The 115343-nt window shown below is 65.8% G+C and carries 81 protein-coding genes, 1 pseudogene and 2 riboswitches (2 of these 84 cut by a window edge); of the genes and pseudogenes, 39 read left to right on the forward strand and 43 right to left on the reverse strand.

Going from position 1 to position 115343, the window contains the following annotated elements; genetic code table 11:
- The 5 genes from GDH07_RS25370 to GDH07_RS25390 all read left to right on the forward strand — a co-directional run.
- Nucleotides 1-2137 carry the 3' portion of an NfrA family protein gene (locus GDH07_RS25370; RefSeq protein WP_152899271.1) on the forward strand. The gene continues 1022 nt to the left of window position 1, outside the view, so 2137 of the gene's 3159 nt are visible here — the last part of the coding sequence; its start codon lies beyond the left edge, outside the window; its stop codon occupies nucleotides 2135-2137.
- Nucleotides 2137-2982: a DUF4434 family protein gene (locus GDH07_RS25375; RefSeq protein ID WP_152899272.1), complete on the forward strand. Its 846-nt coding sequence runs from the start codon at nucleotides 2137-2139 to the stop codon at nucleotides 2980-2982. Before GDH07_RS25370 ends, GDH07_RS25375 begins: the two co-directional genes overlap by 1 nt.
- 18 nt (nucleotides 2983-3000) lie before the next feature.
- Complete coding sequence (locus tag GDH07_RS25380; RefSeq protein WP_152899273.1) at nucleotides 3001-4077, forward strand: GGDEF domain-containing protein; 1077 nt, start codon at nucleotides 3001-3003, stop codon at nucleotides 4075-4077.
- 79 nt (nucleotides 4078-4156) lie between these two features.
- Nucleotides 4157-5131 (forward strand): response regulator transcription factor, encoded by a 975-nt coding sequence (locus GDH07_RS25385; protein ID WP_152899274.1) that lies wholly within the window; start codon nucleotides 4157-4159, stop codon nucleotides 5129-5131.
- Nucleotides 5132-5151: 20 nt separating this feature from the next.
- Nucleotides 5152-6069: a LysR family transcriptional regulator gene (locus tag GDH07_RS25390; RefSeq protein ID WP_022644409.1), complete on the forward strand. Its 918-nt coding sequence runs from the start codon at nucleotides 5152-5154 to the stop codon at nucleotides 6067-6069.
- On the opposite strand, the gene GDH07_RS25395 is transcribed toward GDH07_RS25390, so the two are convergent.
- From GDH07_RS25395 to GDH07_RS25430, 8 genes are all read right to left on the reverse strand, one after another.
- Nucleotides 6066-9656, reverse strand: a complete 3591-nt coding sequence (locus tag GDH07_RS25395) for a PAS domain-containing protein (RefSeq protein WP_152899481.1) — start codon at nucleotides 9654-9656, stop codon at nucleotides 6066-6068. The genes GDH07_RS25390 and GDH07_RS25395 overlap by 4 nt on opposite strands.
- Nucleotides 9657-9747: 91 nt before the next feature.
- A complete protein-coding gene (locus GDH07_RS25400; protein ID WP_152899482.1) occupies nucleotides 9748-11175 on the reverse strand; it encodes a TolC family outer membrane protein in 1428 nt (475 codons plus the stop codon).
- Nucleotides 11176-11286: 111 nt separating this feature from the next.
- Nucleotides 11287-20277 carry a TcdA/TcdB pore-forming domain-containing protein gene (locus tag GDH07_RS25405; protein WP_152899275.1) on the reverse strand — a complete coding sequence of 2997 codons (8991 nt, stop codon included), beginning with the start codon at nucleotides 20275-20277 and terminating at the stop codon, nucleotides 11287-11289.
- A 114-nt stretch (nucleotides 20278-20391) separates the two neighbouring features.
- Nucleotides 20392-22533: a type I secretion system permease/ATPase gene (locus GDH07_RS25410; RefSeq protein ID WP_152899276.1), complete on the reverse strand. Its 2142-nt coding sequence runs from the start codon at nucleotides 22531-22533 to the stop codon at nucleotides 20392-20394.
- 2 nt (nucleotides 22534-22535) lie between these two features.
- Nucleotides 22536-23921 carry an HlyD family type I secretion periplasmic adaptor subunit gene (locus GDH07_RS25415; protein WP_152899277.1) on the reverse strand — a complete coding sequence of 462 codons (1386 nt, stop codon included), beginning with the start codon at nucleotides 23919-23921 and terminating at the stop codon, nucleotides 22536-22538.
- Nucleotides 23918-26029, reverse strand: a complete 2112-nt coding sequence (locus GDH07_RS25420) for a peptidase domain-containing ABC transporter (protein WP_152899483.1) — start codon at nucleotides 26027-26029, stop codon at nucleotides 23918-23920. Before GDH07_RS25420 ends, GDH07_RS25415 begins: the two co-directional genes overlap by 4 nt.
- Before the next feature lie 291 nt (nucleotides 26030-26320).
- The gene (locus GDH07_RS25425) at nucleotides 26321-27889 is read right to left on the reverse strand and encodes a TerC family protein (protein WP_152899278.1); all 1569 of its coding nucleotides are present in this window, start codon (nucleotides 27887-27889) and stop codon (nucleotides 26321-26323) included.
- Nucleotides 27890-28384: 495 nt separating this feature from the next.
- The gene (locus tag GDH07_RS25430) at nucleotides 28385-29260 is read right to left on the reverse strand and encodes a LysR family transcriptional regulator (RefSeq protein ID WP_022644397.1); all 876 of its coding nucleotides are present in this window, start codon (nucleotides 29258-29260) and stop codon (nucleotides 28385-28387) included.
- Nucleotides 29261-29363: 103 nt separating this feature from the next.
- Between GDH07_RS25430 and GDH07_RS25435 the strand changes: the two genes are divergently transcribed.
- The 4 genes from GDH07_RS25435 (at nucleotide 29364) to GDH07_RS25450 (ending at nucleotide 32819) form a co-directional block, all read left to right on the forward strand.
- Nucleotides 29364-29861: a GlcG/HbpS family heme-binding protein gene (locus tag GDH07_RS25435; protein WP_022644396.1), complete on the forward strand. Its 498-nt coding sequence runs from the start codon at nucleotides 29364-29366 to the stop codon at nucleotides 29859-29861.
- Entirely contained in the window at nucleotides 29858-31399 is a 1542-nt protein-coding gene (locus GDH07_RS25440) for an MFS transporter (RefSeq protein WP_152899279.1), read from the forward strand. Before GDH07_RS25435 ends, GDH07_RS25440 begins: the two co-directional genes overlap by 4 nt.
- Before the next feature lie 147 nt (nucleotides 31400-31546).
- A complete protein-coding gene (locus GDH07_RS25445) occupies nucleotides 31547-31750 on the forward strand; it encodes a hypothetical protein (RefSeq protein WP_152899280.1) in 204 nt (67 codons plus the stop codon).
- 19 nt (nucleotides 31751-31769) lie between these two features.
- The gene (locus tag GDH07_RS25450) at nucleotides 31770-32819 is read left to right on the forward strand and encodes an NAD(P)/FAD-dependent oxidoreductase (protein ID WP_152899281.1); all 1050 of its coding nucleotides are present in this window, start codon (nucleotides 31770-31772) and stop codon (nucleotides 32817-32819) included.
- A 30-nt stretch (nucleotides 32820-32849) separates the two neighbouring features.
- On the opposite strand, the gene fauA is transcribed toward GDH07_RS25450, so the two are convergent.
- Complete coding sequence (fauA, locus tag GDH07_RS25455; RefSeq protein WP_152899282.1) at nucleotides 32850-35057, reverse strand: TonB-dependent alcaligin siderophore receptor FauA; 2208 nt, start codon at nucleotides 35055-35057, stop codon at nucleotides 32850-32852.
- 141 nt (nucleotides 35058-35198) lie between these two features.
- Nucleotides 35199-36149, reverse strand: coding sequence for a helix-turn-helix transcriptional regulator (locus GDH07_RS25460; RefSeq protein ID WP_152899283.1), 951 nt, complete (start codon nucleotides 36147-36149; stop codon nucleotides 35199-35201).
- Nucleotides 36150-36287: 138 nt separating this feature from the next.
- Here GDH07_RS25460 and poxB point away from each other — a divergent pair, with 138 nt between their 5' ends.
- From poxB to GDH07_RS25520, 12 genes are all read left to right on the forward strand, one after another.
- Complete coding sequence (gene poxB, locus GDH07_RS25465; protein WP_152899284.1) at nucleotides 36288-38033, forward strand: ubiquinone-dependent pyruvate dehydrogenase; 1746 nt, start codon at nucleotides 36288-36290, stop codon at nucleotides 38031-38033.
- Between the two features lie 688 nt (nucleotides 38034-38721).
- Nucleotides 38722-40338, forward strand: a complete 1617-nt coding sequence (locus tag GDH07_RS25470) for a tryptophan halogenase family protein (RefSeq protein WP_022639370.1) — start codon at nucleotides 38722-38724, stop codon at nucleotides 40336-40338.
- A complete protein-coding gene (locus tag GDH07_RS25475; RefSeq protein WP_085597944.1) occupies nucleotides 40338-41423 on the forward strand; it encodes a monodechloroaminopyrrolnitrin synthase PrnB family protein in 1086 nt (361 codons plus the stop codon). Before GDH07_RS25470 ends, GDH07_RS25475 begins: the two co-directional genes overlap by 1 nt.
- A gap of 42 nt (nucleotides 41424-41465) precedes the next feature.
- Nucleotides 41466-43169, forward strand: a complete 1704-nt coding sequence (locus GDH07_RS25480; protein WP_152899285.1) for an NAD(P)/FAD-dependent oxidoreductase — start codon at nucleotides 41466-41468, stop codon at nucleotides 43167-43169.
- A gap of 23 nt (nucleotides 43170-43192) precedes the next feature.
- Nucleotides 43193-44284: a Rieske 2Fe-2S domain-containing protein gene (locus tag GDH07_RS25485; protein WP_152899286.1), complete on the forward strand. Its 1092-nt coding sequence runs from the start codon at nucleotides 43193-43195 to the stop codon at nucleotides 44282-44284.
- Entirely contained in the window at nucleotides 44284-44418 is a 135-nt protein-coding gene (locus tag GDH07_RS25490; RefSeq protein WP_143494723.1) for a flavin reductase, read from the forward strand. The genes GDH07_RS25485 and GDH07_RS25490 overlap by 1 nt, the downstream gene beginning before the upstream one ends.
- Entirely contained in the window at nucleotides 44415-45650 is a 1236-nt protein-coding gene (locus GDH07_RS25495) for a cation:proton antiporter (RefSeq protein ID WP_022639374.1), read from the forward strand. Before GDH07_RS25490 ends, GDH07_RS25495 begins: the two co-directional genes overlap by 4 nt.
- Before the next feature lie 24 nt (nucleotides 45651-45674).
- Nucleotides 45675-46220 carry a flavin reductase family protein gene (locus tag GDH07_RS25500; protein ID WP_022639375.1) on the forward strand — a complete coding sequence of 182 codons (546 nt, stop codon included), beginning with the start codon at nucleotides 45675-45677 and terminating at the stop codon, nucleotides 46218-46220.
- Nucleotides 46221-46562: 342 nt separating this feature from the next.
- The gene (locus tag GDH07_RS25505; protein ID WP_152899287.1) at nucleotides 46563-47081 is read left to right on the forward strand and encodes a sigma-70 family RNA polymerase sigma factor; all 519 of its coding nucleotides are present in this window, start codon (nucleotides 46563-46565) and stop codon (nucleotides 47079-47081) included.
- Complete coding sequence (locus GDH07_RS25510) at nucleotides 47074-48078, forward strand: FecR family protein (RefSeq protein ID WP_152899288.1); 1005 nt, start codon at nucleotides 47074-47076, stop codon at nucleotides 48076-48078. The genes GDH07_RS25505 and GDH07_RS25510 overlap by 8 nt, the downstream gene beginning before the upstream one ends.
- A 197-nt stretch (nucleotides 48079-48275) precedes the next feature.
- On the forward strand, nucleotides 48276-50993 hold the full coding sequence (locus GDH07_RS25515; RefSeq protein WP_178124115.1) for a TonB-dependent receptor: 2718 nt from the start codon (nucleotides 48276-48278) through the stop codon (nucleotides 50991-50993).
- A 1-nt stretch (nucleotide 50994) separates the two neighbouring features.
- The gene (locus GDH07_RS25520; RefSeq protein ID WP_152899290.1) at nucleotides 50995-52095 is read left to right on the forward strand and encodes a cytochrome-c peroxidase; all 1101 of its coding nucleotides are present in this window, start codon (nucleotides 50995-50997) and stop codon (nucleotides 52093-52095) included.
- A gap of 68 nt (nucleotides 52096-52163) precedes the next feature.
- Here GDH07_RS25520 and GDH07_RS25525 read toward each other — a convergent pair whose 3' ends face one another.
- Both GDH07_RS25525 and GDH07_RS25530 read right to left on the reverse strand, forming a co-directional pair.
- Complete coding sequence (locus tag GDH07_RS25525; RefSeq protein ID WP_152899291.1) at nucleotides 52164-53813, reverse strand: acyl-CoA dehydrogenase family protein; 1650 nt, start codon at nucleotides 53811-53813, stop codon at nucleotides 52164-52166.
- 57 nt (nucleotides 53814-53870) lie between these two features.
- The gene (locus GDH07_RS25530) at nucleotides 53871-54602 is read right to left on the reverse strand and encodes a TetR/AcrR family transcriptional regulator (protein ID WP_152899292.1); all 732 of its coding nucleotides are present in this window, start codon (nucleotides 54600-54602) and stop codon (nucleotides 53871-53873) included.
- 135 nt (nucleotides 54603-54737) lie between these two features.
- Here GDH07_RS25530 and GDH07_RS25535 point away from each other — a divergent pair, with 135 nt between their 5' ends.
- The 3 genes from GDH07_RS25535 (at nucleotide 54738) to GDH07_RS25545 (ending at nucleotide 57108) form a co-directional block, all read left to right on the forward strand.
- On the forward strand, nucleotides 54738-55718 hold the full coding sequence (locus GDH07_RS25535; RefSeq protein WP_178124116.1) for a Rieske 2Fe-2S domain-containing protein: 981 nt from the start codon (nucleotides 54738-54740) through the stop codon (nucleotides 55716-55718).
- Complete coding sequence (locus tag GDH07_RS25540) at nucleotides 55711-56517, forward strand: thioesterase family protein (RefSeq protein WP_152899294.1); 807 nt, start codon at nucleotides 55711-55713, stop codon at nucleotides 56515-56517. The genes GDH07_RS25535 and GDH07_RS25540 overlap by 8 nt, the downstream gene beginning before the upstream one ends.
- Before the next feature lie 141 nt (nucleotides 56518-56658).
- Nucleotides 56659-57108, forward strand: a complete 450-nt coding sequence (locus GDH07_RS25545) for a PTS sugar transporter subunit IIA (protein ID WP_022639380.1) — start codon at nucleotides 56659-56661, stop codon at nucleotides 57106-57108.
- A gap of 42 nt (nucleotides 57109-57150) precedes the next feature.
- Here GDH07_RS25545 and GDH07_RS25550 read toward each other — a convergent pair whose 3' ends face one another.
- The 3 genes and pseudogenes from GDH07_RS25550 to GDH07_RS25560 form a co-directional block, all read right to left on the reverse strand.
- Nucleotides 57151-57579, reverse strand: a complete 429-nt coding sequence (locus GDH07_RS25550; RefSeq protein ID WP_152899295.1) for a TOBE domain-containing protein — start codon at nucleotides 57577-57579, stop codon at nucleotides 57151-57153.
- A 120-nt stretch (nucleotides 57580-57699) separates the two neighbouring features.
- Nucleotides 57700-59010 carry an NtaA/DmoA family FMN-dependent monooxygenase gene (locus GDH07_RS25555; protein WP_022639382.1) on the reverse strand — a complete coding sequence of 437 codons (1311 nt, stop codon included), beginning with the start codon at nucleotides 59008-59010 and terminating at the stop codon, nucleotides 57700-57702.
- Nucleotides 59011-59073: 63 nt separating this feature from the next.
- Nucleotides 59074-61161, reverse strand: a pseudogene (locus GDH07_RS25560) (TonB-dependent receptor).
- Between the two features lie 221 nt (nucleotides 61162-61382).
- On the opposite strand from GDH07_RS25560, the gene GDH07_RS25565 reads away from it, so the two are divergent.
- The gene (locus GDH07_RS25565; RefSeq protein WP_031320051.1) at nucleotides 61383-62201 is read left to right on the forward strand and encodes an IclR family transcriptional regulator; all 819 of its coding nucleotides are present in this window, start codon (nucleotides 61383-61385) and stop codon (nucleotides 62199-62201) included.
- Nucleotides 62202-62208: 7 nt separating this feature from the next.
- On the opposite strand, the gene GDH07_RS25570 is transcribed toward GDH07_RS25565, so the two are convergent.
- On the reverse strand, nucleotides 62209-63015 hold the full coding sequence (locus GDH07_RS25570; RefSeq protein ID WP_152899296.1) for an ABC transporter ATP-binding protein: 807 nt from the start codon (nucleotides 63013-63015) through the stop codon (nucleotides 62209-62211).
- 170 nt (nucleotides 63016-63185) lie between these two features.
- On the opposite strand from GDH07_RS25570, the gene fepB reads away from it, so the two are divergent.
- From fepB to GDH07_RS25585, 3 genes are read left to right on the forward strand one after another with little or no spacing between them, the layout of a single operon-like run.
- Complete coding sequence (fepB, locus tag GDH07_RS25575) at nucleotides 63186-64091, forward strand: Fe2+-enterobactin ABC transporter substrate-binding protein (RefSeq protein ID WP_152899297.1); 906 nt, start codon at nucleotides 63186-63188, stop codon at nucleotides 64089-64091.
- A gap of 3 nt (nucleotides 64092-64094) precedes the next feature.
- Nucleotides 64095-65144, forward strand: a complete 1050-nt coding sequence (locus GDH07_RS25580) for a FecCD family ABC transporter permease (protein WP_152899298.1) — start codon at nucleotides 64095-64097, stop codon at nucleotides 65142-65144.
- The gene (locus GDH07_RS25585) at nucleotides 65144-66172 is read left to right on the forward strand and encodes a FecCD family ABC transporter permease (protein WP_053131133.1); all 1029 of its coding nucleotides are present in this window, start codon (nucleotides 65144-65146) and stop codon (nucleotides 66170-66172) included. Before GDH07_RS25580 ends, GDH07_RS25585 begins: the two co-directional genes overlap by 1 nt.
- 28 nt (nucleotides 66173-66200) lie before the next feature.
- Here the strand turns inward: GDH07_RS25585 and GDH07_RS25590 are convergent, their stop codons facing one another.
- The 8 genes from GDH07_RS25590 to GDH07_RS25625 all read right to left on the reverse strand — a co-directional run bounded on the left by GDH07_RS25590 (nucleotide 66201) and on the right by GDH07_RS25625 (nucleotide 75138).
- Nucleotides 66201-67817, reverse strand: a complete 1617-nt coding sequence (locus GDH07_RS25590) for a serine hydrolase domain-containing protein (RefSeq protein ID WP_152899300.1) — start codon at nucleotides 67815-67817, stop codon at nucleotides 66201-66203.
- A 176-nt stretch (nucleotides 67818-67993) separates the two neighbouring features.
- Entirely contained in the window at nucleotides 67994-68539 is a 546-nt protein-coding gene (locus tag GDH07_RS25595) for a TetR/AcrR family transcriptional regulator (protein ID WP_022639390.1), read from the reverse strand.
- Nucleotides 68532-69089 (reverse strand): dihydrofolate reductase family protein, encoded by a 558-nt coding sequence (locus GDH07_RS25600; RefSeq protein WP_152899301.1) that lies wholly within the window; start codon nucleotides 69087-69089, stop codon nucleotides 68532-68534. The genes GDH07_RS25595 and GDH07_RS25600 overlap by 8 nt, the downstream gene beginning before the upstream one ends.
- 74 nt (nucleotides 69090-69163) lie before the next feature.
- Nucleotides 69164-69655 (reverse strand): hypothetical protein, encoded by a 492-nt coding sequence (locus GDH07_RS25605; RefSeq protein ID WP_152899302.1) that lies wholly within the window; start codon nucleotides 69653-69655, stop codon nucleotides 69164-69166.
- Between the two features lie 166 nt (nucleotides 69656-69821).
- Nucleotides 69822-70880 carry a helix-turn-helix domain-containing protein gene (locus GDH07_RS25610; protein ID WP_152899303.1) on the reverse strand — a complete coding sequence of 353 codons (1059 nt, stop codon included), beginning with the start codon at nucleotides 70878-70880 and terminating at the stop codon, nucleotides 69822-69824.
- A gap of 159 nt (nucleotides 70881-71039) precedes the next feature.
- Nucleotides 71040-72374, reverse strand: coding sequence for an MFS transporter (locus GDH07_RS25615; protein ID WP_152899304.1), 1335 nt, complete (start codon nucleotides 72372-72374; stop codon nucleotides 71040-71042).
- A gap of 44 nt (nucleotides 72375-72418) precedes the next feature.
- Complete coding sequence (locus GDH07_RS25620) at nucleotides 72419-73957, reverse strand: class I adenylate-forming enzyme family protein (protein WP_152899305.1); 1539 nt, start codon at nucleotides 73955-73957, stop codon at nucleotides 72419-72421.
- A gap of 2 nt (nucleotides 73958-73959) precedes the next feature.
- Nucleotides 73960-75138: an acetyl-CoA acetyltransferase gene (locus tag GDH07_RS25625; protein ID WP_031320057.1), complete on the reverse strand. Its 1179-nt coding sequence runs from the start codon at nucleotides 75136-75138 to the stop codon at nucleotides 73960-73962.
- Nucleotides 75139-75282: 144 nt separating this feature from the next.
- Between GDH07_RS25625 and GDH07_RS25630 the strand changes: the two genes are divergently transcribed.
- On the forward strand, nucleotides 75283-75855 hold the full coding sequence (locus GDH07_RS25630) for a response regulator transcription factor (RefSeq protein ID WP_152899306.1): 573 nt from the start codon (nucleotides 75283-75285) through the stop codon (nucleotides 75853-75855).
- Between the two features lie 4 nt (nucleotides 75856-75859).
- Here GDH07_RS25630 and GDH07_RS25635 read toward each other — a convergent pair whose 3' ends face one another.
- From GDH07_RS25635 to cobW, 8 genes are all read right to left on the reverse strand, one after another.
- The gene (locus GDH07_RS25635) at nucleotides 75860-76378 is read right to left on the reverse strand and encodes a hypothetical protein (protein WP_152899307.1); all 519 of its coding nucleotides are present in this window, start codon (nucleotides 76376-76378) and stop codon (nucleotides 75860-75862) included.
- 79 nt (nucleotides 76379-76457) lie between these two features.
- Nucleotides 76458-76985 (reverse strand): hypothetical protein, encoded by a 528-nt coding sequence (locus tag GDH07_RS25640; protein ID WP_246196038.1) that lies wholly within the window; start codon nucleotides 76983-76985, stop codon nucleotides 76458-76460.
- An 84-nt stretch (nucleotides 76986-77069) separates the two neighbouring features.
- A complete protein-coding gene (locus tag GDH07_RS25645; RefSeq protein WP_152899308.1) occupies nucleotides 77070-78041 on the reverse strand; it encodes a cyclase family protein in 972 nt (323 codons plus the stop codon).
- A gap of 136 nt (nucleotides 78042-78177) precedes the next feature.
- Nucleotides 78178-79824 carry a phospholipase D-like domain-containing protein gene (locus GDH07_RS25650; protein WP_152899309.1) on the reverse strand — a complete coding sequence of 549 codons (1647 nt, stop codon included), beginning with the start codon at nucleotides 79822-79824 and terminating at the stop codon, nucleotides 78178-78180.
- A gap of 172 nt (nucleotides 79825-79996) precedes the next feature.
- On the reverse strand, nucleotides 79997-80596 hold the full coding sequence (locus GDH07_RS25655) for a VWA domain-containing protein (protein WP_152899310.1): 600 nt from the start codon (nucleotides 80594-80596) through the stop codon (nucleotides 79997-79999).
- Between the two features lie 53 nt (nucleotides 80597-80649).
- Nucleotides 80650-81660, reverse strand: a complete 1011-nt coding sequence (locus GDH07_RS25660; RefSeq protein ID WP_152899311.1) for a magnesium chelatase ATPase subunit I — start codon at nucleotides 81658-81660, stop codon at nucleotides 80650-80652.
- Between the two features lie 241 nt (nucleotides 81661-81901).
- A complete protein-coding gene (gene cobN / locus GDH07_RS25665) occupies nucleotides 81902-85672 on the reverse strand; it encodes a cobaltochelatase subunit CobN (RefSeq protein ID WP_152899312.1) in 3771 nt (1256 codons plus the stop codon).
- A gap of 3 nt (nucleotides 85673-85675) precedes the next feature.
- Nucleotides 85676-86743 carry a cobalamin biosynthesis protein CobW gene (cobW, locus tag GDH07_RS25670; RefSeq protein WP_022639455.1) on the reverse strand — a complete coding sequence of 356 codons (1068 nt, stop codon included), beginning with the start codon at nucleotides 86741-86743 and terminating at the stop codon, nucleotides 85676-85678.
- A 97-nt stretch (nucleotides 86744-86840) separates the two neighbouring features.
- Nucleotides 86841-87050: riboswitch (cobalamin riboswitch) on the reverse strand.
- An 85-nt stretch (nucleotides 87051-87135) separates the two neighbouring features.
- Nucleotides 87136-87357: riboswitch (cobalamin riboswitch) on the forward strand.
- A gap of 97 nt (nucleotides 87358-87454) precedes the next feature.
- Between cobW and GDH07_RS25675 the strand changes: the two genes are divergently transcribed.
- From GDH07_RS25675 to cobM, 4 genes are all read left to right on the forward strand, one after another.
- Nucleotides 87455-87643, forward strand: coding sequence for a CbtB domain-containing protein (locus GDH07_RS25675; protein ID WP_022639454.1), 189 nt, complete (start codon nucleotides 87455-87457; stop codon nucleotides 87641-87643).
- A gap of 10 nt (nucleotides 87644-87653) precedes the next feature.
- Nucleotides 87654-88358 (forward strand): CbtA family protein, encoded by a 705-nt coding sequence (locus tag GDH07_RS25680; RefSeq protein WP_022639453.1) that lies wholly within the window; start codon nucleotides 87654-87656, stop codon nucleotides 88356-88358.
- The gene (locus GDH07_RS25685; RefSeq protein ID WP_152899313.1) at nucleotides 88355-88759 is read left to right on the forward strand and encodes a cobalamin biosynthesis protein; all 405 of its coding nucleotides are present in this window, start codon (nucleotides 88355-88357) and stop codon (nucleotides 88757-88759) included. Before GDH07_RS25680 ends, GDH07_RS25685 begins: the two co-directional genes overlap by 4 nt.
- Before the next feature lie 81 nt (nucleotides 88760-88840).
- Nucleotides 88841-89587 carry a precorrin-4 C(11)-methyltransferase gene (gene cobM, locus GDH07_RS25690; protein WP_152899314.1) on the forward strand — a complete coding sequence of 249 codons (747 nt, stop codon included), beginning with the start codon at nucleotides 88841-88843 and terminating at the stop codon, nucleotides 89585-89587.
- Nucleotides 89588-89674: 87 nt separating this feature from the next.
- On the opposite strand, the gene nfuA is transcribed toward cobM, so the two are convergent.
- Together nfuA and GDH07_RS25700 are read right to left on the reverse strand one after the other, a co-directional pair.
- A complete protein-coding gene (nfuA, locus tag GDH07_RS25695; protein ID WP_022639450.1) occupies nucleotides 89675-90259 on the reverse strand; it encodes a Fe-S biogenesis protein NfuA in 585 nt (194 codons plus the stop codon).
- Nucleotides 90260-90397: 138 nt separating this feature from the next.
- The gene (locus GDH07_RS25700; protein WP_022639449.1) at nucleotides 90398-92689 is read right to left on the reverse strand and encodes a fatty acid cis/trans isomerase; all 2292 of its coding nucleotides are present in this window, start codon (nucleotides 92687-92689) and stop codon (nucleotides 90398-90400) included.
- Between the two features lie 152 nt (nucleotides 92690-92841).
- On the opposite strand from GDH07_RS25700, the gene metH reads away from it, so the two are divergent.
- Nucleotides 92842-96552, forward strand: coding sequence for a methionine synthase (gene metH / locus GDH07_RS25705; protein WP_152899315.1), 3711 nt, complete (start codon nucleotides 92842-92844; stop codon nucleotides 96550-96552).
- A gap of 92 nt (nucleotides 96553-96644) precedes the next feature.
- A complete protein-coding gene (locus GDH07_RS25710; RefSeq protein WP_022639447.1) occupies nucleotides 96645-96863 on the forward strand; it encodes a DUF2970 domain-containing protein in 219 nt (72 codons plus the stop codon).
- 4 nt (nucleotides 96864-96867) lie between these two features.
- Here GDH07_RS25710 and GDH07_RS25715 read toward each other — a convergent pair whose 3' ends face one another.
- The gene (locus GDH07_RS25715; RefSeq protein ID WP_152899316.1) at nucleotides 96868-97953 is read right to left on the reverse strand and encodes an ABC transporter substrate-binding protein; all 1086 of its coding nucleotides are present in this window, start codon (nucleotides 97951-97953) and stop codon (nucleotides 96868-96870) included.
- A gap of 594 nt (nucleotides 97954-98547) precedes the next feature.
- On the opposite strand from GDH07_RS25715, the gene GDH07_RS25720 reads away from it, so the two are divergent.
- Nucleotides 98548-100206: a nitrite/sulfite reductase gene (locus tag GDH07_RS25720; protein WP_053131174.1), complete on the forward strand. Its 1659-nt coding sequence runs from the start codon at nucleotides 98548-98550 to the stop codon at nucleotides 100204-100206.
- Nucleotides 100190-100684, forward strand: a complete 495-nt coding sequence (locus GDH07_RS25725) for a DUF934 domain-containing protein (protein WP_068581431.1) — start codon at nucleotides 100190-100192, stop codon at nucleotides 100682-100684. The genes GDH07_RS25720 and GDH07_RS25725 overlap by 17 nt, the downstream gene beginning before the upstream one ends.
- A gap of 179 nt (nucleotides 100685-100863) precedes the next feature.
- On the opposite strand, the gene sohB is transcribed toward GDH07_RS25725, so the two are convergent.
- A complete protein-coding gene (sohB, locus tag GDH07_RS25730) occupies nucleotides 100864-101889 on the reverse strand; it encodes a protease SohB (RefSeq protein ID WP_022639407.1) in 1026 nt (341 codons plus the stop codon).
- 202 nt (nucleotides 101890-102091) lie between these two features.
- On the opposite strand from sohB, the gene GDH07_RS25735 reads away from it, so the two are divergent.
- Both GDH07_RS25735 and GDH07_RS25740 read left to right on the forward strand, forming a co-directional pair.
- On the forward strand, nucleotides 102092-102802 hold the full coding sequence (locus GDH07_RS25735; RefSeq protein WP_022639408.1) for a histidine phosphatase family protein: 711 nt from the start codon (nucleotides 102092-102094) through the stop codon (nucleotides 102800-102802).
- Between the two features lie 51 nt (nucleotides 102803-102853).
- Nucleotides 102854-103168: an SCP2 sterol-binding domain-containing protein gene (locus tag GDH07_RS25740; RefSeq protein ID WP_022639409.1), complete on the forward strand. Its 315-nt coding sequence runs from the start codon at nucleotides 102854-102856 to the stop codon at nucleotides 103166-103168.
- 56 nt (nucleotides 103169-103224) lie between these two features.
- On the opposite strand, the gene GDH07_RS25745 is transcribed toward GDH07_RS25740, so the two are convergent.
- The 7 genes from GDH07_RS25745 to GDH07_RS25775 all read right to left on the reverse strand — a co-directional run.
- Complete coding sequence (locus GDH07_RS25745) at nucleotides 103225-104820, reverse strand: ABC transporter ATP-binding protein (protein WP_152899317.1); 1596 nt, start codon at nucleotides 104818-104820, stop codon at nucleotides 103225-103227.
- Nucleotides 104821-104837: 17 nt separating this feature from the next.
- Nucleotides 104838-105860, reverse strand: coding sequence for an ABC transporter permease (locus GDH07_RS25750; protein WP_152899318.1), 1023 nt, complete (start codon nucleotides 105858-105860; stop codon nucleotides 104838-104840).
- Nucleotides 105857-106921: a microcin C ABC transporter permease YejB gene (locus tag GDH07_RS25755; RefSeq protein WP_053131177.1), complete on the reverse strand. Its 1065-nt coding sequence runs from the start codon at nucleotides 106919-106921 to the stop codon at nucleotides 105857-105859. Before GDH07_RS25755 ends, GDH07_RS25750 begins: the two co-directional genes overlap by 4 nt.
- On the reverse strand, nucleotides 106908-108761 hold the full coding sequence (locus tag GDH07_RS25760) for an extracellular solute-binding protein (RefSeq protein WP_152899319.1): 1854 nt from the start codon (nucleotides 108759-108761) through the stop codon (nucleotides 106908-106910). Before GDH07_RS25760 ends, GDH07_RS25755 begins: the two co-directional genes overlap by 14 nt.
- A 197-nt stretch (nucleotides 108762-108958) precedes the next feature.
- Entirely contained in the window at nucleotides 108959-111865 is a 2907-nt protein-coding gene (locus GDH07_RS25765) for a TonB-dependent receptor (RefSeq protein ID WP_246196039.1), read from the reverse strand.
- A gap of 237 nt (nucleotides 111866-112102) precedes the next feature.
- Nucleotides 112103-115039, reverse strand: a complete 2937-nt coding sequence (locus tag GDH07_RS25770) for a TonB-dependent receptor (protein ID WP_152899320.1) — start codon at nucleotides 115037-115039, stop codon at nucleotides 112103-112105.
- Between the two features lie 93 nt (nucleotides 115040-115132).
- Nucleotides 115133-115343, reverse strand: partial view of a FecR domain-containing protein gene (locus tag GDH07_RS25775; protein ID WP_152899321.1) — the 3' portion only. Its footprint extends 755 nt past the window's final position; only the last 211 of its 966 coding nucleotides appear in the window; its start codon lies off the right edge, out of view; it ends in the stop codon at nucleotides 115133-115135.

Raw genomic sequence — 115343 nt, forward strand, 5'->3', positions numbered from 1 at the left:
CCAGAGCCTGCCCGAACCCTGGGATACGGCCCGGCGCGAGCGGCTGATCGAGGTCTGGCAGGAACAGGGCCAGGGCGCCCGGGCGTTGCAATGGCTGGGCCAGCAACCGCAGACGCTGCCGGTGCTGAAAAAGCGCGCCGAACTGCTCCAGGCCCAGGGCCGCAACCGCGAGGCCGCCGAGTTGTGGGAGCGCCAGTACCGCCAGGGCGGCAACCTCACGGCCCTGGACCAGGCCACCTACCTGGCCCTGGCCGCTGGACGCCAGCCCCATGCCCAGGCCCTGCTGGAGCAAGCGTACGACCGCCACGCGGGCGCCCTGCCCGCCCCGCTGCTGCAGCGCCTGGCCGGGCTCTATGCCGCCACGCCGCAGTTGAACCCGCTGCAATTGCAGCGCATGACAGGGCTGATCAAGCGGACCGACCCCGCCACCCGCAGCCAGCTATTGGCCCAACTGGCCGAAAACGGGCGCTGCGATGTGGTATGGCAGAGCATTGGCCAGCAACCCCGGGATGCGGGCGAGTATCGCGCACTGGGGCGCTGCGCCATGCCCGGGCAACCCGGCGCCGCCGTGGCCTGGTACCAGGCCGCCGAACGCCTGGGCGACCGTGACAGCCGCCTGCCCCTGGCCTATGCCCTGGAGGCCGCTGGCGACTCCGCCGCGGCCCTGGCCGCCTGGCGCAGCATCCCGGATGCGCAATTGAGCGATAACGCCCGGCTCACCGCCAGTCGCAGCGCCTTAAACGTCGGCGACAACCCCAGTGCCGAACGCTACTGGCAGCAAAGCAGCAGCCGTGGTGCCAACGAGTGGGCACTGGGCGCGGCGATCGCCGAGCAACGCGGCGACTACCCGACAGCCCTGCAACGCCAGCGCCAGGCACTGGCCCAGTCACCCGACGCCGGGCACTACTACGCGGCCTCGATTACCGCGCAAAAGGCCGGCGACCCGGAACAAAGCACCCAGTGGCTGGCCGAGGCGGTGCGCCGGCAACCGGACAACCCGCGCTTTGCTGCCGACTACGGCATGAGCCTGGCCGCCACCGACACCCCGGAGCAACGGCGCCTGGCCATTCCCCACCTGCAACGGGCCACCGGTGATTTCCCCGAGGATTATCGCCTGGGCGAAACCCTGGCCTGGCGTTACGCCGAAGCCGAAGACAGCGCCGCCGCTCGTAAGGAGCTGCGCCGGGTGATCGACCTGGAGCAGAACCCGGTGGCCGGCGACGACGAGAACGGTAGCCTGGAAGCGCGTCGCTATCGCCAGCGCCGCGCCCACGAGGCCCTGTCCCGGCGCGATAGCGTGACCATCGCCAGCACCTGGTCGCCGGGTGGGGTCTCCACCAACAACAACCTGTTGCCCGATAGCGGGGTCAAGGGCGCTCGGCGCAGCCCGCAGTCGCAGAACGTACAGGTCGCTATGTGGGACCACGCCCTGGGCGAGGAGCCGAGCCGCAACGGCAGCAGCCTGTCGGTCTATGGCCGTACTCTGCTGGGTGGCCTGGGACGCTCCTCCTACGCCGAGTCGGCCGCAGCCGGGGTCGGCTTGCGCTACAAGCCCTGGGGCAACGCCAACATCAACTTCTACGGCGAGATCTACAAGCAGAGCCAGTTCGACGACCGCGACAGCCACGGCCTGAGCCTGGGCCAGATGCTCGATCCCGGGCGGCTGCTGGACCAGCTCAACGACCATCGCAAGCGTGGCCACACCAGTACCGACTACCTGCTGCGGGCCACTGCCTCGGTCCTCGACCAGGGCCGCTACCGTAACGACTGGCGCATCGACGAAAGCCACTGGGACGAACGCTTCCTCTATCTGGACGCAGCCTGGTGGACCAAGGCCGGCGACCACCAGTGGCTGTCGCGCTACCAGCAGGGCCATGCCTGGAAACTGCCGGTAAGCACCGCGCAGACCATCATGCCCTACGGCTTTCTCGAATTCGCCGCCCAGGACCCGAGCAACGACTGGCGCCAGGACCTGCGCACCGGGCTCGGCCTGCGCTGGCAATACTGGTTCGACGACGACAAATACAACGCCTACCGCTCGCGCCTGACCGTGCGCACCGAGTACCAGCAATCCCTCGGCGGCAATCTGTATGAAGGCGGCAATGGCATCCTGGTGGGCGTGGAGCTGAATTTCTGATGAAACGACTGATGTACATCACCCTGCTATGGCTGGGCCTGGGCCTGCACGCCCAGGCCGAGGAACGGCTGTTCTACCAGCCCTTGAACAGCGATGCGGCCCTGGGCCGCGAACAATGGCGCAAGATCTGGCAGGACAGCGCCCGCAACGGCGTAAAGACCCTGATCGTGCAGTGGACCGCCTACGGCGACTCGCACTTCGGCGACGCCCATGGCTGGCTCGCCGACAGCCTGCGCCAGGCCCGCGAGCAGGGCCTGCAACTGGTGCTGGGGCTGTACATGGACCCAGCCTACTACCAGCGCATCCAGCAACTGGACAGCGCCGGCCTGGAAGCCTACTGGCAGGCCCAACTGGGCACTTCCCTGGCGCGCCAGCGCAAGCTGCGCGAGGACTGGCAACTGCCGGTCAGCGGCTGGTACCTGCCCATGGAACTGGATGACCTGCATTTTCTCGATGCCCAGCGGCGGATCACCCTGCAACGCCAGCTCAAGGACTTCGCCCGCCAGCTCGATGCGCCACTGCACCTGAGCGCCTTCAGCGCCGGACACCTGGCACCGCAGGTGAATGGCGCCTGGCTCGGCGAACTGGCCAGCGCCGGCCTGCAGGTCTGGTGGCAAGATGGCGCCGGCACCGCACGCCTGGCCCCCATGGTGCGCGACAGCTATGCCGGCGCCCTGCCCTGTGGGGTCGGCATCGTCCGCGAGGCCTTCCGCCAGACCAGCGGCGAAGGCCAGCCGTTTCGCGCGGAACCTGCGACTCCCGATGCGCGACCGGCCGGCTGCCATGCCAGCGCGGTGTTCTCCCTGCGCTACCGCCCCTGGGGCCAGGCCTTGCGCACTCCTTAGCTCACTCAAGGGCCGGCGATGTTCAGGACCATTGAAGAACAGGTACTCAGCCAGGCCGCCCCGGCGGCCTTGAAGAACGAATTCGCCCAGTACGACTTCGAACGCCTGCACAGCTTCTGCATCCTGACCTACATCGCCAGCCTGAGCATCTGGCTGATCTTCGACCTGATCGTCAGCTTTCCCGGCCAGCAGGGCTTCACCTTCCTTTCGCTGGTATTCCTGACATTGCTGGTGATCAACACCATCATCCTGGGCTTCACCCACAAAGCCCGGCACTTCCAATGGGTCAACCTGCTGTTCGTGCTGGTCATCGCCCTGGCGGTGCGCCTGGTGATCGAGGGCCTGCCCATGGAGCTGCACCCGGTCTGGCTGATCCTCGGCGCCTCGAGCATTCTCTACAGCGCCTCGGTGATGCCGTTGCGGCGCTGGTCGTTCTTCGTCGCGGTGCTGATCACCTGGAGCGTGCTCAACCCTTACTGGATGACCCGCACCTCGATCACCGAACTCAAGGGCCTGATCGTCCTGGCCTACTCGCTGTTCCTCACCGCACTGACCCTGTACAGCTTCATCACCTTGCGCCAGGCCCGGTTGTACAACTACATCATGGCCAAGCGCTTGCTGGAGCAGGCCTATGTCGACGCCCTGACCGAGATTCCCAACCGCCGCTCGTTCATGGCTCGCGCCGACCAGCGCCTCAAGGTCCGGCCCCGGAAACCCGAGCATTACCTGGCGATGATCGACATCGACAATTTCAAGAAGATCAACGACCGCTACGGGCATGACAGCGGCGACGAGGTACTCAAGCGTGTCGCCGCCGATATCCAGTCGGTGATGGTGGATTTCGACTATGCGCGCCTGGGCGGCGAGGAGTTCGCCGTCTACCTGCCGGGGGTACGGCGCGAAGCCGTGGAACTGCTGGCCGCACGCTTGTGCCAGCAGGTGCGCGAGCAGTCGGCCGGGCCGCCAGTGACCATCAGCATCGGCCTGGCCCGGGTCGAGGACGACGACAGCCTGAACCAGGTGCTGGTCAAGGCCGACCAGGCCCTGTACCAGTCCAAGCACAGCGGCAAGGACCGCTATACCTTCCACCCCTGAAACCTGCGGCAATGGAGCGCCGCGACCGACCGGTCAAATAAGATAGACTGCCGCCCTATCTTGTCCAGGCGCCCCCTTGATGCCCGCAGAGCACGCCCCCAAGCCCTACACCCTCCTGGCGATCGACGACGATCCACAGTCCTTGATCGTGCTCTCCAAGACCCTGACGGCCGAATACGAAGTGCTGCTGGCCAAGGACAGCGAGCAAGGCCTGGCCCTGGCCCGCGATGCCGCCCCCGACCTGATCATCCTCGATATCCTGATGCCCGGGATGGACGGCTTCCAGGTGCTCAGCGAGCTCAAGAGCCACCCGCCGACCGCCGCCATCCCGGTGATCTTCCTGACCTCGCGCAGCAGTGTCGAAGACGAGCGCCTGGGCCTGCTGCTGGGCGCCGCCGACTACATCGCCAAGCCGATCTCACCACCGGTGGTACTGGCCCGGGTGGCGGCGCAACTGAGTTACCGCGACAAACCCCTGCACCGCCCGCAACCGGTGGCCGAGCCTTCGGCCGGCAGCGACATGCGCGACGGCTTCATCGCCGCCCTGGCCTTGCAACTGGCGGGCAACCCGAGGATCCGCCTCGACGCGCTGCTCGACGGCCTGTCGATCCTGCTCGACAACAGCGCCTGCAAAGTCGAGCCCGCGATGCTGCGCAGCGCCGCGTGCCTGGCGCTGATGGGGCTCGGCCAAGCGACAGCCATCGGCCCGGCCCTGGCCCACGGCCAAACGCTGATCGAAGAGATCCTCGCCCACGCCAACCCGGAGGACCCGGTCCTCAACCTCGCCTGGAACCTCACCCAGGCCCAGGCGCTGTTCCCGGAAGGCTCGGCCCAGCCCCTGGCGGCCTCCCTGCCGCTCCCGGCCCGGCTGTTCGCCCTGGCCCTGGACTATCACCAGGGGCTTTTGCAACCAGGCACCGACCTTGCCGGCCGGCATGCCCGGGCCATGGCGCGGATGCAGGCACAACCGGGGTTCGAGCAATGCATCGAGCATGACCCGGAATCACTCTCGGCGGCCCTGTTGAGTTCGTCACAGACCTTTTTCGGCCTTTGAACGGACAGTGAACCTCGCCCATGCCTAACCTCGCTGACCTGGAACTGTTCGTGCTGATTGCCGAACTGCAAGGCCTGTCGCCCGCCGCGCGCATCATGTCGATCACCCCGGCCGCCGCCAGCCTGGCGCTCAAGCGTCTGGAGAACCGCCTCGGCGTGCGCCTGTTTACCCGCTCCACGCGCACCCTGAAGCTCACCCCCGAGGGCATGCGCTACCTGGAAAGCGCACAGCACGCACTGAAGATCCTGGCCAATGGCAAACGCTCGTTGACCCACGACGACGGCATGCTGGAGCTCACGGTGTCTTCCGACCTGGGCCGCAACCTGCTGCTGGACCTGCTCGCCCAGCTCAAGCAGGAACGGCCGCGCCTGTACATCAAGCTGGCCTTGAGCGACAAGGAAGAAGACCTGCTCAAGGGCCGCTTCGACGCCGCGCTGCGCTATGGCAAGAGCCTGGCCCTGGACCTGGTGGAACTGCCGGTGCTCAAGCAGCATCACTTCATCGCCTGTGCCGCGCCCGACTACCTGGCCGCACACGGCACGCCCGAGGCGCCGGAACAGCTGAGCCAGCACGAGTGCATCATCTGCCACAGCATCGGCCGGCCGGAGAGCCGTTGGCGCTTCCATGCGCCGGGCCAGGTCGAGGACGTACGGGTACAAGGACACTTCTGTTGCGACGACGGCGATGCCGCGCGGCGCTGGGCGGTGGCCGGCCACGGTGTGGTCTATCTACCGTTGTTGAACGTGGTCGAGGACCTGTTGGCCGGGCGCCTGCTGCCCCTGCTTCCCGGCTGGCAGGCCGACGCCGCGCCCCTGAGCCTGGTGGTGTCCCATCGCTCGCAGATCACCGAGTCGCTGCGGGCCTTGCACCAGTGCCTGGCGCAACACTGCGCGCAGCGCATGGCGCGTTATCAGGAACTGATCCGGGCCGCCAGCTAGCCCTGGACCATGCCCAACTCGACCAGTAGCTCATGGGCCTGCCGGAACTCCAGCCGGTAGATCCGTTCCTGCAGCGCGCGCAAGGCAGTGCAGCGGCTCTGCTCGCAGAGTTCATCGATCAGCCCCAGGGCCTGTGCATTGTGATCGCGCAGCAACTCGGCCAGGCGTCGCAGCTTGAGCCGCTGCTGATGATCCAGCCGCTGGTGCGCCGCTGCCTCGACAGCCACTCCGGGCAAGCTCGCCAGCTCCGCCAGCAGCGGCTCCAGGCACCGTGCCAACTGCTGGATCGACGATGCCAGGTCGCCGCCTGCGGTGCACTGTGCCTCCAGGTGCCTGGCGGCCTGGGCCAGGGCGGTGGCGCCGATGTTGCCGGCGGCGCCCTGCAGGCCATGGGCGATGAAGCCGATGCACTGCAAGTCGCCGGCGGCGTGGGCCGACCACAAGCGCTGGAGGGTTGGCCGCTGGTCATCGCGAAAATCCGCCAGCAGCTTGTGATACAGCGCCAGATCCTGGTTCACCACCGCCATGCCCAGGGCCGAATCGATGCCCGCATGATCCGGCGCGGGAACAGCCCTGGGCAACTGGTGCGCAAGCGCCTGCAGCGGCAGCTTCCGGCGCTTGATCCAGCGCACCAGGGTCCGGTAGAACGCCATGACCTCCAGGGGCTTGCTCACCAGGTCATCCATGCCGGCAGCCATGACCCGGCCCTGGACATCGGCCTGGCTGCTGGCGGTCACCGCAATGATCGGCAGCGAACGCAGGTGGGCATAACCACGGATCTTGCGCGTGGTGCCATATCCGTCCATGACCGGCATCTGGCAGTCCATCAGCACCGCGTCGAAATGCGCATCCTCCAGCAGTAGCCCCAAGGCCTCGGCGCCGTTGGCAGCCAGCACCACCCGGGCTCCGGCACGCTGCAACAGGCCCTGCAACACATCCTGGTTCAGGCGATTGTCCTCGACCACCAGCACCCGCGATCCCGCCAGCAGTTGCCCATGCTCGGGGTCCCTGCACAGCGCCGCTGCGGGGCTCGCCGAGGGCGCTGGCAATCGCGCCTGCGCCGCTCGGGGCAGGATCAACTGCACGTTGAACTTGAATACCGCGCCCTGGCCCGGCGTGCTGCGTACCCAGATATCGCCCTGCATCATCTGCACGAGCTTCTTCGCGATGGTCAGCCCCAGGCCACTGCCGCCGTAGCGTCGGCTGATGGAGCGGTCCGCCTGGACGAAGGCATCGAACAAGCGCAGCTGTTGCTCCTGGCTGATGCCCACGCCGCTGTCGGTGACGCTGAAGCACAACAGCACCTTGTCGTCCCATTGGCGCACCAGGCATACACCGATACAGACATCGCCGGCCTCGGTGAACTTGATCGAGTTGTCCACCAGGTTGGTCAGCACCTGGGCCAGGCGCGCGGGGTCGCCCAGGTAACAACGCGGCAGCGCGGCCGGAATGTCCAGGCGCAGTTGCAGCGCCTTCTCTTGCGCACGCTGGCGTACCAGCAGCAAGACATCGTCCACCAACTCCCGCAGGTCGAAGCAGACCTGCTCCAGGCCAAGCTTGCCGGCTTCGATCTTCGACAGATCGAGCACGCTGTTGATGGTGCCCACCAAGTGCCTGGCGGCGCGGTCGATCTTCTCGATGCAGTCGCGCTGCGCCCGTTCCAGGGGCATGTCCTGCACCAGGTGGGCCATGCCGATGATGGCGTTCAGCGGGGTGCGGATCTCATGGGACATGCTGTCGAGGAATTCCGACTTGGCCTGGGTGGCCAGCTCGGCATCGCGCCGTGCGCGCTGGACCAGGGCTTCGGCCGCCTTGCGTTCGCTGATGTCGAAGATCACCCCGTCCAGGTACTGCGGCACACCGTCCACGACGATGGTCTGGCCCTTGTCATAGACCCAGCGCACCTCCTGGCTGGCGGTGATGATCCGGTACTCCAGCATGTAGCTGGCATGGCCCAGGCAACGGTCGAATGCCTCCAGGTCATCGGGGTGGACCCGCTCGCGATAACTGTGCCCGGCCAGGAAATGCGCCGCCGTGAAACCACAGAGGCCGTCGATGGCATCACTGACGAACACCATGGTTCGCGCGGCATCCGGCAGGCTGCGAAACACCACCCCGGGAATGTTGGCGATCATCGATTGCAGCTTGCCCTGGCTGTCGACGATCGACTGCTGCACTTGCACTGCCTCGGTGATGTCCTGCAACACCCCGGTGACCCGGGTCGGTGCGCCAGCGGCATCGCGCTGCATGACCCTGCCGATATCCAGCACCCACAACCAGCGCCCGCTCTTGCTGCGCATGCGGTACTCGGCGCGGTATTCGGACGCTTCACCGTCCAGGTGCGCCTGGAGCCGGGCCAGCACCGGCCCATGGTCCTGGGGATGGACCAGGCAGGCCCAGCGGTCCAGGCCATGGCCGAAGGCCTGGTCCAGTTCTTCCTTGCTGTAACCGAGGATCCGCAACCAGACATCGTTGTTGATGACGATGCCCTGGCTGACATTCCAATCCCACAGCCCCAGCGCCCCGCTTTGCAGGGCCAGGTCCAGGCGCCGTTCGCTCTGCTCGATCCGCGCCAGGTCGGCCTTGTGCCGCCTGGCATCGCCCAGGCGCCGCACGCCGCCCCACAGCAACAGCAGGAACACTGCGGCGCTCAAGCCCTCGATCAACAGCACTTGCCCCGCCGGCAGCACCCCGTCCAGATCCCCCAGGGTGACCAGGGTCCAGGGACCGCTGGGGTCGTTCCAGTCGAACTCGACCCGGGACAGGCTGTAGCGCCGCCCTTCCAGTTTGACCAGGGGCTGGTGGACATCGAATGGCAGGCGCTGGGGCACGCCGTGGACGAACGGGTAATCGCCGAACTGGCCAGCGGACCGGGCACTGAATTCGGGCAACGACCAGGCGCGGTCGGCCTTGAGCAGGAACTCTGGAACGCTGGCGGCCACTACCACTCCGCTGGGCGACAGCAGCATCTTCAGGTCGTCGCCATACTGCTTGCTCAGGCGGGCATCGAGCTGCTCGCCGTCGAAACGCGCCACCAGCGCCCCGATCACCCGGTCCTGGCGGGTGCGCGACTCATAGACCGGCACCGCCATGTAGAACATCCGCGTACCGGTACTGCGGCTGATCGCGCCATAGACGCTGCTGCCCCCCGCCAGCGCCACCTTGAAGTAGGGCCGGAAGGCCACGTTCAACCCCAGCGGCGCCCGGCCCTGGTGGTCATGGGCGGCCACCACCACGCCGTCCCGGTCGAGGACGAAGGCGTGGTTGGCGCCCAGCACCATGGCCAGCGCCTTGAGCGGGATAGCCGCGCGCTCCAGCAGCTCGGCGCTGGGCTCGCGCTCCAGGATCACCTGCTTCAGCGAGGGGGTGTGACGCCCGAGAATGGACAAGGCGCCAATGGCAAAACCGTCGGACTTCCATTGCTGCAGGTCCGCCGCGTACTCCCGTGCCTGCATCTGGCTGCCGGCCCGGTAGACGTCCTCGACCTGCAGGCGATAACCGTTGCCCAGGACCACCGCGGCAGCGACCGCGAGCGCCACGCCCAGTGCATAACAACAGCCCCGGTGGCTGTCGAAGAAGTTGGTCAACCTGTGCAACACCTCGCCCCTCTACCCCATGAACCCGTATCTGCTGGACCTGTGCCTGGCGAACCTGTACCTGGCGCCCGGCCCCGTGGCCTCAGCGCGCCGCCAGCCGGCGTGGAAACTCCGGCGGCAAAAAATCGCGGTCCGGATCGTAGTCGGCCTTGAGGTAATCACAAAGCGCCTTGAGGTCCTCGGGCGACAAGGTCCCCACCGCTTGCTTGAGCCGCAGGGTGTCGAGAATGTAGTCGTAGCGGCTGTCGTTGTACTGGCGCACGGCGTTGTACAACTGGCGCTGGGCTTCCAGCACATCGACGATATTGCGCGTGCCGACCTGCAAGCCCAGCTGCGAAGCCAGCACCGCGCCCTGGTTGGAAATGATCGATTGGCGCCGGGCCCGGACCTGGTCGGCCCCGCTGTTGAGGCCGCGATGCAGGTTGCGGGTCTGCTCCACCACCTGGCGCCGCAGGTTGTCGTTGAGGTACTCGCGCTGGCTCATCCGCTGGGAGGCCTCGCGCACTTGGGAGGACGTCTGGCCGCCACTGAACAACGGAATGTTCAATTGCAGGCCGACGGAACGCTGCTGGACATTGCCACCGTAGCCACTGCCACGGATATCGCTGTTGCCATAACCCAGGTTGTCGTTGTCGCCCACCTGGTAACGCAGCACCGCGTCCAGGGTCGGTGCGTGCCCGGCCTTGCGCGCCTTGAGGGTCTGCTGCGTCGCCTCCAGGGCATACTGGCTGGCCTGCAAGGTGAGGTTCTGGCGTACCGCGCGATCGACCCAACGCCGCGCGTCGTTGGGCTCGGGCAGCAGCACCGGCATGTCGTGCCGCAGGCCCTGGAGGGCCGGGTACTGCTGGTGCGTCAAGGTGTCCAGGGCCTCGAAGGCATCGTCGGTGCGCTTGCGCGCGACAATCCGGTTGGCCTGCGCGGTGTCGTGACCGGCCTCGGCCTGGAGCACATCGGTGCGGTCCGACAGGCCCAGTTGCAAGCCCCTCTGGGCCAGCGCCAGCTGGCGCTTGAGCGCTGCCTCTTCGGCGGTGGCTGCGGCCAGGGCGTCCTGGGCCTTGAGCAGGCCGAAATAGGCCTGGGCGCTGTCGAGCATCAGCTTCTGCTCGGCCGCCGCCAGCTCCAGCCGGGCCTGCTGGTCCTCGGCCTCGGCGGCCTTGAAGCCGAACCAGCGCTCGGCACGGAACACCGGCTGGTTCAGCACTGCCTGGTAGCTGGTGCCACTGCGCCGGGTGGCTTGCCGCGGCTGTTGCAGCGAGGTACTGGTGTCGTTGTGCTCGGCGCTGGCCGACAGCGTAGGCAACAGCCCGGCGCGGGCCTGGGGCACCGCCTCGGCACGGGCGGCCTGGTCGGCACGGGCCGCAGCCAGTTCGCTGTTGTTGTGCCGGGCATCCTGGTACACCCGCCACAGATCGCTGGGCATGGCCTGGGGCTCTGTTGCCCGGGCCAGGCCGGCGAACGGCGACAACAGGATGAGCAAGCAGCCGGCCAGGGCTCGCGGCGATAAAAGCATGGATTCGGTCATGGTCTGTTCTACGTAGGGAAAATCATTCGGCCGTAGCCGGGAAATGCAGCCACGGGACAGGAGAGGCATTGCGCCCCTCCTGTGGTCATTGCCGTGTCGTCAGGTCAGTGGTGGTGCCAGCAACGCCTGGGTGGCTTGGCGGTTCTGCGGCAGGTGTTCACGAACGCCACCGGTGTCGGCGAAGGCCGCCATGGCCCCGCTGAGCTTGGCCAGGCTCGGGCCTTCGGCATCGGCCAGGGCCACCAGGTCATTGCTCTCTGGCGACGCCGGGCGCTCACGCGACGCCAGCTCGAACAACCCGCCCTTGCTCGATCCGATCTGGGCGAAGCCCTGCAACAGCTGCTCGACGCTGATCACCGCCGAATCGCCCTGCAGCTCGATCTGCAAATGGCCATGCGCCGCGGCCTGGCTGCCCAGCACCTGGCGCAGCACCAGGGCCGAGCCGGTGCCGGCATCGGTCAGCAACACATCGTCACCCTGGCGGCTGACCAGGATGTCCTTGGCATCGGCCACCGGCATGATCAGGCGATCCAGGGCCTGGCCAGGGTCATCGTTGTCGATCACCACGGTACGGTAGTGCGCCCAGGTCTGCGCACTCAGGCGATAGGTATCGTCAGCGCTGCCACCATGCAGCACGACACTGTCGACCCCGGCGATCAACGGCGGCGTCAGTTCATCCTGGCGGCCGTCCACACCGCCGCCTTGCAGAAGCAGCGAAGAGCCCACTCGCTGGACATTGCCGTAGTGGCCAAGCTTCTGCGCGCCCTGCGGCTGGACCTGGTACAGCGCCTGCTCCGCCGGGCTATAGACGTAGGCCGAATTCGGCGATCCGGCCGCCACGCCGATAAAACGCAGGTCGCTGGCCGCGGCGATACCGTTACTGGCGAACATCTGCGCGCTGGCGACATCGAACCAACCCTGGGTGCCATCACCTTGCAAGGTCAACACGCCCTGGGCCCGCCAATGCCCTGCCACCTCGGCCAGCGCCTGGGGCAAATTGCCCAGCCGCTCGCGCTGCCAGCCCTTGTCCAGCGCCACCAACTGCACCTCGCCCGCATTATTGCGCAGCAGCACCTCGCCCTTGGCTGTGGTCAGCCGCAACCCGGCATCCACCTGCACCGCAGAACGCAGCGGCACTTCGGACAGCAGCGCCGTGGCCGCCGGTACCTGCGCCGAAGCCGCGAGCATCTGGTCTGCGGCGAATGCCGTCGCCAGCGCCTCGGCGGACATCGGTGCCTGCAGGTAAAGCTTGCCGCTCTCGGGCTCGAACAGCCGGGCGCTGGCACTGGCGTCGTCGAAACCGAGGAACTGCAGGGATTTGCCGTGCAACGCAGGTGACGCCACCACCACCTGGCCATTGTGATACCAGACCGGCAACGCTCCCTTGCCATCGGTGGTCTTGGCCCCGAACACCGCCAAGGTCGCACTGCTGCCGTTGACGCTGGCCAGGTCTTGCCACCAGGTCGCCCGCCCCTTGAGCCAATGCTCGTTGACCGCCTCATAGGCCAGCTGGCCCGAGGCCTCGATGCGCGCCACGCGCCCATCTCCGGTCACGGCCACCAGGTGCCCGTTGAGCTCCAGCACGTTGGCCAGGGCCGGCAGGGCCAGGCGCAAGGCGTTCGGCTGGCTGCCGTCGAGGACCTTCTGCCCCGCGCCCTCCTGGCGGAACACCACCTTCTGCTGCTGGCTGTAGAAGAAAAACACCTCCGGGCCTGCGGGCTGCAGCATGCTGCCAGCGAACACCAGGTCCGGTGGAATCGGCCAGGCGCTGCGGGGCTGGCCCTGGGCATCCGGTGCGGGTTGCTCACCCTCGGGCGGGGCCAGGTTGGGCTTGATCAGGGTGCCGTCGCTGGTGCGTACCCAGTAGCGGTGCGCCACCTTCGCGTCGTCCAGGCCAAACACCGTCACCAGGGCCGCGGCACTGGGCTCCACCATCGGCGCACCGAGGCTGTAGACCGGCGTGGCACGCTCGGTGGCCTGCTCCTGGTAGCCCTGGAGCAAGGTCTTGAGCGTATCGCCATGCTGCTGGCTACGGGCCGACAGTTGCAGCAAGGCGTCATCGCCCACCACGCCCACCAGTTCCATGCGATCGCCGAGGATGCGGAAGTTCAGCTCGGCCTCGCGCTCCTTGAGCTGGTAGCGCCGGGCCAGGTAGACCGCGTCGCCCTCTTGCCAGAATCGGCTGATGCGTCCGGCGCTCTGGTTGAACGAGGGCGCGAACTGCGCGTCCACCTTGCCGGTGGCGATCTCGACACGCCAGGCCGCGGCGTTCTCGGCATCCACGAAGTAGGCATGGTCGCCGACCACCGCCCCCAATTGGGCGTTGCGAGCCTGCTCCACCTGGGTGTCGGTGAACAGCATGCGCTCCTTGGCGACGTCGTAGAACGCCCGGCCGACATTGCGCCCGCCGTGGCTGTAGTTTTCCACGGTCACATACTGGCCATGCAACTGATGAGCCTTGGCCAACTCGCTCAGGTGCTGTTCGATACGCTGGCCCGGCACCTGCCATTTGCTCGCGTCTTCTTCCACCACCTGGGTGTCCAGGCTCGTGAAATCGACTTCACGCACCTCGCCCTTGGCGTTGACCAGCAGCACCTGGCCGTTGTGCGCCGGATCGAGCTTGACCACCACGCCGCCGACTTTCAGCTGGTCCTTCGCCACGCTGATGGACTGGTCCGCCAGTTGGCTGGTGTCGATGATCCAACGCGACGCAATCGTGCCGGCCTCGCTGGCGAGTTCGACCTGGGCGCCTTCGTTGAGCCCCACCAGATAGCGCCCGCCGGAGCCCTTGACCTGGTAGTTCAGGTAGCCATGCAACTCCTTGGGCAACTCAGGGACGATCAACTGCCGGTCGCTTGAGTCCAGCAGCACCTCGACCGGGGTCCATACGTACTCCTGGCGAATCCGCCGGATGGTCTCCTCGCTGGGGAAAATGTAGAAGTCGTAGTCGAAGCGCCGGTCCTCCTCGAGCCTTCGGATCACGTCGAAACCGGTGTCATGCCGGGTGGTGGCCCCGGGCAGGATCATGTACTCGTAGCTGATGTAGGACTTGGGCGTGCCTGGCAGGATCAGCGCCTTGCTGTCGCCATGCTCCAGGGCCTTGGTGTCCTGGCCGTAGCCGATGCCGCTGCGCACCTCGATCGCCTGGTCGCGGTCGTGGATCATCCGCGGGAAGTCCCCGGCCCAGAAAAAGTAGTTGATCGCCCCGGAACCGGTGGAACCGTGGTGGGTGCGGTAGATGTACTGGCTGTCGAAACCGATCTGGTTGTTGCGCAGGTCCAGGCGCTTGACCACAGCTCCAGCCAGCGGCACCAGCACCTGCTTGTCCGCATCGTAGCGATAGCCATTGCCCTTGTAGGCCTGGTCCAGCGCGTCGAAGTAGCGCCCGACCGCCTTGGCGTCCTCGGCCACCGCGCCGAAGGCCTGGGCCAGCGCCGTGAAGCCCACCGCCAAGCCGCCGAGGATCACCCCCGCGCCGCCCAGGGCCGCGGCCGCCGTCGAGGCGCCCAGCAGCCCGGCGCCGACCCCGGCCGCGCCGGTGACGAAACTGGCCGAATCGAACGCCAGCTGGGTGCCGAATACCGCCTTCTGCACATCGTTTTCAGCATGGGCCAGCTCATAGGCATCGAGGCCGACCATGGCTCCGCCGAACAACAGGCCCGCCCCTTCGTTGACCGTATGGCCCAGGGTCGAGGCGAAGTCTCTGAGCGAGGTCTGGGCGGCCATGGCTTCGCCACGCAGCGCGGTGCGCACCAGCTCGGTGACCTTGGCCACATCCTGCAAGGTGCCATGGCCGATCTGCGCCAGGCCCAGGTAGCTGTGGATCTTCAGCGCAGTGGCCAGGTCCGGCGCGAGCGTTCCCTGGGCAGCCTCCTGGCGGTTCTTGTCGGCGAACCACTGGATCAGCGTCTGCACCGCGAACCCGGCGTTCAGGCCATCCACCGCCGGTGCTTCGCCGACGCCGGCACGGGGGCGGATCTGCCCGTGTTCCAGGGTGAAGTGTTCGTTGAACACGCGCATGTGCTCATCGACGAACCGGCGGAATTCGACGAAGGTGCCGTCCTCGGTGGCCAGCCAGCGGGGCTCCAGTTGCGGTTGGTCGCGGTTGATGAACTGCACCCGATAGCCGCCTTCCTTGGGCTCCTCGAGGGTGCTGATGATCGGTATCCAGTGACCGTCCAGCTGGTGCTCGGCGGCCAGGCGGATGCTGGCGGCCTCGAAGCGCGCGCCCCACTGTTCGGCGTCGAAGGTGGTCAATGCCGCGCCCAGGCGCAGGTCCTCGCTGACCCGCTGCTGGGCGCTCACCGCCTGCTCGACCTGGCGGCGCTGGCCAATGACTCCGGCCAGTTCCTGGGGACGGGACAGGTCGGCGACATCCAGGCCGTTGCCCACCGGCACCTGGGCCATCTTGGCGGTGTCGATCTGTACCAGGTTGAAGGCCGGCTGCGACTGGCTGCCGAACGATCCGTAGTGGGCGGCCAGCTTGCGCGTCACCAGATGCTGCTGCATGGCACTGGCCAGCGCCTGGGTGGAATCGAAGGCAAAGATGCCCACGTTCGGGTCGTAGAAGTAATAGCGCTGGCCTTCGGCCCCCTGCGTGCTGCCCACCATCATCGAGTGGTTCTGGGTATTGAGGGCGAACATCGCCGTGCCCTTGCTGGCGGCCAGCCGCGCCACCACCTCGGACAACTTGAGTTGCCCCACCTCGGTCGAAGCCTGCACCGCGTCGACATTGGAGTGCAGGCGGATCAGGCTGTTCTTGAGCAAGGTCGAGCTGCCCGCCTCAGGATCGGCGGAGGCCAGGAACAGCTTCTGCACCAGGCTGTTGACGCCGGCCTCGCCGCCATTGGCCAGGGCCACGGCCATCGCCCGCACCAGCGGGTAGCAGCGGCCACCGGAGCGGTCGCCGACCAGCGACAGGTAGAAATCCTGGGGCGCCAGCTGACCGAAGACGCTGCCGGCCTTGTGGAAGTCTTCACTGAACACTGCGGTCTGGCGCAGCACCTTGTCGATGTATTCAGCCTGTGCGGTCTCGCTGATGCGTGCGCTCAGGGCACCGCGCTGCTGGGGCGTGAGCGAACCGTCGAGGAACAATCGCTTCATTTCCAGGGACGACATCTTGTCGTCCACCCCGGGAATCTTGACCTGGCGAAAATCCCGCAGGCCGTCGTTGAACGCCGTGCCCCGCGCACCGCGCTGGTAGGCCTCGGCAATGGCATACCGCTCACCGATGCTGCTGGTGCGCTCCTCGCCCCCGCCCTGGATCGCACTATCGTCGGTGCGCACCACCGCGGCGCTGCCCTGGCTGGCCTTGATCTGCTGCCAGAGCCAGGTCTTCTCCACCGAGCCGGCTTCACGCAGGACCGGGTCGTACTGTGCCCGGTAGTAATCCTGGGTGAGGTTGAGCTGCTTGATCTGCTGGTCGATCAGGCCCTTGTCGCTGGCCGTGCGCCGCCGATCCTGCAGCTCGAAGCGCTGGTCGACCACCTGCTGGATATCGGCGTTGACCTTGGCCTGGACCTCTTCGCGCAGCCGGTTCCAGGCGGCGATCGCCGGATGATCGGGAGCGAAGTCCCCGCCACTGTAGACGCCGTCGGCCACTCCATCGCTCGCCACCCCGAACTGAGCCGCGACCTTCTTCAGGTTCTGGTGCACCTGCTCGCGGTAGGCGGCGAACTCGCTGTGGTTGCGCGCCTGCACCTGGGCATCGACGGTCTGGATCGCCAGGGGCTCGGCGCCCGCACGCAACTTCGGCCAGACCGTGTGGCCCTCGCGCTGGTACTCCTGGCGCTGGAACACCAACTGCCACTGGCCATCGAGGTACTGCATGTAGGCCGCGGCCAGGCCTTCGGCGGTGCCGGCGACCTGATAGTCCTTGTAGTCGACCGCCATCACCACGTTGTCGTACAGCAGCGAGCTGTTGACCCGGCCATCGTGATAGACCCTGAAGGTATCGGCATCCAGGCTGGTCACCACCAGCGAGCAGCCGGACAAGGTGCCGGTGAACAAGAAGCTGCCTGCTGCCGCGTGCTTGGGAATGTCCACATAGGCCGGCGCGGCATTGGCCTGGTTCGGCCCGTTGTAGCCGAGGAAGTACGCCGGCACGCTGTCGCCGCCAGCGGCGATCTCGTTACTGCCATGCTCGGTGTATTCGAGCTCGTACAGGTTCGCCGCGACCTTGACCAGTTGCACGTCGCCCTGGGCCGGCAAGCGCCCGGCCTTGACCAGCGCCTCGGCACTGAGGGCGTGGGTCTTGGCGAACTGCACGGGGTCGGCGGCGAACTGCTGGATGTCGGCGCTGCCCTGGCGCGGTTCGAAACCGCTGCCCAGCGATTCCAGCCCGGCCTTGAGCTGCAAGTCCTTGGCAGCCTGCCCCAGCAACGAGGGCATCGGGCCGATGCTGGTGAAGCGCGGCGGGTGGAACTGCTCGCTAGCGGGCAGGCCCTCGTTGACGATGGGCAGCACGCGGGCCATGACCCCGTCGTACAACTCGCCCTGCAATGCTTGCTCGTGGCCCTCGGTGCGATAACGGTCGAACATCTGCAACATGTCCTGGCCGATGCTGTCCGCGCCCTGGGGCTCGTAGCGGGCGGCGACATACAGGGTCTCGAAGAACGAGTGATAGCCGTTGCGGATCATGAAGGCCGCATTGGCCATCTGGAACTGCCAGTACTGCTTGACGCTCAACGCGCTACCGAACAGCTCCGGCAAGGCATTGCTGACGGTCTGGGTGGTCCCGGAAATCCCGCCCACGAACGGTGTGTCCAGGTCGTTCATGTAGCGAGTGGCGACATTTTCCGGGTCAGGACGGAACTGGTTGTAGCTGCGGTACTTGTCATCCTCCACCAGCCAGGTGGCAGCGGCCTGGGCCTGCTCCGGGTGGGTATTGAGGATCAGGTAGGGATCGGGCTGGTTCAGCCGGTTGTTGATCACCACCTTGTCGGCGCCACCGGGCGGTGCCAGCTGGGCATGGGCATTGATCGGCGCTGCAGCCTTGCCCAGGCTGTCGGCCAGCGGGCGCAGGGCATGGAACAACGCCTGCTTGCGCAGGCTGCGGCCCTGCTCGCTGGCCAGCAACTGCTCGACCGCCGGGCGTAGCGACGCATCGATGGGTTCCAGGACCGCCGGGCCGCGCAACAGCAGGTCCAGCACCTTGCCGTCCAGGGCACGCTGCACTGCCACGGCATCGAACAATTGTATTCGCGGATTGCCCGGATGCTGCGCCGCGTTGGCCGCGGCCACCCGCTGGTTCTCGGTATCGACCGCACGCGCCTGCCAGGGCTCGTACAGCGGCGCCAGCAGCAACCTGGCCTGGGCGATGTCGCTCTGCACATAACCACCGTCCAGGGCCTTGGCCAGCGCCGGATCGTCCGCCAGGCGGGCTGCCAGGTCGAACAGCAGTGCGTCGCCGTCGGCGCTGTGCCAGGCCGACGCGGCGAACGCCTGCTCCCAGAGCACCTTGTTCAGGTTGTTGCCCTTGATATCGCGCAGGCTGGTGCGGCTGTATTCCGCCTTCAACACCCCGGCCGGAGTGATGTGGTTGCGTTCGAGCAAGCGGCCCAGTTGCTGGACGAAACTCGCGCGTTCGCTGCTGCCCTCGAACAGGCGGCTGGCCTTGATACCACCGTTGCGCAGTTGCTCCAGCTTGTCGAAGAACGCCGAGTTGTATTGATACAGGGCATCGGTCTGCGCCTGGCTCAGGTGGCTGCTGCTGACCTTGTCGCCCTCGACGGTGATCAGGGCAAACGGCGTTGCCGCGCGGTAGCCACCGTCCTGGGGCATTTCCAGCAGGTACTGACGTTCGGTGAAACCCACCGAGCGCTCCAGCTCATGGATGTTGACGAAAACGCCGTCACGATCGGGGTGGTAGCCGTGCTGGCGATAGTCTTCAAGGCCAATGGTCTGGAAGCTGGCGATATCCGCGTTCTGGTTGATCAGCTCGCTCAAGGCGCTCCCCAGCGGTACTTCGCGGCTGGCGCTGGTGCCGGGCGACTGGCCGGAGACCTGGACACCGACCTGGTTCGGCACCTTGCGATCGACCCCGGTCAGCAACAGTTTGCGGCCGTTACCCAGCACCTGGGCCTTGAAGCCTTCACGCAGGGAGCTCTCCGACACCAGGTGGTTGGCGAAGTACTGCTCGACGAAGGCGGTCTTGACCAGCACCGAGCGAATCGGCGCGTAGGTCGGCGAACGCCGGGATGGCGGCTCGCTCTTCAGGCGGTACTGCTGCTGCCAGGCCAGGGAGCGGGCCGCAGTGCCGAAGGAGAAGTTCAGCACGCCGTCGGTGGGCACCACCAGCTTGCCGTGGTCGAGGAAGAAATCCTTGAAGCGCCCGTCGGTGCTGGGATTGACCAGCGCCACGTTCATGCGGATGTAGCCGGGACGTTCCTCCATCAGCAGCAGCGAGAGGTTCACCGGCAGCTCGTCGGAGCTGCGCGGCGGCTTGGCCAGCGCCGCCAGGCTCGCGGCCTGTTGCGCGGGCGCGGCGTCGAGCAGGCTCGCGTAGCGGGCACTGACGTCCTTGTAGGCCTGCAACTCGGAAAACAGGGTGACGTAGGACTGGCTGAAGGTGGAGTCGGCCACCTGGATGGCCAGCTGCTGTTCCAGGCGCTCGATCCGTCCCTTGAGCTTGTCTTGCTTGGCCTGGGCGCTGGCCACCAGGCTCTTGTGCTCCAGGCGCTTGGCGCCCTCGGGGCTGAGCACACCCAGGGCCTTGAGCCAGGTCCGCTCGTAGTGGCTGGTGGCCGTCTGCTGGCGGCTGTAGAGCAGGATGTCGCGGTCCAGTTGCTGCTTGTAGGCGCTGGTCGCCGGGGTGTCGGCAATGGCGTTCATCTGCTCGCGTCGTTGCTGCAGGGTCTTGAGCTGGTCACCGATCGAGACCGGGTTGTCCTGCATCTGGTAGTGCTGGGCGGCCAGCACGCTGAGGGTGCTCTGCTGCATGTCCAGCAGGCGCTCGCCGACCTCGGCGATGTAGCTGGCGCGCTCGTCGGCGCTCATGTTGAACCATTCGGTCTGCCTGCCGGACGCCTTGATGTGCTGGTCGACCAGGCTGTTGAGCAGGCGCGTGAAGTCCTTGGACATAAAAGCCATTGCGGTGATCCTCTGTCTGTTTTACGGCGGCCCTTGGTGTCGCCAAGGGCCCTCTAGGGAGATGCGGGGTGGGGAGACATGGCTGGTTGGTGAGCCCTCCTGCCGTCGGTGGAATCAATCGTTCATCTGCAAGGCCCATTGCCGGGCGTACAGGCCATCCAGGGCGAGCAGTTGTTCATGGGTGCCCTGTTCGAGTACCCGCCCCTGGTCGATGACCAGGATGCGGTCGGCGTGGCGCAGGGTATTGAGGCGATGGGCCACGCTGATCACCGTGCGGCCGCGGGCGATGTCTCGCAGGTTGGCCATCACCGCGGCTTCCGACTCGTAGTCCAGGGCGCTGGTGGCCTCGTCCAGCAACAAGATCCCGGGGTTGCCCAACAAGGCCCGGGCCAGGGCGATGCGCTGGCGCTGGCCGCCGGACAACTGACCGCCCCGCTCGCCGACCTGGGTCTCGTAGCCCTGGGCCAGGGCCTCGATGAAATCGGCCGCGCCCGCCAGGCTGGCCGCGTGCCGGACCTCGGCATCGCAGGCCTGGGGCCGGCACAGGCGGATGTTCTCGGCCACGCTGCCGGCGAACAGCACGCTTTCCTGGAGCACCACGCTCATGTTGCGACGCAGGGCCACCGGGTCGGCGATGGCCAGGTCGATGCCGTCCACCAGCACCTGGCCGTGCTGGGGCACGTAGAGCCGCTGCAACAGGCGGGTCAGGGTCGACTTGCCGGAACCGGAAGGCCCGGTGACGCCGACGAACTCCCCCGGGCGGACCTCCAGGTCGAGGTTGCGCAGGATCTCCTGGCCGTCTTCCTCATAGCGAAAGCGCACGCCCTGGAACTTCACCGCGCCCTGCAACGCCGGCACCGAGGCCAGGCCGCCGCTGCCGCTCTCGCATTCGGTGTCGAGGATGTCGCCCAGGCGCCGCAGGGAAATCAGCGTGTGCTGGAAGTCCTGCCAGACCTGGGCCAGGCGCAGGATCGGCTCCACCACATGCCCGGCCAGCATGTTGAAGGCCACCAGTTGCCCCGGGCTCAGCCGCCCGTCCAGCACCAGCATCACCCCCCACCACAGCAGCAGCGCGGAACACAGCTTCTGGATCAGGCCAATGCCCTGCCCGGCCCAGATACCGACGATGCGGGTGTGGAACGCCGCGCGCACATAGGCCGCCAGTTGCCGTTGCCACTGTTGCTGGAAGCCGCTCTCGATAGCCCCGGTCTTGATGGTTTCGATGCCGGTCACGGCCTCGGTAAGAAATGCCGTGTTGGCCGCGTTCAGCTCGTACTCCCGCAGGGCCCGGCTGCGCAACAAGGGCCCCACGCACAACCAGAACAGGAAATACAGGGCCAGGGAGCCCACCACCACCCAGGTCAGCAGCGGCGCATAGGCGTACATCACGGCAATGAACAGCCCGCAGAAGGCCAGGTCCAGCACCAGGGTCAGGGCCGAGCCGGTGAGGAACTGGCGGACCTGCTGCATCTCGCCGACCCGGGCGATGATCTCGCCGGTCTGCCGGCCCTGGAAGTATCCCAGTGGCAGCTGGACCAGGTGCTGGTACAGACGCGCGGACAACTCGGCGTTGATCTTGCTCGCCACGTTGCTGAACAGCCAGGAACGCAGCAGGCCGAACAGCGGCTCGAACAGCGCCAGGGCCAGCATGGCGATGCCCAGCACTTGCAGGCTGGACATACCGCGGCTGACCAGGACCCGGTCGATGATGTTCTCGAACAGCAACGGCGTGACCAGCGCCACCAGTTGCAGCATCAGCGAGACCAGCAACACGCTGCGAAACTGCCGTGCGTGCTTGAGGATCGACGGCAGGAACCAGCCGACTCCGAAACCCTGGGTCCGGGGCTCGACATGCCGCTCGGCCAGCAGCAGTACCCGGCCATGCCAGAGCCCGGCAAGCTCCTCGCCGGACAGGCTCTGGCACTGCCCCTGCAACGGCCAGAACAGCCGCAGCCGGTCACCGTCCACCGCGTCCAGCACCGCCCAGCCCCGGGTGGTCTCCAGCAATGCCGGCAACGGCAGGTTGTGCAGGCGCCCCAGGTGGCTGTGCACCGCCCGTGCCCGCAGGCCGATCCAACCGGCGCAGCGTCGCAGGTCGAGGCTGTCGGCCAGGCCCTCGACCCGGCCCAGGCGGTGCTGCAACTGCGCCACGCTGATGCTCAGGTCGAATCGCCTGGCGGCCCAAGCCAATGCATGCAGGCCAGTATCGAGTATCGTCGGCGCCTGTTCGGCGGCGGGATTGAAGGCTGTGCTCATGCTCAACGCTCCCGTAACGCTTCGGACTGGTACTCGCGGATCGGCCCCAGCAGGTAGTTGATCACCCGCCGTTCGCCGGTGCGGATCTCACCCGTGACGCTCATCCCGGCTTGCAGGGGCATGGGCTGTTGTCCCTCGGCCAGCGTCTCGCGCGCCAGGCGGATACGAGTCGGAAACACCAGGCCCTGCTGTTCATCCTTGATGGCGTCGCCGGAAACATGCTCCACCGTGCCGCGCAGGGTGCCGTAGCGGGTGTAGGGGAAGGCGTCGACCTTGAGCTCCACCGGCTGGCCGGCCCTGACGAAACCGACGTCCTTGTTCAGCACCATGACCTCGGCGTCCAGCTCGGCGCCTTCGGGCACTATCACCAAGAGTTGCTGCGCCGGCTGCACCGCACCGCCCAGGGTGTGTACCGCCAGTTGCTGGACCACACCGTCCACCGGTGCCAGCAAGGTCTGCAGGCGCTGCCGGTCACGGCCACGGATCAACTGCTGCTCGAGCACGGCGACATCCTGGTGGCTGCGGTTGAGCAACTCGTGCTGCTCGCGCTGGGTCCGGGCCAGGAAGCTGTCGCGCTGTTCCTGGCGGTTCTGCGCCTGGGCCTTGAGCACCTGCAGCTCGGCATGCTGCTGGGCCAGGGAGCGCTCGACCTCCAGCTGTTCCTTTTCCTGTTCGAGCAACTCGACCCGGGGCATCAACTGTTCGGCGGCCATCGCCCGGCGCGCATCGAGGCGCCGGCGCACGTTGCCGGCCAGCTTGCCCAGGGCGGCGATCTCGCCGTTGCGGGCCCGTTGGCTGGCCTGGTTGATGGCGATCTCGGCATTGAGGCTGTCGAGGTTGGCGCGGATCTCCTTCCAGTTGCTGGCCAACTGTTGTCGCGCCGCCGCGACCTGCTCGGCGTCCAGGCCCGCAGGTGGCTGGTAGCTAGCCAGCGGGTCCTCGCTCAGCAAGGCGCGGGCCCGGGCCAGCTCCAGGCGCTTGAAGGCCAGTTGCGCACGCAACTCGCCGAGCTCGGCATCGATGCCGATGGGGTTGAGCGCCACCAGCACGTCGCCGGCCTTGACCCGTTGCCCATCGCGTACGTGGATCGCGCGGACTTCGCCGGCCTCGTGGGCCTGGATCACCTTGGTGTAGCTGGAGACCATCAGGCGCCCGGCGGCACTGGCGTGGATGTCGAGGAAGCCGAGGATGGCCCAGCCCAGGGCCAGGGCGATGCTCAGGATCAGCAGCAGGGCCGTGCCTCGCGCCCAGGGTGCGGGTGGGCGTTCGACGATCTCCAGGTAACCGGGCTGGAATTCGTATTCGTCACGGCTGCGTTGCACCAGGGCCGGGGCCGCGCGCAACAGTTGCCAGGCGCGCCGCCAGGCAGTCAGCAGGCCTTGCATCATTCGCTCTCCTTGCGCAGCGCCTGTTGCAGCGCCCACAAGCGCGCATAGCAACCACCGTTGGCGAGCAATTGCTGATGGTTGCCCGATTCGCTGATGCGCCCGTGTTCCAGGGCGATGATCCGCTGGCAATGGCGTACCGCCGACAGGCGGTGGGCAATGATGATCACCGTGCGCCCCTTTGCGATGCGCGCCATGTTGTCCTGGATCAGCGCCTGGGATTCGTCGTCCAGGGCGCTGGTGGCCTCGTCGAAGATCAACAGCCGCGGGTCGCCCATCAGTGCCCGGGCGATGGCGATGCGTTGCCGCTGGCCGCCGGACAGCGAGCTGCCGGCTTCGGCCAGTACCGTGTCGTAGCCCAGGGGCAGGCGCAGGATGAACTCGTGGGCACCGGCCAGGCGCGCCGCCTCGATCACGCTCTCCAGGGACGCGGTTGGCTGGCGCAGGGCGATGTTGTGCCGCACGCTGCGGTTGAACAGGTAGTTTTCCTGCAGCACCACGCCGATCTGGCTGCGCAACCAGGCCGGCTGCAACTGCTGCAGCGGTACACCGTCGATCAAGATGCGCCCGGCGTCCGGGGTGTAGAGTTTTTGCAGCAGGCGGGTGAGCGTGCTCTTGCCAGAGCCGGACGGCCCGACGATGCCCAGGGTCTGGCCGGCGGCGATGTGCAAGTCCAGGCCCCGCAGCACCAGCTCCAGTTCCGGGCGATAGCGGAACGCGAGGCGCTCGATCCGTACCTCGCCGCGCAGGGCCTGTGCCGGGCGTCGATCGCCCTCGACCTGCTCCACCGGCAGGTTGAGCATGTCGCCCAGCTTGTCCACCGACACCCGGACGCGGACGAACTGCTGCCAGACCTCGATCAGCTTGGCCACCGGCTGGCTGACGTGGGACAGCATCATGTTGAAGGCGATCAATTGGCCGATGGTCATCTGCAGGTCGATGACCTTGCTCGCTCCCCAGCAGATCACCGCCACCGCCGTGACCTTCTGCAACAGCGTCACCACCTGGCTGATGGCGCTACCCAGGGTCTGGCTGGCAAACCCGGCCTCGACCATCTGCGCCGTCTGTGCCTCCCAGCGCCTTTGCATGCGCGGCTCCACCGCCAGGCTCTTGATGGTTTCGCTGCTGCTCACGCTCTCGTTGAGAAAGGCGCTATTGCGCGCCGCGCTGTAGAACTGCTGCTCGATGCGCTTCTCCAGCGCGCCGGTGCTGGCCCAGGCCAGGAGTGCGTAGAGTGGCAGGGTCAGCAGCACCAGCAGGGTCAGCGGCCAGGAGATCCAGGCCATCACCGCGAAGAACACCAAGGTGAAGGCCACGTCCACGCACAGGGTCAGCAGGGAGCCGGTGAGGAATTCGCGGATGCTGTCCAGCTCCTGCACCCGCGTGATGATCGCGCCTACCTGGCGCTGCTTGAAATACAGCAGCGGCAGCCCCAGCAGATGGCGGAACAGCTTGACCCCGAGGCCAATGTCGATGCGGTTGGCGGTGTGCGCCGAGAGGTATTCGCGCAACCCCTTGAGCAGCACCTCGAACAGGCCGACCGCCACCAGGGTCATCACCAGCACATCGAGGGTCGACAGCGCCCGGTGCACCATGACCTTGTCCATGACCGCCTGGAAGAACAACGGAGTCGCCAGGGCCAGCACTTGCAAGACCAGGGAGCACAGCAACACTTCGCCGAGTATCCGCCGGTGACGCAGCAGTTCGGGCACGAACCAGGACAGGTCGAAACGCAGGCTCCCCTGGCGCAGGCGAATCACCTCGCCGCTCCAGGCCTCGGCCAACTCTGCGCGCTCGAGCACTTGCGGGGTCGGGACAGTCGGGCGTTGCACCAGGGCCTGGGCTTCGCTAAGCCGGGCCAGCAGGACGAAGGCGCCGCTGCGGTCGCGCCAGACCAGGGGCAGCATCTTCGGGGTGAGGCGCTTGAGTGCCAGGCGCTCCAGGCGCAGGTCGACGCCAGCCTCCCGAGCGTAGCCCTTGAGCGCCTGGCGCAGGTTGTGCCCGCCTGCCGCGGCACTGGCTCGTGGCGCGCGCTCCTGGGTCAGTTGCAGCAGCAATTGGCAACAGGCCAGGGCGCACTGGACGGTATCCGTGGCGTCGGCCTGCGCCATCGCGGGACGTTCGCCAAGAAGTGGCGATGCAGGGGTTTGGGGATTGACTGGCATAGACCGCTCGTTTCAAGACCCCGGGCTGCAAGAACACGGGGACAGGGAGATTCGAGGCCAGTCTGCGGCAGCTATCCGGGAATGATAATCAGCCGCATGATTGAAAGCTTTCAAGCAAAACTTAAGCAATCAAAGCCTGCTTTCGAGGGTCGAACAGGCGCGCGCAACGGGGGGCAGGCATATGCCAGGCATGGGCCGGGCAAAAAAAAAGCCGGACTCGCGTCCGGCTCTGTCACCTCATGGCTCTGGCGGGTCCTGCCGGTGCATCCGCACCCGGGTCACCCGCCGTTCCTCGACCGTCATCACCTGGAGGCTCCAGCCCTGCCACTCCAGGCAATCGCCCTTGACCGGCAAGCGGTCCAGCAGGCTCATGACCAGCCCGGCCAGGGTCTGGTAATCCTCGGTCGGCTCAGCGGCGAAGCCGGTGCGCTGGCGGATCTGCGCCAGGTTCAAGGCACCGCTGACCAGGAACCCGCCCTGCTCCTCGACGATGTCCGGACCTTCGATTTCGCTGGCGTCAGGCAACTCGCCAGCGATGGACTCGAGGATGTCGGTCATGCTCAGGACGCCGACGAAATCGCCGAATTCGTTGATCACGAAGGCGATGTGGGTCGAGGCCTTGCGCATCTGCTCCAGGGCATTGAGGATCGTGAAGCTGTCCAGCAGGTTGATCGTGGTCCGCGCCAGGTGCGCAAGGTTCGGCTGGTTGCCGGCCAGGTACTCCTTGAGCAGTTCCTTCTTGTGCACGAAGCCCAACGGCTCCTCCACCGCACCGTCGCGAATCAGCGGCAGGCGTGAGTAGGACGAATGCATCAGTTTCTCGCGGATGCTTTCGGCGTCGTCGGCCAGGTCGATGTAGTCGACGTCGGCACGTACCGTCATCAGGCTGCGGATCGGGCGTTCGGCCAGCTGCAGCACGCCGCTGATCATCACCCGCTCGCGGCGGTCGAACAGCTCGTTGGGCGCCGTCTCGTCGCCTTCCACCAGGTCGGCGATATCCTCGCCCACCTCCTCCGCTGCCAGCTTGCGCCCGCCCAGCAGGCGCATCACCGCGTGGGCCGTACGCTCGCGCATCGGCCGCAGGCCCTGCATGGACTTCTTGCGCCGGGCCCGGGCGATCTGGTTGAACAGTTCGATCAGGATCGAGAAACCGATGGCCGCGTACAGGTAGCCCTTGGGAATGTGGAAGCCCAGGCCTTCGGCGGTCAGGCTGAAGCCGATCATCATCAAGAAGCCCAGGCACAGCATGATCACCGTCGGGTGGCTGTTGACGAAGCGGGTCAGCGGCTTGCTGGCCACGATCATCACGCCGATGGACACCACCACCGCGATCATCATCACCGCCAGCTCATCGACCATGCCCACGGCAGTGATCACCGCGTCCAGGGAGAACACCGCATCGAGCACCACGATCTGCGCCACGATGGGCCAGAACAGCGCATAACCGGCGTTGCTGGCCCGCTGGCTGACATGGCCCTCAAGGCGCTCGTGCAACTCCATGGTGGCCTTGAACAACAGGAACACACCACCGAACAGCAGGATCAAGTCACGGCCCGAGAAGCTCTTGCCCCATACCTCGAACAACGGCTGGGTCAGGGTCACCATCCAGGAGATGCTCGCCAGCAGGCCCAGGCGCATCAGCAACGCCAACGACAGGCCGATGATCCGCGCACGATCGCGCTGATGGGGCGGCAGCTTGTCGGCGAGGATGGCGATGAACACCAGGTTGTCGATGCCCAGCACCAGCTCCAGGACGATCAGGGTCAAGAGGCCGAGCCAGGCCGTGGGGTCTGCGATCCATTCCATAACGTAGGTCTCCGGAAAACTCAGGCGGCCAGGCGCGACAAGACGCCAAGGCGCAGGGCCTTGGGGACGGGCTGGCAAAGATGGGGAACGGCGGATGCCGGATAAGCACGGCCACTGCTGTGGCGGCCTGAACGCCTGCGCCTCAGGAGGGCGGGATGACGTGGGAAGTCAGGGGGGAAAGCGAGATGAGAGCGCCGATTGGGAGGCTCCGAGAGCGTGTTCATGCATGTCCTGAGTGAAAAAACGGATTTGGAGATTACAAGGCATGGGCCTCGCAGCCCCAGCGGCAAATCATTACAAGATTTTATCCGCCTCCCAGCGCGCTTAGTGTAGCCACTGCCCCAGGCTGCGCACGGCTCGGTACGAGCCGCCCGAATGGGGTCCGCAATTGGCTTGATACAACGCTGCGGCCGCTACGCGCCCGTGTAGAGCCTCGCAAGCTCGGCAGCGGCTACACGAGGATTTACCGGGACAGAGCGATTGCCGAAGTGGCGGTCAGCGGCGGTATTCGCGGCGCACTTGCTCGATGTAGCGAGTCACCGCCGGGGCCTGCTCGAAACGCCGATGGACCAGCGACAGCCAGGAAGAAGCCGAGCTACCCAGGATAGGTCGGTACAGGACATGGGGCAGGCTCAGGTGGCCCACCACCGACTCCGGCACCACGGCGACACCCTGCCCCAGGGATACCAGGGCCAGCACTGCCACCAGGCCACCGGGCTGTACACCGAGCTTGGGGGCGTAGCCGCCCTCAGCCGCCACCTGCAAGGTGCCGTTGATCTGTTCCGGCAGGATGAAGGTTTCGTTGAGCAGGTGCTCGCAGGCGATCTGCGGCAGGCGGCACAGCCAGGACTGCGCCGGCAACGCCAGGACGAAACCCTCGGCCTCCAGGCGGATCGCCTCCACCCCTTCCGGCAAGGTCATGGGCGAACGGATGTAGCCGATGTCCAGGCGACCGTCGGCGATCCGCGCTGGCAAGGTGGGCATGGGGCACTCGCGCACATTGAGGCTGACATCCGGGCAGTCGCGGACGAACTCCTGCACCTGCTTTTGCAGCACCCCCGAGTACACCGCCGAGGCCACGTAGCCCAGCTCGATATGGCCGATCTCGCCGCGGCCGGCGCGCTGGGCGTTGCGCTGCGCCAGCTCGAACTGGCGTACCGTGGCCTCGGCCTCCAGCAGCAAGGTGGCGCCGGCCTCGGTCAGGCTGACCTCGCGCTGCTGGCGCAGGAACAGCCGCGTGCCCAGGGCCTGCTCCATGTCCTGGATTTGCCGGCTCAGGGTCGGTGGCGCGATGCCCAGTTGCTCGGCGGCCCGGGTGAAGTTGCGCTGGCGCGCCACCGCCAGGAAATAGCGAAAGTGTCGGATGTCCATGGATGCGTTAGCCAAAAGGTAATGAACTTGCCGCCAGAGGCTAACGAACTGCGCCAATGGCCGGGATAAGCTCCCAGGACCTCCACACTAGAGAGCCCATGCCATGCGCGTCAAACCTCTGCTTCTGGCCATGATCACCTGCTGCAGCCTGCAAGGGGCGGTAGCGGCAGAAACCCAAGCGTCCGTTGCCCACAAGGCAATCCTTACCCTGGACCGAGCCCAGGACCTGCTCAAGGCCGCCCAGGAAACCGCCCGGGCCAAGGGTTGGCCCTGTGCCGTGGTGATAGTCGACGACGGCGGCTGGCCGGTTCTGGGCGCACGCATGGATGGCGCGCCGGTGGTCGCCGGGATCGAACTGGCCCAGGGCAAGGCGCGCACCTCGGCGTTGTTTCGCCGCCCCTCGGGCGATCTGGAAAACGCCATCAACGGCGGGCGCCCGGCGGCCCTCAGTGCCGGCCTGCTGATGATGAAAGGCGCCCAGCCGATCGTGCTCGAGGGCCAGGTGGTGGGCGCCATCGGGGTCAGCGCCGACACCCCGGCCCACGATGATGAAATCGCCCTCGCGGCCCTGGCCAGCCTTGGCCGGCAGAGTGCGCCATGAGCACCTCCGGCAACCCGCGCCTGACCCTGCTGACCGCCTCCGGTGTCTGCTCGCTGATCATCCTGGACACCAACATCGTCGCCGTGGCGCTGCCCAGCATCGCCCGGGACCTGGGCGCCGACTTCGCCGATATCGAATGGGTGGTCAGCGCCTACATGCTGGCCTTCGCCGCCCTGCTGCTCCCGGCCGGCAGCCTGGCCGACCGCTTTGGCCGCAAGCGCACCCTGCTCTGCGGCCTGGGTTTGTTCATCCTCGCCTCCGTGGGCTGCGGCGCCGCGCCCACGGCCCTGCTGCTGGACCTGGCGCGGGCACTCAAGGGAATAGGCGCGGCGCTGCTGCTGACCTCGGCCCTGGCGACCATCGGCCATGTCTTTCACGACGAAACGGAACGCGCCAGGGCCTGGGCCTTCTGGGGCGGCTGCATGGGTTTGGCGATGACCACCGCGCCGACGATCGGCGGCCTGATCACCCAGTACCTGGGCTGGCGCTGGATCTTCTACTTCAACTTGCCGGTGGGCGCCCTGCTGCTCTGGTGCGTCATGCGCCAGGTGCCGGAATCCCGCGATACCCGGGCGGCGCGCCTGGATCCCTGGGGCAGCCTGGTGTTCAGCGCCAGCCTGCTGTGCCTGATCTGGGGCCTGATCGAGGCCAACCGCATCGGCTGGGGCAATCCGGCTACTGTCCTGCGCCTGCTGGCCGGGTTGGCGCTGCTGGGCCTGTTCGTGCTGGTCGAGCGCCTGCAACAAAGGCCCATGGTGGACTTGCAGCTGTTGCGCCATCCACGCTTCATCGGCGCCTTGCTGGGCATGTTCGCCTACGCCGGCTGCGCCCAGGTGATGATGACCCTGCTGCCGTTCTACCTGCAGAACGGCCTGGGCTTCTCGGCCATCGCCTCGGGGCTGGGCATGCTGCCCTTCGCCTTGACCATGCTGGTCTGCCCGCGGATCGGCGCACGCCTGGCCGGGCGCTATCCGCCCGCCACGCTGATGGCCGCCGGGCTGGCCCTGGTGGGCAGCGGCAACCTGCTCAGCGCCTGGGCCGTGCAGGTCGGCGGCTACTCGGCCTTCGCCCTGGCGATCGCGGTGACCGGAGCCGGGGCCGGCCTGCTCAACGGCGATACGCAGAAGAACATCATGGCCTGCGTCCCCCGAGAACGTACCGGCATGGCCTCGGGGCTGAGCACCACCATGCGCTTCAGCGCCATCATGCTGGCCATCGGCGTGTTCGGCGCACTGTTGGGCAACCACACCCGGCAACTGCTGCAAGGCAATTTGCAACAGGTCCCCGGGCCCTGGTTGGCCCAGGCTCCGGAGATCGCCTCGCGGGTGGTGGCCGGCGACATGCAAGGTGCCCTGGCCGGGTTGCCCGAGAGTGCCCGTCCGCTGGTCGAGCCCCTGGCCCTGCAGGCCTTCACCGGTGGCTTCGGCCTGGTCCTGGCGGTGGCTGGCGGCCTGGCCCTGCTGGGCGCGCTGGTGGTGGGACGGCTGATGCGTAACCCCTTGCCGCAGGCCCGGGGCCTGGCCATGGAAAGCCGCTAGGCAGCGCCCTCCAGGCGCCTGACCAGCACCTGGCCGGCACCCGGAAGGCGCTTGCAATTTCATAACATTGAGCCAATTGCCGGGGCTGCGAACCCACGGTTAAGGTGCGCCCTGCAATCGGCTTCACCGTCAGGAGACACCTTGGCCATGCACCGCGAATCACCTGCTGCTCCCTCTCCGGCCCCGATCAAGGTCGAGCTGCTGCCCCATGACCCGCAACGGACCGAACAGGCGCGGCAGATCGCCCAGGCCCCGCACCCGGACGACTCCCATGCCTACAGCGATTGCAAGGACGCCTGGATCCAGCAGGTACAGGCCCAGGCCCTGATCGAACGCCAGCGCCGCCACTGACCACATCTACGAGGTAGCTATGCAGCATCCACGGGTAATAGTGCTGGGCGCCGGGATCGTCGGCGCCGCCATCGCCTACCACCTGGCCCGCCAGGGCGCCCAGGTGACCGTCCTGGAGCAGGACACTCCCGGCTCGGGCGTCACGCGCCACTCCTTCGCCTGGATCAACCCCCACGGGGAATACCCCAGCCCCGTGAGGCCCCTGCGCGAACAGGCGCTGACCGATTACCGGCGCCTGGAGCAGGAGCTGCCGGGCCTGCGGATCAACTGGTCCGGCGCGCTGTGCTATTACCAGGCGAACGCCATGCAACCCACCGCAATGCCCTGCGGGTCGACGCGCCAGTGGCTCGATCGCCAGCGGATCGCCCAACTCGAGCCCAACCTGCAGGCCGTACCGGAACGCGCGCAGTTCGCCCCCGGCGAAGGCAGCCTCGACCCGGTGGCCACCACCCTGTGCCTGCTCGAAGGCGCCCGCGCCCATGGCGCGCAAGTGCTGACCCAAGTCTCGGTGCTGGAGCTGCAAGTAGAAGGCCAGCAAGGGATCGGCGTGACCACCGCCGCCGGGGTCTATCAGGCCGACCACCTGGTACTGGCCACCGGTTGCGGCACCCCGGCCCTGCTGGAGTCGCTGGGCATCGAACTGCCCATGCACGCTTCGCCATCGATCCTGCTACGCCTGGACGCCCCTCGGGGGCTGGTCAAGACCCTGATTTCCAACGACCAGCTGGAGGTGCGCGAAGCCCCTGACGGCAGTCTGCTGGCAGCCGAGGACCACCTCGATGACGCAACGCCCGAGGCCATCGCCCAGCAAGCACTGGCCAGCATCCGCCAGGCCCTGCGTGGTGCCGAGGCGGTGACCTTGCGCAGCGTCGAAGTAGGCCAGCGGCCGATGCCCGATGACCAGGTACCGATCATCGGCCCGCTCGCCCAGTACCCCGGGTTGTACCTGGCGGTGATGCACGCCGGGGTGACCCTGGCACCGATCGTCGGGCGTCTGGTCAGCCAGGAACTTTCGGGTCACCGCTGCGCGGAACTCGAACCCTGCCGCCCGAGCCGTTTCGGCCTCTGAGCCAGGCCACCAACGGCGCCGGAGCGCAGGTCAGAAGCTGGCCTTGGCACTCAGGCGCAGGCTGCGCGGCTCGCCCCACAAGCCCTGGCTGTAGAAGCCCAGTTGCTCGTAGTAACGCTTGTCGAACAGGTTATCCAGGTTGGCACTGACCGACAGGTTGTCATTGACCTGGTAACGCGCCATCAGGCTGGTCAAGGCATAGGCGCCCTGGCCCACATCGGTCAGGCCCCGCGGGCTGGACACCCGGTTGCGCGAGGTCCGGCTGTTCCAGGTGGTGCCACCGCCCAGGGTCAGTTGGTCCAGCACACCCGAGAGCCGATAGGTGGTGAACAGCTTGAACTGGGTCCTGGGGAACTCGGTGTTGATCGCCCGGCCATCGCCATTGCGGGCGATGAAGTGGGTATAGCTGGCGGACAGGTTCCAGGCATCGCTGAGCTGGCCACTCAGGTCCAGGTCGAAACCATCGACCCGCGCCCCGGTGCCGGCCTTGTAGGCCTGCTCGTTGGGCCGCCCTTGCACGTTCACCCCGGGGATGGCTTCGGCCAGCCCTTCCTGCTGGGTGCGGTAGACCGCCAGCGCGGCGTTGAGCCGTCCCTCCAGGTAGGCCGCCTTGAGCCCTACCTCGTAGCTGTCGCCAGTCACCGGATCGAGGATGCTGCCGTTGGCGCCACGGGCGTTCTGCTGGTTGAAGATGCTGGTGTAGCTGGCGTAGGCGCTGTAGGTGGAATCGATGTCGTAGATCAGCCCGGCATAGGGCGTGACTTCATTCTTGTAGCGGTACTGGCGCTGGGCGCCGTAGTAGTTCTGGTCGATCCGCCAGTCGCTGATCCGCGCCCCGAGAATCAAGTGCAACGGATCGGCCAGGGACAGCCGGGTCACCAGGTAGCCACCGGTCTGCCGGGTATGGGTGGCATCGCCCGAGGATCGGGTGCGTGACCACGCCGGCTCGGGGATCCGGCCGTTGCGCCAGTCGGTGAAGCTGCCCAGGGCCGGGGTTCTGCCAGCGGGCTGGTACTGGTCGATGTTCAGGTCGTCGTCAATGCTCATCCAGCCCAGGCCCAGCTCGTGCCCGCGCCCCAGCAACTGGAACGGCCCGCTGGCCGTCACATGCCAGGTATCGCGGCTGCGTTCGCCGTCGTAGTTGAGGAAATTGACCCGCATCCCCAGGCCGCTGGTGCGGTCCGGAAAACCACCGCGAAACAGCGAGTGCATGTCATAGCCACCCTCGTAACGGCTGTAGGCCGTACGCAGTTTCCAGTCGTTGTCCAGGGTGTGCTCCAGGTCGACGAAGGCCGTGGTGGACTCACTGCCGGTCCGGCTCCAGCGGGTGTTGTTGGCGGTCGAACGGCCGAAGTCGGTGCGCGAGCCATCGCTGTAGAACAACGGAAAACCACTGCCCATGCCCCGCACCCGGTTGCGCTGGTATTCCAGGCTGGTGGTCAGCCGGGTGCTGGGGCTCAGCTCGGCGCTGATCACCCCATAGAGCGTGCGTGAGTCGTTTTCCAGATAGTTCACGTAGCTGTCTTTTTCCGAGTAGGCCGCCACCAGCCGCGCCGCCACCCTCCCATCCGCCGCCAGGGGCAGCGACAGATCGAAATCACCGCGCCGCTCCCCCCAGCGTCCGGCGCCGGCCGAGCCGCTGATGGCGAAATCCGCCAGCGGCTTTTTACGCACGAAATTCACCGCTGCCGAAGGGTTGCCGGCGCCGGTCAGCAGCCCCGTGGAACCGCGCACGATTTCCACCCGGTCGTAGATGGCCGAGTCCATGTCGGTGGCACCGAAGTTCCACAGGTTGTTGATGGGCGATGCCAGGCCGTCGAACTGGAAGTTGTCGATGGCGAAACCCCGGGCGGAAAACGCCAGGCGATTGCTGTCGCTGCGGGTATAGGAAATCCCCGGGGCGCTGGCCAGGATCTCGGCGGTGGTGGCCAGGCCCTGGTCCTCGATGCGCTGGCGGGTGACGACGCTGACCGATTGCGGGGTCTCGCGGATCGACAGCGGCAGGCCGATGGCCGTGGACATGGCGCCGGTGGTGTAGCTGCCGGAGTCCTCGGTAGTCTCGCCCAGTTCCTGCTCGCCCTGCACTTTCAGCGTGGGTAGCACCAATGAAGCGTTCGACTTGGAGCGGCGGTCAGGTTCTTCGGCCGAAGCCGAGAGGGACACCAGCAAGCCACCGAACACGGCGGCGGGCAGGCAATGGGCACGACGCGGGAAAGCGCGGGAGTCTGGGCAATACATAGGAATGGTTATCCGATGAATACTATTGTCGGATGCGCATTATTCACATCCATATCCCGTCCAGGTTTTGCCAGATGCCGAGGATGTTATGGGCGCTGCCGGGTTCGACACGGATAAGCGCCGCCAAGCCGTCGCGGGCCTTCAACCACAGCTGCCGGGGGCCACGCCGAAGCGCTGGCGAAACGCCGTGGCGAAATTGCTGGCATGGCGATAACCCACGAAATGCGCCGCCTGCTGCACCGACCAGCCTTGTTGCAACTGTGCATGGGCGACCTCCAGGCGCCGCTCGCGCAGGTAGCCGAAGACCGTCTGCCCATAGGCCTGGCGGAACTTGCTGCGCAGCGAACTGCTGCTCATGCAGGCCAACTGCGCCAGCTCACCGAGCGAGTGCTCCTCGCCCGGAGCCTGGTGCAGGCGCTCGCGAACCCGCTCCAGCAATTGCCGATCCCGCGGGCTCAAGCTGCCGGCTTGCTCAGCATCGGCTTCCAGCCCGGCCAGGGCATGGGCCAGCAGTTGCAAGGCCACGCCTTCGCACAACAGGGCCTGCAGGCTGCCATGCCAACGTCCGCCGAGCAGGTCGGCGATGGCCTGGCGCAGGTGCACCGGCAACGGCCCGCAGTGCATTCGTGAACCGTTCCCGCGCAGGGCGTTGTGCAGCAGCTGCGCCAATTGCGCGTCGGGCAGATCCTCCGGGGCGTTGAGGGCCAGGTTCAGGCCGCGCAACCGCGTCCCGGCGAAGTGCACGGCCGACATGGGCCGGCCGTCGGCGCACAGGGTCGTGACGCAGTGACCGGCGAGCAACGCCTGGTCCCGGGTGAAACTCAGCGCCGCATGCCCTTCGAGCACCAGCGCCAGGCTCAGGCATGGCATGCGCAGCGAGTCGGCCCGGTAGCTGTGGAACGCCAGCACGTCGGAGCTCACCAGGACCAGGCCGCCGGGCAGGCGATGCTCGGTGATGCGCCCCTGCATCAGGCAGGTAGCGTCATCCTCGTTCCCTGCTCCGGGCAGGCTGTAGCGCACGGCATAGCGTTCGCCAAGCTGACGGAAGTCCCGCAGGTAGTAGCGTTGGTCCAGTTGAGGGGTCGGATGCAAGGCCGGCGCTCGCAGAGAGGAAATCGGGCGACGATATTAGCATTAATTCTCATTCGCACATCTTCATGGAATCATCCGCCCTCGCCCGCTGTCCCCTGTTGATCGCGACGATTTCCCATCCCACGGCAGGAGAACTCCATGGCGAACATCAGCATTGCCCGACAACTGGCCCAGACCCTCGAACAAGCCGGGGTCAAGCGTATCTGGGGCCTGACCGGTGACAGCCTCAACGGCCTCACCGACGCCCTGCAGAGCATGCAAAGCATCCAATGGATGCACGTGCGCCACGAGGAAGTGGCGGCCTTCGCCGCTGGCGCCGAAGCGGCGATCACCGGCCAGCTGGCGGTGTGCGCCGGCAGTTGTGGCCCGGGCAACCTGCACCTGATCAACGGCCTGTTCGACTGCCACCGCAGCCGGGTGCCGGTGCTGGCCATCGCCGCACAGATCCCGTCCTCGGAGATCGGCCTGGATTATTTCCAGGAAACCCACCCCCAGGAACTGTTCAAGGAGTGCAGCCACTTCGTCGAGCTGGTGAGCCACCCGGCGCAGATGCCCGAGGTGCTGCACCGGGCCATGCGCAGTGCGATCCTCGAGCGCGGCGTGGCCGTGGTGGTGATCCCCGGGGACGTGGCCTTGCAGCAGGTGCCGACGGCCAGCAAGCCATGGCCACCGTTACACGCCCCACGCACCCTGCCAGCGCCCCATGACCTGGACCGCCTGGTGGAATTGCTCAGCCATCGCCAGGCCGTGACCCTGCTCTGCGGCAGCGGTTGTGCCGGTGCCCACGACCAGGTCGTGGCCCTGGCCGATGCCTTGGGCGCGCCGGTGGTGCACGCTCTGCGCGGCAAGGAGCATGTGGAATGGGACAACCCCTTCGATGTCGGCATGACCGGGCTGATCGGCTTCAGCTCCGGTTATCACGCCATGCTCAACTGCGACACCCTAGTGATACTGGGCAGCGACTTCCCCTATCGCCAGTTCTATCCGACGGACGCCTGCGTGATCCAGATCGACCGCGACCCACAAGCCCTGGGCCGGCGAGTGCCGCTGGACCTGGGCATGGTCGGCGACGTCAGCGAGACCCTCGCCGCCTTGCTGCCACGCCTGCCCTACCAGGGCGACCGGAGCTTCCTGGAAACCTCCCTGGAGCACTACGCCAAGGCCCGCCAGGGCCTGGACGACCTGGCCCGGCCCGCGGCAGCTGGACGGCCGGTGCACCCGCAGTACCTCACCCAACTGGTCAGCGAACTGGCGGACGCCGATGCGATCTTCACCGCCGATGTCGGCACGCCCACGGTATGGGCCGCGCGCTACCTGAAGATGAACGGCCAGCGGCGCCTGCTGGGCTCGTTCAACCACGGTTCCATGGCCAACGCCATGCCCCAGGCCATCGGCGCCCAGGCCGCCTGCCCCGCACGCCAAGTCATTGCCCTGGCCGGCGACGGCGGCTTCAGCATGCTCATGGGGGACTTCATTTCCCTGGTCCAGCTCAAGCTGCCGGTGAAGATCATCGTCTACGACAACGCGGCCCTGGGCTTCGTCGCCATGGAGATGAAGTCCGCCGGCTACCTGGACACCGGCACCGACCTGCACAACCCGGACTTCGCCGCCATGGCCAACGCCATGGGTATCCTCGGCCTGCGAGTGGAAGATTCCGCAGGCCTGGAAGGTGCCCTGCGCACCGCCCTGGAACATGACGGCCCGGTGCTGGTGGACGTGGTCACCGCGACCCAGGAACTGGTCATCCCACCGGCGATCAAGCTGGAACAGGCCAAGGGCATGAGCCTGTACATGCTCAAGGCGGTGATGAGCGGGCGCGGCGACGAGGTGGTGGAGCTGGCCCGGACCAACTGGCCCAAGGGCGGCTGGTTCAGGCTCCCCTAGCCAGGGCCTGGACCCGGGGAATGCCGCCGCCCAGTGTCATCGCAGCCTCTGGTGGACCCACCTTGGAGGTGGGCATCGGTGAAGATTGCGCCAATGGCATCCACCAGGATGATGTTGGAAAAATCACCACGACCCCAGGCATCGGCGCGTTGGCGCCGATGCCGGCCTAGGGGCTCTTCTCATCGAGCAGAATCCGCTCCAGCCATCTCGCTTGCAGCCGCCCTGCATGGATCAAGCCCGGGCGGGATCTACGACCTGCCGGCCTCATGCGTCACCGATCCCCAGCGAAGCATTTCTGCAACACCCATTGGCGATCTTTTCCTGATTCCATCCAACGACTTCAATAACCGGCTGACCGCAACGACCCGCAAAGGCGCGTTGCGCTAACTGCCTGTTCGACCAACTGTCTACGAGCTTGCTCCTGTGCATCACATGGATGATCACGCCACGCACTTCGCGCAGGGGTACTGCGACGGACTGATTGGGCGCATGCAAAGCACGCAAGACCTTTCTTTAGATCAAATGCCTTTGCTTTGGGGAAGGCTAATTCGGAAACGGAAGATGCATCGCTTTTCCTGCGGTCTAGAGTCTAATCCGACAAGCACATTGATGTGCCTCTTGCACGGATGCACGGAGACTGGCGGCCTTACTCTCCCTACAGCCCGTCTGCCTGGAAACAAGGAGCGTTATGAACAAGCCGATCAAGAATATCGTCATCGTGGGCGGCGGCACTGCGGGCTGGATGGCCGCCTCGTACCTCGTCCGGGCGCTCCAGCAGCAGGTAGACATTACGCTCATCGAATCTGCGGCGATCCCCCGGATCGGCGTGGGCGAGGCGACTATCCCGAGTTTGCAGAAGGTGTTCTTCGACTTCCTCGGGATACCGGAGCGGGAGTGGATGCCCCAGGTGAACGGCGCGTTCAAGGCCGCGATCAAGTTCGTGAACTGGAGAAAATCTCCCGACCCATCGCGTGACGATCACTTCTACCATTTGTTCGGCAATGTGCCGAACTGCGACGGTGTGCCACTTACCCACTACTGGCTGCGCAAGCGCGAACAGGGCTTCCAGCAACCGATGGAGTACGCGTGCTACCCGCAGCCCGGGGCGCTCGACGGCAAGCTGGCACCGTGCCTGCCCGACGGTACCCGCCAGATGTCCCACGCGTGGCACTTCGATGCGCACCTGGTGGCCGACTTCTTGAAGCGCTGGGCCGTCGAGCGCGGGGTCAACCGCGTGGTCGACGAGGTCGTGGAGGTTCAGTTGAACGACCGCGGCTACATCTCCACCTTGTTGACCAAGGGGGGGCGGAAGCTGGAGGCGGACCTGTTCATCGACTGCTCCGGCATGCGGGGGCTCCTGATCAATCAGACCCTGAAAGAGCCCTTCATCGACATGTCCGACTACCTGCTGTGCGACAGCGCGGTCGCCAGCGCCGTACCCAACGACGACGCCCGTGACGGGGTCGAGCCGTACACCTCGGCGATCGCCATGAACTCGGGGTGGACCTGGAAGATTCCGATGCTGGGCCGGTTCGGCAGCGGCTACGTCTTCTCGAGCAAGTTCACCTCACGCGACCAGGCTACCGCCGACTTCCTCAAACTCTGGGACCTCTCGGACAATCAGTCGCTCAACCAGATCAAGTTCCGGGTCGGACGCAACAAGCGGGCGTGGGTCAACAATTGTGTGTCGATCGGGCTGTCGTCGTGCTTTCTGGAGCCCCTGGAATCGACGGGCATCTACTTCATCTACGCCTCGCTTTACCAGCTCGTGAAGCACTTCCCCGACACCTCGTTCGACTCGCGGTTGCGCGATGCATTCAACGCCGAGATCGTCTACATGTTTGACGACTGCCGAGACTTCGTCCAGGCGCACTATTTCACCACGTCGCGCGAAGATACGCCGTTCTGGCTCGCGAACCGGCACGAACTGCGGCTCTCGGACGCCATCCAGGAGAAGGTGCAGCGCTACAAGGCGGGGCTGCCGCTGACCACCACGTCGTTCGACGATTCCACGTACTACGAGACCTTCGACTACGAATTCAAGAACTTCTGGTTGAACGGCAACTACTACTGCATCTTTGCCGGCTTGGGCATGCTGCCCGACCGGTCGCTACCGCTCTTGCAGCACCGACCCGAGTCGATCGAGAAGGCCGAGGCGATGTTCGCCAGCATCCGCCGCGAGGCCGAGCGCCTGCGGAGCAGCCTGCCGACGAACTACGACTACCTGCGGTCGCTGCGTGACGGCGACGCGCAGGTGTCTGGCAACCAGCGCGGGCCGACGCTCGCGACGCGGGAAGGCCGGTAGTGGAACGCACCTTGAACCGGGTATCCGCATTCGCCACCACCCACGCTGCCGTGGCCGCCTGTGATCCGCTACAGGCGCGCTCGCTGGTGCTGCAACTGCCGGGCCTGAACCGTAACAAGGACGTGCCCGGCATCATCGGCCTGCTGCGCGAGTTCCTCCCGACGCGCGGCGTGCCCTCCGGCTGGGGCTTCGTCGAAGCTGCCGCCGCGATGCGGGACATCGGCTTCTTCCTGGGGTCGCTCAAGCGGCACGGACACGAGCCTGCGGACGTGGTGCCCGGGCTTGAACAGGTGCTGCTGGACTTGGCTCGCGCGACCGATATGCCGCCGCGCGAGACGCTCCTGCATGTGACGGTCTGGAACCCTGCGGCGGCCGACGCGCAGCGCAGTTACACCGGGCTGCCCGACGAAGCGCATCTGCTCGAGAGCGTGCGCATCTCGATGGCGGCCCTGGAAGCGGCCATCGCGGTGACCGTCGAGCTGTTCGATGTGCCCCTGCGCTCGCCCGCGTTCGTGCAAGGGTGCGCCGAGCTGGAAGCCTATCTGCAGAAAATGGTCGAATCGATCGTCTACGCGTACCGCTTCATCTCACCGCAGGTCTTCTACGATGAACTGCGCCCCTTCTACGATCCGATCCAGGTCGGGGGCCAGAGCTACCTCGGCCCCGGTGCCGTGGAAATGCCCCTGTTCGTACTGGAGCACGTCCTGTGGGGCTCGCAAACCGACGACCAGGCCTATCGAGAATTCAAGGAGACGTACCTGCCCTACGTGCTTCCCGCGTACCGGGCGGTCTACGCTCGGTTCGCCGAGGGGCCGGCGCTCATGGACCGCGCGCTCGACGAAGCGCGAACCGCTGGTGCGCCAGACGAGCCCGCCCGGGCTGGGCTGGTAGCCCTGGAGCGGGTGCTCAAGGTCCTGCTGCGCTTCCGGGCGCCTCACCTCAAGTTGGCAGAACGGGCGTACGAGGCCGGGCGAAGCGGTCCCGCAACCGGCAGCGGGGGGTACGCGCCCAGCATGCTCGTTGATCTACTCACGCTCACGTGTGCCGCGCGCTCGCGCATCCGCGCCGCGCTCGACGAATCCTGACGCGCAAAGCCAGGTCTCATCTCGCAAGGAGAGTTTGCCCCCATGACTCAGAAGAGCCCCGAGAACGGGCGCGACAACAACCATTTCGACGTGATCATCCTCGGCTCGGGCATGTCCGGCACCCAGATGGGAGCCATCCTGGCCAAGAAACAGTTTCGCGTGCTGATCATCGAGGAGTCGTCGCACCCGCGGTTCACGATCGGCGAGTCGTCGATCCCCGAGACGTCTCTCATGAACCGCATCATCGCTGACCGCTACGGCATTCCGGAGCTCGACCACATCACGTCGTTCTACTCGACGCAGCGTTACGTCTCGTCGAGCACGGGCATCAAGCGCAACTTCGGATTCGTGTTCCACAAACCCGGCCAGGAGCACGACCCGAAGGAGTTCACGCAGTGCGTCATTCCCGAACTGCCATGGGGACCGGAGAGCCATTACTACCGGCAGGACGTCGACGCCTACTTGTTGCAGGCCGCCATCAAATACGGCTGCAAGGTCCGCCAGAGGACTAGCGTGACCGACTACCACGCTGATAAAGACGGCGTCGCGGTGACCACCGCCGAGGGCGAACGGTTCACCGGCCGGTACATGATCGACTGCGGAGGCCCTCGCGCACCGCTGGCGACCAAGTTCAAGCTTCGCGAAGAACCGTGTCGCTTCAAGACGCACTCGCGCAGCCTCTACACGCACATGCTCGGGGTCAAGCCGTTCGACGACATCTTCAAGGTCAAGGGGCAGCGCTGGCGCTGGCACGAGGGGACCTTGCACCACATGTTCACGGGCGGCTGGCTCTGGGTGATTCCGTTCAACAACCACGCGCGCTCGACCAATAACCTGGTGAGTGTCGGCCTGCAGCTCGACCCGCGTATCTACCCGAAAACGGACATCAGCGCGCAGCAAGAATTCGCCGAGTTCCTCGCACGGTTCCCGAGCATCGGGGCTCAGTTCCAGGACGCCGTGCCGGTGCGCGACTGGGTCAGGACCGACCGCCTGCAGTTCTCGTCGACCGCCTGCATCGGCGACCGCTACTGCCTGATGCTGCACGCGAACGGGTTCATCGACCCGCTGTTCTCCCGGGGCCTGGAGAACACCGCGGTGGCCATCCACGCGCTCGCGGCGCGCCTTATCAAGGCGCTACGCGACGATGACTTCGCCCCCGAGCGCTTCGAGTACATCGAGCGCCTGCAGCAAAAGCTTCTGGACCACAACGACGACTTCGTCAGCTGCTGCTACACGGCGTTCTCGGACTTCCGTCTGTGGGATGCATTCCACAGGCTGTGGGCGGTCGGCACGATCCTCGGGCAGTTCCGGCTCGTGCAAGCCCACGCGCGGTTTCGCACCTCGCGCGATGAGGGCGACCTGGATCACCTCGACAACGACCCCCCGTACCTTGGGTACCTGTGCGCGGACATGGAGGAGTACTACCAGTTGTTCAACGACGCCAAGGCCGAGGTCGAGGCAGTGAGCGCCGGGAACCAGTCGGCTGCACAGGCCGCGGTGCGGATCCACGCCCTCATCGACGAACGAGACTTCGCCAAGCCGATGTTCGGTTTCGGGTACTGCATCACCGGGGACAAGCCGCAGCTCAACAACTCGAAGTACAGCCTGATACCGGCGATGAAGCTGATGTACTGGACGCAGACCAGAGCGCCGGCAGAGGTGAAAAAGTACTTCGACTACAACCCGATGTTCGCGCTGCTCAAGGCGTACGTCACGACCCGCATCGGCCTGGTTCTGAAGAAGTAGCCGGCCGAGGACGACATAACGCGATGAACAACATTCAACTGGATCAGCCGAGCATCAAGAAGCATCCCCCAGGGGCGCACGACGCGACCACGCGCGTGGCCGCGAGCTGGTACGTCGCGATGCGCTCCAGCGACCTCAGGGACAAGCCCAAGGAATTGACGCTCTTTGGCCGTCCGTGCGTGGCATGGCGCGGAGCGACGGGGCGGGCCGTGGTGATGGATCGCCACTGCCCGCACCTGGGCGCCAACCTGGCTGACGGGCAAGTCAAGGACGGGTGCATCCAATGCCCGTTTCACCACTGGCGATACGACGAGCAAGGCCAGTGCGTTCACATCCCCGGCCACAACCAGGCGGTGCGCCAGCTGGAGCCCGTGCCGCGCGGGGCGCGCCAGCCGACGTTGGTGACCACCGAACGCTACGGCTACGTGTGGGTCTGGTACGGCTCCGCGCAGCCGCTGCACCCGCTGCCCGAAATCGCCGCGGCCGATGTCGACAACGGCGACTTCATGCACCTGCACTTCGCGTTCGAGACGACGACGGCGGTCTTGCGCATCGTCGAGAACTTCTACGACGCGCAGCACGCAACCCCCGTGCACGCGCTCCCGATCTCGGCCTTCGAGCTCAAGCTCTTCGACGACTGGCGCCGGTGGCCGGAGGTCGAGTCGCTGGCCCGGGCGGGCGCGTGGTTCGGTGCCGGGATCGATTTCACCGTGAACCGCTACTTCGGTCCCCTGGGCATGTTGTCGCGCGCGCTCGGCCTGAACATGTCGCAGATGAACCTGCACTTCGATGGCTACCCCGGCGGGTGCGTCATGACCGTTGCCTTGGACGCAGACGTCAAATACAAGCTGCTCCAGTGCGTGACGCCAGTGAGCGACGGCAAGAACGTCATGCACATGCTCATCTCGATCAAGAAGGTGGGCGGTGCCCTGCGCCGCGCCACTGACTTCGTGTTGTTCGGGCTGCAGACCAGGCAGGCAGCCGGGTACGACGTCAAGATCTGGAACGGGATGAAGCCCGACGGCGGCGGCGCGTACAGCAAGTACGACAAGCTCGTGCTCAGGTACCGGGCGTTCTACCGGGGCTGGGTCGACCGCGTCGAGAGCGAGCGGTAATGCGTGAGGCCGAGCCGGTATCGGCCGTTTCGCTGTACCGGGCGCTCGCGAACCTGGCCAGTGGCGTCACGGCCATCACGGGGCTCGCCGCCGCTCGCTTCGTGCCGGTGTCGCTCCTTGCGAGGTATCCATGACCATCTGGCTGCTGCAACTCATGCTGGTGATCGCGCTCTGCAATGTCTGCGGGCGCATTGCCGAACGGCTCGGCCAGTGCGCGGTCGTCGGCGAGATTGCGGCCGGCCTGCTGTTGGGACCTTCGCTGTTCGGCCTGGTCGCACCGAGTTTCTACGGCCTGTTGTTCGCCCCACACACGCTGTCGGCAATGGCGCAAGTTGGCGAAGTCGGTTTGATACTGCTGATGTTCCAGATCGGTCTGCGTATGGACTTGGGCCAGACGCTGCACGGCAAGCGCTGGCGCATACCTGCAGCGATCGCAGCCGGCGGGCTCATCGCACCGGCGGCGGCCGGCATGCTCGTCGCCGTCGCCTCCAAAGACACGCTCGCCAGCGACGCACCGACGCTGCCCTATGTGCTCTTCTGCGGTGTCGCACTGGCGGTATCGGCGGTGCCGGTGATGGCGCGCATCATCGACGACCTGGCGCTGAGCGCCATGGTCGGCGCACGGCACGCAATGTCCGCCGCGATGCTGACAGATGCACTCGGATGGATGCTGCTGGCCACCATTGCCTCGCTATCGAGCGGGCCTGGCTGGGCATTTGTGCGCATGCTCGTCAGCCTGCTCGTGTACCTGCTGCTGAGCGGGCTGCTGGTGCGCTTCGTGGTTCGACCGGCGCTTGCACGGCTCGCATCGACTGCCCATGCAGCGCGCGACCGCTTGGCCGTGTTGCTCTGCTTCGTCATCGCGTCGGCACTGGCGACGTCGCTGATCGGATTCCATAGCGCATTTGGCGCACTGGCGGCGGCGCTGTTCGTGCGGCGCGTGCCCGGCGTCGCGAAGGAGTGGAGCGAGAACGTCGAAGGTTTCGTCAAGCTTGTGCTGATGCCGGTGTTCTTCGCGTGTGCGGGACTGCGTGCATCGATCGGCACGATCGACGACCAGGCATCATGGATGTGGTGCGGTGTATTCCTGCTGGGCGGATTCATCGGCAAGTTCGGCGGCAGCTATCTGGGCGCACGCACCACCGGGCTTGCGCCACACGATGCGATGCTGGTGAGCTCGTTGATGAACACACGCGGCTTGATGGAGCTAATCGTCCTGTCGATCGGCCTGCAGATGCAGATCCTTCCGCCAGAGGTCTACACGATCCTCGTAGTGTTCGCGCTGGTGACGACGGCGCTGAGCGCGCCGCTGGTTCGATTCACGCTGCGCCTGCAATCGCGCGCAATGAACCAGCAGGCCGCCTGAGCCCGCTTGAGGGGAGAGATCAGCATGAACGCTGCCACCGAAACCAAAGCTCTCGATTTGCTCGATGCCCAGGACTGCGATGTCCACGATGCACGCGAACTGCGCAACTTGCTGGGGCAGTTCGCGACCGGTGTCACCGTGATCACCACCCGCACCGCTGACGGCCGCAACGTCGGTGTGACCGCCAACTCGTTCTCCTCACTGTCGCTGTCGCCGGCGCTGGTGCTCTGGAGCCTGGCTCGCAAGGCACCGAGCCTGAAGGTTTTTTGCTCGGCGAGCCATTTCGCCATCAACATACTGGGCGCGCACCAGCATCACCTGTCGGAGCAGTTCGCCCGGGCAGCACCTGACAAGTTCGCCGGTGTAGCTCATTCCTATGGCAAGGCGGGAGCCCCGGTGCTGGACGATGTGGTGGCAGTGCTGGTGTGCCGCAACGTCACCCAGTACGAGGGCGGTGATCACCTGATCTTCATTGGCGAGATCGAACAGTACCGATACAGCGGCGCAGAACCGCTGGTCTTCCATGCAGGCCAGTACCGGGGCTTAGGGAGCAATGGAACAGACCCGTAAGCGCCAGCAACCCGGCTCATGTGATCGTTGAATGGGAGGATCGCTGGGTTTCGTCTGGATGACGGCCGCCGCTCACCGCGGGCGATTTCCTGCGGTACAGCAAAGAAGTAGCGCCACGCATATTGAGTTGCTCGAGGATCAGCGGCGACAACCTGGGCAGCTACTGGAGTTTGCCGGGAGTGCTCGCCATCTGCTCACTATCAGATTAATACAGCCATTTGCAGTTCCCCCCTCCTCCTCTCGGGTCGATCCGACATCCACTCCAGGGCCGCATAAACGCTGTTGATAAGCATTTGCAATTAAAGATAAGATTCCGCCCCCCCTAGCCTGATCCCACCTTGAATGATCGCCGCCGTGTCTTATCCCAGCGATAAACTCGAGCTCTACCTTTCCCACCGTGCCGCGCTGGTCGACTACTCGGCGCCGATTGTCGGCTGTCGGGCCCAAGCCGAAGAGGTGGTCCAGGAAGCCTGGCTGCGCTTCTGCGGCCAAGCCGATAGCGCTGCCCAGCCGAGCAACCCGGTGGGCTACCTGTACCGCATCGTGCGCAACCTGTCCTTTGACCTGCTGCGGCGCTCGACCCTGGAAAACCGCCACCCCGATGGCGACGATCTGCTCAGCGAACTGCCCTCGAGCACGCCTTCGCCGGAGCACCAGGCGCTGCACAGCGACCAGTTGCGCCTCCTGCAGGACGCTCTGACCCGACTGCCGGAACGAACGCGCCGGGCCTTCTACATGCATCGCCTGCAACACCAGACCTTCCAGGAAATTGCCGCTGAGTTGAAGATCTCCACCAGCTTGGCGCACCAACTGGTGCGTGACGCACTGACCCACTGTGCGGAGCATCTGGCCGATGACTGATATCCCCTCCTCCCAACCTGTATCCGGCTCACTGAAGGACGACCTGGTGTGGCAGGCGGCCATGGACTGGCTGCTGCAATGCCGCGCCGCGCCGGATGACCTGGCACTGCAACAGGCCCATGGACGCTGGCTGGCCGCTGATGAGCGTCACGCTGCCGCCTGGCGCAAGGCGGAGAAAGTCTGGTTGCTCAGTGGTTACCTGGAGCCGCCGGAGATACCCGTGCCTCGGCCGCTGCCAGCCTCGGCCCCGCCCCAGGGCCGACGTCGCTGGGCGGGCCGAGCGCTGGCAACGCTGGCACTGGCAGCCTGTGTGCTGTTGCTGGTAGGACCCACGCCGCCGACCGACCATGCCAGCCCACTCGGCGAGCATCTGAAGATCAGCCTGGGCGACGGCAGCCATGTCGAACTGGGCAGCGACAGTGCCATCCGGGTGGCCTTCGAGCCAGGTACGCGGGGCGTGACGCTGCTCAGGGGGCAGGCGTTCTTCGAAGTCAGCCACGATGCTTCACGCCCGTTCACGGTCCAGGCAGCGGACGTGAAGGTCAGGGTCATAGGTACGGCGTTCGATGTGGACCTGGGTCGCAACGCCGTCGTGGTGGCAGTGCAAAGCGGAGCGGTCCAGGTTCGCGATGGCCGGGGCGAACTCGCGGTGCCTGCCCTGGGCCCCGGCGAGAGCCTGCGCCTTGGCCTGGACCACAGCCCGCCGCAGCGCAACCGGCTACCGCCGGACCAGGTTGCGCTATGGCGCCAGTGGCAGTTGGTGGTCAACGACCGGCCCCTGCGCGAGGTGATCGAACAACTGCGGGACTACTACCCCGGCGCCTTGCTGTTGGCCGACCGGACTCTGGGCGAGCGGCACGTCACCGCCTCGCTGAACCTGCGTTCACCGATCAGCGCGCTGCAACTGGCCATCGCTCCGCTTCGTGGGCATCTCACGCATTGGGGGCCCTACCTCACCCTTATCCAAGAAACCCCTGGGGCGCCGGTAGAAAAATAAATTTCAAAAAATTCTGGAAGTTCTCGATCGCCGTTCGTTTATTGCCCCGTCCAGTTAATAGTAAATATTCTCATTAACAGGTGCGGATCATTCGCACCAAGCGGGGAGTTCACCAGAGCATGTCCATTCGCCACCTAGAAGGTCTTCACGGTTGCCGACGCAGCGCGCGCCTATTATTGCTGTCGGTAGGACTGGCGATGTCCTTGCCGGTCCTGGCCGGTGACCAGCGGGCCCGGCATAGCATCGACATCGCCCGCCAGCCGCTAGGCACGGCACTGACGGCGCTGGCACAGCAGACCGGCCTGCAGATCAGCGTCGAAAGCCAACTGCTGCTCAACCTGACCGCGCCAGCGGTGCAGGGCGAGCTGAGCACCGATCAGGCGCTGGCGAAACTGCTCAAGGGTAGTCATCTGGAGTGGATTTACCTCAGTGACGACGCGCTGATGGTGCAGCGTGCGACCCACCGGCGCACAGATCCGGTGCGCCTGGGCAACACCAAGGTCCCCGGCGAGTGGACGCCGCCCCAGGGGGAAACCCGTATAGACCGCGCGACGATCGAAGCGATGCCGGCCGGCAATGGCGACATCACCAGCCTGTTGCGCAGCCATCCCAACGTGCAGTTCGACGACGCCCAGCTCAGCAGCAAGACCCCTGGCGAAATCAGCCCGGCCAACATCAGCATCAACGGCGCGCAGTTCTACCAGAATGCCTTCCTGATCGATGGCATCAACATGAACAACGACATCGATCCGGCAGAAGACCGGGTGCAATTGCTGGACGCGGTGCCGGGGCGCAGCCAGGGCCTGGCCCTGGACACCGACCTGCTGGAGAACATCACGGTCCTGGACAGCAACGTCCCGGCAGCCTATGGCGGCTTCAACGGCGGCGTCATCGATGCACAAACCCGTGCGCCGTCCCAGGCACTGCACGGCAAGTTCTCGGTGCAGACCACCCGCTCCGCCTGGACCAAATATCACATCGACGAAAGCGAAGAACAGCGCATGGAGAACTCCGGCTCCCCCGACGAGCAGCCCAAGTTCGACAAGGTCACCATTCGCGGCACGCTGCAGGGCCACCTGACCGACAATTTCGGCCTGCTCGGCAGCTTCAGCCAGAAGCGCTCGACGATCCCGCTGGGTTTCTACTCCTATAACAACGTCGAGGAAATGGGCTTTCACGAGGAGAAGCAGGAACGGCGTATCGACAACTACTTCCTCAAGTCGGTCTGGCGGGCCAGCGACCAACTCACCGTCGAGACCAGCGTGACCCATGCGCCTGAGGAGAGTCACTACTTCCGCGCCAACGTGGCCAACTCGGGTTACGACAACAAGGCCGGCGGCACCCAACTGAACCTGCGCACCATCTGGGATGGCGACCTGGCGCGGGTCGAACAGAACCTGGCGTGGAGCGGCCAGGAACAGAGCCGCCAGTCGGATTCGGCCGACTACTGGACCTGGCGCAAATCGAGCACCAAGGACTGGGGCATCGGCAACAAGGCCACCGCCAATACCCTTGAAGGCGGTTGGGGAGATATCGAGCAGCAACAACGTACCTGGCAATACAAGCTCAATGCCGATTGGCGCAGCGTCAACTGGCTGGGCATGACTCATCGCCCGCAAACCGGCTTCGAATTCTCCCGCCAGTACGTGCGCTATGAGCGCCTGACCGATAGCAGCACCTATGTTGCTCCCGCAGCCACCAAAACCTGCACCAACAGCGCCGGGGTTACCGACAACGTCGCCTGCAACATGGGCCAGACCCTGAACGGCTGGGCGGGGCAATACATGAAAAGCCGTACCCGCTACGCCACCGGCGAATTCGACTTCACCACCACCTCCTGGGGCAGCTGGTTGCAGGACGAGATCACCATCGGCCAACTGACCTTGCGCCCAGGCGTGCGCATGGACAACGACGACTACATGGACAAGACCACCTGGGCGCCGCGCTTCTCCCTCGAATATGACCTGTTCGGTGACCGCACCACCCTGCTCAATGCCGGCGTCAACCGTTACTACGGGCGCAGCGTCAGCAGTTGGCAACTGCAGGACGGGCGCAACCGCCTGCGCTTCAACGAAACCCGCGAGAGCCTGGACAAGCCCTGGGTGGTCAAGTCCAACGCCGCCAACCAGGTGCGTTTCAATCAGCTGGACATCCCCTACGACGATGAACTGATGCTGGGCGTGGTGCAGCAATGGGCCGGGATCGAATACGCGCTCAAGTATGTCAATCGCAAGGGCCGCGACCAGGTGGTGCAGGTATCCGGCAGGACCTTGGGCGAGCCGTCCACAGACCCGACGCTGGCGAGCAACTACACCACCTACACCAACGACGGCAAGAGCGAGACCGACACCTACACCCTGACGGTCACGCCGTTGCAGCGCTGGACACTGCTGGGCACCCAGACCGGGGGGCAGCTGGCGCTCAACTGGACCGACAGCAAGGCCTCGGCGCCGACCTACGTCGCCGCTGAAAACCTGTACTACCAGAACAACGTCATCCAGTACCAAGGCAGCTTCATCAACTATGACGACCGGCCTGCCAGCAACTTCAACCGGCCCTGGACGGCCCGCCTGACAACCATCACCGAGATTCCCCAAGCCAACCTGCAGTGGAGCAACTTCTGGCGCTACCGCGCCGGCTACAAGCGCATTGGCGACACGGGGCGCAATGTGGACTACATGGGGACCTCGGTGGATGTCTGGGAAGAACAGAAGTTCCAGGCCGCGCTGACCTGGGACACCCGCCTGGGCTGGCGTATTCCCACCGCCAGGGACCAGGCGGTGTTCATCAATGTGGACGTGTTCAACGTGCTCGACAAGAAGTCGGTCAATGCCAACCAGACGATCAACAGCAACTCGGTCTCGACCTATGAGGTGGGCCGCCAGTACTGGCTCGAAGTCGGGTACGCGTTCTGAGATGCGCCGCCACCTGAAGAGTCTTGTGGCCTTGATCGGCATCCTGCTGGTGATTGAATCGGAGCCAGGGCTTGCCTGCGCACTGAGCGAAGTGGCGTGCCTGCGCGAAGCGTACAGCCGCCCCTTCGCGCAGTGGCCGACGCCCCAGGTGGATGCCGGCGTGGCCTGGCAAGAGCTGGGCCCCTTGCCCGAGCGTGCGCCGTCGCCGGAGCACAACCCCTACACGCAGCAGAAAGCCGATCTGGGCCGTCAGCTGTTCTTCGACCCGCGCCTGTCGCGCTCGGGGCAGATTGCCTGCGCCTCTTGCCATGAGCCGGACCTGGCATTCGCCGATGGGCGCCGCGTTTCCTTCGGGCATGACCGTGCAGCGGGCCGGCGCAATGCGCCGAGCCTGGTGGCCAGCGGCCTGGCCGAGCATCTGTTCTGGGATGGGCGCGCCGCCAGCCTGGAGATGCAGGCCCTGATGCCGGTCGTCGACCCGAAGGAGATGGCTTTCAGCGTCACGCAGCTGGTGGCCCGGCTGCGAGACAGCACGGACTATCCGGCGCAATTCGCCAAGGCCTTTCCCGGACAGGCGTTGGGTGCCGAGCAGGTGGCGGCGGCACTGGCGACTTACCAGCGCGACCTGCTGCGGGTTGCCCAACGTACCCCCTTCGAGCGTTTTCTGCGGGGGCAGACGAAGGCGCTCAGCGACCAGCAGTTACAGGGCTTGCACCTGTTTCGCACCAAGGCCCGCTGCATGAATTGCCACTTCGGTCCGGCACTGCAGGACAACCGCTTCCACAATGCCGGCCTGACCTTCTATGGACGTCGCCGCGAGGACCTCGGCCGCTATGAGGTCACCGGGCTGGCGCAAGATGTCGGGCGCTTTCGCACGCCATCCCTGCGACTCGTGAGCCATACCGGCCCCTGGTTTCACAATGGGCTGGCCAGCAGCCTCGATCAGGTGCTGTTGTTCTACAACGCAGGCATGCCTAGACCTGTGCCCAAGGGTGGGCAGTTGCAGGACCCTCTGTTTCCCGTGACGTCGGCGCAATTCGAGGTTCTGGGACTGGACCGGGTCGAACTGAAGGCGCTGAAGGCGTTCCTGGAGGCCCTGTGAAAACCACCCCACCACAGCACCGTCGACTCGTGACACCCAGGTCCATGTTCAACACTGGCAATGGGCTGCTAGCCGCCAGCGACAGCACCGAAGGCCAGGTCGCCCAGCTCGGCGTCGCTCACAGGTAGCGCGGAGGGCACCAGCGGTTGCTGGATGAACAACTGCAGCGCAGTCCAGCCGCTGGCGTCCGACTTGCGGACCTGGCGCCATATCGCCGCCTCCAGCAACAACACCGCCTGGCAGGTTCGCGCCATGCCCCAGGCCAGGCGTCGGCCATCCCTTTCTTCGGCTGCGCCGGCCAATTGCCGCAATGCTTGGCAGGCCTGGCGAATCGGCCCTACGACAGGCGCCGCAGCAGCACCGGCCGACACTAGGCGCCGCTCGATATCGGCCAGAAAGACCGCGCCAAGATCAGTACCGTGCAAGGCCCGCAGCACATCGTGGGCCAACACCGACGTGGTGCCTTCCCAGATGCAGTGAACGTGCACATTGCGCAGCACTCGGGCAATCCCCGTGTCTTCCAGGTAACCGGCCCCTCCGAAGCTCTCGACCAGCTCGCTGGCGGCCCAGATACTCTGTCGCGCACAGGCAAGCTTGCTCAATGGCGCCAGCAGGCGAGCCAGGCCGGACGCATCCTGGCCCTGTTCATGCCGGCCGAGGGCCAGCGCAGTTTCAAAATTCAGCGCGAGCATCGCTTCGTACTCGGCGCCGATCCGTGCGAGCCACTGGCGATGCAACGGCTGGTCCCGCAACCACTGGCCAAATACCCGACGCTTGCCCGCATAGTCACGAGCCATCATCAATAGATGCCCAACCCCCGCTGGGCCGCCCCAGGAAGCCCACAACCGCGCAACGTTGAGCAGGTCGGCGATCTTGCCCACACCCCGGTCGAGTCCGCCCACCGGCCGGGCGATCGTGCCTTGCAGATCCACCTCGGCGGTAGCCAGGGCGCGAGTGCCGAGCTTGTCCTTCAGGCGCCGGACATGAATGTGGTTCCACTGGCCATCAGGCTGGCGCAACTCCAGCAGAAATAGCGCCAGGCTCTTGCTGCCGGGTGCTTCGCCTTCGGGCCGGGCCAGTGCCAGCGCCACCTGCGAGGTCGCGGCCGAAGTGAACCATTTGGTGCCACTCAATGCCCAGGTGCCGTCGCCGAGGGGGCGCGCGATGGTGGAAGCCTGGCCGATGTCGGAACCGCCCTCCTTCTCGGTCATCCACTGGCCGCAGGTCCACCCCTGGTCACGGGCCAACAGGTGCGGCAGATAGTGTGCGGCGAGATCGGCATCGTGCAGCGACAATAAACGTACCGCGCCATCGGTCATCACCAGCGGGCACGCCGCTACGGCCCCGGCCCCTTCGTAGAGGTTGACCAGACCGGCCTGGACCACTCGCGAGAATTGCGCGTAGGGCGCCTCGTAGGGCAACGCGACCAACCCCTCTTCTTGCCCGGTCGCCACCAGGCGATCCCAGGCGCCATCGACCTCGATGCGATCTACCCGATGTCCCCACGCGTCATAGGGCACATGGCGCGGTTCATTGCGCTCCGCCGCCTCGGCCAAGCGTGGAATCTCATCCACCGCTCGCTCGCCCATCCGCGCCAGGTCCGGACTCGCCATGGCGAAGATATCCGGCGGTAGCAGGCGCTCCAGGGCATAGCGCAACGTACGGTCGCTATGGAAACGGTTGGAAAAGACAGGGGAAGGCTGGATGAACTCGCACATGATGCTCTCCTTCGCTGCACCAGCGCCGGACGCCAAGCGCCCGATGGTCTCAGCGGGTCAGGTCTTGCCGGGGTTCGTCTTGGAGGTCCGTGTCGCCCTTGTTTTGCCAGGTGTTGCCGGGGTGGATCGCGGCGCCTTCCGGGCACCGCTGGAACGGGTCGATGCGCCTTGCGTCGCGGCGCCGTGGCTCTGCACCGCCGCCAGGCAGAAGCCGACGATATCATCGACCACTCGTTGAGCCGCGCGCCTGGAGAGAATGCCCAGGGCCAAGGGCCCGATCATCGCTTCGGCCAAGGCGCCGACGATGGCTGCCGCGCTGGTGTGGGCGCTCTGCACCCGAAACTCGCCGGTCTCGATGCCGTCCTCGATGACCGTGGCGAAAATCGCACGGTAGGGCTCGCGAAAGCGCAAGCGATCTTCATCGATCACCGGCGCCACCGGTTCGGCCAGCAGCGCCCACGCCAGGCGTGGCCGGCTCAACGCGCGATGGGAGAAGGTACGGATGACCGCGGCCAGGCGCTCGGCCGCCGCGCTTTCGATAGCGGCAGCCGCTGCGCAAGCATCGATCTCACGCTGGGAGGCACGTCGGAAAACCTCGTCGAACAGGTCGGTCTTCGAGGGAAAGTACTGGTACAGCAGGCCGGTGGATACTTGGGCAAGCCCTGCCACCAACGGCATGGTGGTGCCGCCGTAACCATGTTCAGCGACCAGGTCGAGCGCCGCCAGCACGATACGTTCCCGCGTCTGGGCCAGGCGCTCCTCGACCTTCGTTGTGCGTCGATATGACATGCAAGAATTGAATCACAGTTCATTTTTTGTAGCAATCGACGTCCCGCCCGCAGTACGCTGACCGTCCCCTTTATCCCGATGCAGTTGAACGCAGTTCCATTCCATGTGCCCGAAGCCCGGGCAAGGAGACGGTTTATGCGCAGACTCGGCGATGCAGCGCTCGGCTTTGGCTGGTTCCAGGCAGGCTACAGCGAAGATCTTCAACAAGGGGACGTTCAGCCACTGCGAGCCATGGGGCGGGAGTTCGTCCTGTGGCGCGACGACAGCGGCCAGGCCCATGTCATGGACGCCTACTGCCCCCACCTTGGTACGCACCTGGGCCATGGCGGCAGGGTGTATGGCGACACCTTGCGCTGCCCCTTCCATGGCTGGCGCTTCGACGCAGCGGGTGGCTACCGCGAGATTCCCTACAGCAATAATCCACGCCTGGAACGACACCGGCTCAAGGCCTGGCCGCTGATGGAGCGCAACGGGCTGATCATGGTGTGGTGGCATCCAGGCGACACGCCTCCAACTTTCGATGTACCCCACCTGCATGAGCACCAGAACCCGGCCTGGTCACGCTATCGACGCCAGCGCTGGGAAGTGGACACTATCTGGCAGGAGGTCCAGGAAAATATCGTCGATACCACCCACTTTCACTACCTGCACGGCGTAGCGACATTGGCGCGGCTTGAACGCTTCGATCCCATCGGCCCGACATTGCACGTCGATATACGACATGAATTCAACACACCCCGCGGGAAACAGTCTGGCTTCTTGCAGACGTCACTGTATGGCCCCTACTTCGCCGTGGTGCGATTTCGCATCGGCGACCTTGCCGAAATTGTGTTCGTCGATTCCGTGGTGCCGGTCGAGCCCGGCCGTGTCACCGTCACGTTCAGCTTGATGGCACGCCTGCAAGGTATCGATGCACCTGACATGAGCCTGGCATTGGTGGATGAAGCCATCGACCAGGTCAGCCAGGATGTACCGATCTGGGAACACAAGGTGCGCTGGAAGCGCCCCGGCCTTGCCGAAGGTGATGGCCCGATCATGGGGTTCCGTCGTTGGGCGGCGCAGTTCGACCTGGCAGGACACATTCCACAAACGCCCTGCGAGATAGCCCATGCATGACATTCATCCCGACGACTGCATCTTCATCCAGGAGACCGGTTCGGCCTGGCGTGCCACCGAACTCGCCCGTGGCCCATGGGATTCGCGGGCCCAACATGGCGGCGCGCCTTGCGGGCTGCTGGCCCACCTGGTCGAGTCCGCACCGAGCGAAACCGGTTGGCAACTGGCACGGCTGACAGTGGAACTGCTCCGACCGGTGCCCATCGACAGGTTGGAGACGGACGTGACACTCGAAACTGGCCGAGCCAGTGCGCGGGTCGAAATCACCCTCTGCGCCAATGGCAAGCGGGTGGCCAGGGCCCATGGGCTACTGGTACGCGCCGGTACCCTTGCGCTGCCGTCCGACCTGCCACGTGCCGCGATCGACAGGCTGCCGCCTCCCGAGGATTGCCCGCGCCCGTTGCGCATCCCCGGCCTGCCCGAAGTGCGCTCTTTCTACTACACGGCGATGGAGGGACGGGTCGCAGGTGGCGACCCTGCCCAACCTGGCCCGGCAGCGGCCTGGCTACGCCTGAAGGTGCCGCTGGTGGCCGGTGTCGCGACCTCGGCGGCGATGCGGATCGCGGCGGCCGCCGACTTCGGCAATGGCCTGAGCTGGGTGCTGCCGGCGGACCGTTTTGCGTTCGCCAATGCCGACCTGTCGCTGCATCTCGCACGACCGCCATCGGGCGAGTGGATCGGTTTGCAGGCCTCGACCTCGATCGTCTCCAGCGGTTGTGGCCAGACCATTACCCAGCTGTACGACACCCAGGGCCCCTGCGGTGTCGCGGTACAGAGCCTGCTGATCATGCCGCGCTGAAGGTTCATGGGCAGCCGTGTGGATTCGTGGGGACCTAAAGACTTCGTAAAAACTGCCGCACCCTGGCTGCCAGCCGGCCGTGAATACGCTTGAATGGAAGCTGAGCCGGGCCGCTGGCGCCCGCCTGTCCTGGAGAAGCCCATGGGCAACTTGGCCATGCACCTGCAGGAGGAGGACATCCTCCTTGCCGTCAATCCGTCGAACAAGCACCGGTTGTTCCAGCAGATCGGCCAGCATATGCAACATACCTGGCAGTTGCCGGGCGACTGGGTGGCCGCGAGCCTGGCCCGTCGCGAGGAGGCCGGCAGTACCGCCATCGGAGCGGGCGTGGCCCTGCCCCATGCGCGGCTGGAGGAACTGGACGCGATCCACGTCCTGTATCTGCGCCCCCAGGCGCCCATGGCCTTCGCCGCCCCCGACCAGCAGCCGGTGCGCGACATCCTGGTGCTGCTGGTACCGGCCCCTGCCGAGCAGTCGCACCTGGATCTCTTGGCCGAAACCGCCCGGCTGTTCGCCGACCAGCGCTTCCGGCAGGCCCTGCACGACTGCCGTGAGGCGCGCCAGGTCAAGCAGCTGTTCGACCGCTGGTAGCCTGCCGGGCGCTAAGGCCCGGCGAGCCTACCGGCGGGTGTTTCAGGCCGGTACGCCGAGGATGATGTGCGAGGCCTTGATCACCGCAGTGGCGCTGACGCCCGGGGCCAGGCCCAGTTCATCCACGGCATCGCGGGTGACGATGGAGTAGACGCGGCTGCCACCGCTGAGCTCGAGCACCACCTCGGCATTGACCGCACCGTCGGTGACGCTGATCACCCGGCCTTGCAGGCAGTTACGGGCAGACAGGCGAATGCCTTCGGCGTCGGTCATCAGCATCACCCACGGTGCCTTGACCAGGGCCAGGGCCTCGGTGCCCAGGGCGATCCCAAGGCTGCGCAGGCTTTGCAGGGTCACCACCGCCACCAGTTGCTCGCCGCCTTCGAGCGACAGCACCACCTCGGCATTCACCGAACCCTCTTCAACCTGGCTGACCCGGCCTTTGAACACGTTGCGCGCACTGACTTTCATCGAGACTTTCCTTGCTTGATTTCCAGGGTGGATATTGGCCAGGAATGATCCGCGGCCCGTTGTGTAGAAACAACCATAGCGCGCTGTCATCCGGACCGTACCCCGCTTACCTGCCTGGCTTCAGCCTTGCTCCTGCAAGTGCTCCATGAAGGTACTGGCGCTATAGCGCTCGCGGAACAGCCCGGCCTGGACCAACAGCGGCACGACCTGTTCAAGGAAGATCTGCATCGAGCGGATCGAGCCGCCCGGGGCGGCGATGAAGCCGTCCATGGCGCCGGCCTCGGCCCAGTCGGCGATCTGTTCGAAGGCATCCTCGGCGGTGCCGATCACTTGCCAGTGGGCTGCGGAAATCACCTCTGGACGCAGCAACAGCTCGTCCAGGCGCAAGGTCTCGCGCTCGATCAAGCGCCGCAGCAGGTTGGTATGGGTACGACTGCCGGGGTTGGACGACGGCGGCGGCAGGTCCGCCGCGCTCACCAGGCGATCCAGTGGCCAGTCGCTGAGGTCCAGGCCGATGGTCTGCTTGATGGAGGCGAACTTGCGGCTGTTGTCCGGGTTGCCGTGAGTCTGCATGAACAGCTGGCGCGCCTCTTCCCGGGTCGGCGCCAGGTACAGGCTCAGGCCCGGCAGCAAGCGGATATCGCGCGGGTCCCGGCCATGGCTCAACGCCCGTCGGGACAGGTCGTGGCGCAGTTCCAGGGCGGCTTCCTTGTCCGGGGTCGGGGCGAACACCAGGTCGGCCACCGAAGCGGCGAAATCACGGCCGGTGTCCGAGGCGCCAGCCTGTACCAGCGGGATTCGCGGCCCGGGATAGGCCGGCAGGTTCAGCGGGCCACGCACCTTGAAATGCGTCCCCTCATGCTCCACCGGATGCACCTGGGAGCGATCGGCGTAGCGACCGTTCTCGCGGTCGATCAACAGCGCGGCGGACGGGTAGCTGGCCCAGAGCTCATGCACCAGGCTGGTGAACTCCGCGGCCCGGGCGTAGCGCTCGTCGGCGCCGGGCATGGCCTCCAGGCCGAAGTTCTCGTGGCCTTGCAGCGCGGTGACGATGTTCCAGCCCGCGCGGCCATTGCTCACCCAGTGCAGCGATTGCAACTGGCGCGCCACCACGTAGGGCGGGAAAAAGGTGGTGGACACCGTGGAAACCAGGCCGATATGCCGGGTCTCCCGGGCCACTGCCGCCAGCAGCACGGTGGGGTCGAGGCTGGCGAAACCCGAGCCGCTTTCCAGGCCGTCCATGTTCAGGTAGCTGACGTCCGGACGAAACACGAAATCCAGGTGGGCGGCCTCCGAGCGCTTGGCGATGTCCACGGCGAAATCGCAGCTGTAGATGCCCTCGATGTTGCTGTCCGGCTGGCGCCAGGCATCGCCGCTGAGCCAAGTGGGCGCCAGGGACATGCCGATGTGCAGGCGTTTGCGGTTACTCATCTGTTGCCAATCTCCTGTAGGGGAATGAGGCCGGCGGCCCGGGCAGGCGCCGCCGGGGCCGGGTCAGAAAGCGCCCTTGATACCGATACCGAGGGTGCGAGGCTGGGTCATGCTGGCTTCGGTGCCGCCGATGCCGCGGTTCTCTTGCATGTAGGTCGGGGAACGGTCGTCGAACACATTCTTGACGTAGCCGTAGAGCTGGACCTGGTCGTTGAAGCGATAGCTCATGCGGGCGTCGGTGAGGGTGTAGGGCTTGACCGAATAGCTGGAGGTGTTGGCCACGTCGGAGTAGTAGCCGTCCAGGTAGCGCACCTGGGCATTGAGGTTCAGGCGCTCGGTGATGTCCCAGCTGGGGCCGAAGCTCAGGGTGTAGCCCGGCGAGCGGGCGAACTCGTTGTGGGCTTAACCGGCGTTGCTGGAAATCTTGTCGATGCGGGTGCGCAAGGTACCGGCACTGGCCTTGAGCCGCAGGTTGTCCAGCAGGCGGTAATCGAAGTCCAGCTCCAGGCCGTAGGCATGGGCCTTCTCGGCGTTGATGGTGTAGGACTGCGCCACGCCCGGGGAGATCACTACCGGGATGTTGTACTGGGCATCCTTGAAATCCATGTAGAACAGGTTGGTGTTGATCAGCAGCCGGTCGTCCAGCAGGCTGGCTCGGCTGAACAGCTCATAGTTCCAGATCGACTCTTCCTTGAAGTACGCCCACTGCCGGGTACTCAGGTTCAGCGACACGCCGCCGGGGTTGTAGCCACGGCTGACCATGGCGCCCACGGTCCACTGCGCGGTCGCGGCGTAGGCCAGGGACACCTTGGGCAGCAGCGCCGAGAAGGTCTTGTCGTAGTTCAGCGCCCGTGGCGCCAGCACCGAGTTGCCATCGCGCTCGACATGGTCCTGCTGGTAGCGCAAGCCTGTGCTCAGGGTCCACAAATCGCTCAGGCGGTAATGCAGCTCGCCGAAGATCCCGAGGTTGGTCTTGGTGTCATCGAACACCGAGCGGCCACGCAGGTTCAGGCTTTCATCGGTGCGGGTGCGAGCGTAGTAGACACCGCCCATGCCGCTGAACACATCCTGCTGCTCGCCGAAGCTCAGGCGGGTTTCGTTGGAGCCGTTCCTCTGGCGGATATCCGCATCGCCCTCGCCTGCCGCCCCGGTAACCCGGTGCACCGAAGACAGCGAGTACTGCGCCTGGTTGTGCAGCTTGAGGCCGCCGCCCAGCTCATAGGACACATCGAGGATGCTGGTGTTGGTGTCCTGCTCCCAGGACGGCATGGTGGTGGAGCGGTGGTTGAGCTTGTGGAACGGCGCGGTGGCCGCTTCCTGGGTCGGTCGGTTGCTGTCGGTGTGGGAGAAGGTGAACTTGCTTTCCAGGCCGGGGATGTCCGTGGGCAACCACAACAGCTTGGCCCGGGCATTGAGGTTACGAAAATCCTGGTCGGTCTTGCTGCCCTGGAAACGCGGGTTGTCGTAGTCGATGAAGGTATCGCGAGCCGAGTAGTCCACCGCCAGGCGCCCGGCGAAATCCTCGGCCAATGGCCCGGACACCGCCACCGAGCTGCGACGCGAATGGTAGCTGCCGATCTCGGCCTGGTAGGCCGCCTCGGGGACGAAGGTCGGGTCCTTGGTGTTGACGATGATCGCCCCGGCGATGGCGTTGGCGCCCTGGGAAGTGGTCTGCGGCCCGCGGAAGACTTCGATGCTGTCCACGTCCCAGACCGAGGTCGCGCCGAAGAACATCTCGTTGTAGTTCAGGTAGTGGCCATCGAGGTTGATGGTGGCCCGTGGCACGGTGCCGCCCCAGAACACGTTCTGCCCGTTGTTCGGGCCCTGGGTGTCCTGGCCACGAATGATCGGCGCGCCCACCGAGTCGGTGTAGATCACGTTGGGCGTGCCGTTGATCACCTCTGCCACCGACGCATCGCCGGACTTGCTGCGTTCGATATCACGGTCGGTGATCACCGAAACCGACGACGCGGTGTTCTTCAGGTCTCGCTCGAGTTTTTCCCCCGTGACCACCAGCGACTCCAGGGCCAGGCTGCCCTTCTGTTCGCCCTTGGTCTCTGTCTCGGCCAGCGCCGAGGGCGCCGCCAGCAGGCTCGACAGGGTGAGAACGCCAATACCGTGACTCAATGTGCGATGCGTAAGGGCCATCAAGGCCTCCCTCCAAATGAGAATGATCCTCTTTCACGATTAGGCTATCACGCTGATATCAAATTCCTCAATACAGAATTAATTCTGCAAAACGGAATAGGTTGTATTCGATATGCAGGCACAACCCGCCCCGACAACGCCAGGGAACCGCTATCATGGGCACCGCCGCGCGGCCCCGATCCGCGCAACACCCGCAGCCGGACAGTGGTGAGGAGACCAAGCCGTTGAACACTTCGCAGAACCCGCTGGATGACACCCAGGACCCGCCTTCGGAGAAACGCTCCGGGGTGATCCAGTCGGTTTCCATTGCCGCGCGCTTTCTCAATACCCTGGCCAACGCCGAGGGCGAGTTGGCCCTGGGGGAAGTCGCGCGCCGCACCGGCACCGGCGGTTCCACCGCGCACCGCTACCTGCAGAGCCTGGTCAAGGAGGGCCTGGCCAAGCAGGACCCGGCCAGTGGCCTGTACGACCTGGGGCCGGCGGCCTTGAGCATCGGCATCGGCGCACTCAAGCGTATCGACGCGGTGGATATCGCCGCCCGGCACATGAAGGCCCTGGCCCAGCAACATGCGGCCAGCGGTGGCGTGGCGATCTGGACCGATCGCGGGCCGACCCTGGTGCGCTGGCATCGCAGTGCCTACTTCTCCATCAACCCCCTGGCCCTGGGGGACATCCTGCCCATCGATAACACTGCCTGCGGCCTGGTGTTCCAGGCCTTCCTGCCCAAGGCCGTGATCGATGCCGCGCGCAAGCAGCAGCCGGCGCACTTTCGCGGCACGCCGCCCACTGCCGCGGTGCTGGAGCAAGTGCGCCAGGCGCACTGGGCCGAGATGACCAGCCACCTGCTGTCCAACGTCACCGGGCAGGCCGCGCCGGTATTCGATGCCCAGCAGGAAATCGTCTGCGTGATGACCACCGTCACTGACCTGGGGCAACTGCAGGCCCCCGAAGACCGCCAGGCGCTGTTCCACGAAGCCGCGCTGGTGAACCAGGCCACCGGTGGCCGCATGGTGCCCCAGGTGCCGCCCGCCCCTCGGCGCTGAAGCCGCCTCAGGCTCCGGACGAATCCGGGGCCGCTGCCCGGCCCAGGGGCACCATCAGCGGCGTGCCGCTGACCGGGTCGGCGATGATCAGCGCAGGCAATCCGAACACCTCCTGCACCAGCGCCTCGGTGAAGATTCGTGCCGGTGCGCCCTGGGCGACGATGGCGCCGTCACGCAGGGCGATCAGGTGGCTGGCATAGCGGCAGGCCTGGTTCAGGTCGTGCAGCACCGCGACGATGGTGCGGCCCTGGCGATTGAGTTCGGCCAACAGTTCCAGCAGCTCGATCTGGTGGACGATGTCCAGGTAGGTGGTGGGCTCGTCCAGCAGCAGGATCGGGGTTTCCTGGGCCAGGACCATGGCGATCCAGACTCGCTGGCGCTGGCCGCCGGACAACTCGTCGAGCAAACGTTCGGCCAGGGTCTCGACCCGGGTCGCGGCCATGGCCGCCAGCACCGCCCGCTCATCTTCCGGCGACCACTGGCGCAAGAACGACTGGTGCGGATAACGCCCCCGGGCCACTAGCTCGGCCACGGTGATGCCATCCGGCGCCATGGCGCTCTGCGGCAACAGGCCCAGGCGCCGGGCGACCTCCCGGGCCGGCAGTTGGCGGATGTCCTTGCCGTCGAGCACCACCTGGCCCTTGGCCGGGGCCAGCAAGCGCGACAACGCCGCCAGCAGGGTGGACTTGCCGCAGGCGTTGGGGCCGACGATGACGGTGAACGAACCATCGGGGATGGCCAGGGAAAGGTCCTGGGAAATGATTCGCGCAGCGTGGCGCAAGGTCACGGCATCGGCATGCAAGCGGTGGGTCATGGACGGGAAGATTCCTTGGGTGCCTGGGGTGTGAAAAGTTGATTTTGCAGAATTGATTCTACAATATGGAACACATTGCATGAGAAGCATTATCATATGCCCCATGCAATCCGGGTCCCGCAAGCTCCACCGAAGGCCCTGCCACTGCCAACCCATCACCCGACGGACCCATGATGAATCCACGTTTCGCCACCCGGCTGCTCAGCGCGGCAGTCCTGGCCCTTTGCAGCCAACTGGCCTGCGCCGCTGCCACCACGCCTGTGCGCATCGTCTCCACCAGCCCCAGCGTCACCGGGATCCTGCTAGCCATGGAGGCACCCCTGGTGGCCAGCGCCGCCACCACCCCCAGCCGCCTCACCGACTCGCGCGGGTTCTTTTCCCAATGGGCGCAAGTGGCCGAACAACGGGGAGTCCAGGTGCTGTATCGAAACCTGCAGTTCGACATCGAGGCGGTGATCGCCAGCGATCCCGACCTGCTGGTGCTCTCCGCCACCGGAGCCGACAGCGTGATCGCCCAGCGTGGCGAACTCCAGGCACAGGGCATCCGTACCCTGGTGGTGGACTACTCGAACCAGAGCTGGCAGGACATCGCCACCGAGCTGGGTCGGCACACCGGGCTTGAGCGACAGGCCCAAGCCGCGATCCAGCGCTTCGACCAGTACGCCGCGCAAACCGCCGCCGCCATCAAGCCACCAGCGGGGCCGGTCAGCGTGGTGGGCTACAACATCGCGGGCAGCTACTCCATCGGCCGCCTGAACAGCCCCCAGGCGCGCCTGCTCGGTGCCCTGGGGTTCAAGGTCGCGCCGCTACCTGAGGCCTTGGCGGCAAGCGTCACCCGCGCCTCGGACTTCCAGTTCATCTCCCGGGAGAACCTGCCTGCCGCCATCACTGGCGACAGCGTGTTCCTGCTCAGCGCCGATGAACAGGATGTGCAGGCGTTTCTTGCCGATCCGGTGCTGGCCAACCTGCCGGCGGTGATCCACAAGCGCGTGTATGCCCTGGGCCCGAGTTCCTTTCGTATCGACTACTACTCCGGGCGCCAGATGATCGATACCGTCGCCGCGCAGTTTCGCTGAGCCATGGACCTGCTCGCCCAGGGCGCTGCTCCAGCGCTGGCGCTTTCACGGCGCCACAAGACTCGTCGCTGGGGCCTGCTGGTCGGGCTGGCGGTCCTCGCCGGCCTGGCCCTGCTGAGCCTGGCCAGCGGCTCGCGCAGCATCGCCCTGGAGGTCGTCTGGCAGGCCCTGTCCGCCGTCGATCCAGGCAACGACCAGCACCTGATCCTGCGTGAGCTGCGCCTGCCGCGAACCCTGGTCGCCCTCCTGGCCGGAATGGCCCTGGGTACCGCCGGGGCGCTGATGCAAGCCGTGACCCGCAATCCCCTGGCCGAACCCGGGCTGCTGGGCATCAATGCCGGCGCGGCCCTGGCGGTGATCAGCGGCGTGGCGCTGGGGCAGTTGACCAGCATGCTCCAATCGCTATGGCTGGCCTTCTGCGGAGCCGGGCTGGCCGGGGCCCTGGTGTTCCTGCTGGGCCGGGCCCATGAGACCGGGACCAACCCGGTGCGCCTGGTGCTGGCCGGAGCGGGGTTGTCGGTGATGCTGGCCTCGCTGACGGGGATCATCGTGCTCAACTGCCCACCGGAGGTGTTCGATCATTTTCGCCATTGGGCCTCGGGCTCCCTGGCCAGCACCGGCCTGGCCCTGTTGCCGCTGCCGGCCATGGCCGTCGCCTGCGGGCTGGGGCTGGCCCTGGCCATCGGCCCGCGGCTCAATGCCCTGGCCCTGGGCCACGAGCTCGGCCGGGCCCTGGGCGTGAACCTGCGCCTGACCTGGCTGCTGGCCTGCCTGGCGGTGATGCTGCTGGCCGGCGCGGCCACCGCCATGGCCGGCCCCATAGGCTTCATCGGCTTGGTGGCACCGCATCTGGCGCGGATGCTGGCGGGCCCGGACTATCGCTGGATCCTGCCCTATTCGGCGCTGCTGGCGGCGAGCCTGCTGCTGGCGGCCGACATGCTCGGCCGCGTGCTGGTGGCGCCACAAGAACTGGCCGCCGGGATCATCACCCTGTTGCTGGGTGGCCCATGCTTCATCGTCCTGGTCAGGCGCTTTCGCCTGAGCCGCCTGTGATGCGCCGCCACGCCCTGCGCCTGGGCTCGCTGTCGGTGGCTTGGCAGCCGCGTACGCTGCTGGTCTGTTGCGTCCTGGTGCTGCTGGCCCTGCTGCTCTGGGCACTGTTGCTGGGCAGCGGCAGCCTGGCGCTGTCCCCCGGCGAAGTGCTGGCCAGCCTCCTGGGCCAGGGCCAGGACGCCACCGCCCAACGCGTCATCCAGCGGGTGCGCCTGCCCCGGACCCTGACGGCCACCCTGGTGGGCATGGCCCTGGGCATGGCCGGGGCGATCTTCCAGTCCATTTCCCGCAATGCCCTGGGCTCGCCGGATGTGATCGGCTTCACCACCGGTGCCGCCAGCGGCGCCATCGTGCAGATCATGCTGTTCGACTCCGGCCCCCTGGCCACCGCGCTGGCGGCCCTGGCAGCCGGGCTGTGCACCGCATTGGCGGTGGTGCTACTGGCGCGCAAGGCCGGAACCGCCGGGGGTTACCGCCTGGTACTGGTGGGGATCGGCGTCGGCGCCAGCCTCTCGGGGCTGAACAGCCTGCTGCTGGTGACCGGCAACCTGGACCAGGCGATGTTCGCCCAGCTGTGGCTGGCCGGCTCGCTCAACACCCGCACCTGGTCCCATGTGGTGCCCGCCGCCATCGGCCTGCTGGCGATCGCGCCGATCGCGCTGTACCACGCCCGCCAAGTCGACCTGCTGGAGATGGGCGATGCCAGCGCGACCCAACTGGGAATCGCGGTGGAACGCACGCGGCTGACGATGGTGCTGGTGGCCGTCGGCCTGACCGCCATCGCCACCGCCGCCGCTGGCCCCATCGCCTTCATCGCCCTGGCCGGCCCGCAGCTGGCCAGGCGCCTGACCCGTGGCTGCGGGGTGCCATTGCTGTCCGGTGCCTTGATGGGTGCGGTATTGCTACTGATGGCCGATCTGCTGAGCCAGCGCCTGGCTGCCCGTGTCAACCTGCCCATTGGCCTGATGACCGGCCTGCTGGGCGGCTTCTACCTGCTCTGGCTGCTGGTGCGCAGCCGGCGCATCTGAGGGATGCGCCGGTAGGTAATACCCAGGATCACTTGGCCTTGGCGCGCACGAACCGCAGGTTGCGCGCCAGGCTGCTGGTCAGCACCTGGCCATCCTGCTCGAAGCGGATCACCCCCAGGTCCTGGGCGCTGAATCGCTCTGCCGCCAGCGGTTGCATGGGATAGGTGTGCTTGCCGATGCGAATGTAGAGCTTGCCTTGCTTGGGGTAGACCTTGAGCTGTCCGGATGAGGTCTGCAACTTGTAGACCCCCACATATCGCTGGATATCCTGGGGCTTCCAGGGGGCGGCCAGGGTGTAGGTCGAGGCCGGGTTGGTGGATACGATGCGCGCTCCCGAAGTCGCAGCCAAGTAGATCGGCGAGCCGTCGTTATCGGCCGCCATCAGGTGCTCGCTCAGTCGGGACAACGCCAGCGTGTCGGGGAAGGTATTGAGGGTGAAACTACTGTCGCTGCGTTGCAGCTGGAACTGATGCCCCGAGTCGTCGAGGTAGGTACCGGCCACCAGGGTGTTCAACGGAGCCGGTGGAACGGCCCTGATGCTGGGTACCGGTGGCGGGATATCGTGGCCCGGGGACGGACTGGGCGAGCCCAGCACCGCGTCCATCAGCGCATAGCCACGCGCCGAAGCATCCGGAACCGGCGAATTGCACAGCACCACGGTGGCCAGCTCCATCTTCGGGTACCAGGCCACATGGGTGTTGTAGCCAGCCCAGCCACCGCTGTGGGACACCTCATCGAACCCGCGATAACGCGAGATGCCGACGCCCATGGCGTAGTAGCCGGGGTCGCCGTCGGCCAGCGGTTCGGTCTGGCGCATCTTCTGCGACAGGGCCGGGCCCCCGACCCTCCCCGTGGACAAATTACGCATCCAGCGCATTACATCCACCACGGTGCTGTGCACCTGGCCATCGCCGGTCTGCTCCCAGCGCACATCCGCGAACTGGTAGGCCTTGGTCTTGGGGTCCTGCTCGTAGCTCTCGGCCAGGTTCGGCAATTGCAGCGGGTACTGGTCGACGATGCTCGTGCGGGTCATGCCCAGGGGCTTGAAGATATGGACCTGGGAGAAGTTCTTCAGCGACATGCCCGAAACCCGCTCGACGATGCTGGACAGCAGCATGTAGCCGCTGTTGCTGTAGCTGAACTCGACCCCGGACGGGAACATCGCGGTGTTCTGCTTGAACAGCATCTGCAGCGCCTGCTGCTGGGTGAAGCGCTGGGAGTAGCCGATACCGGCCAGCTCGGCCAGGAACATGTAGTCCTGCAGGCCCGAGGTGTGGTGCAGCAGGTGGCGGATCTTGATGTCCTGGGCGTATACCGGCAACTCGGGGAAGAAGCGCCGGACCGAATCGTCCAGGCTCAGGCGCCCCTGGGCCTCGAGCTGGAGAATGGCGAAGGCGGTGAACTGCTTGGACACCGAGGCCAGGTTGAAGAGAGTATCGGTCCTGATCGGCGCACCGGTCTGCAGGTTGGCGATGCCGTAACCGGCACTCCAGATAACCTTGCCATCACGCATGACCCCCGCGGCGCAACCGGGCTGGTCCGACTTCAAATCGCGGAACACCTGGTCAAACGCCGGGGTCGCCGCGGCATTGGCCAGCGTCGTGCTCCCCAGGGAGAGCAACAAGGTTGCAAGCATTGAACGCATGGATGTCTTCCTCTTCTCACGTGGCGGTCCTTCATGCTCCTTCGGAGCCTGGCCAGTATCCCCAGGGCATCCGTTGCAATCTGTCGCAACTCAGTGATTTTCTGTGAAGAAGAGTGCATCGATGCGCAGGCCAGACACCCGTGCCAGGAACGGCCGCTCCCGGTCACGCCTGGGCCTCAGCGCAACAGGCGCCGCAGGCCGGCCTCGAAGGCCCCGGCAAGCGGTGGCGCGCCCTCCCCGGCCAAGGCCAGCGCCAGGGCGTGGCCGTGGGTGTAGTCCACCAGCAGATCGAACAGCAGCTCGGGCTCGGCGTCGAAGCGCTGCACTTCAACACGCAGTTGGTCGCTGAAGGCTGCCAGCGAGCCGCCGAACAGCTGCGGATCGCCGAGGACACACAACGTCAGCGCCGGGTGCCGGCGCACCCGGTCCATGTAGTGCCCGAGCAGCCATCGGACCCGCTCCATCGGCGCGGCCTGCGCCGCCGGCTCGGGCAGCGGCACGCCATGCACCCGCTCCACCAGCAGGCGCAGCAATTGCTGCTGGTCGCCCACGTGGTAAGCCACCGACATCGGGGTGATGCCCAGTTGCCGGGCCAGGGCGCGGATCCCGAAGCCTTGGGGGCCCAGTTCCTCGAGCAGTACCAGGGCGCAGTCCAGCACCTGGTCCAGGTTCAGGGCCCGGCCGGCAGCCGGGCGCCCGCTGCGCTTGCGTACCTCAATCATGGCGATCGCCCCGGGATGGGGATTGCACGCGGTAGCGGCTGCTGACCAGGCCATTGGCGTATTGCCTGGTATCGAGGCAGTGCAGGCGCAGGTCCTGCTCCAGGGGACCGAACAACGGCCGGCCACTGCCGATCAGCACCGGCACCCGGGTCAGGACCATCTCACCGATCAGCCCCTCCCGGAGAAAGGCCCGGATCAACATACCGCCATCGATATAGGCCTGGCGCCAGCCCTCGGCCTGCAACTGCGCCACCAGGTGCACCGGTTCGGCACCACTGATGCGCACCCGATCGGCCAGGTGCGCCGGCACATCGGCGGGGTCCAGGGTGCGGCTCATCACCACCACTGGTTTGGTGAACGGCCAGGGCTCGAACCCCAGCACCGTGTCGTAGGTGCTGCGCCCCATGACGATGCCATCCACCGAGTCGATGAAGGCCGCATAACCATGGTCTGCCCCAGGTTCACCAGGCGGCAGCCAATCGATGCTGCCATCGTCGCGGGCGATGAAGCCGTCCACCGAAGTGGCGATGAATACCTTGCCGAATGCCATGTCGCGGTGCCTCTGGGGAATAAACATACGGCGTATGATAATTCACTCCCGGGGCAGCCTGGCAAGCAGCGACCTCAATTCAAGCTGTAGGACTGCAACACGCCTTGCTTGAAGTACAGCTGCAGCATGTGCGCCGGGCCAGTGGGCTTGCCCATGAGCTGGTTGGTCATGCCGGCCACCACTCCATTGCCCCCCGTGGCCAGGTTGTATTCGTTGGCCGCGGCGCCGGTCACCTCATTGGACGGCACATGGCTCCAGGCCTTGGCGAGCATCTGCTGCATGGTCGAGCGCCCGGGTGCATAGCCGCCGCTGTTCACATCGCTGCGGTAGGTCCAGTACTCGCTGCCATCGGAGGCATAGCGCTTTTCCGGGGTATCGCCGCACAGGCGTTGCACATCGTCCAGCGAAGTCTTGCCGACCACGAAGTTGCGCTTGGCGAACGATGCATCGTAGATCTGCGCCTGGGGTCCGCTGCCCTGGGCCATGCCAGGGATATTCAGACCGCCATTGCCATTGCATGCAGAGACCAGGGCCAGGGTGGCGATGCACATCAGTCGAAGTTTCATAACATCCTCTTCACGTATCCAGGAGCCTTCATGTCCCATGAACGGCTCACCTAGGGGATTCCTTTCGCGGTCGGCCGCACGGCGCGGCCCGGCCTGGGGAATGGGCGAAAAAGATGCTATCAGCGGCCCTCGGGGCCGATTGTCCTGTGGGTCTCCAACACTGTGCTCAGCGTCTCAAACGCGCCTGGGTGTCGAGTCGATCAAGTACCTCGAGCAGCGATCCCGGGCCTTCGACGCTCACGGCTCCAGCCTTGGCAGGTAGCGTGGCCGGGCGCCGGTCCCGGGCATCCCGGGGTGAATAGCCGAAGGCCTGGCGAAACACCCGGCTGAAGTGCGACTCACTCTTGAAGCCATGGTCGAAGGCCAGGGCCGAGATACGCTGGTGGGCGCCAAGGGGGCTTTCCAGGATCCGCCGCACCCGGTCCAGGCGGCACTGCTGGATATAGGCGACCACGCCCGACTCCTCGGCGAACAGCCGGTACAACTGGGCCCTGGAAATACCCACCTCGCGACAGATCAACTGCGGGCTCAGCTCGGCCGAGCGCAGGTGCGCCTCGATGAACCGCCGCACCCGCTGCAACAACGTGCGATTGATCGGTCCCTCCGCCTCCGCCAGGCTCTGGGCACTGGGCGCCAGCGCCGCTGTGACCATGGCCAGGGTCGCCTGCTCGACGGCGGCCAGCTCTTCACCATGGAACGACGGCAGTTGCCGGCGCAGGCTGCGCATGTAGTCGCCGAGCAGACCGCCCAGTGCGCCCCGGACCAGGCTGCCGTGCAGGTTGGCGGCGCGGATGCGTGGGCTCAGCAGGTCCCGGGCCAGGGTCAGGATCACCGTGTCGCCTGCAATGATCTGCGAGTCCAACTCGCGGGCCAGGTCCAGCACATAGATGCTCGAAGGCCCGGCCTGCAATGGGGTCCGGCCAGCCATGCCGTGCAACGAATGGTTCAATCCCAGGCAGAGGTACAGGTGGTCCAGACCATCGCGGCGAATCATCTGCTGCGGGCGGCGGACACCATAGGCCACCGGCTCGCCAGCCCCGACCCAGGAGCCGCAACCGATCAGGATCGAGCCCGCGTAGCCGGTGCTCAACTGGTAGTTGAAGCGCGGCGCCAGCGCCTGCTCGATACCGATCTGGAAGATCGCGTTGACCTCGTCGCGCCACACTTCGAAGCGTTGCGCCGGCGGATAGGCCTGGCTGGAGAAATGAAAAAGATGGGGGTTCAAGGCCGCTGTCCCTGGCTGGAGGCTCAGGCTGCCGGACCCGGGCGGGTCCAGCGCCGTCGCACACCATAAACCAGGACCGCGGCCCTTGCCGACTGGTCGCGACGTACGGCCTGTGGCGCCGGCCCGCCTAGAGCCGACGCAACAAGGCCTGGTTCCAGCTTATGGATTGGCCAGCAATCCTGAGGCCGGCCGAGGCTGTTCGCGGGCATCGTGGGTACAGGCGACGAAGTCTTCCTGGCGCAGGATCACCAGGGCCAGCAGCGAAGCGACCCCGGTCGCCACGTAGAAGTACCAGGGCGCACTGATGTCGCCGGTGACCTTGATCAGCCAGGTGGAAATCAGCGGTGCACTGCCGCCGAACGCCGCCACCGGGATGTTGTAGGCCACCGCGATGCCGGTGGAGCGGACGCGCGTCGGCAGCAACTCGCTCATCAGCGCGTAGGTCGAGGAGGCATACAACCCGAACAGGATAGCCACCGCCATCAACGGCCAGAACAGCGTGGCCGGGGTCGCCGTAGGCGCGGCCTTGAAGAACCAGTACATGGCCAGGGTCGCCAGCACGCCGATCACCATCAGGAACGGCTTGCGACCGTAGCGGTCGGTGAAGGCGCCGCCGAAAGGCATCACCAGCGCCGCTGCAAGGCTGGCGACGAACACGTAGAGCAAGGTGGTGCCGCTGTCGAACTTCAAGGTGTTGGACATGTAGGTCGAGGCGAACGTCAGCACCAGGTAGAAGATCGAGCTGTGCAGGGTGATGATGAAGAACACCAGGGCGACGGCCCGCTTCCACTGCCAGACCTCGCGCAGCGGCGCCTTGGACGTCTGCCCCGCTTCGACCAGGGCCAGGAACTCCGGGCTGTCCTCCAGCTTCAGGCGGATGTACAGCGAGATCACGCCCAAGGGCCCGGCGATCAGGAACGGGATGCGCCAGCCCCAGTCCTGCATCACCTCGGCGCCCAGGGTCCAGGTCATGCCATTGGCCACGGCACCGCCCAGCAACAGCCCGAGCACGGCGGTGACCATCAGCCAGCAGGTGGCGAAACCCCGGCGGCCAGGGCCGGCGTACTCGGAAATGAAGCTGGTGATGGTGCCGATCTCGCCCCCGGCGGAGAAGCCCTGCACGCAGCGGATCAGGATCAGGAGGATCGGCGCGGCGATACCGATGCTGGCGTAGGTCGGCAGCAGGCCCAGCAGGCAGGTGGAAGCGGACATCAACACCAGCACGGTGATCAGGGTCTTGCGCCGGCCGATCTTGTCGGCCAGTGGCCCGAAGCACAGGCCGCCCAGGGGCCGGATGAAGAAACTCAGGGCAAAGGCGGCGAAGCTCGCCAGCAGGCTGCTGGTGGGGTCGTCGGAGACAAAGAAGGCCTTGCCGATGTACAGGGCCAGGAAACCGTAGACGCCGTAGTCGTACCACTCGATCAAGTGGCCGGAAGTGGCGCCGATGAAGGCCCGGCGCCGCTGGCGCCGGGAGTTGGAAGGTGGCACGCCCATGTCGGGGACTCCTGTCGTGGTGCAATCCATGGAAAAAAGTTGTGTCAGAGCTCGGCCAGTGCCTGTGCAGGGTCCTTGAGCCACTGACGCAGGCGGGTCTTGAGGATCTTGCCGTAGCTGTTCTTCGGCAGCTCGGCGCAGAACAGGTACTTGCGCGGTTTCTTGAACGAGGCCATGCGCTCCACGAACCACTGGCCGAGGGCCTGTTCATCGAGGCTCGCCGATGAGCGTGCGACCACGAAGGCCACCACCGACTCGCCCCACTCGGCATCGGCCTCTCCCACCACGCAAACCTCGAACACGCCGGGGTGCTGCATCAGCACTTCCTCGACTTCCCGCGGGTAGATGTTGCTGCCGCCGGAAATGATCACGTCCTTGCAGCGGTCGGTCAGGGTCAGGTAGCCCTGCCCATCGAGGAAACCCACATCGCCGGTACGCAGCCAACCGTCCACCAGGGCCGCCTGGGTGGCTTGCGGATTGTTCCAGTAGCCCTGCATCACCGGCGCCCCGCGCACGGCGATTTCTCCCGGTTCGCCGGGCGCCAGGGGCTGGCCCGAGGCATCCAGGACCTGTACTTCGACGCAGGCCTGGGCCCGCCCGACCGAAGCGGCGATGGCCGGCCAGTCGGCCTGGCCACGGTCGGCGATGGTCTCCCGGGACAAGGCGGTGATGGTCATCGGGCATTCGCCCTGGCCGTATATCTGCACCAGTCGTGGGCCGAAGGTATCCAGGGCCGCAGTCAGGTCCGCCAGGTACATCGGGCCGCCGCCATAGACGATGGTCTTGATTCCCTGCCCGGTGTAACCCTGCTGCCGCGCCTGCTCCACCATGCGCTTGACCATGGTCGGCGCGGCGAACAGGCTGACCTGTCCCAGCTCTTGCGCCAGCTCGAACAGCTCCTGTGCCTGGAAGCCCCGGGACGCCGGCACCACGTGCCGGGCGCCACAGCGTACGTGGATGAAGTTGTACAACCCGGCGCCATGGGACAGCGGCGCGGCATAGACCACCGCGTCGTCCGCCGAGACCGGGTCGACATCCAGCGGGTAGCACAGGGACATGGCCAGCAGGTTGCCATGGGACAGCATCACCCCCTTGGAGCGCCCGGTGGTGCCGGAGGTATAGAACAGCCAGGCCAGGTCGCTGTCCTGTCGCGGGCAGGGCTCCAGGAGCTCGGCACCTGGCGCCTCCCCAGGCAGGGCCGCCGCTACCGCCAGTTCGCGACAGCCCTCTGGCAGCGCCGTACCGTCGAAGACCCGGCCGTCGTCGGTGTAGATCAACCGTGCCCCGGCATTACCGGCGATCCAGGCGGCCTCCAGGGCGTGCAGCTTGTGGTTGATCGGCACCGCCACCGCCCCGCTCCACCAGATGGCGTACAGCAGCTCAAGATAGGCGCAGCTGTTCTTCAACAGCAGCGCCACCCGTTCGCCGGGGACGATGCCATGCTGTTGGCGCAGCTCCAGGGCCCGGTCGCGGGCTCTGGCGGCAAACGCCTGGTAGTCGGCAACCTGCCGGCTACCCTCGAACAGCGCCGCGCGCTGCGGCCACCGCTGGGCCGCATCGAGCAGCCATTGGGCGATATTCATCCTCAGGTCCTGACCGCTTGCAGCACGCTGGCATAGTTGGCCACGGCCATGCCGCCCATGTTGAACAGCAGGCCGAATTCGGCGCCGGGCACGCCCAGGCCAATGGGCTCGCCGACCAGCTGGGCAAAGCCCAGGGCATGCATCGATACTCCGGTGGCCCCCACCGGGTGCCCCTTGGCCTTGAGCCCGCCGGACAGGTTCACCGGCAGGCGTCCGCCCTGGCGCACGATGCCGTCGTCGATGGCGCGGTGCCCCTCGCCCTTGGGCGCCAGGCCCATGGCCTCGTAGATCAGCAGTTCGGCGATGGTGAAGCAGTCGTGGACCTCGGCGAAGCTCAGGTCGCCCAGGGTCACCCCGGACTCACGCAGCGCGCCATGGATCGCCCGCTGCGGGCCTTCGAAGGCCAGCACGTCGCGGCTGGCCATGGGCAGCAGGTCGTTGACCTGGACCATGGCGCGGATCGCTACCTGGCGCCGCATCGAGCGGGCGCGATGGGACGAGGCCAGGACGATCGCCGCCGCGCCGTCGCTGATCAGCGAGCAGTCGGTCAGGCGCAGCGGCGGCGCGATCAGCGGGTTGCTCTGGGAGACGCTGTTACAGTGCTCGAAATCCATCAACCGGTGCATCTGCGCCAGGGGGTTGGCCATGGCGTTGGCATGGTTCTTCACTGCGATCGCCGCCATCGAGGCCAGCGGGCTGTGGTAGCGCTCGGTGTACTGCTGCGCCACCTGGCCGAACAACTGGGCGAAGCTCAGGCCGGCCTCCCGCGTATCGTTCTGGTAGCCGGCGCCAGCCAGGGCCCGGGTGACCTCGGCGGTGCTGTTGCTGGTCATTTTCTCCGCGCCCACCACCAGCACCAGTTCGGCGGCGCCACTGCGGATCGCGTTGATCCCGGCCTGGATCGCCGCCGAACCGGAAGCACAGGCGTTCTCGCAACGGGTGGCAGGCTTGAAGCGCAGTTTGGGATCGGCCTGGAGCATCAGCGAGGCGGGAAAACCATCGGACACCAGGCCGGAATTGAAGTGGCCGAGAAACAGTGCGTCGATCTCGGCAGCATCGATCGCAGCGTCCGCCAGGGCTTCGCGCGTGACCTTGACGATCAGGTCTTCGAGGTTCAGGCCATCCAGGCGACCGAAAGGACTATGGGCGGCAGCGACGATGGATACGGAATCGTGGGTCATGGTGATTTTCTTCTGTCCTTGAAGCGGGGATTCCATAGAATGATCCAGCGCCCGAATCCCAAGCTAGTTGGGGCAACTACCTACTCCTGTAAGTAGTGCCCGCCTCCTGGCAAGTGCGCCGACCACCTCGAGGCAGGATGCCCAATGACCCTACATACCCAGCGATTCCAGGACCTCGAGCGCCTGGCATTCCAGGTTTCCCCCGCACCGCAGTTGATCACCGGGCACCGACGGATACTCGACTGCAACCAGGCCTTCGTCCGCCTGTTCGGCTATGAACGCGAGCACCTGCGCGACCACCTGACCCTGCTGCTGTACCCCTCGCACGCCGACTACCAAAACATTGGCGAACGCAGCGAACACTGGCTGCGCAGCGGCCCCAGCGATTCCTACAGCGACGAACGCTTCATGCAGCATCGCAATGGCGAGGTGTTCTGGGCCCGGGCCCAGGGGTTCTCCCTGACCCCGCTGGACCCGTTCGAGCTGATGGTCTGGCACTTCGAGCGCCTGGACCGCCAGACAGCGCCGTCGATCCGCCTGACCCCGCGCGAACGAGAGATATCCCTGCATATCGTCAACGGCCTGACCTGCAAGGAGGTGGCGCGCAAGCTGGGCATCTCCCATCGCACCGTGGAAGTGCACCGCGCCCGGCTGATGAAGAAACTTCAGGCCAAGAACAGTGCGGAGCTGGTGTCGAAGATCATCTTCATCGGTTGAGGAGCTAGGCCAGCATCTCGCTGGCACTGATGCGCAGCAATTGCAACGGGCCGACCGTGGCCCCCTGCACACTGCCACCCTTGTGCAGGATCTGGTTCACGGCATCCATCTCGGCGCTGCGGCCGGCGACCAGCTGGTAAGTGCTGCTGGGCAACTCGGCGGTGAAGCCCTGCTCGACGGTCCAGTAGGCCAGGGTCAGCGCGGCGGTGAAGTAATGCTGGCTGGCAACCGGTACCTGTACCTCTTCGTCGTTGTCGTCATAGACGATGAAATGCCCGACGAAGGATGCCACCCCCAGGCGCTTGAGCATGGGCCAGCTCAGGGCCGCCGGCACGAAGGCATTGAGCTTTTCGGCAACGATCGGCGAATAGCCCCGCTCCTGCAGCAGCTCGACGATCCGGTCCTCGTCGGCCTCGGGGTGGGCTCCCATGACTTGCAAGGCATCGAGCACGGCGCGGTGGGCGGTTTCATGATCGACGTCGGGAGAACAATGGGCACAGTCTGGCGGGCAGGTATCGCTCATGGCAGGTCGAAGGTCCATATCGGTGGTGGAAAACGCGCGGCAGGGTAACCCCATGCCCGCTCGAGATGCCAGCAATGCGTCAGCCGGCTACATCGGCCAGCAGGTCACCGGCGCGGATGCGCAACAACTTCAATGGCCCAAGGCTGCCGCCCTCTACGCTCACGTCCTGGGCCAGGGCCTTGTTCACCGCATTGATCTCGGCACTGCGCCCGATCACACGTTCGTAGGCCTGAAGCGACAGTTCTTCGCTGAAACCCTGCTCCAGGGTGCGCTGGGCCAGTTGCAACGCGGCGATGAAATAGTGCTGGCCGGCAACCGGTATCTGCACTTCCTCATCGTTGTCGTCATAGGCGATGAAATATCCGCTGCAAAGCTCCACGCCCAGGCGCTTGAGTACCGGCCAGCCCAAGGCGGTGGGCACGAAGACATTGAGTTTTTCCGCAGCGATCCGCGAGTGGCCGCGTTCTTGCAGCAGCTCGACGATCCGATCTTCATCGGCCTCGGGATGGGCCGCGATGATCTGCAGGGTCTCGAGTACCGCTCGCTGGGCGCTTTGGTGATCGAGGGAAGAACAATAGACACAGTCTGGCGAGGAGGTATCGGTCACGGGAGGTCGAAGGTCCATATCGGTGGTGGAAACGGGCGGCAGGGTAAACCCTTGGCCGCCCGGACTCCAGCACCCTGGCTGGCGCTACTTGATCACCACCGGGTTCACCGGGGCGCCGCTGCCGCCGACGATCTTCAACGGCGCGGCGGTGTAGAGGAAGGTCCACTGGCCATCGGCCGCGCAGTCCTCAGCCAGGTCCTCGAGCAGCACGATCTCGGTGAAGGCGATGCCCAGGTTGCGCATCAGTGCGCAATGCAGCGGGATCTGCACCCCCGACGCCGGATCGGTGATCACCTCGTTGGCGATGGTATCGGTCACCAGGTTGGGGATCTCCATCTGGTCGAACCACTCCACCAGCTCGCGGCTGTAGGTCAGCCCCGGCTCCACCAGGTCCTTGAAGAACTCGGTCTTGCCGTACTCATAGAAAGCCCCCATGGAGCCGGTGCGGATGATCAGGATGTCGCGCTTTTCGATGACAACGCCCTGGGCCTTGGCCGCGGCCAGCAGGTCCTGGTGATCGAAGGTCTCGCCACGGCCCAGGTACTTCTTGCCCCGGTGGCGGGCCATGTCGATCAGTACCGCACGCCCCACGATCCCGCGTTCGGCGATCGGCAGCACGCTGGCTTTGGCCATGCCACCCACCGTAGTGCTGGCGTCGTAGCCGTTCCACAACTGGTTGTCATACCAGGCATGGCCCAAGGCGTCGTACTGGGTCGAGCCCTGCAACTGCATGAAGATCACGTCGTCGCAATACTCGGCACCGCCGCCCATCGAGGGCTGCTTGCCGGCCTGGTAGTGACTGCGGTCCAGGGTGTTGAAGCGCATGGATGGGCTGCGCGCCGGCCACATCGGATCGCCGCCCGGATGGCCGATCTGCACCTGCAGGGTGAAGGTCTTGCCCTGGCGCACCGCGGCAACGCCACGCAGCACCTCGGCCTGCTGCAGGTAGTTGAGGGCGCCGACCTCGTCGTCTGGCCCCCATTTGCCCCAGTTCCTGGGCAGTCCCTCGAGGAGCCTGGCGATATCGGGCTGGTTGTTGTGGTCGATCCCGCACATATCGATTGCACTCCTTAGCTTGGGTTGGAACAGCCGGACGCCTTCTATACACAACGAGCGCAGTCCAGAGCAAGGTAAGAGTTGCCAGCGCAAGAGCCCCCCCGAGCCGTGCCTGCCCGGGGTCCTTTGTCCAACCTCAACGCCCGGAAAAACGCAGGCGCGAGAGCTGGCGCAAGTCGCCTTCCCGGTAGTAGTCGTCGCTCCAGCTATCGTTGGTGGCCAGGGGCTGGACCTGCTTGAGCGCCAATTGCCGGGCGAAGTAACGGAACCGGTAGTGCTCGTAGAAGCGCAGCAGTTCCAGGCCATAGCGGTCCGCCAGGTCGGTATCGCCACGGATGATCAGGAAGTTCTCGTCGTTGCCCTGGCTGGCGCCGACACTGAGGTTGTGGCTGCCGCTGATGATCACCGGCGCATCGCTGGTGAAATCGGTGACCACAGCCTTGGTGTGCACCAGCAAGTTGCCCTTCTGCCCCTTGAGGCCTTCCTTGAGCCAGCCTTCCAGGCCGTTGTTGAGCAAGGCCGTGGCGGCGAACTCCGCCGTGCGGTCGGCATGGAAACCGGTGATGCGGCTGGCGGTATTCTGCAGGCCATAGCGCAGCACGTCGTCGTGGGGCTGGCCGAGCAAGGCATCGAGGATCCGGTCGGGCAAGGCAAAGGCGGTGACGAACAGCAAGTCACGGCGGGCGCCGTTGATGATCCGCACGAACTCGTCGAGGTCGCCCTGCCCGGTTCGCGGCGAGAAACCGGCGAACAGCGCTGCCGCAGGCTGCATGGGGTTGTGCTGGGTCAACCATTTGCGGGTGGCACCGACATCCGCCGGCGCTGCCCAGATCTGCTCGAACACTTGCAGGTAGCGGCTGGCGATGTCCGTGTTGTCCAGGCAGTGCACCACGTTGGCCTGGCGGTACACGCCATTGGCGGTGAAGTTGGTGCTGCCGCACAGGACCGCGATGTCCTGGCGCTGCCCGCCGGCATCCAGGCGACCGAGGACGATGAACTTGTCGTGGAAGATGGCGTGGGTCACTCGCCCGCGCTTACAAGCCTCGGGCAAGTGCTGCAGGCTGGCCTGGTTCTGCGCCGTGTCATCGTCCCCGGGACCTGCGTGATACAGCACCCGCACCTGCACGCCCCGGTCGAAAGCGGCATTGACCGCAGCGACAATGGCCGGCAACTGGTACTCGTAGATGGCGATATCCAGGCACCAGCTGGCATCGGCGGCCCGCTGGATGAACCCCAGCAGTTGCCCCAACAGGCCGTTTTCCAGCCATTGCCGGGGCGCGTCCGGCCAGGCTTCGATGGGCAGGTTCTTGTTGGCGCTGAGCAAAGCGTCCAGCTCGGAAAACTTGCGCGAGAACGCCTGGCTGGCAGCCACTGCCCGATTGAAGATCACCCGTTGCCCGGCAGGCAGGCCATTATCGGCGGTGATGCCAAGTTGCAGCATTTCTCCCAATTGCGGCGCAGCGGCGCTGCCATAGACCAGGTACACCCGGTAATTGAGGGTGGCACCGGGGTGGACGGCGTAGTCGGCCCAACGGAATTTCTGCAACGGCGCCTGGTTGCTGGGCGTGGCGTTGTACTGGGGGAAGGTGTGGGTCTTGCCGGGGAAAGTCAGGCTGTTGAACAGGAACAGCCAGGGCTTGTCGCCGGTCTGTTTCTCGATGGCGAAACCCAGCAAGCCCTGGCGCCGGCTGGCATCCAGGTCCATGGCCAGCAGCACGCCATTGGTGCCAGCGTAGGCCTTGACCCGAAAATCGTCCTTGTCGTTGTGCACCAGTACCCGCATGGCATCGCTCCACTGATTGGCGCAGGCAGTGTAGCTGCCGCTACCGGCCGTGCATGGCTCGATATGAGCCCTGGGACAGCGCTCTTGGAGCAACAGGTAGATCGCGCTACCAAGCCTTGCGGCCACTGCGCGCCCGTACGCAGCCTCGGCACGAGCCACGGGGCTTGGGGTCCTACAGGTCGATATGGTGGTAGTCGGCGCCCAGGCGCTGGGCCAGCTCCCGGGCGCGACCGAGGCGGATCGGGCTGCGCTCGATGTCCAGCAACAGGGTCGGACAATTCAGAGCGTCGACCGGCGGCAGGGTCTTCAAGCGCCCGTCGGTGATCAGCAACACCCGCTGCTGTTCTGCCGGCCAGCGCCGTTGCCGCTGCTCCAGCCACTGCCGGGCCTCGGCCAGGGCCTGGGGCAATGGCGTACCGCCGCCGGCGCCCAGGCCATCGAGCCAGTGCCGCAGGTCCTTGGAAGCCTTGAGCCCCTGGACCTGCCAATGTGGCGCCCGACCGCTGGCGGTGAGCAAGGCCAGGCGCGCCCGCTGCCGGTAGGCATCGTCGAACAGCTGCGCCAGCAGGCCCTTGGCATCGCTCAAGGCGTGATGCCGGCGCGTCGAGGCCGAGGCGTCGACGATCACCAGCCACAACTCATGGGGCGTGCGACTGCGCAGTTGCCACAGCAGGTCCTCGACCAGGCGTGGGCGGCCCTTGAGCAAGGTGCCTGGCCAGTTGATACGACCGCAACTCGCCGCCCGGCTGCGGCCTTGTCGTCCCTGGTCCAGGCGCCCCGGCCGGGGCTTGGCATCCGCCCCCAGGCCAGAGCGGGAACGGATGCCTAGGGCTTTTTTGGCCAGCTGGGTACCTCGCGCCGGGCGCCGGTGGGCAGTGCCTGGGCCGGCATGTCACCCCATTGGCCCGCGCCTTCGCGGGCCTCGCGCTGCGCCCCGGACTGCTGCGGTGCCGGCGACTGGGGCTGCTGCGCCGGTGCGGCGGGCGCCTGCCCGCGCCGATGGCGCAAGGCGAATTCCGCCACCGCGTCGATATCCTCCTCGGCGATGGCCGAAGCGCCACGCCAGGCGGCATGGGCCCGGGCGGCCCGCAGCCAGACCAGGTCGGCACGCAAGCCGTCGACCCCGGCGGCGAAACAGCGCTCGGTGATCTGCGCCAGGGCCTGGTCATCCAGGGCGATACGCTCCAGCAGCATCCGCGCCTGCTGGCAGCGCTGGCGCAGTTCGGCCTGGGCCTGGGCCCATTGGTTGCAGAAACCCTGCGGGTCGCTATCGAAATCCAGGCGCCGACGGATGATCTGCCCGCGTTCCAGAGGCAGGACCTGGCCGCTCAAGGCCACGTTGAGACCGAAGCGGTCCAGCAGTTGCGGGCGCAACTCGCCCTCCTCCGGGTTCATGGTGCCGATCAGCACGAACTTCGCCGAATGCCGATGGGAAATGCCATCGCGCTCGATGAGGTTGGTGCCACTGGCCGCCACGTCCAGCAGCAAGTCCACCAGGTGGTCGGGCAGCAGGTTGACCTCATCGACATACAACACCCCGCCGTCGGCCTTGGCCAGAACGCCCGGGGAGAACTGCGCCCGCCCCTCGCCCAGGGCTGCATCCAGGTCCAGGGTACCCACCAGCCGCTCTTCGCTGGCCCCCAGGGGCAAGGTGACGAACTGCCCGCTGGCCAGCAAATCCGCCAGCCCCCGGGCCAGGGTCGACTTGGCCATGCCCCGTGGCCCCTCGATCAACACGCCACCGATCTTCGGGTCGATGGCGGTCAGGCACAGGGCCAGCTTCAGGGCATCGGCGCCGACCACGGCCGACAAGGGGAAATGCGGGGTGTCGCTCATCTAGGGTTCTCGCTTGGGTCGGGGGTCCCGAAGGACGATTTCGCGAGCCGGCTCGCGATCGAGTGCGCAGCATTCGCCGCGTCAGGGCACCTCTAAAAAACGTAGGCGAAGCAGTCAGCGCAAGGCAAAAACAGGCGAAAAAGCGCAGTTTACAAGGGGTCAATGAGCATTTTGACCGGGCTGGCGCACCAGCCTGTTTTTAACGCAGCGATGACAACGCAGGTAGTTTTCAGAGGTGCCCTCAGGAGTCTTCTTCTATATCCAGCAGCAGATGCTCCAGGGCCTCGCGATAGGCTCCGGGCTGCTGCCACAGGCCGCGCTGCTGGGCCTCCAGCAAACGCTCGGTCATATCGCGCAAGGCGTGGGGATTATGCTGGCGAACGAACTCGCGGGTCGAGTCGTCCAGCAGGTAGGCATCGGCCAGCAAGGCGTACTGATGGTCGTCGATCAGTTCGGTGGTGGCATCGAAGGCGAACAGGTTGTCCAGGGTCGCGGCCATTTCGAAGGCACCCTTGTAACCGTGGCGCTTGACCCCCTCGATCCATTTCGGGTTCACCGCCCGGGAACGGATCACCCGGTTGAGCTCTTCCTTGAGGCTGCGGATCTTCGGCAGGTCGGGCTGGCTGTGATCGCCGTGGTAGCTGGCGACCTTGGCCCCGCCCAGGCTTTCCACCGCCGCCAGCATGCCGCCCTGGAACTGGTAGTAGTCGTTGGAATCCAGCAGGTCGTGCTCGCGGTTGTCCTGGTTCTGCACCACCGCCTGGACCCGGCCCAGGCGAGCGGCGAACTGTTCGCGGGCGGCGGTGCCTTCATCGCTGCCGCCGTAGGCGTAGCCGCCCCAGTTGAGGTAGACCTCGGCCAGGTCCTCGCGGCTCTGCCACAGCCGACCGTCGATGGCGCCCTGGACCCCGGCGCCATAGGCCCCGGGCTTGGCCCCGAAGATCCGCCAGCCAGCCTGGCGCGCCGCTGCTTCCGGGTCCAGGCCGCCAGCCTGCAAGGCTTCGCGTTCGGCACGGACCCTGGCCGCCAGGGGGTTCATGTCGGCCGGCTCGTCCAGGGCCGCCACCGCCTGCACCGCCGCGTCGAACAGGCGGATGAGGTTGGCGAAGGCATCGCGGAAGAACCCGGAAATCCGCAGGGTCACGTCGACCCGAGGCCGGTCCAGCAGGCTCAAGGGCAGGATCTCGAAGTCGTCGACCCGCTGGCTGCCGGTGGCCCAGACGGGCCGCACGCCCATCAGCGCCATGGCCTGGGCGATATCGTCGCCACCGGTGCGCATGGTGGCCGTGCCCCAGACCGAGAGGCCCAGCTGCAGCAGGTGGTCGCCGTGATCCTGCAGGTGGCGCTCGAGGATCAGGTTGGCCGACTGGAAACCGATGCGCCAGGCAGTGGTAGTGGGCAGGTTGCGCACATCCACGGAATAGAAATTGCGCCCGGTGGGCAGCACGTCCAGGCGCCCGCGACTGGGCGCGCCGCTGGGGCCCGCCGGCACGAAGCGGCCTTGCAGGGCATCGAGCAGGCCGCGCATCTCCGCCGGGCCGCAGGCATCCAGGCGCGGTGCCACTACCTCGCGCAAGCCTTCGATGATGCTGCGTACCGGCTCCCAACCGGCTTCGTCCAGTTGTGCTACCGGGCCTTGCAAGGCTGCCTCGATCAAGCGCCCGGCGTAGATTTCCAGACGTTCACGCACATCGCCAGCGGTGCGCCACAAAGCATCGCTGAGCTGTTGCAGGGGCTGTGGGCGCCGCCCGGTCCAGGGTTCGGCCAGGGCGCAATCCAGCGGATCGAACCCCAACTCGAAGGCCTTGGCCAGGGCCCGCAACAGGCTGGCGTGGGCGCCCTTGCCATCGCCCCGGGGGATGCGCAGCAGGGCCAGCAACGTATCGATGCGCAAGCGCCCTTCTGGCGATTCGCCGAACACATGCAGGCCGTCGCGGATCTGCGATTCCTTGAGATCGCACAGGTAGGTGTCCAGCCGTGGCAGCCAGAGCGCCGCATCGGCTTCGCCTTCCAGTGGTCCGTCCAGTTGCAGCTCGCGGTCGATCTGGGTCTCGCGCACCAGGCGCAAGATGTCCCGTTGCAGCTCCCGGGCGCGGCGCGGGTCGAGCAACTGGGCCTCGTAATACTCGTCGGCCAGCAGCTCCAGGTTACGCAGCGGGCCATAGGTTTCGGCGCGGGTCAGGGGCGGCATCAGGTGATCGATGATCACCGCCTGGGTCCGGCGCTTGGCCTGGGCGCCCTCCCCTGGGTCGTTGACGATGAACGGGTAGATGTTCGGCAGCGGCCCCAGCAAGGCGTCCGGCCAGCACTGGGCCGACAGGCCGACACCCTTGCCCGGCAGCCACTCGAGGTTGCCGTGCTTGCCGACGTGGATCACTGCGTGGGCGCCGTAGACCTGGCGCAGCCAGAAATAGAACGCCAGGTAGGCATGGGGCGGCACCAGGTCCGGGTCGTGGTACACCGCGCTGGGGTCGACCTGGTAACCCCGGGCCGGCTGGATGCCGATGAAGGTCAGGCCCAGGCGCAGGCCAGCGACCATCAGCCGCCCGTTGCGGAACATCGGGTCCTGCTCCGGGGCGCCCCAGCGCTCCAGCACCGCTTGGCGGTTGGCCTCGGGCAATGCCTGGAATAGGCGCTGGTAATCGTCCAGGGCCAGGCTCTGCTGGCAAGGGCGCAGGTCGAGGCTGTCCAGATCGTTGCTGACGCCACCGAGCAATTGCTGGATCAGCTCGGTGCCGCTGGCCGGCAGCTCGCCAGGCAGCGGATAACCCTCGGCCTGCAAGGCCTTGAGAATGTTCAGCGCCGCCGCCGGGGTATCCAGGCCCACGCCGTTGCCGATGCGCCCGTCGCGGGTCGGGTAGTTGGCCAGGACCAGGGCGATGCGCTTCTGGTGGTTGTCCAGGCGGCCCAGCTCGACCCAGTTGCTTGCCAGCCGGGCGACGAAGTCCATGCGCTCGGGCTGGCCGCGGTAGCAGACCACGTCCGACTGGCTGCGCTCACTGCGCCAGGCCAGGTCCTTGAAGCTGATGGGCCGGCTGATGATGCGTCCATCCAGTTCGGGCAAGGCGATGTGCATGGCCAGGTCCCGTGGGCCCAGGCCCTGTTCGCTGGCCTGCCAGCCCGGCTCGTTGTCCTGGGCGCAGATGGCCTGGATCACCGGGATGTCGCGGCGAAACGGTCGCAGGTGTGGCGCCTCGGGGCTGGACTGGGCGAAACCGGTGGTGTTGAGGATCACTCCCGCACCGGTCTCATCCAGCCAGTCTTGCACCTGCGCCAGGCAGCCAGGCTCCTTGAGGCTGGCCACGGCGATCGGCAAGGGGTTGAGACCGGCAGCCGCAAGGCGCTGGCAGAACAGGTCGATGAATGCGGTGTTGGCCGCCTGCAAGTGCGAGCGATAGAACAGCAGCGCCGCCACCGCCTGGCCGGGCTGCCAGTGGGCCTGCCAATCCGCCAGGCTGGCCTGGCTCCTGGCCGGGTGATAGAGCGCGGTGCGCGGCAGCACCTGCGGTTCGCTCCAGGGGTAATCGCGCCCCAGCAAGCCGCTCAGGCAGCGGTAGAAATTCAACGCATTTTCTCGCCCGCCCTGTCGCAGGAACTGCCACAGGCGGTCGCGCTCCACGGCCGACACCGTGCTCAGGTCGCTGAGCTCCGGGTCGGGCCGGTCGTCCCCCGGCACCAGGATCAGTTGCACCCCGCGCCGGGACAGCTCCACCAGTTGCTCGACGCCATAACGCCAGTAGGCGATGCCACCGTGCAGGGAAATCAGGATGACCTTGGCATGGCGCAGCACCTGGTCGACGTACAGGTCCACCGAGGCGTGGTTCTGCACCTGCATCGGGTTGGCCAGGCGAAAGCTGGGGTAGTCCGCTGGCAGTTGCTCGGCGGCCTCGGCCAGCAGCGCCAGGCTGGAGTCGCCGCTGCACAGGATCACCAGCTCGGCGGGGGTTTGTCCAAGGTCGGCGATGTTGTCATCCGACACGAATCCGCCGGGCTGGGTCCTGAGCAGGTGCATGGGTCAGGCGCCCAGGGCGGCGCGCAGTTGCGCTTCCAGCTGGGTTGCATCCAGTTCCTGGCCGATCAGCACCAGGCGGGTGATGCGTTTCTCATCAGCGCCCCACTTGCGGTCGAAGTGCTTGTCGAAACGGGTGCCCACGCCCTGGAGCAGCAGGCGCATCGGCTTGCCGGGGATCGCCGCAAAACCCTTGACCCGCAGGATGCCGTGCTTGACCACCAGTTGGGTCAGGGCATCGAGCAGCAGGCTTTCGTCGGCCTCGGGCAGCTCGATGGAGATCGAGTCGAAGGCGTCGTGGTCATGGTCGTCATGATCGTCGCCGTCATGGTGATGGTCATGGTGGCTGTGACGGCTGTCGATGTGCTCCTCGGAACCGGCACCCACGCCCAGCAGTACGTCCAGGGGCAGGCGCCCGCTGCTGGCCTCGATCACCTTGACCGCCGGCGGCAGCTCCTCGGCCACTTCCTGGCGGACCTTGGCCAGGTCGGCCGGATCGATCAGGTCGGTCTTGTTGAGGATCACCAGGTCGGCGCTGGACAACTGGTCGGCGAACAGCTCGTGCAGTGGCGACTCGTGGTCCAGGTTGGGGTCGAGCTTGCGCTGGGCGTCCACCTGGTCCGGGAAGGCGGCGAAGGTGCCGGCGGCCACGGCCGGGCTGTCGACCACGGTGATCACCGCATCGACGGTGCAGGCGCTGCGGATTTCCGGCCACTGGAAGGCTTGCACCAGGGGCTTGGGCAGGGCCAGGCCGCTGGTTTCGATGAGGATATGGTCCAGGTCGCCACGGCGGGCCACCAGTTCACGCATCACCGGGAAGAATTCTTCCTGCACGGTGCAGCACAGGCAGCCGTTGGCCAATTCGAAGACCCGGCCGCTGGCCTCTTCCTCGGTGCAGCCGATGGAGCACTGCTTGAGGATCTCGCCGTCGATGCCCAGTTCGCCGAACTCGTTGACGATCACCGCGATACGACGACCCTGGGCGTTGTCCAGCATGTGCCGCAGCAAGGTGGTCTTGCCCGAGCCCAGGAAGCCAGTGACGATGGTGACGGGAAGTTTGGCCAGTGTTTTCATCGGATGCCCTTTTGGCGAAGGAGGCGGGCATACGGGACGACAGGCACGGCGCGGGCCAGGTGCTGATTTCGCCACCGGATCACCCCGCCCGGTTGTAGTGAGAATCTGGGTCGAGGCAGGTCTCCTGGCTGGGGGCTTGCCAGTCCAGAACTGGCGCTTCCTGTGCCTTCCCGCCGGCGTCATGGACGCCAGGCAGTGGCCGTGCAGGAATGGAACCCTTCACAGTTGCGGGGGCAGCCGCGGCTTCTACCGCGTTCCCGTCTTAGCTTCGACCGCTGGCCGAAGAACCTCGAAGGCGCAAGGCTACGCAGAGGGCGGAGGACGGTCAATGCACATATGCGACGGCTTCCCGTGCCAACCGGCGATTGACGGCGCTCCCTTGCCCATGATTTGCTACACAACTTGTTACGGGTGCCCTTCACAGGGTGAAACGGGAAACCGGTGAATCACGCGCTTGCCAGCGGTGACCAGTCCGGTGCTGCCCCCGCAACGGTAAGCGAGCGAAGTGTCAGATCCACTGTGCCCCCGGGCATGGGAAGGCGACACTTGCCGGCATGGCATGACCCGCCCTGCCCCTCGCGAGCCCGGAGACCGGCCCGCAATACACGAATAACAAACCCGCGGTGGGCGGGCGCTGTTGCAAACCCTGCGTGAACGCCACGCGGGGTTTTCCTGCGCCGCTTCCCGCCGACAAACCCAAGGGAACGCGCCATGTCGACCATCAGCAGCACCAGCCATTCCGCCAGCAGCACCGCCACCCTGAGCCAGCGCCTGGTAGCCGCCATCGGTGCCTCGATCCTTGGCGCCTGCCTGGTGTACTTCGCCGGCTTCTCGCATATCGAGGCGGTGCACAACGCCGCCCACGACACCCGCCACAGCGCCGCCTTCCCTTGCCACTGAGACCCGTCCGATGATCAAGCGTATCGCGCAAACCGCGGGCTTCACCGGGCTGCTGGCCGCCCTGCTGCTGACCTTGCTGCAAAGCTTCTGGGTCGCGCCATTGATTCTCCAGGCGGAAACCTACGAAAAGGCCCCGGCCACCGAGGCAGTCCATGAACACGCCCCGGGCGCCATGGCCGGGCACGTCCACGATGAAGAAGCATGGGAACCGGAGGACGGCTGGCAGCGAGTGCTGTCCACCACCGGCGGCAACCTGGTGGTCGCCGTGGGCTTCGCCCTGATGCTGGCAGGCCTCTACACCCTGCGCGCACCGAGCCGCACTTCCCAGGGCCTGCTCTGGGGCCTGGCCGGCTACGCCACCTTCTGCCTGGCACCCACCCTGGGCCTGCCGCCGGAGCTGCCGGGCACCGCCGCGGCCGACCTGGTGCAGCGCCAGACCTGGTGGGTCGGTGCCGCTGCGTCCACTGCCGTGGGCCTGGCACTGATCGTGTTCGCCGGCAACTGGCTGCTGAAGTTGCTGGGCGCGGCCATCATCGCCGTGCCCCATGTGATCGGCGCTCCCCAACCGGAAGTGCATTCGATGCTGGCCCCCGAAGCACTGGAGGCACAGTTCAAGATCGCCTCGCAATTGACCAATGCCGCCTTCTGGCTGGCCCTGGGCTTGATCAGCGCCTGGCTGTTCCGGCGCAAGGGCGAGGATGGCCAGCGGGCATGATCACCGAGCCGGCCCTGGTGGTCGGCCTGGGTTGTCGCAAGGGCTGCCCGGCCAGCGCCCTGCGCGCCCTGCTGGACCAGGTGTTGCGGGCCCATGGCCTGGACCTGGGCCAGGTACGGGCCCTGGCCAGCATCGACCTGAAGCAGGCTGAACCGGGCCTGCTGGAGCTGGCGCAGCAGTTGTCGCTGCCATTGACCTTCTTCAGCAGTGCCCAACTGGCGCCCTACGACTCCCGCCTGAGCCACAGGTCGCAGGCCGCATTCGAACGCACCGGCTGTCATGGCGTCGCCGAAAGCGCCGCCCTGGCCATGGCCGAATGCCTGCAAGCAGGCTCGGCGCAACTGCTGGTGCCCCGGCAAAAATCCGCCGAAGCCACCCTGGCATTGGCTGTTTGCCCGTAGAATCACCGATAATCCCCGCCCTCGATCATGAGCGATCTTCATCATGAAGCCCGCTCGCCCCCTTTTTCACAGGACACTGCCATGACTGTCTACTTCATCGGCGCCGGCCCCGGCGACCCGGAACTGATCACCGTCAAGGGCCAGCGCCTGATACATCGCTGTCCGGTGATCATCTACGCCGGCTCCCTGGTGCCCCAGGCGGTGCTCGAGGGACATAGCGCAGTACGGGTGATCAACAGTGCCGAGCTGCATCTGGAACAGATCATCGAGGCCATCCGCGAAGCCCATGCCCAGGGCCAGGATGTAGCCCGGGTGCACTCCGGCGATCCAAGCCTGTACGGCGCCATCGGCGAGCAGATCCGTTGCCTGCGGGAGCTGGGGATTGCTTTCGAGATCGTCCCCGGAGTCACCGCCACCGCCGCCTGCGCCGCATTGCTGGGAGCGGAGCTGACCTTGCCCGATGTCTCCCAGAGCGTGATCCTCACCCGCTACGCGGACAAGACCAGCATGCCGGCCGGGGAAGAGTTCGCCAGCCTGGCGGCCCATGGCGCCACCATGGCCATCCACTTGGGGGTCAACCACCTGGAGCGTATCGTCGCCGAACTGCTGCCCCACTACGGTGCCGACTGCCCGATCGCGGTGGTGCACCGGGCCACCTGGCCGGACCAGGACTGGGTGCAGGGGACCCTGGCGGATATCGCAGCCAAGGTAGCCGCCAAGGGCTTCCGGCGCACCGCGCTGATCCTGGTGGGCCGGGTATTGGCCGCCGATGCCTTCAGTGAGTCGTCGCTGTACCGCGCCGGCCACGCCCACCTCTATCGGCCCTGACCTACTTGCTCACGCCCAGGGGCCTGGTTCCAGGCATAAAAAAACGGCGCTCACGGGGCGCCGTTTTTTTGTGTCGCAGCGAACGCCTTAGTAGTAGGCGTTTTCTTTCTGCGTATGGTCAGTGACGTCGCGCACGCCCTTGAGCTCAGGAATACGCTCGAGCAGGGTGCGCTCGATGCCGTCCTTCAAGGTCACGTCGGCCTGGCCACAACCCTGGCAACCGCCACCGAACTGCAGCACGGCGATGCCGTCTTCGACCACGTCGATCAGGCTGACCTGGCCGCCGTGGCTGGCCAGCCCGGGGTTGATCTCGGTTTGCAGGTAGTAGTTGATGCGCTCGTTGATCGGGCTGTCGGCGTTGACCATGGGCACCTTGGCGTTGGGAGCCTTGATGGTCAGCTGGCCGCCCATGCGGTCGGTGGCGTAGTCGACGACTGCATCATCGAGGAAACCTTCACTGAAGGCATCGATGTAGGCAGTGAAGCTCTTGAGGCCCAGGGCCTTGTCTTCGGGTTTTTCTTCGCCCGGCTTGCAATAGGCGATGCAAGTCTCGGCGTACTGGGTACCTGGTTGGGTGATGAAGATGCGGATGCCGATCCCCGGGGTGTTCTGCTTGGACAGCAGATCAGCCAGATAATCGTGGGCGGCGTCGGTAATGGTTATGGCGCTCATGATGGTTCCTCGCAGACGTGGGCGCAGTTTACGCCAATCGATGTCGCTGAAAAAGTCCTAGTGTTTTTGTCAGGATAGACCTTGGTCTGAGACGCCCCCGCAGGCTTCTGCGCATCCGGGGGCGGCGACCGCTCTATCTCAGAGGTTTTCGTAGCGGTTCATATCCATGACCCCAGCCTCGACCGGATCGGTTTCCTGCAAGAAGCGGGTCTGGTCATGGAAGTACTGCCAGAACTGCGGATGGCTGCGACGGATGCCCCAGCGCTCGACGATCTTCTCGAAGCTTTCGGCATCGCGGGCTTCCTGCATGGCCGTGACGAACTCCGGCACCTCGGCGGACGGGATGTCGAACATGAAGTTCGGATAGCTGCTGAGGATGCCGGGGAAGATGGTCAGGGTATCCAGCCCCGGCTGGTAGCGCAGCGATTCGCCGAGCATGAAGGCCACGTTGCTGTGGGCCCGGTTGCGCAGCATGCTGTAGAACTGGCGCTTGCCGCCGGGCGTCTGGACCCGCAGCAAGGTGGCTTCAGGCAACTGCTCGATGACCTTGAGCCCGGCCGCCGGCCGCGACGCCAGACCGCTCAGGGCCTGTTCGGCATCTTGCAGGGCCGGGTCGATGTTGGGTCGCGAGCAATAGGCGCTGTCGCAGCGGTTGATCGGGTCCGGCTTGGCATTGAGCTCGCCGTAGCGCGCCAGCAACTGGTTGGCGAAATCCTTCTTCGGATCCTTGGCGTCCAGCTTCAGGGCGCTGCGCTTGCTGTCGTCGATGGACTCGTAGTCCAGCCACATCTTGAACTTGCCGCTGTTCTGGTACCAGTCGTCGAGGAAGTCCTCGCGGGTGCCGGCGGGCATCAGGCGCAGGAAGTTCTGCTCGGCGCCATTGCGGATCAGGTCGAAGTACAGCCGGGTCTGGGCCTGGTGCGAGACGTTGCCGAACACGTCGAAGTTCACTGCCAGCTGGTAATAGGTGCGCTCCAGCAATGGATAGTCGAACAGCCACATCGTCTGCGGAATCTCGCCGATCAGGCCCTTGGTCACCGAGGCGCTGTCGAAGTGCCGAAAGATGCTCAACAGCGCGTTGTCGTTGCCGGCCCACAGTGTCGACCAACTGGGCGCCGGGGCCTCGGCATAGGAATCGCGGCGCAGGACCTCGTACTCGTTGCGCTTGTCGCGGTAGGCCAGCCACAGGCTGAGCACGCTGCCGACATCGTCGTTCTGCCCCGGCATCGCCAGCAGGGGCGTGGCCTGGCCGCGATAGGCCGGGTCAGTGATGTACAGGTCATGTTCCGGGGCCTGGAACAGCGCCCAGAAGTTGTCGCGGATCACATCGGTGGCGATCTGTCCGCGGCATACCGGGCCCCGGATGAAGGTACGCACGAAGTACTCGGCGTTATCCAGCATGAACTGGTAGCGGGCCTTGGCCGGAATCGCCTCGAAGGTCTCGAACGGGTTGGCCCGGCGCGCCGGCCCATAACCGGGCAAGGCGTTGACCTGCCAGTCGCCGCTGTAGAACAGGGTCTTGACCCGGGCCAGCTTCGCCGCACCCAACGGGTAAGTGATGTGGGTCTTGTGCACGATCACCCCTTGCACCGGCCACAGGCGGTAGTACACCTGGGTGCCCGGGTCGTCGTTGGGGCGTCGGGTATTGATCAGGTCGATGGGCTGGCCAGTGGGGGTACGCGAGCGCACCCACTGGAAGAAATGCCCCGGCTCACCGCCTTCGAAATAGATGTGGGCGAGGAACCAATGCTCGTAGAGCCAGCGCGCCACCAGGCTTTCCCGGGCGCCAGGGGCGTTGAGCAGGTTTTCCCATTGGACCACCTGCAGGCTTTCCCGGGCGCTGGGGGCCAGGCCCTGCTCATCGATCGGCGCGCCGGAAGCCAGCCAGCGCTGTAGCGTCTGGTACTGCTGGCTGGTCAGGCCGGTGACCGCCAGGGGCATGCCTTCCTTGGGATGGGCGCCGGCATACCCGTCGAACTCGGCCGGCTGCGGGCACATGTTTTCCCGGTTCAGGCCCAGGACGATCTCACTGGGCAGCTTGGCATTGGGTTGCAGCGGCGTACGGTGCCCCAATTCCAGCATGCGCGCCATCAGTGCCGCCTGGCTGCCCTGGGCGTCGAGCACCGAATAGAACCCGCGGCTCTGCCAGGCCGCCTTGCCGCTGGCGTCGTAGAACAACCGGGTCGGATCCTGGGCCTTGCTCCGCTCACCGTCGTATACCGGCGCCTTCGACGCGCCACGGGCGGCACCTTCGCCACTGCCCAGGTTGAGCTGGCAAGCCGAGTCGTAGCAGGCATGGCAAGCCACGCATTTCTCGGTGAAGATCGGCTGGATATCGCGGGTATAGGAAATCGCCGGCGCCGGACCTTGCGCCATGCACAGTGAACTCAATAGCAGCAGCACGCTGCTGACGGCAAAACGATACGGCATGTCCCTGGTCCCGAAAGTAAAAACGTCGCGATTCTACCGGTCCGCCCGGCGAACCAACATGAACGATATTCATGCAAAACCGACACATGCCGCAAAACCATGCAGGTTTGCTATTCTCCACGCCCTCGTAATGGCCTTTCCAGGTAGCTCCCATGTCTGACCGCAGTGCTCGCCTCCACGCTCTCCAACAAGCCCTCAAGGAGCGCATCCTGATCCTCGATGGCGGCATGGGGACCATGATCCAGAGCTACAAGCTCGAGGAGCGGGACTACCGTGGCGAACGCTTCGCCGACTGGCCCAGCGATGTCAAGGGCAACAACGACCTGCTGGTACTGACCCGTCCGGACGTGATCGGCGCGATCGAGAAAGCCTACCTGGACGCCGGGGCCGACATCCTCGAGACCAACACCTTCAACGCCACCCAGGTGTCCCAGGCCGACTACGGCATGGAAGCGCTGGTCTACGAACTGAACGTAGAAGGTGCCCGCGTGGCTCGCAAGGTGGCCGACGCGAAAACCCTGGAAACCCCGGATAAGCCGCGCTTCGTCGCCGGCGTCCTGGGCCCGACCAGCCGCACCTGCTCGATCTCCCCGGACGTCAACGATCCGGGCTATCGCAACGTCACTTTCGACGAACTGGTGAGCAACTACACCGAGGCCACTCGTGGCCTGATCGAGGGCGGCGCCGACCTGATCCTGATCGAGACCATCTTCGACACCCTCAACGCCAAGGCGGCGATCTTCGCCGTGCAGCAGGTGTTCGAGGAGGACAACGTCGAACTGCCGATCATGATCTCCGGCACCATCACCGACGCCTCCGGCCGCACGTTGTCGGGCCAGACCACCGAAGCGTTCTGGAACTCCGTGCGCCATGCCAACCCGATCTCGGTGGGCCTGAACTGCGCCCTGGGCGCCAAGGACCTGCGTCCCTACCTGGAAGAGCTGTCGACCAAGGCCGACACTCATGTTTCGGCCCACCCCAACGCCGGCCTGCCCAACGCCTTCGGCGAATACGACGAAACCCCGGCGGAAATGGCCGCGGTGGTCGAGGAGTTCGCCGCCAGCGGCTTCCTCAACATCATCGGCGGCTGCTGCGGCACCACTCCGCCGCATATCCGGGCCATCGCCGAGGCCGTGGCCAAACACAAGCCACGGGTCATCCCGGAGATTCCCAAGGCTTGCCGACTGTCGGGCCTGGAGCCGTTCACCATCGATCGCCAGTCGTTGTTCGTCAACGTCGGCGAACGCACCAACATCACCGGCTCCGCCAAGTTCGCCCGGCTGATCCGCGAAGAAAACTACACCGAGGCCCTGGAAGTCGCCCTGCAGCAGGTCGAGGCTGGCGCCCAGGTGATCGACATCAACATGGACGAAGGGATGCTCGATTCCCAGGCCGCCATGGTCCGCTTCCTCAACCTGATCGCCGGTGAGCCGGACATCTCCCGCGTGCCGATCATGATCGACTCCTCCAAGTGGGAAGTGATCGAGGCGGGCCTCAAGTGCATCCAGGGCAAGGGCATCGTCAACTCGATCTCGATGAAGGAAGGCGTCGAGCAGTTCAAGCATCACGCGCGCCTGTGCAAGCGCTACGGCGCGGCCGTGGTGGTCATGGCCTTCGACGAGGTCGGCCAGGCCGACACCGCCGCGCGCAAGCGCGAGATCTGCCAGCGCAGCTACGACATCCTGGTCAATGAAGTGGGCTTCCCGCCGGAAGACATCATCTTCGACCCGAACATCTTCGCCGTGGCCACCGGCATCGAAGAGCACAACAACTACGCCGTGGACTTCATCGAAGCCTGCGCCTACATCCGCGACCACCTGCCCTACGCCCTGACCAGCGGCGGGGTCTCCAACGTGTCGTTCTCGTTCCGTGGCAACAACCCGGTGCGCGAGGCGATCCACTCGGTGTTCCTCTACCACGCGATCCAGAACGGCCTGACCATGGGTATCGTCAACGCCGGCCAACTGGAGATCTACGACGAGATCCCGCCGGCCCTGCGCGACAAGGTCGAGGACGTGGTGCTCAACCGCACTCCGGAAGGCACCGACGCGCTGCTGGCCATCGCCGACGACTACAAGGGTGGCGGCGCCAGCAAGGAAGTCGAGGACGAGGCCTGGCGTTCACTGCCAGTGGGCAAGCGCCTGGAACACGCGCTGGTCAAGGGCATCACCGCCCATATCGTCGAGGACACCGAGGAGTGCCGCCAGCAGTGCGCGCGGCCGATCGAGGTCATCGAAGGCCCGCTGATGAGCGGCATGAACGTGGTTGGCGACCTGTTCGGCGCCGGCAAGATGTTCCTGCCCCAGGTGGTCAAGTCGGCCCGGGTGATGAAACAGGCCGTGGCTCACCTGATCCCGTTCATCGAAGCCGAGAAAGGCGACAAGCCCGAGGCCAAGGGCAAGATCCTCATGGCCACGGTCAAGGGCGATGTGCATGACATCGGCAAGAACATCGTCGGCGTGGTGCTGGGCTGCAACGGCTACGACATCGTCGACCTGGGCGTGATGGTGCCGGCGGAGAAGATCCTGCAGACCGCCCGCGACGAGAAGTGCGACATCATCGGCCTGTCCGGCCTGATCACCCCGTCGCTGGACGAGATGGTCCATGTCGCCCGCGAGATGCAGCGCCAGGATTTCCACCTGCCGCTCATGATCGGTGGCGCCACCACCTCCAAGGCCCACACCGCGGTGAAGATCGAACCCAAGTACAACAACGACGCGGTGATCTACGTCACTGACGCCTCCCGCGCCGTGGGCGTGGCCACCCAGCTGCTGTCCAAGGAACTCAAGCCCGGTTTCGTCGACAAGACCCGCCAGGAATACGTGGAAGTGCGCGAGCGCACCGCCAACCGCAACGCCCGTACCGAGCGCTTGAGCTACCAGCAGGCGATCGCGGCCAAGCCGCAATATGACTGGGCGGCCTACCAGGCCACGACCCCGTCCTTCACTGGCGTGAAGATGCTCGACAACATCGACCTGCGCGAGCTGGCCGAGTACATCGACTGGACGCCGTTCTTCATCTCCTGGGACCTGGCCGGGAAATTCCCGCGCATCCTCACCGACGAAGTGGTCGGCGAGGCAGCCACGGCGCTGTACAAGGATGCCCGCGAGATGCTCGACAAACTGATCGACGAGAAGCTCATCAGCGCCCGGGCGGTATTCGGCTTCTGGCCGGCCAACCAGGTCAACCATGACGACATCGAAGTCTACGGCGACCACGGCCAGACCCTGGCCACCCTGCACCACCTGCGCCAGCAGACCATCAAGCCCGACGGCAAGCCCAACCTGTCCCTGGCCGACTTCGTGGCGCCCAAGGACAGCGGCGTGACCGACTACGTCGGCGGCTTCATCACCACCGCCGGCATCGGCGCCGAGGAAGTGGCCAAGGCCTACCAGGACAAGGGCGACGACTACAGCTCGATCATGGTCAAGGCCCTGGCCGACCGCCTGGCCGAAGCCTGCGCCGAATGGCTGCACGAACAGGTGCGCAAGGAGCACTGGGGTTATGCCAGGGACGAACACCTGGACAACGAGGCACTGATCAAGGAGCAGTACAGCGGTATCCGCCCTGCCCCGGGCTATCCGGCGTGCCCGGACCACACCGAGAAGAGCACCCTGTTCGCCCTGCTCGACCCCGAGGCCAGCGAAGGCAAGGCCGGGCGCAGCGGCGTGTTCCTCACCGAACACTTCGCCATGTTCCCGGCGGCGGCGGTCAGCGGCTGGTACTTCGCCCATCCGCAGGCGCAGTACTTCGCCGTGGGCAAGGTCGACAAGGACCAGGTGCAGAGCTACACCCAGCGCAAGAGCCAGGACCTGGCCGTAAGCGAACGCTGGCTGGCGCCGAACCTGGGTTACGACGACTGATCGCAGCCGCTTGTGCAGGGGGTGCCAAGCACCCCCTGATGCCCGCCGGTATTGTCTATGCTCTGTTGACACCCAACCGTGTCGAGGGATTTATGGACGATCCAAGCAACAACCAGCCACCGACCTTCCTGCAAATGCTGCAAAGCGTCCTGGCGGCAGCCTTCGGCGTACAAAGCGGGAAGAATCGCGCCCGCGACTTCACCCACGGCAAGCCCAGCCACTTCATCGCGCTGGGCATCCTGTTCACCACCTTGTTCGTCCTGGTGCTGCTGGGCATCGCCAAGCTGGCGATGCACCTCGCGGGAGTCTGAAGCGCTAGTGCAGCAGCAACTGCAACCCGAAGGGGTAGCGATAGGCGTCCGGCTTGCCCTGGGCGGACAAGGCGCGGAAATTCACCCCGCTCCCGGCACGGTCTCCCAGGCGCAGCAATTGCTGCGCCTGGCCCGGGGTCAGCGGCTGCAATAGCGGCAAGCGCCAATCCGGCCCGCCCTGGCGCCGGGTGTCGAGGCCCAGCGCGTCGTCGTGGAGCGTCACCAGGGCCCAGCCGCCCAGGGTGAAGTGCCCGGCGACCAGGACCGACAATTGCCCATCGATCAAGGCCTGCAGCGCTTGCGGCGAGCTGTTGAGGCCGCTGAACAACACGTCCTTGCCGGGCTTCAGGCCCAGCTCGCGAGCCGCACTCATGGCCCCCAGGGCCATCTCATCATTGGCCGACCAGACCAGCCGGGCCTGCGGGTAACGCCGCAGCAACTGCTGGGCCTGGCGGTAGGCACGCTCACGGTTCCATTCGCCATAGACCAGCTGGCGCAGGTGCACCTGCGGGAATTCGGCCAGGGCCCGGCGCAGGCCCTGCTCGCGCAATTGCGCCGAGGGCGTGACCTTGAGACCGGAAAACGCCAGCAACTCGACGCTCTGCCCCGCAGGCACCGGGCCATGCTTGCGCAGCAATTCCTTGAGCATCAGGTAGCCGGCCTCTTCGTCGTTGCCGAGCATGCTGCCGATCCAGTCGGAATACTTGTGCCGGCTCTGGCCGATCAGCTCACGCTGATCCTGGGTCAATGCGCTGTTGACGATGAACAGCTTGATCCCGGTGCCTTGGGACAAGCGCAGGATCTGCGGGGCGATGTACTGCTCGTTCACCAGCACCAGGTAGTCCGGTCGATGTTCGCCCTGGATCACCTGCCGCGCCTGCTCCAGGGTCCGGCCGGCGTCGCGCTCGGCATAGAGGATGCGCAAGTCCATGCCCAGGTCGCGAGCGGCGGCCTGCATGAAATGCGAATAGCTGACCCAGAAGGTTTCGGTCGAGTTGCCGGGATTGAGGAAGACCACCGAGGTCGCCTGAGCCATGCTCCAGAACGGCAGGCTCAACCACACCACGCACTTGCACAACAGCTTGAACATCACGAAAAGAGCCCCAGAATGATCCCAGCAGTATAACTGGCAAGATGCTGGCCAATAGCGGTAAATTGTCGTGATTGTCCGACAATCCAGGCTCTGTAAGGCCTCTCTACTACTGGTGGCTGACCCAGAACACGGCCGTACCCACGACCAGTATGATCAGAAAGAGAATGGCCCAAGCATCGACACTGCTGTCACTTTTCCTGGCTTTGGTTGGATGGCTCATAGCATCGCCTCTAGTGGATTTTATCGGTGACTGCTCAAAGACACGCCCACAGTTAAGACCAGGATTTCCCACACCACAAATGTGGATACTGAGAAAGCCCTACCGTTAGTCGTTTTGGTTCTTTGCATATACTCAAACATCACTTTTGCGCATAACCGCAAACTGGTATCGTTCGGCGGCTCCGATCGGAGTGCGCGGCCGTGCGCGCAGATTTGCTTACGTAGGTGGTGTTGAGCGTCAACGAAGGCAAGACGAGGTGGATGCGGTGACAGACCGCGATCGACTCCAGTCAAAGCGCCCTGAGCACCTGTTCACCGCAGTATTTGCCGAGTGCGCCTACAAGCCACCTGTAGCCTGAGAACTGGACCTATATGTACGTATACGACGAGTACGATCAGCGGATCATCGAGGACCGCGTCAAGCAGTTCCGTGATCAGACCCGACGCTATCTGGCAGGCGAGCTGAGCGAAGAAGAATTCCGCCCCCTGCGCCTGCAGAACGGGCTTTATATCCAACGCTTCGCCCCGATGCTGCGGGTCGCCGTGCCTTATGGCCAGCTGAACTCGCGCCAGGCGCGAATGATGGCCAAGATCGCCCGCGACTACGACAAGGGCTACGCGCACATCAGTACCCGGCAGAACGTGCAGTTCAACTGGCCGGCCCTGGAAGACGTGCCGGAGATCCTGGCCGAGCTGGCCACCGTGCAGATGCATGCCATCCAGACCAGCGGCAACTGCCTGCGCAACGTCACCACCGACCAGTTCGCCGGCGTCGCTGCAGATGAACTGGTAGACCCGCGCCCGTGGTGCGAGATCGTCCGCCAGTGGACCACCTTCCACCCCGAATTCGCCTACCTGCCGCGCAAGTTCAAGATCGCCATCAATGGCTCGACCGCAGACCGCGCGGCCATCGAGGTGCACGACATCGGCCTGGAGCCGCACTACAACGCCGCCGGCGAGCTGGGCTTCCGGGTGCTGGTGGGCGGTGGCCTGGGCCGGACCCCGGTGGTCGGCGCCTTCATCAACGAGTTCCTGCCCTGGCAGGACCTTCTGAGCTACCTCGACGCCATCCTGCGGGTCTACAACCGCTACGGCCGGCGCGACAACAAGTACAAGGCGCGGATCAAGATCCTGGTCAAGGCCCTGACTCCCGAAGTGTTCGCCGAGAAGGTCGAGGCCGAGATGGTCCACCTGCGCGGCGGCCAGACCACCCTGACCGAGGCCGAAGTGCATCGCGTGGCCCGGCACTTCGTCGATCCGGACTACAAGGCCCTGGACAACCAGGATGCCGCCCTCGCCGCCCTGGACCAGGAGCACCCGGGTTTCGCCCGCTGGCGCACCCGCAACACCCTGGCCCACAAGAAGCCGGGTTATGTCGCCGTGAGCCTGTCGCTCAAGCCCACCGGCGTGGCCCCTGGAGATGTCACCGACAAGCAGTTCGATGCCATCGCCGACCTGGCCGACCGCTACAGCTTCGGCTTGCTGCGCACGTCCCACGAGCAGAACGTGATCCTCGCCGACGTCGAGCAGAGCCAGCTGTTCACCCTCTGGGGCGAACTGCGGGAAAACGGCTTCGCCACGCCGAACATCGGCCTGCTGACCGACATCATCTGCTGCCCTGGCGGTGATTTCTGCTCCCTGGCCAACGCCAAGTCGATCCCGATCGCCGAATCCATCCAGCGCCGTTTCGACGACCTGGACTACCTGTTCGACATCGGCGAGCTGGACCTCAACATCTCCGGTTGCATGAACGCCTGTGGCCACCACCACGTGGGCCACATCGGCATCCTCGGCGTCGACAAGAAAGGCGAGGAGTTCTACCAGGTCTCCCTGGGTGGCAGCGCCAGCCGCGACGCCAGCCTGGGCAAGATCCTCGGCCCGTCCTTCGCCCAGGACGACATGCCGGACGTGATCTCCAAGCTGATCGACGTGTACGTCGAACAGCGTACCGAGGACGAGCGCTTCATCGACACCTATCAACGTATTGGCATCGACCTCTTCAAGGAGCGCGTCTATGCAGCGAATCATTAAGAACAACGAGGTCGTCGACGAAACCTGGCACCTGCTGCCCAAGGACGCGACCCTCGACGGCATCTCCAACTGCGACGACCTGATCGTGCCGCTGGCACTGTGGCGCGACCACGGCCACGCCCTCAAGGCCCGTGACGGCGGCCTGGGCATTTGGCTGGATGCGGACGAAGAAGCCGAAGAAATCGGCGACGATGTCCATAACTTCCAGGTAATCGCCCTGAACTTCCCGGCGTTCACCGATGGCCGCAACTACTCCAACGCCCGCCTGCTGCGCGACCGCTATGGCTACAAGGGCGAACTGCGAGCCATCGGCGACGTGCTGCGCGACCAGCTGTTCTACCTGCAGCGCTGTGGTTTCGACGCTTACGCACTGCGGGCCGACAAGGACCCCTACGAAGCCCTGGAAAGCCTCAAGGACTTCTCGGTGACCTACCAGGCCTCCACGGACCAGCCACTGCCGCTGTTCCGCCGCCGCTAGGCCTGCGCCAACAAAAAGCCCTGGAGCGGTTTCCCGCTCCAGGGCTTTTTTGTATCTGTCGTCTTCTAGACCGTCATCGCGAGCAAGCTCCTACAGAAGGGTTCGAGCCTTGTTGCAGGAGCGAGGCTTGCCCGCGATCGCTCACCAGAAGAGCACCAACGGCAAGCTCGCGCGCAGCATTACCAGAAACGCTGCTGGGTCAGGCGGCTCCACCAGGTCAGCAACACACGGTCGACCGAACCGCTGGCCGCCAGCCCTACCCGCTCCTGCAAGCTCTTGCGCTCGGCGTAGTGCAGGTGGAAGACCTCGGCCGCCTTGGCTTTCTCGGCCAGGTACTCGTCGCTGGTCTGCAACTCGTCCACCAGTTGTTTTTCCTGGGCGGCCACACCCAGCCAGACCTCGCCGGTGGCCACTTCGTCGATGGCCAGTTGCGGGCGATAGCGGGCCACGAAGTTCTTGAACAATTGATGGGTGACGTCCAGGTCCTCCTGGAACTTCTCCCGGCCCTTCTCGGTGTTCTCGCCGAACACCGTCAGGGTGCGCTTGTACTCGCCGGCGGTGAGTACCTCGAAGTCGATGTCGTGCTTCTTCAGCAGGCGATTGACGTTGGGCAACTGCGCCACCACGCCGATGGAGCCGAGGATGGCGAAGGGGGCGCTGATGATCTTCTCACCGATGCAGGCCATCATGTAGCCGCCGCTGGCCGCGACCTTGTCGATGCACACCGTCAGCGGTACCCCGGCCTGGCGAATACGCGCCAGCTGCGAGGAGGCCAGGCCATAGCTGTGGACCATGCCGCCGCCGCTTTCCAGGCGCAGCACCACTTCATCCTTGGGCGTGGCCAGGCTCAGTACCGCGGTGATCTCATGGCGCAGGCCCTCGGTGGCCGACGCCTTGATATCGCCGTTGAAATCCAGCACGAACACCCGCGGCTTATCCTCGGCGGGCTGTTTCTTCTGCTTCTTCTCGGCCTTGCCCTTGGCCTTGCGCAAGGCCTTGAGCTGCTCCTTGTCCAGCAGGCTTTGCTCCAGGCGCTCGCGCAGGTCCTTGTAGAAATCGTTCAGCTTGCTGACCTGCAACTGCCCGGCCCCCTTGCGCCGGCCCTTGCTGCGCAGCGCGGCAGCGGTGATCAGCACCACCAGGATGGCGACCACCAGGGTCACGGTCTTGGCCAGGAAACTGGCGTACTCGATGAAAAACTCCACGGAAACTCCTTACGCATGATCGCCACCCACCGGCGGCGCAATGGGCCCAAGCATACCGACGCGACCGGTCGGCCACCAGTCGCGAAACCTTGTGGGGACGCGCTCCAACAATCATTTCAAACAAGCGTATGTTTTTTCATTGACAGCTCACCGGCATCCTCATAACCTCGCAAAACTTTCAACGTACCGGGATGACGCGGACGTGGGCAGCATCTATCTGATTCGACATGGCCAGGCCTCTTTTGGTGCAGACGACTACGACGTGCTGTCGCCCATCGGCGTGCGCCAGGCCACCGTCCTCGGCGATCACCTGGCGGCCCTCGGGGTGAACTTCGATCGCTGCCTGTCCGGCGACCTGCAACGCCAGCAGCATACCGCCCAGGCCACCCTGGAACAGCTGGCTGTCGCTGGGCTGGCCACGCCGGCCCTGGAGATCGACCCGGCGTTCAACGAATTCAATGCCGACGCCATCATCCGCGCCCTGTTGCCCGACCTGCTGCCCCAGGAACCCGAAGCGCTGCACACCCTGCGCAACGCCGCGCAAAATCGCGGCGAATTCCAACGCATCTTCGCCCTGATCATCCAGCGCTGGCTGGCCGGCACCTACGACCCGCCCGGCCTGGAAAGCTGGCTGGGCTTCGTCGAACGGGTCCAGGGTGGCTTGCAGCGCATCCTCGAAGCGGCGGACAACCGGCAGAAGATCGCCGTGTTCACCTCCGGCGGCACCATCACCGCCCTGCTCCACCTGATTACCCGGATGCCTGCCCAGCAGGCCTTCGAACTGAACTGGCAAATCGTCAACACTTCGCTCAACCAGCTGAAGTTCCGCGGTCGCGAAGTGTCCTTGGCCTCCTTCAACGGTCATACGCACCTGCAACTGTTGAAGGCACCGGAGCTCATCACTTTCCGCTGAGCCCGGCTTACCGTGAACCCTTGCTGTAACCACCCATAAAAGGATCGAACCATGACCTCCGTAGCTGACGCCGTACAAGCCATGCAAGCCAAGTTCAACCCAGCTGCCGCTGCCGGCCTGGACCTGGTCTTCGGTTTCCGCATCGATGACACCAAGCACTTCTCGCTGGTGGTGAAAGACAGCACCTGCGAACTCAAGGAAGGCGAGAACCCAGACGCCCAAGTCACCCTGGTGATGGACGGCGAAACCCTGGACGGTATCGTCAGCGGCGAAACCGACGGCATGCAGGCCTTCATGGGCGGCAAGCTGCGCGCCGAAGGCGACATGATGCTGGCCATGAAACTGAGCGAGCTGTTCCCAGCCTAAGACCCCGCAAGGTCCGGCCATCCACGAATCCCGCCCCCTGGCGGGATTCGTCGTTTTCAGCCCGCGCCAGCTGGCAACGGCGCCACCCCGGACGCTGCCAGCAGCTCACGGGTATAGGGATGTCGCGCCGCCGCGAACAGCTGCTGGGTCTGGCCGCGCTCCACCACCTGGCCGTCCTTCATCACGATCAGGTCATGGGCCAGGGCCTGGACCACCGCCAGGTCGTGGCTGATGAACAGGTAGGTCAGGTCATGCTCTTGCTGCAAGCGCCGCAGCAGTGCCACCACCTGCTTCTGCACTGTGCGATCCAGGGCCGAGGTGGGCTCGTCCAGCAGGATCAGCTCAGGCTTGAGCACCAGGGCCCGGGCGATGGCGATGCGCTGGCGCTGGCCACCGGAGAACTCGTGGGGATAACGGTGCCGCGCGGCCGGGTCCAGGCCCACTTGCTCCAGCACCTCGATCACCGCCCGCTCCTGTTGCCCAGAATCCAGGTCGGTGTGTACCCGCAAGCCCTCGGCGATGATCTGCTGCACGCTCAGGCGCGGGCTGAGGCTGCCGAAGGGGTCCTGGAACACCACCTGCAACTGCCGGCGCAGCGGCCGCAACCGCGCCCCTTCGAGCGTCTCCAGGGCCTGGCCATTGAAACGGATGCGCCCTTCGCTGGCGATCAGCCGCAGGATCGCCTGGCCCAGGGTCGACTTGCCCGAGCCGGACTCACCGACGATGCCCAGGGTCTTGCCCCGTTGCAGTTGCAGGTCAATGCCATCCACCGCCTTCAGGTAACGCCGTGGCCGCCACCAGCCGCCGCCCTGGCCGAACCAGACCTTCAACTGCTCCACCGCCAGCAGGGTTTCACTGCTGCCCCGGGGCAGCGCCTGGCCGCCGGGCTCGGCATTGAGCAATTCCAGGCTGTAGGGATGTCGCGGTGCCTGGAACAGCTGCTGGCAATCAGCCTGCTCGACAATGCAGCCGCCACGCATCACCGCCACTCGCTGGGCGATATGGCGCACCAGGTTCAGGTCATGACTGATGATCAGCAGCGCCATGCCCAGGCGCTGTTGCAACGCCTGGAGCAACAGCACGATCTTGCGCTGCACGGTCACGTCCAGGGCGGTGGTGGGCTCGTCGGCGATCAGCAACTCCGGTTCGCAGGCCAAGGCCATGGCGATCATCACCCGCTGGCGCTGGCCGCCGGACAACTGGTGCGGATAGGCCCTGAGCCGTTCCCGGGGGTTCTGGATACCCACCAGCTCCAGCAGTTCGAGGATCCGCTCCCGGGCCTGGGCACCGGCCAGGCCCTTGTGCAGGCGCAGGGTCTCGCCCAACTGCCGCTCGACGCTGTGCAGCGGATTGAGCGAGCTCATGGGCTCCTGGAAGATCATCGCGATGCGGTTGCCGCGCAATTGGCGCAAGCGGGCCGGCGCTACCCCCAGCAGTTCCTCCCCGCGATAGCGGATGCTGCCCGCGATCCGCGCCGCACGCGGGTCGAGCAATTGCAGGATGCTGTGGGCGGTCACCGACTTGCCGGAGCCGGACTCGCCCACCAGCGCCAGGCATTCACCAGGGCGGATCTGAAGGTCCAGGCCATGCACCACCTCGGTGGCACCGAAGGCCACCTTCAGGCCACGCAGTTCAATCAGGGCTTGGGTCATCTTGGGTACTCGCAGTTTCAACTCTTGGGATCGAAGGCATCGCGGCAGCCTTCGCCGATGAACACCAGCAACGACAGGATCAGTGCCAGGACGAAGAACGCCGTCAGCCCCAGCCAGGGCGCTTGCAGGTTGCTCTTGCCCTGGGCCACCAACTCGCCCAGCGACGCGCTGCCAGCCGGCATGCCGAAGCCGAGGAAGTCCAGGGCCGACAAGGTGGCGATGGCCCCGGTGAGAATGAACGGCAGGTAGCTCAGGGTGGCGTTCATGGCATTGGGCAGGATGTGCCGGCCCATCACCTGCAGGTCATCCACCCCCAGCGCCCGGGCCGCCTTGACGTACTCCAGGCTGCGGCTGCGCAGGAACTCGGTACGCACCACATCCACCAGGGCCAGCCAGGAGAACAGCGCCATGATCCCCAGCAGCCACCAGAAGTTCGGCTCGACGAAACCGGACAGGATGATCAGCAGGTACAGCACCGGCAGCCCCGACCAGACCTCCAGCAAGCGTTGCCCCCAGAGATCGACCCAGCCGCCGTAGTAGCCCTGCAAGGCGCCGGCAACGATGCCGACCAGCGCACTGATGGCCGTCAGCGACAAGGCGAACAACAACGACACCCGCACCCCGAAGATCACCCGCGCCAGCACGTCCCGGGCCTGGTCGTCGGTGCCCAGCCAGTTGTCGCCACTGGGCGGGCTGGGGGCCGGCTGCGTCAGCTCGTAGTTGATGGTGTCGTAGCCGAAGGGAATCGGCGCGAACAACAACCAGCCGCCCTGTGCCTCGATCAACTGGCGAACCGCAGCGCTGCGGTAGTCCGGCTGGAACGGCAACTGGCCGCCGAAATCCTGTTCGGTGTAGCGCTTGAAGGCCGGGAAATACCACTGCCCCTGGCACGCCACCAGCAACGGCTTGTCATTGGCGATCAGCTCGCCGCCCAGGCTCAGGGTGAACAGGCCGAGGAACAGCCACAACGACCACCAGCCACGCCGGTGCGACTTGAAACGTTGCCAGCGCCGCCGGCCAAGGGGAGACAGGGGCATCAGAGCTTCCTCGCCGCGAAATCGATGCGTGGGTCGACCAGGGTGTACGCCAGGTCGCCCAGCAGTTTTATCAACAAGCCGAACAGGGTGAAGATGAACAACGAGCCGAACACCACCGGGTAATCCCGGGATACCGCCGCCTCGTAGCTCATGCGTCCCAGGCCATCGAGGGAGAAGATCACCTCGATCAGCAGCGAACCGCCGAAGAACACCGTGACCAGCGCCTGGGGCAGCCCCGCCACCACCAGCAGCATGGCGTTGCGAAACACATGGCCGTACAACACCTGGCGCTCGGTCAGGCCCTTGGCCCGCGCGGTGACCACGTACAGGCGCGAGATCTCGTTGAGGAAGCTATTCTTGGTCAGCAGGGTCAGGGTGGCGAAACCGCCGACCACCAGCGCGCTGACCGGCAGCACCAGGTGCCAGAAATAGTCGGCGACCTTGCCCAGGGTGCTCAGTTGGTCGAAGTCGTCCGAGACCAGGCCGCGTACCGGGAACCAGTCCAGCAGGGTGCCGCCGGCGAACACCACGATCAGCAACAGGGCGAACAGGAACCCCGGCATGGCGTAGCCGACGATGATCGCCGCGCTGCTCCAGACATCGAAACCCGAGCCGTTGTGCACCGCCTTGCGAATCCCTAAGGGAATCGACACCAGGTAGGTGATCAGGGTCGCCCACAGGCCCAGGGACAAGGTCACCGGCAACTTGTCCAGGATCAGGTCGGTGACCGTGGCGCCACGGAAGAAGCTCTTGCCGAAATCCAGCCGGGCGTACTGCCCGAGCATCAGCCACAAGCGCTCGCTGGCGGGCTTGTCGAAGCCGTACTGGCGCTCGATGTCCGCCAGCAGCTTGGGGTCCAGGCCCCGGCTGGCCCGGGACTCGCCGGCCACGCTCTCCACATGCCCGCCGCCCACCGCGGCATTGGCGCCGATACCCTGCAAACGGGCGATGGCCTGCTCCACCGGTCCTCCGGGAGCGGCCTGGACGATGACGAAATTGACCAGCAGGATGCACAACAAGGTCGGTACGATCAGCAGCAGGCGCCGCAGGCTATAACCCAGCATGGACCACCTCCGCGCTGCGCTTGTGCATCTGGCCCTGGGTCAGCGCCGTCGGGCTGATCTCCCACCAGCTGTCCAGTCCGGCGTCATACAGCGGGGCGACCGCCGGGCGACCGAAGCGGTTCCACCACACCGTGGAGATGCCCGGTGGGTAATAGTTGGGAATCCAGTAGTAGCCCCACTGCAACACCCGGTCCAGGGCCCGGGCGTGGGCCAGCATGCTGCTGCGGCTGTCGGCCCGGACCAGGCCTTCGAGCAAGGCATCCACCACCGGGCTCTTGAGCACCATGTAGTTGTTCGAACCCGGATCGTCGGCCCCCTCGGCGCCGTAGTAGTTGAACAGCTCGCGCCCCGGAGCCTGGGACACCGGGTAGCCGACGACGATCATGTCGTAGTCGCGGCTGCGCACCCGGTTGGTGTACTGCGCGCTGTCCACCTGGCGAATGTCGAAGCCGATGCCGATCTGCGCCAGGTTGCGCTTGAACGGCAACAGCAGGCGCTCGAAGCCCTTCTGGCCATTGAGGAAGGTGAACTGCAGCGGCTCGCCGGCGGCATTTACCAGACGATCGCCGCTGGGGGTCCAGCCGGCCTCGCGCAACAGTTGCAGCGCCTGCAACTGTTGGCCACGGACGATCCCGCTGCCATCGGTCCTGGGCGCCTCGAACACCTGGCTGAAGACCTCATCCGGGACCTGAGCGCGCCAGGGTTCGAGGATCTGCAACTCCTCTGCCGAGGGCAGGCCCACCGCCGCCAGTTCGCTGTGGGAGAAGAAGCTGCGCTGGCGCAGGTACATGCCGCGCATCATCTGCCGGTTGCTCCACTCGAAGTCCCACAGCAAGGCGATGGCCTGGCGTACCCGGCGATCCTGGAACAGCGGCCGCTGCAGGTTGAAGACGAACCCCTGGGTGCCCTGGGCCGCGCCAGGGGCCAGGTGCTCGCGCTGCAGGCGGCCATCGTCCAGGGCGGCACCGGCATAACCGATGGTGTAGGCAGTGGCGGAGAACTCGCGGTTGTAGTCATAGCCACCGGCCTTGAGGATCTGCCGCGCCACATCGGTATCGGAAAAGAACTCCAGGCGCAGGCGATCGAAGTTGTAGCGCCCGCGCGCCACCGGCAGGCGCTCGCCCCACCAGTCCTTGACCCGCTCGAAGGTCACGCTGCGCCCGGCATCCACCTTGGCCACTCGGTACGGGCCACTGCCCAGGGGCGGCTCGAAGCCGCCGCCATCGGCAAAATTGCGTCCGCGCCACCAGTGTTCCGGCAGCACCGGCAACGACGCCAGGTCCAGGGGCAAGGTGCGGCTCTCGGCATTCTTGAACACGAAGCGCACCTGGCTCGGCGACTCCACCAGGACCTCGGCCACATCTGCGAACTGCTGGCGGTACTTGAGGCTGCCCTGGGTCATCAACAGTTCGAAGGTGAAGCGCACATCGCTGGCGCTGATCGGCCGGCCATCGGCGAAGCGCGCCGCCGGGTTCAGGTACAACCGCAGCCAGCGCCGGTCCGGGGCCAGCTCCAGGCCCTGGGCCACCAGGCCGTACACCGTGTAGGGCTCGTCCTGGGAGCGGTAGGCCAGGGGCGCGTAGACCCAGCCGTCGACCTCGGCCACCCCGGTGCCCTTGTCGATATAGGGCACCAGGTGGTCGAACGGCCCGCTCTCCAGGGAAGAACGGCGCAAGCTGCCGCCCTTGGGCGCATGCGGATTGACGTAGTCGAAGTGACTGAAGCCTGCCGGATACTTCGGCGCCTCGCCGTACACCGTCAACGACGGTTGCACGGCGGCCGACACTGCCGGGCTCAGCAGCACCCACAGCCAGAGCAAGAAGATGGTTCGCAACGGCATTGCAACAAGCCCCTCTGGACAGTGCCCGGGGGCTCGCCGGCCTTGATGGCCCGCGTGCCAGGTTCCCGGTCACGGTTCTCGATGATCGCAACGCCCCGCTCCTGCCTGTGTTGTGCAACCAGGCCGGCATTTTTATAGAGCGGGGTCTAGATCCATTGGTTATTAAAAAGCCTTCGGACTGCCGTTATCGGCTCGTTTCAGAAGCTGTAGCTGAGCCGGGTGTACAAGGTCCGCCCGAAGGGGTCCGAGTAACGCGGGTCGTAGCCGCTCTGGAAGGTGTAGGTCTGGTTGCTGAACGGCGGCTCGCGGTCCAGCAGGTTCTTCACCCCCAGGGTGACGGCCAGGGACTTGCGCCAGGTGTAGGTGCCCGCCAGGTCCCAGACGCTGTAGGCGCCAACGCTGTGGTGGGTGCTGGGGTCCGAGTCGTGATAGCCGCTGGTGTAGCGGTTGGTCAGGCTGGCGCCCAGCGGCCCCTGGTTCCAGGTCGCGGTCAGGCTGTGGCGCCAGCGCGCCACCGCACCGGCGGAGGAGAAATCACCGCCGCGAAAATCCCCCAGCTTGTCGATGAAGGCGCCCTTGAGCTCTTGCTGGTACTCGTAGCGGTTGACGTAGGTGCCTTGCAACGCCACGCCGAACTGGCCCCAGGCCAGGGCCGGCAGGCGATAGTCGAAGTTGACGTCCACCCCTTCGGTCTTGAGCTTGCCCAGGTTGGACAGGCCGGTGACCACATGGTCGATGGAGCCATCGGCCTTGCGCACCAGGCGATCGGGATACAGGCCGGGGTTCTCGAACGGCGAGGACTCGGGGAATTCGGCGATCTGGTTGGCGATATCGATCCACCAGAAATCCAGCCCGGTGGTCAGGCGCTCGAACGGCTGGTAGACGAAACCCAGGGTCACGTTGCGCGCGGTCTCGGGCTTGAGGTTGCGGTTGCCGCCAGAGCTGCGGTTGAACTGCTGGGCGCAGTCGCGGTTGGCGATCCCACCATTGCTCGGATTGCCGCCGGCGCACAGCACCGGATCGTTGTAGTTGGCGTTGGTGAAGGTGGTATAGCTCGGGTTGTACAACTCGTACAACGAAGGGGCGCGGAAACCTTCGCTATAGGCACCACGAACCACCAGCTCGCGAAACGGCTGGAAGCGGAACGAATACTTGGGGTTGGTGGTGCTGCCGAAATCGCTGTACTTGTCATGGCGCACCGCCGCCGACAGCTCCAGGCTGTCGAGCACCGGTACGTTGAGCTCGGCGTACTGGGCCTGCACGCTGCGATCGCCCGTCACGGCACCATTGGGATCGACTCCCAGGTTCTGCAAGTCGCCGGCAAAGGCCGCGAAATCCTGATGAAAATCCTCCTTGCGATACTCGCCCCCCAGGGCCAGGCCGGCCGGCCCCGCACCGAACCAGTCGCCGATCTCGCGGCTGGCACGCCCGTCGATGGACTTGACCCGGCCCACAGCGGTGCCGTAGTCGCCGCTCACCGTGTTGGCCGCCAGCAAGGCTTGGCCTGCGCTGGTCTGGGGCCCGAAGGGGTTGATCACCCCGTCGGCGATCCCCTGGCGCACCGCCTGATCGAGCACATAACCGCTGCGGATGGTGTTGGTCACCTTGTTCTGGTTGTAGGCCGCGCCCAGGTTGTAGTCCCAGCCGGCCACATTGCCGTCGAAGCTCAGCAGCAAGCGCTGGTTGCTGTTGTCGTCTTCATGCCGGCGGGCGCCGACCGGAGCTTCGCGCCAGTTCACCGATACCGGCTGCGAGGGGTCGAGAACAAAGTCGCTGGGCCCCGGGGTGATGCCATTGCCCGGGTAGAACGCGGTACCCGGGTTGATCTGGTTGCCCATAAGGGTGCCGGGGCCGATCTGGGTGCGGTTCTGGTTGCGCGCCCAGAAGTACTCCAGGCTGACGTTATGTTCATCGCCAAGTTTGCCGGTGGCCTTGGCGAAGGCCGAGGTCTTCTCGGTTTCCGGCACCAGGTCCAGGTAACTCCACAGGCTCTGCCGGCAGATGCCATTGCGCGACAGCAACCCCGGGGCGTTGCAGCCGGAACCGGCCAGGGGGTTGGTGGCGTTGCCGCCCTGGTTCCAGTTGGCCGGGAAGGCCGTGCCGGAGGTGTAGTCCAGGCCGCGACCGGGCTGGTAGTTGTAGGTGTAGCCACGGTCCTTGGCCGCCAGGCGTTCCTGCTTGTCGTGGCTGACCACGCCAAAGACATTGAAGCGATCTTCCTCCAGGTCGCCGAACCCCCAGCTGCCGCTGAAGTTCTTGCTCTGGCCACCGCCCGAATGGGTCGGGGTGTCGTAGCTGGTGCTGACCTGGCCGGTGGTGAGGCTGGTCTTGGTGATGAAGTTGATCACCCCGCCGATGGCATCGGTGCCGTACAGCGCCGAAGCACCGTCACGCAGGACCTCGACCCGATCGATGGCGGCGAAGGGAATGGTGTTCAGGTCCACCCCGGAACCGTTGCTGGAGCTGGTGGCGTTGTTGCTCAGGCGCCGGCCGTTGAGCAGCACCAGGGTCTTGTTCGGGCCGATGCCACGCAGGTCGGCGAAGGCCGCTCCGCCGCTGCTGGAGCCCACCGAACGCCCGGAGCCCACCGAGGACTGGTTGGCGGAAATGCGGTTGATCAACTCCTCGGTGCTGGTCACCCCCTGCTCGCGCAGCTTCTCGACCCGCAGGATGGTGACCGGCACCGCGGTCTCGGCATCGACCCGGCGGATCGCCGAACCGGTGACTTCGACCCGCTGCAACTGGGTGGTGGGCTCGGCGAAGGTCGCCGGGGTCGGCGCCACGCTGGCGGCCGGGGTCGCTGCGGCGCTGATCACCACGCCCTGGGCGCCCTCCTCATCCTTCAGGCCAGTGCCTTGCAACGCCAGGGCCAGGGCCTGGTTGTGGCTTAGCTGGCCCTTGATCGCCGGGGCGGTATGCCCGGCCACCAGCGCCTGGGAAAAAGAGATCGGCAGGCCGCTCTGGCGCGAGATGCTCAGCAGCGTCTGGTCCAGCGGGCCAGCGGGCAGGTCGAACGACTCGCTGGCGGCCCAGGCCGGCACAACCTGCAGAGACAGCAGCAAGGCCAGGCTCAAGGGGAATTTACGGGGTACAGACAGACTCATGGATAACCATCCCTGCGTTAGGTTTATGCAGGGATGTGCAATGGCCAGCGGTTTTTTATAGGCCCGGTTTAGACCGTTGGGAGCTGACCTTATACCCACCGGGAATGCACCGCTCGCCCCAGCGCTGAAGGTCCTGCGGACCTTGGCGCAGCCTCGCAGGCTCGGCAGCGGCTACAAGAACCGCCGCTGGTGTGGCCGCTGCCGCTGGCTGCGCAGGGCTCGCAGGGCCACGGGGATTCAACTGCCGAAGTGGTAGCTCAGGTCCAGCCACCATTGGCGCCCGTAGGCGTCGTAGTTGCCGGTGGGGTAATAGGGCCAGCCAGCGGAATCATCGTGCTTGTACTGGTTGAGCAGGTTGTTGACGGTCAGGCCGAGGCTGGCGCGGTCGTTGATCTTGTAACGGGCGCTGGCGTTGAACACCGTCCAGGGCGACAGCCGGCCATCGCCGTTGCCATTGGTGACGCTGCCGTAGCGGATACCCATCAGGGTCGCGCTGTAGTGCGCATAGTCCCAGGTCAGGCTGGCGTTGGCCTTGCTGCGCCAGTCATGGTTGCTGCGGTCGGAGCGCAAATCCAGGCTCGCGGCCTGGTCGGACTCCTTGTAGTAATGCGAAAGCACCAGGGTGTAGCCCAGGGTCGAGCTGAATGCCCCGTAGTCGCCAGCGCCCCAGCGAATGTTGCTCTTGATATCCAGGCCGCTGACCCGCTCGCTGGCGGCGTTGATGGCATTGACCCGCACCTGCTGCAGCTTGTTGGGGTCCACCGCGGCATTGCCGGGGTTGCGCTGGACCCGCGCCAGCACTGCCTGGCAACTGGCCGAGTTGATGTCCTGGGCGCCGCTGCGGCAGGCGTTCTCTTCCTGCAACAGGCGGTTCTGATCCACGCTCGTCAGCAAGTCGTCGATCTGCACCCGCCAGTAGTCGGCGGAAATATCGAAGTTGCGCGACGGCGACCAGACCAGGCCATAGGTCCAGGACTTGCCGCGCTCGGACTTGAGGTCGCTGGTGCCACTCTGCACGTAGTCCACCCGCCCGCGATCGCAGGCGCCCTCCACGCCCTTGCTGCAGCCGTAGTAGTCGATCTGGTCGGGGTAGTAGCCGTTGTTGTCGGCCTGGTAGATGTAGTTCAGGTCCGGCGCACGAAAGCTGGTGCCATAGCTGCCGCGTACCAGCAGGCTGGTCAGCGGGCGCCATTCCAGGCCCAGGTTGTAGGTCTTCTGCTGCTCGCTGCGATCGGCGAACTTGTACTGGTCCCAGCGTCCGGCCAGGGACGCCAGCACGCTATCGGTGACCGGCACGCTGAACTCGCCGCCCAGGGCGTAGCGCTTGCGCGAGCCACCGGACTCCTGCGCCGGTGCAACGCCGTAGAACAGCCCCTCGTTGAGCCCCGAGTCGGGCTCGATGCGATACGACTGCTTGCCCATTTCCAACACCCCGGCGAACCCCACCGGCCCGGCCGGCAAGTCGAACAGATCACCGTTAATCGAGGCGTTGTAGGTCTGCGACACCGAGCGGCTGGTCTCGGTCTGGTTGCGACGGAACTGGCGCCACTCGTCGGGAGTCAGCGGCCGGTCCAGGCGCGCCGGGTCCGGAGCGAACACCGGGTGGCCATCCTGGGTACCCAGCTGCGGCCCCAGGTAGAAATCGCGGATGGTCGACAACGGCCGGTAGCGGGTGCTGCGCACGCTGCGATATTCCGAGCGGTTGGCCGCCAGCTCGTAGCTCCAGCCACTGTCGCCGAGTTGGTCGGACAGCCCCAGGGTGCCGGTCCAGGAAGTCTCCCGCCATTTGCTGTTGTTGCTGGTGCGCCCGCCGATCTCCTCCTCGGAGAAGCGCCGGAACCAGCGCTCGAGATTGCCGGTGTTGGCGTTGATGAAATCCGGGGAGGTGAAGGTCGGGCCGCGGGTGTTGTTCTGGATATGGTCCAGGCCGTACATCAGGTCGGCGTACAACTGCCCGCTATCGCTGAAGTGCCAGGTACCGCGGGTGTAGCCGTCGTAGTTTTCCTTCTGGGTCTGCAAGGTCCAGTAGTCGTTGTACATCTGGTCGGTGGTACAGCGCCCGCCGCTACCGCCCAGGTGATTGCCGAAGGTGCCCTGGTAGGCGCCACACCCGGGGCCCAGGTAGCGGCCGGTATCGAGGTTGCGCCGGTAGCCGACGTCCACCGCCGGGCTGCTGCTCATGAACCCGCGGTCGTCGGCCCAGATCGGTTCGCGCCGGGTCAGCTCCAGGCCGAACAGGCCATCGAAGTCGCCCCAGCTGCCGCCACCGCTCAATTGCAGGCGCTGGTTGTCGCCACCACCACGCTCGCTGGTGCCACCGCGCAGGTTGAGGTCGATGCCGTCGATCTTCTTCTTGAGGATGATGTTGACCACCCCGGCGATGGCATCCGAGCCGTAGATCGCCGAGGCCCCACTGCTGAGGATCTCGATGCGTTCGATGACCGCCGAAGGAATGTTGGCCAGGTTGGTGAAGTTGACCTGGCCGCCATAGGCGGTCGGATAGTCCGCCACTCGCCGGCCGTTGATCAGCACCAGCGTATGGTTGGGGCCCAGGCCGCGCAGGTTGAGGGCACTGGCCGCCGGTTGCCAGGTGTTGCCGTAGTCCTCGCCCTGGGTCATGCCGGTGTTCTGGGTCTGGGTCGCCAGGGCGTCGTAGACATTGCGATAACCCCGGGCCTCCATCTCCTGCTGGGTGATCACGGTGACCGGAGTCGCACCGTCGGTCTGCGCCCGGGCGATGCGCGAGCCGGTGACCGTGACCTTCGATAGCCGTGGCTCGCTGGCACTGGCGGAGCTATCGGCGCGGACCGCAGCCGGGGCAGGCTTGGCCGCTGCCGGGCGCAAGACCAGGCCCTGGTCGCTGGCCTCCACTTCCAGGCCGCTGCCTTGCAACGCCCGCTCCAGCGCCTGGCGAGTTTCCAGCGCGCCACGAATGGCCGGCCCCTGCTTGCCTTGCACCAGGTCCTGGCGAAAGGAGATCGGTACCCCGCTCTGGCGCGAGATATCCAGGAGCACCTGGTCCAGCGGCCCCTTGGTGATATCGAAGGAGAAGACTCCGGCCGCCGGTTCCTGGGCCAGAAGCGGCGCCGGGCAACTGGCGATGCCCAGGACTACGGCCAACGACAATCGGCATAGATGCCGGAGCGGACGGTTGAAGCAGTTCTGTGAAGACATCCCGAAGCCCTTCCCTGTTGAATGCAGTTGCAGGGAATGAGCAGCGGCAGGCGGTTTTTTATAGGCCGTGGGTTAGGCCAAGGGGCTATGAGCTTATAACCCGCCTTGGCGCGGCTCGATGCTGACCCAGTAGGGGCTGTGGTAACGCACCCGGATCGGCAGCGAGCGCTCCAGCAGTTGCAGGGTGCGATCACTTTCGTCCAGCGGATAGAGGCCGCTCAAGCGCAAGCCGGCGACCTCGGGATCGACCCGCAGGATGCCGCGTCGGTATCGGCGCAATTGCTCGACGATTTCCCCCAGCGGC

The sequence above is a fragment of the Pseudomonas piscis genome (assembly GCF_009380155.1).
In the GTDB taxonomy this organism is placed as follows: domain Bacteria; phylum Pseudomonadota; class Gammaproteobacteria; order Pseudomonadales; family Pseudomonadaceae; genus Aquipseudomonas; species Aquipseudomonas piscis.

Coding starts and splice junctions, on each gene's coding strand:
- GDH07_RS25375 (WP_152899272.1), top strand. CDS start 2,137: ATGAAACGACTGATGTACATCACCCTGCTATGGCTGGGCCTGGGCCTG.
- GDH07_RS25380 (WP_152899273.1), top strand. CDS start 3,001: ATGTTCAGGACCATTGAAGAACAGGTACTCAGCCAGGCCGCCCCGGCG.
- GDH07_RS25385 (WP_152899274.1), top strand. CDS start 4,157: ATGCCCGCAGAGCACGCCCCCAAGCCCTACACCCTCCTGGCGATCGAC.
- GDH07_RS25390 (WP_022644409.1), top strand. CDS start 5,152: ATGCCTAACCTCGCTGACCTGGAACTGTTCGTGCTGATTGCCGAACTG.
- GDH07_RS25400 (WP_152899482.1), bottom strand. CDS start 11,175: ATGCTTTTATCGCCGCGAGCCCTGGCCGGCTGCTTGCTCATCCTGTTG.
- GDH07_RS25405 (WP_152899275.1), bottom strand. CDS start 20,277: ATGGCTTTTATGTCCAAGGACTTCACGCGCCTGCTCAACAGCCTGGTC.
- GDH07_RS25410 (WP_152899276.1), bottom strand. CDS start 22,533: ATGAGCACAGCCTTCAATCCCGCCGCCGAACAGGCGCCGACGATACTC.
- GDH07_RS25415 (WP_152899277.1), bottom strand. CDS start 23,921: ATGATGCAAGGCCTGCTGACTGCCTGGCGGCGCGCCTGGCAACTGTTG.
- GDH07_RS25420 (WP_152899483.1), bottom strand. CDS start 26,029: ATGGCGCAGGCCGACGCCACGGATACCGTCCAGTGCGCCCTGGCCTGT.
- GDH07_RS25425 (WP_152899278.1), bottom strand. CDS start 27,889: ATGGAATGGATCGCAGACCCCACGGCCTGGCTCGGCCTCTTGACCCTG.
- GDH07_RS25430 (WP_022644397.1), bottom strand. CDS start 29,260: ATGGACATCCGACACTTTCGCTATTTCCTGGCGGTGGCGCGCCAGCGC.
- GDH07_RS25435 (WP_022644396.1), top strand. CDS start 29,364: ATGCGCGTCAAACCTCTGCTTCTGGCCATGATCACCTGCTGCAGCCTG.
- GDH07_RS25440 (WP_152899279.1), top strand. CDS start 29,858: ATGAGCACCTCCGGCAACCCGCGCCTGACCCTGCTGACCGCCTCCGGT.
- GDH07_RS25445 (WP_152899280.1), top strand. CDS start 31,547: ATGCACCGCGAATCACCTGCTGCTCCCTCTCCGGCCCCGATCAAGGTC.
- GDH07_RS25450 (WP_152899281.1), top strand. CDS start 31,770: ATGCAGCATCCACGGGTAATAGTGCTGGGCGCCGGGATCGTCGGCGCC.
- fauA (WP_152899282.1), bottom strand. CDS start 35,057: ATGTATTGCCCAGACTCCCGCGCTTTCCCGCGTCGTGCCCATTGCCTG.
- poxB (WP_152899284.1), top strand. CDS start 36,288: ATGGCGAACATCAGCATTGCCCGACAACTGGCCCAGACCCTCGAACAA.
- GDH07_RS25470 (WP_022639370.1), top strand. CDS start 38,722: ATGAACAAGCCGATCAAGAATATCGTCATCGTGGGCGGCGGCACTGCG.
- GDH07_RS25480 (WP_152899285.1), top strand. CDS start 41,466: ATGACTCAGAAGAGCCCCGAGAACGGGCGCGACAACAACCATTTCGAC.
- GDH07_RS25485 (WP_152899286.1), top strand. CDS start 43,193: ATGAACAACATTCAACTGGATCAGCCGAGCATCAAGAAGCATCCCCCA.
- GDH07_RS25490 (WP_143494723.1), top strand. CDS start 44,284: ATGCGTGAGGCCGAGCCGGTATCGGCCGTTTCGCTGTACCGGGCGCTC.
- GDH07_RS25495 (WP_022639374.1), top strand. CDS start 44,415: ATGACCATCTGGCTGCTGCAACTCATGCTGGTGATCGCGCTCTGCAAT.
- GDH07_RS25500 (WP_022639375.1), top strand. CDS start 45,675: ATGAACGCTGCCACCGAAACCAAAGCTCTCGATTTGCTCGATGCCCAG.
- GDH07_RS25505 (WP_152899287.1), top strand. CDS start 46,563: ATGATCGCCGCCGTGTCTTATCCCAGCGATAAACTCGAGCTCTACCTT.
- GDH07_RS25510 (WP_152899288.1), top strand. CDS start 47,074: ATGACTGATATCCCCTCCTCCCAACCTGTATCCGGCTCACTGAAGGAC.
- GDH07_RS25515 (WP_178124115.1), top strand. CDS start 48,276: ATGTCCTTGCCGGTCCTGGCCGGTGACCAGCGGGCCCGGCATAGCATC.
- GDH07_RS25520 (WP_152899290.1), top strand. CDS start 50,995: ATGCGCCGCCACCTGAAGAGTCTTGTGGCCTTGATCGGCATCCTGCTG.
- GDH07_RS25525 (WP_152899291.1), bottom strand. CDS start 53,813: ATGTGCGAGTTCATCCAGCCTTCCCCTGTCTTTTCCAACCGTTTCCAT.
- GDH07_RS25530 (WP_152899292.1), bottom strand. CDS start 54,602: ATGTCATATCGACGCACAACGAAGGTCGAGGAGCGCCTGGCCCAGACG.
- GDH07_RS25535 (WP_178124116.1), top strand. CDS start 54,738: ATGCGCAGACTCGGCGATGCAGCGCTCGGCTTTGGCTGGTTCCAGGCA.
- GDH07_RS25540 (WP_152899294.1), top strand. CDS start 55,711: ATGCATGACATTCATCCCGACGACTGCATCTTCATCCAGGAGACCGGT.
- GDH07_RS25545 (WP_022639380.1), top strand. CDS start 56,659: ATGGGCAACTTGGCCATGCACCTGCAGGAGGAGGACATCCTCCTTGCC.
- GDH07_RS25550 (WP_152899295.1), bottom strand. CDS start 57,579: ATGAAAGTCAGTGCGCGCAACGTGTTCAAAGGCCGGGTCAGCCAGGTT.
- GDH07_RS25555 (WP_022639382.1), bottom strand. CDS start 59,010: ATGAGTAACCGCAAACGCCTGCACATCGGCATGTCCCTGGCGCCCACT.
- GDH07_RS25570 (WP_152899296.1), bottom strand. CDS start 63,015: ATGACCCACCGCTTGCATGCCGATGCCGTGACCTTGCGCCACGCTGCG.
- fepB (WP_152899297.1), top strand. CDS start 63,186: ATGATGAATCCACGTTTCGCCACCCGGCTGCTCAGCGCGGCAGTCCTG.
- GDH07_RS25580 (WP_152899298.1), top strand. CDS start 64,095: ATGGACCTGCTCGCCCAGGGCGCTGCTCCAGCGCTGGCGCTTTCACGG.
- GDH07_RS25585 (WP_053131133.1), top strand. CDS start 65,144: ATGCGCCGCCACGCCCTGCGCCTGGGCTCGCTGTCGGTGGCTTGGCAG.
- GDH07_RS25590 (WP_152899300.1), bottom strand. CDS start 67,817: ATGCGTTCAATGCTTGCAACCTTGTTGCTCTCCCTGGGGAGCACGACG.
- GDH07_RS25595 (WP_022639390.1), bottom strand. CDS start 68,539: ATGATTGAGGTACGCAAGCGCAGCGGGCGCCCGGCTGCCGGCCGGGCC.
- GDH07_RS25600 (WP_152899301.1), bottom strand. CDS start 69,089: ATGGCATTCGGCAAGGTATTCATCGCCACTTCGGTGGACGGCTTCATC.
- GDH07_RS25605 (WP_152899302.1), bottom strand. CDS start 69,655: ATGAAACTTCGACTGATGTGCATCGCCACCCTGGCCCTGGTCTCTGCA.
- GDH07_RS25615 (WP_152899304.1), bottom strand. CDS start 72,374: ATGGGCGTGCCACCTTCCAACTCCCGGCGCCAGCGGCGCCGGGCCTTC.
- GDH07_RS25620 (WP_152899305.1), bottom strand. CDS start 73,957: ATGAATATCGCCCAATGGCTGCTCGATGCGGCCCAGCGGTGGCCGCAG.
- GDH07_RS25625 (WP_031320057.1), bottom strand. CDS start 75,138: ATGACCCACGATTCCGTATCCATCGTCGCTGCCGCCCATAGTCCTTTC.
- GDH07_RS25630 (WP_152899306.1), top strand. CDS start 75,283: ATGACCCTACATACCCAGCGATTCCAGGACCTCGAGCGCCTGGCATTC.
- GDH07_RS25635 (WP_152899307.1), bottom strand. CDS start 76,378: ATGAGCGATACCTGCCCGCCAGACTGTGCCCATTGTTCTCCCGACGTC.
- GDH07_RS25645 (WP_152899308.1), bottom strand. CDS start 78,041: ATGTGCGGGATCGACCACAACAACCAGCCCGATATCGCCAGGCTCCTC.
- GDH07_RS25650 (WP_152899309.1), bottom strand. CDS start 79,824: ATGCGGGTACTGGTGCACAACGACAAGGACGATTTTCGGGTCAAGGCC.
- GDH07_RS25660 (WP_152899311.1), bottom strand. CDS start 81,660: ATGAGCGACACCCCGCATTTCCCCTTGTCGGCCGTGGTCGGCGCCGAT.
- cobN (WP_152899312.1), bottom strand. CDS start 85,672: ATGCACCTGCTCAGGACCCAGCCCGGCGGATTCGTGTCGGATGACAAC.
- cobW (WP_022639455.1), bottom strand. CDS start 86,743: ATGAAAACACTGGCCAAACTTCCCGTCACCATCGTCACTGGCTTCCTG.
- GDH07_RS25675 (WP_022639454.1), top strand. CDS start 87,455: ATGTCGACCATCAGCAGCACCAGCCATTCCGCCAGCAGCACCGCCACC.
- GDH07_RS25680 (WP_022639453.1), top strand. CDS start 87,654: ATGATCAAGCGTATCGCGCAAACCGCGGGCTTCACCGGGCTGCTGGCC.
- GDH07_RS25685 (WP_152899313.1), top strand. CDS start 88,355: ATGATCACCGAGCCGGCCCTGGTGGTCGGCCTGGGTTGTCGCAAGGGC.
- cobM (WP_152899314.1), top strand. CDS start 88,841: ATGACTGTCTACTTCATCGGCGCCGGCCCCGGCGACCCGGAACTGATC.
- nfuA (WP_022639450.1), bottom strand. CDS start 90,259: ATGAGCGCCATAACCATTACCGACGCCGCCCACGATTATCTGGCTGAT.
- GDH07_RS25700 (WP_022639449.1), bottom strand. CDS start 92,689: ATGCCGTATCGTTTTGCCGTCAGCAGCGTGCTGCTGCTATTGAGTTCA.
- metH (WP_152899315.1), top strand. CDS start 92,842: ATGTCTGACCGCAGTGCTCGCCTCCACGCTCTCCAACAAGCCCTCAAG.
- GDH07_RS25710 (WP_022639447.1), top strand. CDS start 96,645: ATGGACGATCCAAGCAACAACCAGCCACCGACCTTCCTGCAAATGCTG.
- GDH07_RS25715 (WP_152899316.1), bottom strand. CDS start 97,953: ATGTTCAAGCTGTTGTGCAAGTGCGTGGTGTGGTTGAGCCTGCCGTTC.
- GDH07_RS25720 (WP_053131174.1), top strand. CDS start 98,548: ATGTACGTATACGACGAGTACGATCAGCGGATCATCGAGGACCGCGTC.
- GDH07_RS25725 (WP_068581431.1), top strand. CDS start 100,190: ATGCAGCGAATCATTAAGAACAACGAGGTCGTCGACGAAACCTGGCAC.
- GDH07_RS25740 (WP_022639409.1), top strand. CDS start 102,854: ATGACCTCCGTAGCTGACGCCGTACAAGCCATGCAAGCCAAGTTCAAC.
- GDH07_RS25745 (WP_152899317.1), bottom strand. CDS start 104,820: ATGACCCAAGCCCTGATTGAACTGCGTGGCCTGAAGGTGGCCTTCGGT.
- GDH07_RS25755 (WP_053131177.1), bottom strand. CDS start 106,921: ATGCTGGGTTATAGCCTGCGGCGCCTGCTGCTGATCGTACCGACCTTG.
- GDH07_RS25760 (WP_152899319.1), bottom strand. CDS start 108,761: ATGCCGTTGCGAACCATCTTCTTGCTCTGGCTGTGGGTGCTGCTGAGC.
- GDH07_RS25765 (WP_246196039.1), bottom strand. CDS start 111,865: ATGAGTCTGTCTGTACCCCGTAAATTCCCCTTGAGCCTGGCCTTGCTG.
- GDH07_RS25770 (WP_152899320.1), bottom strand. CDS start 115,039: ATGTCTTCACAGAACTGCTTCAACCGTCCGCTCCGGCATCTATGCCGA.